The organism is Burkholderia sp. KBS0801, assembly GCF_005937855.2.
Lineage (GTDB): Bacteria > Pseudomonadota > Gammaproteobacteria > Burkholderiales > Burkholderiaceae > Burkholderia > Burkholderia ambifaria.
In genome coordinates this window covers 2,522,526-2,636,173 of record NZ_CP042178.1, presented here as the reverse complement: position 1 = coordinate 2,636,173, position 113,648 = coordinate 2,522,526, and the positions used below count along the sequence as shown (strand labels likewise).

The window sequence follows — 113,648 nt, the reverse complement described above, 5'->3', positions numbered from 1 at the left end:
ACCTTCAGCAAGGTGATGTTTCCCGCGTTGCGGCTCGGCTTCATGGTCGTGCCGCCCGCGCTCGCGCAGCCGCTGCGCGACGCGGCGGGTGCGCTGATGCTGCAGGGCCGTGCGATCGAGCAGCGCGCGCTCGCGGATTTCATCGACGCGGGGCATTTCACGCGGCATCTGCGGCGCATGCGTCGCGTCTATGCGGAGCGGCGCGACGCGTTGCACGATGCGCTGGCGCGGCGGCTGGGCACGCGGTTGACGGTGTCGGGCGGCGCCGGCGGCATGCATCTGTCCGCGCGGCTCGACGTGCCGGTGGCCGACACGGAACTGAGCCGCGTCGCGCAGGCGCACGGGTTGATCCTGCGGCCGCTGTCGTCGTTTTGCATGCCGGGCACCCCGCACGGCTACAACGGGCTCGTGCTCGGCTACGGCGGCGTGCCGGCCGAGCGGATGGACGCGCTCGCGCGCCGGATCGGCGAGATGATCGACCGCGTGCTGGCCGCGCGGTGACCGCCGTCGCGCCGCATTCCGCTGGCGGCACCGCGGCGCGATGGCGCCGCGGCTGCGCTTACCCGCGCAGCGGCGGATTGACGCGCGCGAACGCGTCCTGCCGCCGATACGGGAAGTACGGATACGGCGCTTCGACCGCACTCGCCGCATCGAGCTTCGCGATTTGCGCGGCGGTCAGCGACCAGCCGACCGCACCGAGGTTCTGGCGCAGCTGTTCCTCGTTGCGCGCGCCGACGATCACCGACGACACGGTCGGCCGTTGCAACAGCCAGTTCAGCGCGATCTGCGGGACGGTCTTGCCGGTTTCCTCCGCGATCGCGTCGAGCGCATCGACCACGTCGTACAGCCGTTCGTCGTCGACCGGCGGCCCGAAGCCGGCCGTGTCGTGCAGGCGGCTGCCTGCGGGCAGCGGCGCGTTGCGGCGGATCTTGCCGGTGAGCCTGCCCCAGCCGAGCGGGCTCCACACCAGCGCGCCGAGGCCCTGATCCGCGCCGAGCGGCATCAGGTCCCACTCGTAGTCGCGGCCGACGAGCGAGTAATAGACCTGGTTCGCGACGTAGCGCGACCAGCCGTGCCGGTCGGCCGCCGCAAGCGACTTCATGATCTGCCAGCCGGCGAAATTCGATACGCCGATGTAGCGCAGCTTGCCCGCGCGCACCAGGTCGTCCAGCGTCGACATCACTTCCTCCACCGGCGTGGCCGCGTCGAACGCGTGAAGCTGCAGCAGGTCGATGTAGTCGGTGTCGAGGCGGCGCAACGCGCCGTCCACCGCGCGAATCAGTCGCGAGCGCGACGTGCCGGCGTCGCTCGGCCCGTCGCCGGTCGGCAGGCCCGTCTTGGTCGAGATCAGCACCTGGTCGCGCCGTCCGTGGATCGCGGCGCCGAGCACGCGCTCGGAGGCGCCGTCCGAATACACGTCGGCCGTGTCGAACAGGTTGACGCCGGCTTCGAGGCAGATGTCGATCAGGCGGCGCGCTTCGTCGACGCCCGTGTTGCCCCATGCGCCGAACAACGGGCCGGTGCCGCCGAACGTGCCTGCGCCGAAGCTCAGCACGGGAACCTTGAGGCCGGAGCGGCCGAGCGTGCGGTATTCCATGTCGTGTGCCCTCTCTGGATCGGACGCCGGCGCGAGTGGGCGCCGGCAAGGTTGATCCTCACTCTAGCGCTTGCGGTTCAACCGGATAATTGGGCAGACTTCGAAAATATCATTCGGAGAAACCGAAGAATGCTGCTCGATAACCTCGCGCTGTTCCTGCGCATCGTGGAGAAGGGCGGGCTGGCCGCGGCCGGCCGCGAGGTCGGCCTGTCGCCGGCCACGGTGTCCGAGCGGCTGGCGGCGCTCGAGAGCCATTACGGCGCGGCGCTGCTCACGCGCACGACCCGCGCGATCAGCCTGACCGACGAGGGCCGCACGCTGGTCGCCGGCGCGCGGCGCCTGCTTGCCGAAGCGGATGAGCTCGAAAGCCGCGTGCGGCTCGGCGCGCAGACGCTGTCGGGGCCCGTGCGGCTCAGCGCGCCGGCCGACCTCGGGCAGGCGCGTGTCGTGCCCGTCGTCGACGCGTTCCTGGCCGAGCATCCGGGCGTCACGGTCGACCTGCATCTCGGCGACGGCTATGTCGATCTCGTCGGGCAGGGGCTCGATTTCGCGATCCGGCGCGGCACGCTCGCGGACAGCGCGCTGCGCAGCCGCTCGCTCGGCCGGTCGCGCCGCGTGGTGTGCGCCGCGCCCGCCTATCTCGCCAAGCGCGGCACGCCGCGGCATCCGGACGAACTTGCCGCGCACGACTGCATCGTGATGCGTTTCGGTCAGGAACTGTATGCCGAGTGGCCGTTCCGCATCGACGACGCACTGAAGCGCGTGATGGTGCGCGGCCGGCGCGTGGCCAACGACGGCGCGCTCGTGCGCGCGTGGTGCGTCGCGGGGCACGGGATCGCGCTGAAGTCGCAGCTCGACGTCGAGCAGGATCTGGCGTCCGGCGCGCTCGTCGAAATCCTGCGCGACTTCTCGCCGGGCGAAGTCGACCTGCAGATCGTTTATCCGGGCGGCGCCGCGCAGCCGCGGCGCGTGCGCGCGCTGATCGAGCGACTGGCGCAGGCGCTGGCAGCAGCGGAATGATCGCAACCGGATCGCGTCGCGCCGGATGCCTCTCCATGCCGGCTGCGACGTGATGACATCAGATGCGTTGCGATGACGGACGAAGCCGCTGCCGGCACGACACCCAACGCAGAAGCCGCCCGCCGGCCCGGTTGTCCACGTTTCGTCATTTAGCTAATATTCAAAACGCCAAACGAAACCGCAACCCATGGACGACGTCACCCGCATCAGCGCACTGGCCAACGAAAGCCGTCTGGCCGTGATGCGCTGGCTCAAGCAGCCGCGCGAGCATTTTCCGCCGCAGCCGCACGGCGACTTCGACGAACTGGGCGTGTGCTGCACCTACATCACCGAGAAGCTCGGCATCGCGCCGGCGACGACCACGCGGCACATGCGCATCCTCGCGGATGCCGGGCTCGTGCAGGCGACGCGCGTCGGCAAGTTCACGTACTACAGGCGGATCGACGATGCGCTGCATCAGTTGGGCCGCGATCTCCTGCAACTCTAACCCTCACCGAGGCAATCGACATGGATGAACTCGCCCTGCTGGCCGACGCCGACCGGCGCGCGCATGCGTATCTCGCCGCGACGGATGAACGGCGCGCGTATCCCGACGCGGCCGCGCTCGCCGGTCTTGCGGCGTTCGACGAGCCGCTGCCCGACACAGGCCGTCCGGCCGACGACGTGCTGCGCCTGCTCGACGAGCGCGGCACACCCGCGACCGTCGCGTCGAACGGCCCGAACTACTTCGGCTTCGTGATCGGCGCGACGCTGCCGGCCGCGGCGGCGGCAGAGCGGCTGATGCTCGCGTGGGACCAGTGCGCGTCGTCGTTCGCCAATTCGCCGGTGGCCGCGACGATCGAGCGGCAGGCCGCGCGCTGGATCGTCGACGTGCTCGGGCTGCCCGAGGGCAGCGCGGTCGGCTTCGGCACGAGCGCGACGGCCTGCACGCTCGTCGCGCTGGTCGTCGCGCGGCGTGCACTGCTCGCGCGCAAGGGCTGGGACGTCGACGAGGACGGCCTGGTCGGCGCGCCCGAGGTCAAGGTGGTGGTCTCCGAGCTCGTGCACGTCACGGTGAAGAAGGCGCTGCGCGTGCTCGGCTTCGGATTGACGCGTGTGATCGTCGCGCCGGTCGACGCGCATGGCCGCATCGATCCCGCGCAGTTGCCGCCGCTCGACGACATGACGATCCTCTGCGTGCAGGCCGGCGAAGTGAACACCGGCGAATTCGATCCGTTCGCGGCGCTGATTCCACCCGCGAAGGCTGCCGGCGCGTGGGTGCACGTGGACGGCGCGTTCGGGCTGTGGGCGCGCGCGTCGTCCAAGCGCGCGCTGACCAACGGCGTCGACGGCGCGGACAGCTGGACGACCGACGGCCATAAATGGCTCAACACACCGTACGACGGCGCGATGGTGATCTGCCGCGACGCGGCCGCGCTCGCGAGCGCGATGAACAGCGACGCCGTCTATCTGAGCGGCGCGCAGGACGCGCAGAAGAACCTGAACCTCGAATTCTCGCGGCGCGCGCGCGGCATTCCGGTGTGGGCCGCGCTGCGCGCGCTCGGCCGCGCCGGCGTGGCGACGATGATCGAGCGGCATTGCGCGCAGGCCGCGCGCGTCGCGGATGGCCTGCGCGCGGCGGGATACGACGTGCTGAACCGCGTCGTGCTGAATCAGGTGCTCGTGCGCGCCGGCACCGACGACGAAACGACCGCGATCCTTCAGGCCGCGCAGGATTCGGGCGATGTGTGGTTCGGGCAGACCGTGTGGCAGGGGCGGCCGGCGTTCCGGATCAGCGTGTCGTCGTGGCGCACGGAGGACGAACACATCGATCGTCTCGTCGCGTTGCTGACGAAGCTGCGCGGCGTGCAGGTGGGCTGAGCGGCGGTGGCGCGCGACCCTGGCGCGGCGCTTGCATTGCGCATGCGTCGCCAACCCGCGGAAGAAGCTGTCTCGTGGCGGCTCAGGCCGGGTAGCGGTGTGCGGGTGTGCGCCGACGCGCGCATACGCGTTTCTCATCCACGTGAAAATGCCGGACAATAACGGGGCATGCGTGCCGCGCCGGCCCGGGCGGCAAGTTCAACCGCTGCATCACGCTGACGAGATCCCCATGTCCACGACACCTCCCCGGGAACTGCTGAAAGCTGCCGACATCGCGAAGATGGAACCGACGCGCGCGGTGCATTCGCTGAATCCCAATGCCGTTCGCCTCAAAAGGCAGCTCAGCGACCTGACCGGCCTCACGCAAATCGGCGCTCACCTGCTCACGCTGATGCCCGGTCACGAATCGGCCGAATATCACCGTCACCTGTACGAGGAAGAATGCGTGTACGTGCTGTCCGGCACCGGCACGGCCACGATCGGCGAACGCGCTGTCGACATCGGGCCGGGCGATTTTCTCGGCTTTCCGCGCGGCGGCGATGCACACACGTTGCAGAATACCGGCGACGTGCCGCTGCAACTGTTCATCGCCGGCCAGCGCCTCGAACACGACGTGTGCGAATACCCGAGAATCGGCAAACGGCTTTACATCGCCGGCGAACTCGAGGATTTCGTCGATCTGCCGAAACGGTCGTAGACGGCACACATTCGCATCGGCCGCCGCCGCGCCTATGATGCAGGAACGCTACTCACGGGATTCCACGCCATGGACGCGCCGCATCCGCCGATGAATGCCCCGATTTCCGAAACGGAACCTGAAACCGAAACCATCGCCGAGCCACGCGCGTCGCGCGTGCATCGGCCTGTCGCGCTCGTCACCGGATCGACGTCGGGGATCGGCGCGGCCATCGCACGACGCCTGTCGGCGGATGGCTATGCGGTGATCCTGCATTCGCGCAGCTCCGCCGACACCGGCCGCGCAATGGCGGCCGAGCTCGGCGCGAGCTACGTGCAGGCCGATCTCGCCGACGATGCGCAACGCGTGCGGTTGATCCGCGATGCGCTCGCGGTGCACGGGCGGCTCGACGTGCTGGTCAACAATGCAGGCGCGAGCCGCGTGATTCCGCACGACGATCTCGCCGCCGCGACGCCCGACGTGTGGCGCGAGATGCACGAGATCAACGTGATCGCACCGTTCCGGCTCGTCGCCGAGGCGCAGCCCGCGCTGCTCGAAGCGGCGTCGAGCGGGCGCGCTGGTTGCGTGATCAACGTCAGCTCGCACGCGGGCGTGCGGCCGAAGGGCGCGTCGATTCCGTACGCGGCGGCGAAGGCCGCGCTCAATCACACGACACGCCTGCTCGCGCGCACGCTCGCGCCGGCGATTCGCGTCAACGCGGTGGCGCCGGGGCTCGTCGATACGCCGCTGACGGCCGACTGGACCGAAGCGCAGCAGCTCTGGCACGAGCGTGCGCCGATGCGCCGCGCGGCGACGCCGGACGACGTCGCGCAGACGGTCGCGATGCTCGTCGCGTCCGATTACGTGACGGGAGAGATCGTGATGCTCGACGGGGGAATGAACTTGACGTGATGCGGTGCGATAACGTCGTGATCCGGCAGCGCGGTGAGGCCGCCGAGCGGTCGCGATCCGCCGTTATTCGCCGGTGGCCGATGCCTGCCGGCGCGATCGCACCGTTCAGCCCAGGTTCGCCCGCAGCCGCGCGAGCGCGTGATCGTGCGTGCGTTCGAACTTCAGCGGCGTGACCGCGATGTAGCCTTCGCCGAGCGCGACCGTTTCCGAATTCGCATCGTCGTCGCGGGGTGCGCGCGTCAGCTTCAGCCAGTGATATTCGATGTCGCGCGGATCGCGTCCCGACTCGATGTCGACGCCCTGCAGCGTTCCGGCACCCTGGTTCGTCACCTTCAAGCCGCGCACGTCGTCGGCCGGCCGCGGCGGGAAATTCACGTTGAGGCACGCATCGCGGTCCCAGCCCGCCGCGACGAGCCGGCGAATCACGTCCGGCGCGTGCGTGCGCGCCGTATCCCACGGCACCGCGTTGCGGTCGCTGAATGCCTGGCTCAGCGCGATCGCCGGCACGCCGACCAGCATGCTCGTCATCGCCGCGCCGACGGTGCCGGAGAACACCGTTTCGGTGCCGAGGTTCGCGCCGCGATTCACGCCGGACAGTACGAAGTCGGGCCGCGCGTCCTTCATCAGGTGGCTGACCGCGATCGCGACGCAATCGCCCGGCGTGCCGCGCACGGCGAAGCGGCGCTCGCCCTTGCGATGCACGCGCAGCGGTTCGTGCAGGCTCAGCGAATGCGACGTGCCGCTCTGGTCTTCCGCCGGTGCGACGATCCAGACTTCGCGCGCCAGTTGCGTGGCGACCTGTTCGAGCACTTCAAGGCCGGGGGCGTCGAATCCGTCGTCGTTGGTGAGCAGGACGCGGTCGAACAGCGGGCGGGTTTCTTGCATCGGGATGATCCTCGCAGGTAGGCAATGAGAGGGGAAAGGCATCGCGGGTACACCCGCAAGGCTAGCATTGCGTCGTGACGCGTGTCGTGTCGTGCCGTGCGGTGCCGCGCCCTGCGCGCGCATGCGAAAACGGGCGCATGACGCGCCCGTTCGGTGGTTCGATGTGTGCCGCCTGCGCGGCGGGCCGCACCGTGTTATCCGAGCAAATGCCGCAGCAGCCCGGCCGACACGACGCCGACGATGACGGTCGGCAGGATCGACAGGCGTGTGGCCGCGACCAGCGTGACGGCGAGCGCGAGCAGGTCGGCCGGGCGCGTCGACACGAAGGCCGGCGCGATTACCGAGATCAGCACGCAACCGGGCACGTTCTCCATCACCGATGCCATCCGCGGGCTCAGCGTGCGGTTGCGCAGCAGCAAGTATCCGAGCACGCGCGACAGATAGGTCGTCGACGCCATCAGCACGATGGTCGCCACCGTCGCGAAATCAGGCAGCATCGCGCGGCTCCCACAGCAGTGCGGCGATCAGCCCCGCGCACGCACCGGCCGCGACGTACCACGCACCGGGCACGGCCAGGTGCGTGGCCGCCGCGACGACGAGGCTCACGAACCATGGGCGGCTCGCGCGCATCCCTTTCCACATCCCGCGCAGCAGCACCAGGAATACCGCCGTGAACGCCATGTCGAAGCCGTACTGCTCGACGTTGCCGATCGTCGGGCCGACCGCCGCGCCGAGCGTGGTCATCGAGATCCACGTCAGGTAGAGCCCCGAGCATACGCCCGCGTAATACGGGACGCTGATGTGCGTGGCCGAGCGCGAGCGCGCGTCGGCGAGCGACATCGCCCAGCTTTCGTCGCACATGAAGAACAGCGCGGCGAACGCGCGGCGGCGCGGCAGGCGCCGGATATACGGCGCGAACGCAGCACCCATCAGGATATGGCGCGAATTCACGAGGAACGACATCGCGACGATCAGCGCGATGTGCGGCGGCGGGGTCCACAGGTGGATCGCCGCGAATTCGGACCCGCCGCCGAAGTTCAGGCCCGTCATCATCGGCACTTCGAACAGGCTCAGCCCTTTCTGCGCGGCCTGCGCGCCCAGCACGAGCGCGAACGGCACGAAACCCAGCATGACGGGCAGCGCCGCGCGCAATCCGCGACCCATCTCGGCGACATAGGCGGGCTTGTCGCGAAGCCCGGACGACGTTGAAACGCTACTGCTCATCACTCCTCCTTCGGGGGAGGAATTGTCTGCTTTTTTGACTCGAATCGGGTTGCGTTGTGGCCATAAATTTCAGAGAATTTGGCATTGAACGCGTGATTCGAGAAATTTTTGGAATCGGATGCCAAATGAAACTGGATGCCATCGACCGGCGGATCCTGAGCGCGCTCCAGCGCGACGGCCGCATGCAGAACGTGGAACTCGCGCACGAGGTCGGGCTGTCGCCGTCGCCGTGCCTGCGGCGCGTGCGGCTTCTCGAGGAAGCGGGCGTGATCGAGAAATACGTGGCCGTGCTGAATCCCGCGAAGGTCGGCAAGGGGCTGACGATCTTCACTCGCGTGTGGCTGAAGGGGCAGGACGCGGAATCCGTGAACCGCTTCGCCGATGCCGTCCAGCAGATGCCGGAAGTCGTCGAATGCCATCTGATGGCCGGCGACTGCGATTTCCTGCTGCGCGTCGTCGCGGCCGACATCGACGACTACCGTCGCTTCCAGATGGAAACCCTCACGCGCATTCCCGGCGTGCTGAGCGTGAAGACCGACATTCCGATGCAGAAGGTCAAGCTCACGTCGGCGCTGCCGACCTAGTGCCGAGCGGATGCGAGGCGATGACTCGACGAACGGTCACGGCTCGGTGACAATCGCCCGGTAATCTGGCGAGTCACGCCGCTTCGAACGTATGGTTCGCACCGCCGTGCGACGTTCGATGCGCAAGCAACTAACGGGCAATGTCGACGCGATCGGGCAGGCGGCGCTGCGCGCCGGGTCATGCGCCGGCGCGGATGCGTTTCTTCTTGTCGGGCCATTCATGCAGCCATTCAACAATCCGTGGAATTCGCTGGAAATCGTCAAGCTCGTGCTCGGCGTGCTGACGCCGCTGTCGGTCGCATGCCTCGGCTGGCTCGTCGCGCGCCGGCTGAAGCGGCTCGAACTCGTGCAGTGGACCAACCAGCGGCTGATCGAGAAGCGCCTCGCGCTGTACGACGCGGTCGCGCCGCAGCTCAATGCGCTGCTGTGCTTCTACACGTGGATCGGTTATTGGAAAGACATCTCGCCGGACGACGTGATCCGCGCGAAGCGCGAGCTCGACCGCACGTTCCACATCTACCGCTACCTGTTCGACGACGACGTGTACGACGCGTATCACACGTATATCCACGCGCTGTTCGACATGCACACGGGCCCGGGCCGCGACGCGCGAATCCGTTCGCTGATCCACGCGCCTGACGGCGACCGCAGCGTGCACGGCTCGTATGAATGGAAGCCGGCGTGGTCCGAGCGTTTCTCGACCGCGAATGTCGTGTCAAAGGACGACGTGCTGCGGCATTACACGCAGTTGATGGAGCGGCTGCGTGTGGCGCTGGGCGCGACGCGCTGATTGCCCGGCATCGCGCGTCGCGACGATGTCGCGTGCGACCGACGGCTCACCTGCTCCGCCTCCCGGCCGATCCCCGCCCGCGCACCGACGGCCGATTCATGCGTGGCCGGGCGTGGGTGCGACTCAGGCGAAAGAGATCACGAGTTTCTTTCCGCAAGCAGCCGCATACTTGCGCAGCGTGTCGATCGATGGAGAGTGCTGGCCTGTCGCGAGCGCGCGTTCGAGCCGCGTGACGGCAGGCGCCTTCGTGCCCATGCGCTCTGCCACATCGGCCTGCGAAAGACCGGCGGCTCGCCGGGCGGCCAGCATTGCGTCGAGCAGCGCGAATTCCTCGCGGTTCAGCCGGTCGTATTCGGCGCGTACCTTCGGATCGGACAACGCGCGCTCGCGCAGTGCCTTATAGGTTGCCATATCGAATCTCCTTCAATCGGCGGCGCGCGGTTTCCAGTTCTTTTCGCGGCGTTTTCTGCGTCTTCTTCACGAAGCAGTGAAGCATGACGATCCGCCGGTCGACGGCCGCACAGTAAAACACACGGGCGATACCTTCCAGGCCCTTCAAGCGCATTTCATACAACCCGTCGCCCATCGGCCTGGTGTGAGGTTCGCCCAGATTCGGGCCGTACTGCTCCATACGGTCAGCGAGTGCGAAGAACCTGGCGGTCAGCGTCTTCGGCAACGCAAACACGCCTGCCTCGACTTGCTCGCTGAAGAAATGGATTTCATACGCGACGGTTCGCATAGTAACAAATATGTTATTTCCTTGCAAGAAGGAGCGCCGTCGTGTTTGTCATGAGGGCGGCTCGTCGAATGCACGGAAGCACCGCAGAAACGTCTGGACGTTTCTTCGGTGCTTCGTTGCTGATGTGCGAGCCAGATTGTTTGCCTGTTGCCTGAATTCGACTAGTTGTCCGAATGGATATCAGGCCTGCTCGTGTGCTTCGGGAGGCGGCGAGATCAGTTCCGTCCCGCCACCGCGAGTCGCGCCGCGAGCCCCACGAACACCGTGCCGAGCAGGTATTGCGGCAGCTTCGACGGACGGCGGCGCGCGCCGATCCGTTGGCTCAGCCGGCTCGCGGACAGAATCACCGCGCCGTTCACGACGAGCCCGATCAGGTTGAGCACCGTCGCGAGCACGAGAATCTGCACGGCGATCGAGCCGTGCCCGGGCCGCACGAACTGCGGGAACAGCGCGAGCACGAACAGCGCCATCTTCGGATTCAGCAGGTTCGTCGTCAGCCCTTGGCGAAAAATCGTCGCGGTCGAGTGGCGGCGTTGCGACGCGACGGGCGACAGCGCGGTCGCGTCCGAACGAAACGTCTTCCACGCGAGATAGAGCAGATAGGCCGCGCCGGCGAAACGCACGATGTCGTATGCGATCGGCACAGCGAGAAAGAGCTGCGACAGCCCGAGCGCGGCGGCGAGCGCATGACAGTAGGTGCCCGCCTGAATGCCGGCGAGCGTCGCGAAGCCCGCGCGCCGGCCCTGGCTCACGCTGCGGGATGCGATCAGCAGCATGTCGGGGCCCGGCGTGGCCGTCAGCGCCAGACACGCGCCGGAGAACAACGCGAGCGTGGAGAAGTCGATCATGGGAATCCTTTTTGCGTGAGCGGCGTAAAAAGGAATGCCACTTTAGGCGTGCCGCTGCAGGTGGTCAACCGTGCTCGCGCCAGGATCCGACCGACGGCCGACTTGCTTCAATCCTTTCGATAAAGCGAAAGCCGTTTTTGCCATTCGGGCATGTCGCACGGTTGCGCCAGCAACCAACAATTCTGTCGCGAATTTTCGTACGTGATCTAAATACATGCGGAATGTCTGTCTGTAGCATTCGGCGATTGAGTCACAGCCGGCAAGTGCCTTGCCGGCCAGGTCCGAATGTATTCCATGTGGGTAGATCCAATGCAAGTCGTCGACCGCCGTCGGGCCAACATCGGTAGCGTCGAAGCGACGCGCTCTCGCGACGCTGGTTCGCGTGCGATGCTGCGCGACGTCGGCGTGGTCGTGCGGGTCCGCCGCGCAATGTGCGTGGCGCTGCTCTGCGGCGGTGCCGCGAGCCTGTTCGAGCCGGTCCATGCGCAAGTGCCGGATGCGGGGCGAGCGATGCGCGATATCGAGACGCCGCGGCCGGATCTGCCGCCGGAAACCGCGCCCGAGCTGACGATCGCGCCGTCGGAAGAGGCAGCCGGGAGCGCGCCCGAGTCGGGGCCTCGCGTGCTCGTTCGCGCATTCGCGCTCGACGGCAATACCGTGTTCGGCAACGACGAGTTGCAGTCGCTCGTCGCCGATCTCGCCGGCAGCACGCTGGGTTTCGCCGACCTGCAACGCGCCGCCGCGCGCATCACTGCCTACTATCGCCGCCATGGCTACGTGCTTGCGCGCGCCTATCTGCCTCGCCAGGACATCGACGACGGCGTCGTGCGTATCGAAATCGCCGAAGGACGCTACGGCGCAATCACGATCCAGAATCATTCGCGCGTGCTCGGTGCCGCGCTGCGCCAGCCGCTCGCGGCGCTGCATCCTGGCGATGTCGTGCGCGGGTCCGGTCTCGAGCGCAGCCTGTTGCTGCTCGACGATCTGGCCGGCGTCGCCGCGCGCGGCACATTGCGTCCGGGCGATATGCCCGGCACCACGGATCTCGTCGTCGACGCCGACAAAGGGCCGTTCGCGTCCGGATCGCTCGAATTCGACAACTTCGGCGACGCAGCGCTCGGGCGCTACCGTGTCGGAGGCAGCGTCGACGTCAATTCACCGCTGCGGCTCGGCGATCGCCTGAGCCTGCGCGGGCTCGTCAGCAACGAGTTGCAGCGCTACTACCGTGCCGCCTACCAGCTACCGGTCGGGCCCGCGTCGACGCGAGTCGGCGTTGCGTATTCGTCGCTGCGCTACCGGCTCGGCGGAGCGTTCTCGGATCTCGATTACAGCGGCCGTGCGACGGTGCAGACCGCCTACGTGACGCAGCCGCTCGTGCGTGCGCGAAACCTGAGCGTCACCGCGCAGGCCCAGTACGAAAACAAGAACCTGCGCGACGACTACGGGATATTCGATATACGTCGCGACAAGAACGTTGGACTGTGGACCTTCGGCGTCAGCGGCAATAGTCAGGACGGCTGGCTGGGGGGCGGCCGCAACGGGTTCTCGGTGATGTTCGGTGTCGGGCGACTGCGCAGCAACGATCCGTTCGAAGCGGATGCGCTGAAAAAATCGATCGGCAGCTTTACGAAGCTGAATGTGAGCGCGCTGCGCGTGCAGGCGCTGGGGCGTCGGTTCGAGCTGTACACGCAATTCAGCGCGCAGTTCGCGTCGCGCAATCTCGACGAATCGGAGAAATTCAGTCTCGGCGGCCCGTACGGCGTGCGCGCCTACGCGCTCGGCACCGGCAGCGGCGACCAGGGCTGGCAGGCCAGCGCGGAGTTGCGGTATCTCGTCGCACCGGGATGGCAGGTCAGCACGTTCGTCGACGCCGGGCGCGTGCAGGCCGACAAGTTCCCGTGGACGCGTGAGCGAAACATGCAGCACATGCAGGCCGGCGGTGTCGGCGCGAGCTGGTTTGGCGCGAAGCGCCAGGTGACGCTGACGGCCGCATGGCCGCTCGGCGCGGCGTTCGGCTCGCCGACCCGCGCGCCGAGCGTATGGGTTCAGGCCGCTCAGTATTTCTGAGCGCGCATGATCGGTCCGTCCGGCAGGGCGGGTTTTATAAGGCAGATTGAAGAGGATACCAAAATGAACAAGGCCTATTCACTGGTGTGGAATGAAGCACAGGGTGGCTGGTGCGCAGTCGGGGAAACGGCGCGCCGTCGCGGCAAGTCGGGCAGTGGCAAGCGCCTGCTCGCGGCGGGCGTGTCGCTGCTGGGGCTGGCGGCGTCGTCGGGAGCATACGCGCTGCCGACGGGCGGCGAGATCATGTCGGGGCAGGCTGACATCGCGAAGTCGGCGGACAACAAGACGATGTCGATCAACCAGCACACGGACAAGCTGATCACGAACTGGCAGGACTTCAGCGTGGGCAGCGGCGAGCGGGTGTCGTTCCGGCAGCCGACGAACCAGTCGATCGCGTTGAACCGGGTGGTCGGCGCGAACGGCAGCCAGATTCACGGCCAGCTGGACGCGAACGGGCGCGTGTTCCTGGTGAACCCGAACGGCGTGATGTTCGGCGCGGGCGCGCAGGTGAACGTGGGCGGCTTGGTGGCGTCGACGCAGAACCTGTCGGACGCCGATTTCCTGGCCGGTCGCTACCGGTTCGCGGGGACGTCGGGCCAGTCGGTGGAGAACGCCGGAACGATCACGGCGGCGGACGGCGGCAGCGTCGCGCTGCTGGGTGCGCGGGTGTCGAACACGGGCGTGATCCGTGCCCAGATGGGTCGCGTGGCGTTGGGTGCGGGCAATGCGTTCAACGTGAACTTCGACGGCAACGGGCTGCTGAACCTGCAGGTTGAAGGTGGGGCGGTGGACGCGCAGGCGCACAACGGCGGGCTGCTGAAGGCGGACGGCGGGGAAGTGCTGATGACGGCGCGCGCGGCAGGCGATCTGCTGGGTTCGGTGGTCAGGAACAGCGGCACGATCGAGGCGAAGGGGCTGAGCAGCCGCGCGGGGAAGATCACGCTGGACGGCGGCGAGGTTCAGGTCGGCGGGAAGCTGGACGCGAGCGCGCAGGACGCAGCGACGGCAGGCGGCACGGTGACGACGCGCGGCGAGCGCGTGGCGGTGTCGCGCGACGTGCAGGTGGATACGCGCGCGGCGTCGGGCCGCACCGGCCTGTGGACGATCGAGGCGGCCAACGCGTCGGTTGGCGGTAACGCCGATGTGGCGATCGACGGCGAGACGCTGTCGCGCAACCTGGGCACGACGAACGTGGCGCTGACCAACACGTCGGGCGACCTGACGGTGGGCGACGCGGTGAACTGGGCGAGCGACAACGCGCTGACGCTGACGTCGCAAAAGGGCAGCGTCGACCTGAAGCAGTCGCTGGCGGCGAGCGGCGCGAACGCAGGCGTGACGGTGAACGCGGCGCAACGCATTCGCGTCGGCAACAACGTGGCGCTGACCGGCGAAAACGCGAGCCTCGCGTTGAACTCGGGCAGCGGCCATACGCTGACGGACGACGCCGTGGTCACGCTGTCGGGGCGCAATGCATCGTTCTCGGCGAACGGCGAAGCGTATCGCGTGATTCACGATCTCGCGGGGCTGCGCGCCGTCGACGGCGACATGAAGGGTCGTTACGTGCTGGGTAACGCGATCAACGGCGGCGGTGCGCAATTCCGCAGCCTCGGCGGCGATCGTGCGGCGTTCGGCGGCGTGTTCGACGGCCTGGGCAATACCATCGGCGATCTCTCGATCTCGAATCCCGACAGTGCGGTCGTCGGGTTGTTTGCGGTCAACAGAGGCCGCATCGCCAACCTCGGGCTGGAGAAAATCACGGCGCGCGGGTCGGCCGGGTACACGAGGTCGCCGGTCAGCGTCGGCGCATTGGCCGGCTACAACACGGGTGACATCACCAACGTAAAGGCGAAAGACGTCGTGGTGACCGGCTACGGCCGCGCGATCCTCGGTGGCCTGGTCGGCAGCAACCTCAGCGGACGCATCGATCGCGCATCCGTTTCGGGCCGCGTCGAAGGCGGCAAGGATGCGCTGTACGTCGGTGGTCTGGCTGGCGAAAACCGCACGTTCCTCGAGCCGAATGAGCGCGACGCTACCATCAGTAACAGCCACGCCGACGTAACGGTCATCAGCGGGGCGAGCGGCGTCATCGGGTCGGGCGGCGATACGGGCGGTCTGGTCGGGATCAACCGCGGCGTCATCACGGCGTCGACGGCAGCGGGCAGCGTCAGCGCCCTGGCCCGCGGCGCGCGCGTCGGTGGTCTCGTCGGCTTCAACGAAGGCGGGGACAAGGCGGGGCGCATCGAGGCCTCTTCGTCGACCGCGAGCGTACGAGGCGGTCATGACGCGACGGCAGGCGGCCTCGTCGGCTACAACGCCGCGTTGATCGAGGCGTCCGCCGCGACAGGTGACGTGACCGTGGCCGATAACAGCACGGCGGGCGGCCTGGTCGGGGAAAACCGCGGCAAGATCGCTGCGTCGACGGCTGGCGGCAAAGTCGTTGCGGGTGCATCGGGTGTGGTCGGCGGGCTCGCCGGCGTCAACCGTGCAACGATCGCGACGTCGACGGCAAACGGCAGCGTTCAGGCCGGCAACGCCGCGGTGGCGGGCGGGCTCGTGGGGTTGAACGAGGCCACGATCAGCGCCTCCACTGCGAACGGCAACGTCTCGACGGGCGCCGACAGCCAACTGGGCGGCCTCGTCGGCCGTAACAGGGGCGATGCCGAGATACTCGCATCGAGCGCACATGGCCGGGTGGACGGGCGTAACAACGTGAAGGCTGGCGGGCTCGTCGGCTCGAACCTCGGCAAGGTTGACGGTTCGTCGGCCGACGGCGCGGTCAAGGTCGGCGCGCAGAGCCAGGCAGGCGGTCTCGTCGGCGAAAACCACGGCACCGTGGCCGCCTCCTCGGCGGACGGCAACGTGTCGGCCGGCGATGACAGCATCGCGGGTGGTCTCGTCGGCATGAATCTCGGCAAGGTGGCGAGCGCCCGCGCAAGCGGTGCCGTGAACGTCGCCGGCAGGGGCCGTGCAGGGGGCCTGATCGGACTCAACTGGGGCAGCGTGTCGTCGTCGAGCGCGTCGGGAGACGTCGTTTCGGGCGCCGGTAGCTATGTCGGCGGCCTGGTCGGCCATAACTTCACGATTGCATCGATCGATGCGTCCGACGCCTACGGTTCGGCGAAGGGCGGCGATGGCAGTTCGGTCGGAGGCCTCGTCGGCAAGAACGACGGCAAGATCGCGGCGTCGTCGTCGTCGGGCGCGGTGTCCGGCGGGCGCAATGCACGGCTGGGCGGCGTGGCAGGCGAAAACTTCGGCAACGTCGATTATTCGAACTCGAGCAGCCTTGTTGCCTACACGGCCGGCTACGACCAGCTCTATGGCGGGCTGGCCGGCGTCAACTTCGGCCGGATGCGCGGCAATGGCGTGAGCGGAAACGCGGCGGCGGTGCCGCTCGCGGGCCGCAATTTCGGCTCAATCCGGAACTGATCGGCCCCGTTCCGGGAGGCTGGGTTCGTTGCAGTGACGCCCGCCTCCCGGGCGCGTCGCGTTGTCGCGACTTCGATCCGACGCCCGTTCGGCATAGGTGCCGGAGGGGTTCGCCGACCGGCGATGGCGGCACGTGTGCCATCGCCGGCTCGGTCTTCGTCGCAACGATGCTTTTCAAGGGTTCTTCACGTCGATCCGCGAAGAACCCTTTCCTTTGGCGGCGAGCCGGGCACGGCCGGAAAATCGCGGGGCTGTCGGTATTCTGCGCCGTCGTTACGCATCAAGGTAGCCGCGCGACCGGGCTATCCCAAAAAACTCCAGCCAATTGTGTCGCCTGAGCGGCTAACCCGCCGAACGATCTGTCAACGCAACGCAACGCAACGCGAAACGACCGACCCGGATTTACCGCGTTAAAGTTCGTTCAAGTCCGAAAGTGTTGAGTCGTTCGATTTGACGTGTACGAAATGGTTCGTACGATGCGGACACCCCGGCGGGCCTTTGGCATGATCGGAACTCCCCTTTTTCCGAGTGTTTCCCGTGACGATCACGGATGTCGGAACAGCGCTGTTCCGGCTGCGTTCGCGATCGTCGCCGCGCGCCATGTCGCAGAGCCCGCTTCAATCCCTTCGTCGTTACCAGAGCATTTCGGTGTTCGGTGGCGGTATCGTCGTCACCATCCTTGTCCTGATCGCTTGCGGTCTCGGGATGGCATCGATCGTCTCGGGCTATGTCGAGGGGCAGCGGCGCAACTACCTGAACGGCCTGGAGCAGACGCTGAACGAAATCCAGGTAAGCGAAACCTCGTTCCGCAACGGCGTCGCGAATGCGCAATTGATCTGGCAGGAGGCCGATGACGCGCCCGCGGCGGTTGTCGACGAATTCTTCCTCAACGACCAGCGCGTCGCGACCCGTCCGCATCCGTCGCTTGTCGTCGGCGTGCCTGCGCGTAACAGCGATCGGGCTGAAGTCGCGCGCTATCTGTCGCTGTCGGTCCTGTTGGCACGCATCTGCGCGGCCAGTTCGCTCAATCGCGGCCGCACGCTGGAGGGTTACCACTACAGCACGCGCACGGGCTTGTTCGCGCTGATACCTCATCGGGATCGTGACGATCCGGCGCTGGTTTCGCCGGAAAGCCGCGCACGTGTGCTGGATGCGCTGCGCGTCGATTTCGAGCGCCCGTATCCGGACATCGTCGATGCCCGCCCGCACGTGCGCTGGCTGCCGCCGTTCATCGATCCCGTATCGGGGCAATCGCGCATCCGGCTCGCGGCCGAGGCGCGCGACAACGGCAAGCCGTTCGCGGTGCTCGTCACCGAATATCCGACCGATTACCTGCTGTCCTGGCTCGCCGACTATCGCCCCGAAGGCATGTTCTACATCACGACGGCCGATGGCCAGCTCGTCACGATGGATCCCACGGCGGGCGAAACCGGCCGCGTGGAAAGCCTGCTGAAGCTGAACCCGTGGCGGGGCGGCGCGTCGTCGTCGAGCGCGCCGGTGTTCCGGGACGGCTTCCTGCTGTTTCACGGCAAGCTCGAATCGACGGGCTGGACGCTTGCCTATGCGCTGTCGTGGACCGACATCGCGGCCGGCGTCGCGCGCTCGGCCGGTACGCTCGGCGCCGCGACGCTACTCGCGCTCATGGTCATGTGGGGTTTGCTGCTGCGCTTTCATCGGCGAGAGTTCGTGCCGCTCTACGCGCACTCGCAACGCGTGTTCGACAGCGAAGCGCTGTGCCGCAGCGTGATCGAGATGGCACCGATCGGGCTTGGGCTGATCGCGCGCGACGACGGGCGTTTCATGCTGGTGAGCCCGGCGCTGACGGACATGGTCGAGCGCATGGGCGGCGACTATCACGCGCTGTCGAGCCAGGTGGTCGACGCCTGGCAGGCGTGCGGCGATGAGGGCGGCGTGCAGCACGACGACCTGCTGCTGGGCGAAGTGCAAGCCACGCGGCAGCATCTCGAATTCATTGCGTGCGGCGCACGCTATCAGGGCACGGACGTGCTGATCGCCGCGGTTGCCGATGTGACCGCCAAGCGGCAGCTCGTGCAGCAGCTGGAAGAGGCCGTGCGCGCCGCCGATTCGGCCAATGCGGCGAAATCGTCGTTCCTCACGGCGATGAGCCACGAGATCCGCACGCCGCTCAACGTGATCCTCGGCAACCTGGAACTGCTCGAGCGCTCGGCGCTCGACGCGGTCCAGCACGATCGCGTGCACACGCTGCGGGCATCGGCGACAAGCCTGCTCGCGCTCGTCGGCGACATTCTCGATTTCTCGAAGATCGAGGCCGGCGCGATGTCGGTCGAATCGATCGAGTTCGACGTGATCGAGACGGTCGAGCGCGAGCTGAACGCGTTCGCGACGATCGCGAAGGCGAAGGGCTTGCAGCTGTTCTGCGAAATCCATGCGTGCAGCACGCAGCAAATGCGTGGCGATCCGACGCGGCTCGCGCAGGTGCTCCGCAATCTGGTGAACAACGCGCTCAAATTTACCGATGCGGGCCGCGTGACCGTGCGCGTTGCTGTCCTCGCCGGGCGGCACGACGTACCCGAACTGTCGATCGAGGTCGAGGATACCGGCATCGGCATCGCCGCCGAACATCGGTACAAGTTGTTCAAGGCATTTTCGCAGGTCGACACGTCGATCACGCGACGTTACGGCGGCACCGGCCTCGGGCTTGCGCTGTGCAGCCGGCTTGTCGCGGCGATGGGCGGCAGCATCGCGGTGGAGAGCAAGCCGGGCGTCGGCAGCCGTTTCAAGGTGCTTCTGCCGCTCGGCATGGACATCGTCGCGCTCGACCGGCCGCGCGCGGCTCGCGCACACGCGCTGGCGCTGATTGCCGCGCATCCCGAATGGTGCGATTTTGCATTGCCGCATCTACATGCATGGGAATTCGACGTCAGCGTGTACGACAGCCCGTCGAGTCTGCCGGCCGGCATGGCACGACGCGGCGCGGTCGTGCTGTTCGGCGATTCGGACACGTGGTCGCGAGCGGATCTGAACAGCCTGAGCGATTGCGCACCGCTGATACTCGCGATACCCGACGGCCCGCTCGAACCGTATCGCGCGGGCGACACGGTCCGCGTGTCGAGTTACTCGCTCCGCGGCTTGCGCGCCGCGTTGGCGCTCGGCGGCCAGATGGGCGATGACCGCGGGATCGATGCCGTGTCGGGCGACGGCCCGCTGCGTGACGATTCGCATGCTCGCGATTCGGTGACGGCCGCGCCGTCGCGCGACGCGGCCGCGCACGGCAGTCGCGCATTGCGCGTGCTCGTCGCAGACGACGAAACCATCAACGGCTCGATTTTCAGCGAGCAACTATACGCACTCGGCTGCACGGCAGCCGAGGTCGGATCGGGGCGTGCGGCGCTCGAATCGCTGGCCAGCGACGACTGGGACGTGCTGCTGATCGGCGGGGATCTGCCCGACATGCGCGCGCACCAACTGGCCGAGGCGGCACGCGGCGTCGATGCCGCGTGCGACGTACTTGTCGTGACGTCACATTTGACGCCCGAAGGCATGCGCCGCTGCACGACGGCCGGTGTCCGGCGCGTATTGACAAAGCCCGTGACACTCCAGCACTTGCGCGGCGCGCTTGCGCATGCATGGCAGCGACGGGCCGCGACGTCGGCGCAGGACGCATGCGTGGCCGCTTGCCCGGCGGGCCAAACCCATCATGAAACAGCATTGCATGACAAGTAACCTACAGCATCGAACGTATCAACGAGTATTCGAGATAACAACAACGGCAGGGTGCCGACGCACGTCGCGCGGCAGATTTCAAATCAATACTGGAGGGGAACATCGTGCGTCATGTAGGGAAGATATTCGCACTGTTGCTCGATTTCGCCGCACTTTCTGAGAAGTCTCGTCGGGAATTCCTGACGATGATGAACGAGTTCTTGCTCATGTCGCCGGTTCAGAGGCGGCGTACGCTTATCGAGTGGAAACATAGGGTGGATGGCAACTCGCATGACCTGCCCGGCGATTCGAACCGCCAATAGCGCTCCGGGTTGCAGCACGGCCGCGCTGCGCGAGAGCGCGGCCGGCATCCCGTAACGGCGCCAAGCGGTCGTGCGCTTCGGCAAATCTGCGCGGCGCGGTCGCGCGGACACGTCGTGCGCGTCGCGCGCGCTGACGCCGGCGCACACCGTCTGCCGCGTGGCCAGCGCCGATTGAAGGGCAAACCGGGATTTATCTTAAAATTGAGGCACTATTTGTCCGGTGCGCCGAATACGGCCAGCCATCGACACGATGGCGCGAGCATGCTCCCCGTTGCGGCGGGGGACCGGATGCGTGACTGAAAAGCCTCGGGGAAACAGGAACATGGACGAATTTTTTGTGCGCGTGATGGTAGCCGACGATCATCCGGCGTCCGCGCTCGGCATGTCGCAGGCGCTGCAAGGCAACAGCACGATCAAGCTCGTGGGCACCGTTTCGAACTCGACGGACCTGGTCGCGGCGCTCGACGCGCAGCAGAGCGACGTGCTCGTGCTCGACTATGTGATGCCGGGCGGCAAGTACGGCGACGGGCTCGTGCTGCTGTCGTTCCTGCAGCGCCGTTATCCGGCGCTGCATATCGTGACGATCACGATGATCGACAATCCGAGCGTGCTGCGCGCGATCCACAAGCAGGGCGTGAGTTGCATCCTCAGCAAGTCGGACGCGATCTCGCACCTGATCGGCGCCGTGCATGCCGCGTACGTCGGTGCGAACTACATGTCGCCATTCATCAAACAGACGCTGCAGGACGTCGAATCCGAGCCCGCCACTCGCGCGCTGACGACGCGCGAGATCGAGGTTGTCCGATTGTTCGGCGCCGGCTACACGGTGGGCGAGATCGCCGCGCAGCTCCATCGCAGCAAGCAGACCATCAGTTCGCAGAAGTCGAGCGCGATGAAGAAACTCGGGATCGTTCGCGACGCGGATCTGATCCGCTATAACGATGAGCAAAAGCTCGCGGGCGCGTCCGACGGCGATGCGTTGCCGACATGACGATCGCGGGGGCTGGCTGCCGCTCCGGATCGGCTTCGGGCCAGATGCCGCCGAAGTGACGCATTGCGCGTGGGCCGACGCCCGCGGCGCGACGCGGTTACTCTGCTTTTCAGGACGCCGATGCGCCGGTATCGGCGAATGATGCGGTATTCCCCGCCGCGAGCGACGAGATCGATAGAACATGCCTGCAAAGCTGAAAAGACTTGTATCTCACGCCGCCGTTGCGGTGCGCAAGCCATTCGATCCGGGGCGCGTCCGGCGGCAGCAGCAGTTCCTGCTGTACGCAAGCGGAGCGGCGATCTCGGTGTTCATTCTGGTGTGCGCGGCACTCGTTCTGCTGCTCGACGTCCAGGAGTCCCTCGAGCGTTTTCGTGTCGAGTTCATGGAGCGCAAGGCCGGGCTCGTGGCCGAACTGGAGGTCATGAAGGCATTGCAGAATCGCTATGTCGGCGACATGGAACTGCATTGGGCGAGCGTCGCCGAAAATTCGCCGGGCCTGCCTGGGCCACTCGAGGGCAAACGCGGCAGGCAGATATTCGTCGGGCAAACTGGGCGAGTGGCGATCGCCGCATTCGCCGACATCCCGTCGACGGATGCGTCGAACACTCATTTGCCCTACCTCGCGCGTTTTTTGGAACCGGTCGAAGTGACCGGCGTCCTGCCGCCGCCACAACCAGCCGATCCGGGGTTGTCCGCCTATCTGATCGATCCGAACGGCGATTTTCTCATTGCGACGGGGTACCCGCTGGCAAAGCAAGCACTCGCGCTGCCGGCCGGTTTCGACATTAAGGCACTGATCAGGCAACTGCAGCCGAAGGACGACGGCGAGTCCGTGCCGGCGACGCTCGCCACCGCTCCCGGCAGCGACGCGATCGTGCTTGATCGGCGATTCGATCCGGTGCTCGGGCGCTCCTTGCTGCGGCTCGTGAAAGGCGTGCATGGCGCGCACGGCGGGCTGGTCGCCTCGTTCGTCATCAACAGCCGGCCGCAGATCGACGAGATGCTGCGCTCGCCGGAAGCCGGCAAGGATTATGCGCTCATCGATTCCGCGGGCAATCTCCTGATCGGCCGGCAACCCGCCAGCACGATGGTGGCCCGCGCGCTCGAACTTGCCCGCCAGGAGCGTGACTGGAAAACGGCCGCACATCGCGTCGGCGTGAACTTCCTCATCAGCGACCGGATACCGGAGTCGGACGAGGTCGTGATGGCGACCTTCTCATGGCGCAGCGTGCTGAGCGACATCGCGCTGCGCGTGGGCCTGACGATCGGGTGCGGACTGTTCGCGATCGCGCTGCTATGGATGGCAATCGTGACGTTCGACAGGCGGGCGCTGCGCCCGGCGAATCGGCGGGTGATTCGCCTGATCGAAAGCGAGGCGCTCAACCGGACGCTGATCCGCACGGCGCCGGCCGGGCTCGTGCTACTGTCGTTCGTCGACGGCGAAGCGATCATGCGCAACGACGCGCTGATCGCGTACGAGCGGGACGTGTCGGGCGAGCCGCTCGGCAAGCGCTTGTGGCGCGCGTACCGGGACGGCGCGCCAGCCGGCAACGCGCGTGGGCGCGTCACGCGAGAGCTGGCCGTCGAGCGCTCGGGATCCGGCACCGTCTATCTCGATGCGCACATCGTGCGCACCCGGTATCGCGGGATCGAAGTGCTGCTGTGCACGCTGCTCGACATCACGGGCCGCAAGCAGGCGGAGGAGAAGCTGCGCGAGGCGAGCGAAGCCGCCGAGCTCGCGAACAAGGCGAAGTCGACGTTTCTCGCGACGATGAGCCACGAGATCCGCACGCCGCTCAACGCGATCATCGGCAACCTGGAGCTGATGGAGCGCGCACAGATGGCGGCGCCGATGCGGCGCCGGCTCGGGACGATCATGTCGTCGTCCGATGCGCTGCTGCGCGTGATCAACGACGTGCTCGACCTGTCGAAGGCCGAGTCGAACCAGATGGTGCTGGAAAGCATTCCGTTCGACCTGCGTCGTGTCGTGAACGACGTGGCCGCGATCTTCCGCCCGCTCGCGGATGCGAAAAACCTTGCGCTGACGTGCCGCATCGCGCCGGATCTCGCCAACGGTTACGTGGGCGATTCGACCCGGCTGCGGCAACTGGTCTCGAACCTCGTCAGCAATGCGATCAAGTTTACGAAGCGCGGTGGCGTGACGATCGACGTGCGGCTTGCAAAGGCGGGCCCGGCCGGGCGTTGCGTCGAAATCGCAGTCAGCGATACGGGTATCGGCATTCCTGAAGACAGCCTGCCGACCCTGTTCGACGTCTATGTCCAGACCGATGCGTCGATCTACCGGCGCTTCGGCGGCACGGGGCTCGGGCTGCCGCTGTGCCGGCGCATCGTGACGCTGATGCGCGGCGAGCTGAGCGTCGATAGCCATCTTGGCGAAGGCACGGTTTTCGTGGCTGCGTTGCCGCTGCCCGAAGCGCCGTCCGGCTGGCGACACGAAGCGCCGGAACCCGGAACATTCGCGGATACCGCGCGCGGGTACGAAGCAGACGCGGAATCCGAAGCGGGGGCAGAGGCGGGCGCGGAGGCCGACGATGACGAACCGCTGCGCGTGCTCGTTGCCGAGGATCATCCGGCAAGCCGTGCATTGCTGCGCGACCAGCTCGACGCGCTGCGCTACGACGCGACGATCGTATCCAACGGCATCGAGGCGATGCGCGCGTTCTTCGAGCGGCCGTACGACGTCGTGCTGACCGATCTGGGCATGCCGGAACTCGACGGCTTCGCGCTCGCGAACTTCTTGCGCGAGCAGGGTGCCCGCGTGCCCGTGATCGCGATGACGGCGCACGCGACCGACGAGGATCGCCGGCGCTGCGAACAGGTCGGCGTGGCGGAGGTCGTGCTCAAGCCGCTGTCGATCGAGACGCTCGACGCGGCGTTGCGGCGGCATGCGGGGCGCGACGCGGCATTGCCCGCACCGGCGCACGGGCGAGTGCCGGTCGCGCCCGCGATGACCGACGAGGTGCGGCGTACGCTGCACGACGCGACGCTGCATTCGCTCGCGGCGATCGGCGACGCGCTCGCGAGCGGCGACGCCGATACGCTTCGCATCGAGCTGCATTCGATGCGCGGCGGCTTCGCGCTGGCGGGCGACGTCGATGCGCGCGATGCATGTGCACGCGCGGAGCGGGCGATGAACGACGGAGGCCAGGACGAAGTCGGGCGTGTTTGGCCCGACGTTCAGGCTGCAATCGAGCAAGCAATCGGCCGCTTGCGCCGGCCCGGCCCGAATGAAGGCGTCGCTACTGATACGAAAACGTAATCGTGCTGAGTGCACTCACGGAGCCCGGCTTGATCGTTTCCGCGACCTTGACGTATCTGGCCTCGAACGGCACTGAAATCTGGGTGTTGGCGGTGGAAGATTTGCCGACCATCCACTGATTCGTATTTCCCTTGGCAGACGAATCCGGCCCGAAGCTCAACGGGGTGCTCTCGCCTTTTTTTAGGATTTGAATCCCGACACCGGCCGCCGTCGAACTGGGCGCAAGGCTCAGGGCGCTGCCCGTATTCGCGGGATTTGTCGCATCGGTCAATGTTGCGTGAACACTGACGTTCGCATCGCAGTTCAGGCCGACAGAGAACGGCGCCGACCGGGCGGATGCCACGTCACCGGGCGCCTTGAGGCTTGCCGCTACCAAGGTTGGCAGCGTGACCGAATTGGTTGCGCCGGATGTGACTTTGCACGCCCTTGCCGTCACATTCGTGGTCAGCGAGGACATGTAATTCGATCCGCTACTTCCTGGAAGAAGCGCACCTTGGTACTTCAGCCTGTAGTTGAAAAGCCTGGTCGAATTAGAGGTGTAAGTTCCCGTCACGAGCGGACCGGCAGAGACAAGCGTCACCGATGCGTAAATACCACCTCTATCCCGTGTAGAAACCGGGATGGAAAGTTCGCCGTCTACAAGTGGTGCCGCAGGGGGATCGCTAAACCCGTTAGATCGTACTTCAACTACAAAGCCGATCCCGGGTATACCGGTTTCGAAAACTGCAGCGGCTTTTCCCGTGCTCGTTTTGTACGTTACATTCGGAATAACCTTTGCGATCGGGGTTAAGACATATTCGTCATACTGACATACCCCCCCAACATCAGCGTTGATACTGGCAGCACTCGCGCCATCGGTGGTCGAGTTCGGAAATTTCCCCCCCAAAGGAATTTCGTCCTGGGTCACGCTGACTTTCCCTGGGAGAGTGGGCGTGGTCAACTTGCCAGTGCCCCACAATTCGCAAACAGAAAGCGCGGATTCAGAAAATGCAATCGAGCACAGCGCCAGGCATTGCATCGTGATTCGCATTACGGAGCGATTCGACGCGCGTAGCGCGCCCGCGTGCAGGTCCGCATTTCTCGCCGCATTCATCCATTTCATAATATCTGTCCCGTTAGACCGAAAACGATTTCGAAACTTTCGCAGGCTTTGCCGTCAGCGACGTTCGAGCGCTTGCGCAGTGAAGATTGCGCAACGTCACCGACGCGCCGATGCCACGCGATTCGACACGGCCGGCGCATAGCTGGCGACCTCGCTCGCCACGCACGGCAGTTCAAGGCTCTGGGGCGGCTGGTAGGTCCCGGTGCGCTTGCGTACCGGCAGCGAATACGACAGCGCGCACACCGACTTGCCGTGACCCGCTTCCCACTGCATCTTCAGTTCACCCTGATCCACGAGCCCGCGCGCGAGCAGCTTGCCGCCCTGGCCGACCGTGCCGATGTCCTTGCCGTCCGCATCGGTCACGGTCGCGCCGAACGGTACCGGCGAGCCGTCGGCCTGCCGCGCGCGAATGATCGCGGAGCGTCCGTATGCCGTCTTGAACTTCAGCATCGGCACCGCGCCCGCCAGCGGCGCGATGCGCTGGCTCGTTTCCTTCAGTTCGACATCGGTCGACAGCCCCTTCGGATCGATGCCGATGTCGTTCATCGCAAACGGCGTCAGGTACGGCACGACCGCATAGCCGCGCCGGTCGATTCGCACGCCCGACGTATTGGTCACGCGCGCGCCTTCGGCATTCGGCGCCTCGATGATCGCGAAGGTCTCCGATAGCGGCTGCGACAGCGTGATGCCGCCGCGATGCGCGACGATCGCGCCGCGCGCGCTGGCCGAGAACTGCTGATAGTCGGCGGCTGCGCTGACGCTGCCGCTCAGTTCAGCGACCGGGCCGCGGTACTGGATGCTCGCGCCGCCGTTGGTCTGCGACGTGCCCGACGAATTGCCGTGGTTCACGTTCACGCCGTACGACAGGTTGTTGTCGACGCCGAGCGCGCCCGACAGGCTCGTTTGCGCCTGTGTCGAGCCGCGGGTGTCGCGGCTGAAGCTGGTCGCGAGCGTCATGGGCCGCGCCTTGCCGAGCGGAATCGACAGGTTTGCGTAGTACATCGTGCTCGACCGGCCCCATGCGTCGCGCTGGCGCGTTGCCGACACGCTATACGCGACGTTGCGGAACGTGTTGTTGTAGCCGACCGTGAAGTTGACGTCCGACCCGCTGCGGTTCCAGTAGGTCGACGCCGATGCGGTTGCGTTCAGGCTGCCGCCACGGGCGCCGAGCGACTGGCTCACCGTCAGCGACGCGCGGTTGCGCTGCCGGGACACGCTGGTCGATCCCACACCGAGTTTCGTCTGGTCGCGCGCGAGCATCGCGTCGTTCAGCGCGAAGAAGCCGTTCGTCGAATAGCGATACGCGGCGATTGCGACGTTCGTGCCGGTCGCCGCGACGGCCTTGGCGTAGCTGATCCGGAAGCTCTGCCCCGAATAGCGGCGCTCGCCCGGAATCGACGTCGTCGCATGCGTGACGTCCACGCCGACCGCGCCCAGCGACGTGTTCAGCACCGCGCCTGCCATCGCGGACAGATAGCCTTGCGCGAACGTCACGCCGCTATAGCCAGTCAGCAGGTTCGTGACGCCACGCTGCCAGGTCGCCTGCGCGAAGTACGGCGTGGTGTTAGGCAGGTTGCGTACGACGCCCGTCGTGAAGCTGTAGCGATTCTGGCCCGGGCGCAGCGACAGTGGCACCGCCGCGTACGGCACGGAAAACGAATGCACGGAACCGTCGGCTTCCGTCACGCTGACCTTCAGGTCGCCGCCGTAACCGGTCGGATACAGGTCGTCGATCACGAACGTGCCCGGCGCGACGGTCGTCTCGTACAGCGTCGCGCCGTTCTGCGTGACCGTGACCTTCGCGTGGGTGTTTGCGACGCCGCGTACGACCGGCGCATAGCCGCGCTGCGATTCAGGCAGCATGCGGTCGTCGGTGTACAGGCGCACACCTCGGAACGACGTCGAGTCGAACAGATCGCCGGACGTGTACGCGTCGCCGACGATCAACTGCGACGACCACGCGGTCAGGTCGCGCTGCAGGTAAGTCGAGACGTTCTCGTACTTCCTGCGGCCGCGATCGTCCCAACTGAACGAGCCGTTATGACGGAAGTGCCAGCGTCCGACGTTGATGCCGCCGTCGACGCCGACATAGCCCTGCGTGCTTTCTCCCTGGCCGCCGGTACGCGAGTGATACACGCTCGCGTTGTAGCCGAGCATCCCGACCGGGACGCCCTCGCTCCACTGGTCGGGGCTCACGTAGCCGCGTGCCTGCCGCCGCATCGAGATTTGCGGGATGCTCAGATCCAGCCGCTGCTCGTTGAAGTCGTAGCTGACCGACGCTTCCTGAATGGCCTGACCGATACGCAGGCACGCGCCGTCCTCGTCAAGCGTTGCGCGCACGTCCTGCGGCAGCTTCGACAAATCGACACCGATCAGCTCGAACTGCGCCTTGTCGAAGCACGGCTGCGCATCGACCGTGTTCGGCGCGCTCTTGAACTGCAATTCGACGCGGCCGGCCCAGTTGCCGTCGACATAGACGTCGGGTTTGTACAGGCCGGCCCGCACGACGTTGCGACGCCCGTAGCGCGACACGTCGATCGCGCCTTTGCCGTTGTTCAGGAAGCCGCCTTCGAACTCGACCTGCGCGAAATCCGTCTGCGCGACCTGCAGTTCGCCGGCATCGGCCTGTGCCGCATGCGCGTGCGTCTGCCAACCCGCGATGATCGTGAGAAGCAGCGCGCAGACCGGCTTCAGTTTCGGTTCTGTCTCCGCCTGCATGCTCGGTTGCCGCTTCTCCGTCATTTGATCTTTCCCGTCAGTATTGAGTTGAGTGTTCACCTCGGATCGAATGGCCTGGCTGAATCGGCCGTGCGCGCATCACCTCATCGGGACACGGGAGCCTCGTTGGATCGGTTGCCGCCCCAGTCGTCGAAGCTGCTGTACACGACCGTTCCGCCGGTTGCATCCGCGTTCGTCGAACCCTTGACCGGGAACGAAGCGGTTTCGCCCGGGCGCACATAGCCCACGCCGGCGTCCAGCGTCTTGCCGTTCGCATGGAGTGCGATGCCGCCGAGGTTGACGACGTATGGCGTCGGATTGGTTGCCTTCAGAACCAGCCGGTTGTCGGGATCGGCTGCGATCTTCCAGGTGAGCTGACGTGGCGCGTCGGCTGGATTTCCCGGCAGCCCTTCGGGCCGGTACATCAGCTTCACGCGTGTGCGAAATGCGATCATCAGGCGATTTCTATCGTCGTCGGCCGCCGCTTTCGGCGGGACGTCGAGCACGTTCAGCCAGAACAGCGACTCCTTGTCGGCCGGCAGCGCTTCGCCCGAATAAAGGATCCGGAGGGTCTGCCCTTTGCCGCCCTCGAGCCGGAAGATCGTCGGCGTGATCACGAACGGCACGTCGATTTGATCCGGTGCGGCACGCTCGTCGCCCTTGTCGATCCACGTCTGGACCAGGGCCGGTGCCTTGCCGTCGTTGGACAGTTGCACCGTGACCTCCTTGTCGGCACCCGGAAATACGACCCGTGTGCCGGAAAGCGTCACGCTCGCCTGTGCGCTCACGCAGGACAGGGCGGCCATCAGCAGCGCGAGCAAGCGATAGGGGGCGGCAAGCTTCATCATCATCCTCCTTGTGTTATGTAGTCCAAATAAATTAATCAGGAAATCGAGAGAACCGTCCGGCGAGCCAGCCTCATCCGGAGGCCGGCTCTGTCACTCAACCAACCGATTGTTCAGGGATAGATCAGCGAGTAGGTGACGTGCGAATTCGCGGTCCCGCCGGTCACGTCGCCGGTTGCGTAGTACTCGGCCGAATACTGCAGCGTCGCGGTGCCGGCCGTCGTGTCGATATTGACGACCTGCGAGTTCTGCGCCGAGGATTCTGCGCCGACCTTGATCGCCTCATACTTGTCGTTCAGGATGCTGATTTCGACGTTTTTCGCTGAGTCATCACCCGTCAGCATCAGACGGCCAGTCGCGAGGTTCACGGTCGCGCCCGGCTCGAACGCCACCGCCACCTTGTTGACCGGCGCCGGAATCGTCGTGCCGCCCTCTTCCTTGTCCGTCGTGCAGCCCGTCAGCGTGAGTTTGAACGGCGTACGACCCGCAGTCTTGCCTGCCCCGGTGAGGATGTTGGTCGATGCCGTCGGCAGCGCGACCTTCAGATCGTTGACACCCTCGTTGATCTTGCAGGTCGACGCGACGACCGAGCCCGTGAAATTGATCTGGCCGTCCGCCGCATGCGCTGCCGAAGTTGCCGCGAGGCCGGCTGCGACCACGAACAGGGAAAGTGCGGAAGTGCTTTTCGCGATTTTCATTGATTGAGTTCCAAACGATGGTTTAAAGGTGATGAAAGCGCGCATGAGATCCGTCTTGCGGAGGGGGGATGAGGTGAATCTCAATGTTTGCATTTCGATACGTATTTTCCTGATGCGAGACAAGACGGGAAATCGGACGACGCTTAAAGCGAAGCCTTAATTAATCGTACAAGTACTAAAGTTATGAATTGCGATGGGAATCGTCAGGTGGACTGCATGAATTGTTAAATCCGGGATGCGAGGCCGGGCGCGCTTTCGAGCGCGTGGCTCGTCCCGGCAGATCCTGTTCCCTGTACGAGCGACGGGTCGGCATCGGATTACGATCGGAAGATGGGTATCGGCCGGATGCGAAGGTAGCTAATGAGATTTCGGACAGGGATCCGTGGTTGCGTTGCCGGTTTGTCGGCATCGCCCGAGCGCATGACGTTGCGGTTAGGCGCAGCGACCATCGGCCTGTTGGATCGCGTGTATCGCATGGCGGCATACTTCAAGGTGATTGAATGCGGCCTGATAAATGCGACGCATCTGAGTCAACTCGGCTCAACGGGATTCAATTTCGTCAACCGGGGAGACGATTTGAATGGGACGTGTATTAAGTGGGTCTGTCGCCCCTTGAGACATGGAAAGCTGCGAGGCGGCGTTTTCCGGATTTGCGCGGCACGAAATGCCGGACGCAGATCGCGCTGGCGATCGGAGCGTTGCTCGGCGAAGCACGCCGGCATGGTAGTAGCCGATGCCCGCGGAGGTCGTGCTCAAGCCACTGTCGATCGAGACGCTCGATGCGACGTTGCGGCGGCATGCGGGACGCGACGTGGCATTCGCTCGCGGCGAGCGGCGACGCCGATACGCTTCGAATCGAACCGCATTCGATGCGCGGCGGCTTTGCGCTCCGGGGACGCATGTGCGCATGCCGAGCGGATCGTGGCCGAGGGCGGCGTGGATGGTTCGCACCGGCGTGGCCGGCTTGCCGGGCAGTCATCGAACGCTCGCTTGCCCGGCTGACCGGAAGTAATCGTGGCTTCGGAACGCCATAGGGCCGGCGTTCGACCGGATGCGATTGTGAACTCCTGCAATCACGCGATGAAATGCGTCCGGAAATGGTCCCGATCACGAATGATCGACTGTGGCCGCCATGGTGTTCGCCATCAATGGACAGGACCGGACGATCGTCATGCGGATTGACGCGACGTCGGTCAGGAATCGATCTTCCGTCGAGCCGTTGAGACCCGGCACAATCATGTGTCGAGTGCGAATGCTATGCGGTGAGACGGCTGGCTCCGGTCGCCGGTTCCGGCGTCGCGCAGGAAGAACCAAGAAGGGGAATGCCGGTGCAATGCGGCATTCCTCGCTTGGATATTGCGGTTACTGATAGCTCATCGTGAAGGTGGCGACGGCATCCGCCGTACCTGCTTTGAGCGTGTCCGAGGTTCGGACATAGCGTGCGCTAAGCGGGATATTGACGGTTTGATTGCCTGCTTCGGTCGCGAACCATTGATTCGGGTTGCCGGTCTCGCTGGAATCGGGCCCATATTGGACCGGTGTCGTCCCGTTCATGATCCGGATACCGACACCTTTTGCCGTCGAAGCGTTCGTCAGCGTGAGCACGTCGCTCCGGTTGCCGGGGTTGGTTGCGTCCGTCAGCGTGATATACATCCGGGTCTTGGCGTCGCTCGTGCCGCCAGAGCACTGCAAGCCAATATTGACCGGTTGTTCGGGTGCCGTCGCCGTGCCGTTCAGGTTGACCTCGCCAAACTGAACCTTGATCGACTTTGTCGTCACGCTGCAGGTCGGTACGGTCGGCTTGAGTTCGATCGATCCGTTGATCCTGAAGGATTGATACTGGAAAGTCCTGTTTTTGAGCCAAGCGCCGGCCACTTCTCCAGTCATCTTGCCGCCGGCCGTGATGCGGCCGGTCTTGACCACTTCAATGACAATGGCATAAGGAAACCAACTTGAGCCCTTGGAGGTAGTATTGTATAGATGCGGCCACCATGACGAGAGCGTCGCGTGTCGCATTCTGACGCCGATGCCGGCGACACCGGTTGGCCAAGTGGAATATTGGCCCACTGGCTCCAGTCGCCCAGTAATTTCATTTTCGACGGAGTCGGAGCAGGAGACCGCTCCGAGGCCGTTCGCTGTCGTCTGGAGTTGTCTCGAGAAGAGCACGGTACCGTCTGGCACATTGGGGTCGAAGGTGGGTGCATTGAAAGACGGGATCGTGAGGACCGCGGGACTCTGACCGTTGTTCGCTGTCGGGTAGGAGTTCTGCGTGACGGTGCAAGAAAACTGCGCCAGCGCGGTACCGCATACGAATGGCAACATGCTTGCCAGTCCAATAAGCAAACTCTTCGGGTTCATGTCGGATCGAATGTCGTTAAGTTAATCGGGCCGCGATCGGGGCGGCGCATTGTGTTTTCCCGATGTGCATCAGGCGAATGTCTGGAGCCGGATCGGGTAAAACGTCAGCGATTGCCCATACGGCAGCTCATCGCAACGCGCTCGTACATGAGCGCCTTGTTCCGCTGGGGTAAAACGTAGCCGCCTTCACACGTGCCTTCACTCCAGCGAATCGACAGACGCCCCTGATCTTTCACGCCGAACACGAGCACGCGCGATGCGTTGTCGACCATGCCGAGTACCTTGTCGTCCTCGTCGTAAGCCGTCGCCCCGAGGGGCACCTTCTTGCCGTCGGTCGTCGTTACGTCGAACTGGATGCGGCGGCCCGTTTCCGCGGCAAAGCGCGTCTTCACGATCGCGCCGCGCGTCGGCACGATCGTTTTCGCGTTCTCGGTGATCTCGGTGTCGTTGCCGAGGCTTTCCGTGTCGATGTTGAGCCAGTTGTACCGGTACGGCTGCGCATAGGGCAACACTGCGTAGCCGCGACGATCGGTGCTGACCGCCGTCGACGAATCGAAGCGCGCGCCCTTCACGCCGGGCACCTCGACGATCGCGAACGTTTCGCCGACCGGCTGGCCGAGCGTGATGCCGCCGCGGTGCGCGACGATCGACCCGGTTGCACCGACGTCGACGTGCTTGCCGTGACCGGACTGGCTGTAGTTCGACGTCAGCTTCGCCATCGGCGTATCCCAGCCGAGGCCCACGGCGCCGGAGCCGCCGTTGTCCTTCTGGTACTCGCCCTGCACCGAATAGTTGACCGTGTTCCGGTCGTTCAGGAAGCCCGATACGCCTGCCTGAACGCGCACGTCGCCGCGCGTCGACGCCGTGACGTTCGAATAGGCGCGATGCGCGCGCGCGCTGCTGCCGAACGGAATGCTGACCGTCGCGGAGATCTGGTTGTCGATCCGCCCGAACGGCCCCGTCTCCTCGGTGCGCGCGAGCGCGACGCTGTAGCTGATGTTCTTCAGCGAGCCGCTGTAGCCGAGCTGGATGTTGCGGCTCGTGCCGCCGCGGTTCCAGTAACTCGTCTCGCCGATGCTCGCGTAGACCGACCCGTTGCGGCCGAGCGACTGGTTGATGTTCAGATCGATGCGGCTCTTCTGGCGCCGCATCCCGTCGCCTTGCCGGCTGCTCGTATCGTCGACGTGCTGGCTCAGCGTGCGGAAGCCGTCGGTCGAATACCGATAACCGACCATCGTGAACGTGGTGTCGGTGGCCGCAAGCGTCTTCGAGTACAGGAACCGGAAGCTCTGCCCGTTCGCCTTGCGGCCGGGCACGTTCGACAGGCTATGCGTGACGTCGAACGAAATGCCGCCGAGCCGCGAGTTGAAGCCGACGCCGAGCGCGATCGCGGCATAGTTCTGCGCGCCGATCAGGCCGCCGTAGCCGGTGAAGTTGTCGGACAGGCCATACACCACCGTGCCCTGCGCGAATTTCGGGCGGACCTCGCCAATCCCGTGATACTGGCCCGCGGAAAACGAATAACGAATCGAGCCGCGCCGGATCATCACCGGCAGGAACGAATAGGGCTGCGTATAGCGCCGGACGCTACCATCGGATTCGGTGATCGAGATTTCGAGATCGCCGTTGGAGCCGCTCGGATAGATGTCCTTCAGCTCGAATGCACCGGGCGTGACCGTGGTCGAATAAATGACGTAACCGTTCTGGCGCACCTCGACGACCGCGTTGGACTGCGCGATGCCGCGCACGACCGGCGCGTAGCCGACCTCGTCGTCCGGCAGCATGCCGGTGTCCGATCCGACCTGCACGCCGACGAAGCGGAAGCTGTCGAAGATTTCGCCGGCAGAATACAGTTCGCCCGCCGACAGCGTGCCCTTGATGCCGCGCAGGTCGCGCTGCACATAGGTACGGTTCGACGTGAACTGCGACTTCGTGCCGCGGCGCCCGGTCAGCGCCGATTCGTTCCTGAGCCGCCAGCCGCCGACGTTGAAGCCGTTGCGCAGGCCGAGGTAATAGTAGGCGCTGTTGTATCCGGAGTCGGAGTCGTGGCTGAAATTGGCCTGATAGTTGCTGTAGGCCGCGACCTCGCCGTCGTCCCACTTCGACGGATCCACATAGCCGCGCGACCGGCCGGGCACGTAGGCCTGCGGCACGCTGATGTTCAGCGACAGTGTGCCGACGTCGAAATCGGTCGACGCGCCGTCGATGATCTCCGCGAGATTCAGCGCTGCGTCGTCTTGCAGGTCGGCCGGAATCCGGTTTTCCCGCTCGAGTCGCTTCACGTCCACGCCGAGCGCCTCGAGCAGGCCAAGCGTGATGACGGGATCGACCTTGTCGCCGTTCGCCTGAAAGACAATCGATTCGCGCTTGCCGGGACGCTGATTCAGCGACACGTCGACGTCGTACGTGCCGGGCGAAACCGAACTGCCCTGTTCGAAGTACTTGAGCTCGACAGGCGCGTTTTCTTTCTTGATGAACAGTTCGTTGAATTCGGCTGCCTGAACCGAGGTGGCTGCAACGAGGCCCCCGAGCGCCACCAGACAGGTTGCGCCCTGGCAGGCCGCTATCCGCAAATCGATTTTCTTTTCAGTGGTATCCATGCCTTGACCTTGGTCGCGTGCCTTTTCCAACCTGTCCGGATTTCAGGAATGCGCGCCTCCGATAAATTAGTAATGCGAATTTATATTGGGCGATTCGAAGCCAGAACCAACGAATGCGCTGTCAGTTGGCGACTGTTGCGTTGTTTTCTTCGACCGCGCCGAAGTCGCTGATCGACTCGAAATCGACCTTGGCGCCCGGTGCAAGCGATTGGCCGTTGTAGTTCCTGACGCCAAGCTGACGGGTCGATTGCGGCGGAATCATTTCCGTGTCGATCGGATGCGTTTGCACGCCGCTGTGGAGCGTTGCCTTGACCAGCGATACGAAATAGGGGGTGTTGTTGACGACCTCCATTCCGTATTTGCCGCCCGCCGCCCGCCAGCGCCATTGAAGCTGCTTGGGCGCGTCCTCGGGCTTGCCTGCGAGGTTGGTCGGCCGATAGAACAGTTTGATGCGCTGACGCACCGCGATTTGCAGCGTGTTGTCGCCATCCGGTTTCTGCGGAATTTCCTGCACGCTGAGCCAGAACACGGATTCACGGTCCGTCGGCAGACCCTGGCCGGCGTAGAAGATCCGCAGCGTTTGCTGCTTTTCCGCGCCGAGACGGCTCAGCGAAGGCGTGATCGCGAACGGCAGATCGCTTTTCCGGTCGTCGGATTCCAGCCATGACTGGATCATCACGTCTTGCTTCGACGAATTCCTGACGAGCACGGACGCTTCTTTGCTCTGCGCCGTGTACACGACACGCGTGCCGTTCAACGAAATTCCGGCGACAGATGCGCCTGAATGGATTAATAGCGAGCTGGCCGCGACCAGCCCGGCAATGAGTGATCGTTTCATGATGGAATTGGAAAAGTGTGAGGGCGACGAAACCGTGACCCGCCGCGTCGCCCGGAGGAGTGCTTTACTCGTAGGTCAGCGTGAACGGCAGCGTGCCGATTGCCTTGCCGGCCTTGATCGGCGCACCGTTCGCGACATAGCCGGCGCGCAGATTCAGCGCGGCGGTATAGATCGGCGCTTCTTCCGTGCCGCCCTTCACGAGCGGGGCATTGAACGTGTCGCTTGCAGCCAGGTTCAGCCGCTCGTTGTTGGCGTCGTAGAGGCCGATGGCAACACCTTCAGCGTCGCCCGTGACCTTCAGCAGTTGGTTATTCTTGGCATCGAGGCCCGAACCTGCCGCCGGGTCGAACTTCATCTTGACCATGTTCAGGCCGGTGCCAGTTTTGCCGCAATCGAGGTTCAGGTTGATGTTCGTGCCTGCTACAACGCCGCCGCCAGCGGCGTTGCCGATCGAATCCGCACTCACCGTGCCGAGGTTGACCGCAATGTCTTGGCCGCCGGTGCCGGGCGACACGCTGGCGCCCGCACCACCCGTCAGCGAGCAGGATGCGGTCGTGATCGCGCCGGTGAAGGTGATGGTGCCGTCGGCAGCCATTGCCGAGCCTGCTGCTGCGAACGAAACTGCTGCTGCAGCAATAGCAAGAATGTTTTTGTTGAAAGTCATGATTTTCTCCGTTTCAACGTGATTTGAATGAGGCGAATAACTCTTTGAAAAGAGTTGTAGCGATGGTATCGTTCCGGCGCATGCCTATAAATTTGACTTGTCCTAAATGCATGCTTCGTATGATGGGACAAGTACTAATTGGAATTTTTTGAGAAAGTCTAGGCGTGTATTCTCATGCAACGTCAAATGGATTTGACATTGTGGGAAGTGATGCTGATGGCGCCGGTCCGGCAGGGCGGACGGGCGATTTTCATCGGGGCTAGCCGGAATGGGTCGTCGGTTTGAATGCGACATTCAATTTTGCCGGACTCGATATCGAGTGCTGCGCGTATGACCCGGTTTCATGTCGGTATATGGTTGTGTCGGAATCGAGAAAAATGCCATTCCGCATATGCCATTTTCCATCACGTCGAAATTCCCGGCAGAAATGGGATTTCATCGCATGGCAGCTTCAATCGTTACCCTCATGATTGTCAGCGACCCTGTATTTCATGGCGGATGACGCATCTGCGCAGGCGGAGGAGCATCGGTGGTCTCCAGATCGTCAAGCCTCTCGAGCCGCGCGCAACGCGTCGATCACGTGTTTGCGCGCGGTGCGAATCTGGTCAGGCCCCGTCCAGGCCGATTGCCGGAACGCAGTCGCCGAGCCATCGGCGAGGATCTTTGCGGCGACAAGGTCCGGATCGAATGCCGCGCCGTGGCTTGATAAACGTGACGCGTCTGAGCCAACTCAACTCAACGGGATTCAATTTCGACTACCGGGGAGACGATTTGAATGGGACGTGTATTAAGTGGGGCTGTCGCCCCTTGAGACATGGAAAGCTGCGAGGCGGCGTTTTCCTGATGCGCACGGCACGAAAGACCAGACGCGGATCGCGCTGGGGATCGGAGCGTTGCTCGGCGAAGCACGCCGGCATGGTAGTAGCCGATGCCGGGACGGCACGCGATTCCCGCAGCGGGCAGTGCGCGCTTGAGGTGCGAGTGTGCGATGCGTCGCGAAAAATTCGACGCCGACGCGCGATGGCCGAGGTGATTCGCCGGTGGCATCGCGGGCGATCTTCGCGAGGTTTTGTCTAAATCAGGACGGGCAATCGTGAAAATGACGACTGGCGTGCGAGGCTGTCATCGATGATATGAATGCGGGCGCATGCGTCATGGCATTCGCGGGGAGCTATGCCGTTCGGCAAGCCGGGCCGACACGCAGCGGGCAACTGCGTGTACCCGACGAAAGCGAAGTGTCTTTGCTGACGCGTGAGTGTGCTCGATCAGGCACGACTGAATTGCCGCGGCTCTGCGGACGGGACGACGATGCGGCACGCATTGCGCCCATTGTAGAGATGCGTGAACGTGCCACGCATCGATACACGGCCTCATTGTCCGCCTGTCGCTCAACCCTTCGCGACGACGTCGATGCGCAGCGCGTCGCCGCCGGCGACGATCGCGAGCAGGCGGTCGACATTCGGGTGCGCGCCGGGGCGGTTGCGTGCGTCGGCGGTGTGCTCCGCGAACACCGCGAGGCCGTGCTCGGCAGCCTTAGCGTCGAGCGCGCCGAAGGCCTGCTTCAGGTAGTGGTAGACCGCGAGCGAACCCTGTTTGCCGGGCTGGTTTTCGATGCTGGCGACCACGTCGCCGTTCGCGCCGACGAGATCGATGCGCGCGATGCCGTCGATGGCCGGCAATTGCGCGAGGTTGTCCTTGAATACTGGGGTAGCTTGAATCACTGAAAACACTCCGTCGGTTCGGTCATGGGCCAATGAGCGTGGCCGGCCGTATTTTATCCGATCGGTTTCGGCGCACCGGCCGGCGCGGCCGAGCCGGTCGCGCGCCACGCGAGCGCGGCGCACGCGTGCCCGCAAGCATCGCGATCGGCAGCCCGGCCGCGCCGCTGTGCCGCACGCGGTTCAGATGCCGAGCGGGCGTGAGCGCTCGGCCGAATCGCGCCAGATCATGCGGACGATCGGGCGCGACGCGGGAATCAGCAGGCCGGCGTCGGCATCGACGAGCGCGCGGCCCGCGACATCGCTTTTCATCACCGCCCGGCGCCAGCCGGCACGCCCGCATCGCGCGAGCGCTCGATGTCCGGGCTGCGATACGCGCGCTCGGGAATCTCGGCGAGCCGCGATGCATGTACCTGCCGAGGCCCCAGACCATAGAATTTCTGGAAGCTCATAATCAGCGGCGACCATTTGTCCGGATCGATGCGGTCTTGATGACCATCCATCAACAGGTCGGGATGCACGTGCACGCGCTGGATGCGCACCTCGAACACCGTGATCTTCCCGCGCAGGTCCGGTGTTTCATCGGCGAGGCCGTGCGTGGCCGCGACGACCGCTTCCAGGTGAATCGGGCATTCGAGCGCACGCGGCGGCCACACGGTTTGCGATGGCGTTTCCGCCAACCCCGCCGTGCCGAACTTGTCGGGTTCGTACACATAGCCTCTCGCGCGCTTCGATTCGGGCACCGGATGCGTGCCCGTCGTCCGTGCGATTCGGTCGACCGCGTGCGCCTGCGCGGACGACGGCAGGTTCAGCACGCATTCGCCGGTACGCATCAGGTTGCGGGTGGTCTGCGAGCTGGCGGCGATGCCGATCACCCCGCGCCAGCCGAGCCAGAACGCGGACGAGATCGGCGCGAGATTTGCTGTGCCGTCCGGGTTCAGCGTGCTGACCAGCACGACGGGCGTGCCGAAGTAGAGGATGTTCGGTTCGCTGACGCGATGCGGAGCGTTCATGGTCGGGGCCTTCGCTTCGTTGAGGGATCAGTTCGCATGCTGATCCTGTCGCGGCCGCGCGGCGCTCCGATTCTTGTCGTGTCATCCGGAGATCGGCTGCGATGCGGCGACGCACGAAAATTGCTCGCGGAGCCGCGCTTGCAACGCGCGGCAACGGCGCGAGCATGCGGCGCGCGAACGGCCATCAGCGCATCGGCACCGCGCCTGCTTTTCCGCTACAGTAAGAAACCGCAGGCCGCGTGCCGCCGCGCGGTCATTTCCGGAATTGCACATGAGGACCCCGATGCACACTCCGCAACGCTATGCCGAAGAAGCGCCCACGCGCGAGGAAGTCGATGCACTCGCCGGCGCGACCGTCATCGAATTCGGCGCGAACTGGTGCGGCATCTGCGCGGGCGCGCAACCGGCGATCGTCGAATCGTTCGCCGCGCATCCCGCCGTGCGCCACCTGAAGATCGAGGACGGTCCGGGCCGACCGCTCGGCCGCTCGTTCCGCGTCAAGCTGTGGCCGACGCTGGTGTTCCTGCGCGACGGCGTCGAGGTCGCGCGCGTCGTGCGGCCCGCCGATGCGAAGCAGATCGAAGTCGACGGCTTCGCCGCTCTGGCCTGACGTCACGATCATGCAACAGGCCATCACGCATATCGCCGTAGACGCACGCGGCAACGGCCTCGTCGAGTTCACGCCGCAGGTGCGCGCGTTCGTCGACCAGCAGTCGATCCGCACCGGCCTGCTCACCGTGTTCTGCCGCCATACGTCGGCTTCGCTGCTGATCCAGGAGAATGCGGATCCGTCGGTGCGGCGCGACCTTGAACGCTATTTCGCGACGCTCGCGCCCGAGGACGAAAGCCGCTACGAGCACGACACCGAAGGCCCCGACGACATGCCCGCCCATTTGCGCACGGCACTCACGCAGGTGCAGTTGTCGATTCCGGTCGAGCACGGGCGCATGGTGCTCGGCACCTGGCAGGGGATTTATCTGTTCGAGCATCGGCGTGGCGCGCATCGGCGCGACATCGTGCTGCATCTCATCGGCGAATAAACGGGAACGTGAGCGGGAACGCGCGATGCCGTGCGCGTTTGCACGCGGCGCACCGATTCACGCGAGCAGCTTCTCGACCAGGGCGCCGAGCTCGTGCAGGTGGACGGGCTTCGGCAGGAATTCGTCGAACACCTGCTTGTTCTCGTGCAGCGCAGCCGATTCATACGCGCTGACGCCGACGATCGCCGGATGCCGGCCTTCGTCGTCCGGCTGCGCGACGGCGCGAATGCGCCGCGCGACCTCGAAGCCGCTCAGGTCCGGCAGTTCGAGATCGAGCACGACGATGTCGTAGCGGCCCGCGCCGAAGCGCGCGACGCCTTCCTGGCCGGTGCCGCACAGATCGGCGTCGATGCCGAGCGCCGACAGCATCGCGCCGAGCGTTTCGCGTGCGTTGTCGTTGTCGTCGACGACCAGCGCGCGCCGGTCGCGATGCGCCAGCACGGGCGGCAGCGCGGGCACGTCGCCGGCCGCAGTGCCGGCCGTATCGACGCCAGGCACTTCGGCCGGCAGCGTCACGACGAACTCGCTGCCTTCGCCGACCACGCTGCGCACGTCCACATGCCCGCGCAGCGTCGTCACGATTTCGCGCACGACGGCGAGCCCCATGCCGATCCCGTCGACATGCAGCCCGACCGCGTCATTCGCGCGATAGAACGGCTCGAAGATCTTCGACAGATGCTGCTTCGCGATGCCGGCGCCGGTGTCGCGCACGGCGATCTTCACCTGCTGGCCGGCCGGCGCGTCGGCGAGCGTGATCGCCACCGTGATCGAGCCGCCGACCGTGTACTTGACCGAGTTCTCGATCAGGTTCGACAGCACCTGCCGCAGCAGCTTGCGATCGGAGCGGATCGCGAGGCCGGGCGGCTCGACGAGCTGCGTGACGGCGATCCGCTTGGCCGCGATCTTCTCGCGCAGCGGCTCGAGCGCTTCGGCGAGCAGCGGTGCGATGCCGACGGTATCCAGTTCGGCGACGCGCTTCGTCGAGCGCAGCTTGATGTAGTCGGTGAGGTCCTTGACGAGCGCTTCCAGCGACAGCGCGGAATTCTGCAGCCGCCGGATCGTCTTCAGGTTGGCGTCGGATTGCGGCCGCGCGAGCAGGATTTCGATCGACCCGCAGATCGCCTGCAGCGGCGTGCGCAACTCGTGGCTGACCATTCCGAGGAACGCGTTCTTCGCCTCGATCATCTCGAACGCGCGATCCGACGCCTTGCGCTCCGCGTCGAGCGCCGCGTCCTGCCGTTCGAGCAGGTCGTCGCGCGTGCGCATCGTATAGAACAGCAGCAGGAACAGCGCGCACAGGATCACGCCGAGCACGATGCCGAGGATCAGGATCGCGCGTTGCTTGTCCTTCAATTGATGGAACGTGAAATCGCGCTGCGCCATTTCGATCGCGCGGAAGTAGTTCGCGAGGCCGTTGACCTTCGGCCAGTACGCATTTACTTCGTCGATCACCTGCCGTGCCTGCTTCGGCGAATCGCGCAGCAGCGGCACCTCGCGCTTCAGGCGCGTCATGAATTCGCCGAGCGCGTCGATCTCGTTGCGCGCGCGCGGGATGCGCAGCCAGTATTCGGACACTTCCGACGGCCGCTGCAGGAACCCGAACGACACCGACAGGCTGTCGAGCTGCATCTGTACGTGATCGAAATCGTCGTCCTCGCGCGTCGCGTAGAGAATCAGCTGCCGGTCAAAGCGCGTATAGACGTTGCGGTATTGCGCGGCGGTCCAGAACACGCCTTCGCGTGGCCCCTCGAGCACGCCCTCGTTGACCGACGCGGCGAGGAGATCCCACAGCAGGAACGCCCAGGCGGCAAACCCCATGATCCACAGCGAGCCGAGGATCAGGATGATTTTTCTGTTCTTCCAGCGCCGCCGTGTCATGTCACTTCACGGTCAGACCGATGATCTGCCACGCGAACTTGGCTTCGCCGAGCGGCGTCTTCAGCTCGTCGGGGTATTGATCGCGCGGATACATGATCCACAGCGGGCCGTAGTTGTCGTTGCCGAGAACCTTGCCGTTCATCGTTCGCGCGAGGATCACGCCGTATTTGTCGGCATCGGACACGGGAATCGTGAACGTGTATTCGTCGATGCAGCGGAATTCGATCTGCGTGCCGTGCGCGCCGACCGTCTTCAGCACGTCGGACAGGCGCGGGCCGGTGAAGGTCGCCTTCGGTGTCCAGCTCGTCGACGTGACGATCGTATGCTGCGGCAACGCCATCAGCGCCTGCTCGGAAAAGACGTAGGTCATCTTCCCCTGCTGATTGCTCTTGCTGATCTTGCCGTCGACGGTGAACGTGAACGACGACGCAGCCCATGCCGCGGCGGCCATCCCGAGCAGGCAGGCCGCCAGCAGGCTTTTGGTCCAGATGGTTGTAACGCGCATGTCTTTCCCTCGGTCTGGTGGTGCGTGTAGCGGATGGTCGGTCCGGTCGCCGTTCCCGGTGCCCGGTGCTCAGTTCGTCGCGGCCGCCGCGGCCGGCAGCGTGAGTTTCAGTTCGCGGGCGACTTCCGCGAACAGGATCGGCAGGCGCACCGGCTTTTCCTCGCAGCGCGCGTTGTAGTGCGACACGATGTGCGCGATCTCGTCCTCGCTCGCTTCCCCGGTCGAGATCTTGCCGGTCAGCAGGAAGATCGGCGCGCCGCTGTTCTCGCTCGAGCGGATGCCGCGCACGAGTTCGGCGGCCGTCTGGTCGCCGAGCATCCAGTCGAGGATGTAGCCGTCGAAATCCTCGACTTCCAGCGCCTTGCGGAAACTCGCGCCGTCGAAGTACGGAATCGCGTTCACGCCTTTTTCGATGAAATATTCACACACCGTTTCGGCGACATCCTGCGAATCGTCGACCACGGCGATGCGTGCCGCGTACACGTTCGGCTGGGTCGAACGCAGCTCGACGACATCGACCGCATACGTGCGCCCTTCGCGCGCGTGTTGGCGCTCGGTGACGATCCATTCGCCTTGCCATTGCAGCGCGACGAAATCCGTTTCGATCTGGCTGCTGGCCTTCGTCGAGATTGCGGCCCGGCAGCGGAAGCGCCGCGACTCGATCACGAGCGTCGCGTCGATCATCTCGGCGGCGGCCGGCTGCGCGCCCTTGTCGTCGAGCAGGATCGCGGGCGGCACGCCGAAGTGCGTCGCGATGTCCTGCAACTGCGACAGGTTCCACGGGATCAGGCCTTTCATCTTGCGCGTGACGACCGAGAAACTCAGGCCCAGCACATTCGCGATCGTCGTGTTGTGACTTCGCGGCGGAATGCCGTTCCGGTTCAGGAGGTCGCGCACCTTGTTGGCGGTGATGAGATCGACGTTGGCCTGCTCGGTGGTGGACATCTCGATGGGGTCTCCAGGGGGTTGGGCGAGGAAGAGCATATCAAAGCTGACGCGTCACGCAAACTTTGAAAACGCGAATGCCCTTGACATGCCGTTTTTCTCCATTATTATTGCTCACCACGTCACTATTGTTTTTTGCGTCATGTTTGAAGGTCGATGCCGGCGGCAGCCGGTACGGCGAAACGCGGCGCAATGAAGCAATGACCGAGTGATTCGAAGAGAGAACCTGAGAGAGCCTTGGGCTGCGTGTCGGCGTTGGCGGATTGTATCCGCCGCGCCGCGCGCGACCGGGTGCGAGGCGAGCTCGCGGGGGTGAAAAGCGCGAAGAATTGCGGCGCAAATAAAATCGAGGACAGTACCAATGTACCGCCGTTTACTCGCACCGGGGCTGCTGTTGCTGCTGGCCGCGTGCGCGCAGGATCCGTCCGTGACCAGCAACACGGTGCGGATCTGCGACGACACCGGTTGTTCCCATCGCCCTAAAGATCAGGTGTCCTACCAAAATAAGGACGATGCGGAAGATCGCGAAGACCCGCGCATCGCCGCGTTGAAGCAAGCCGCGAAGGCCCAGCCGAAGGCGGCCTACGATCTCGGCCTGCGTTATTTCCGCGGCGACGGCGTGCGTCAGGACAGCTACCAGGCACTCAAATGGATGCGCGACGCAGCCGAGCGCGGCGACCTGCGCGCGCAGAAGGCGCTCGGCGGTTTCTACCTGTTCGGCCTCGAGGAAATGGGCTCCGATCCGCGCGAAGCGGAAAAGTGGCTGTCGATCGCGGCCGGCCGCGGCGACAAGGAATCGAAGCGGCTGCTCGAGCTCGCGCGCAAGGCCAAAAAGGAAGACGAAGAAGACTGGAAATGGCGCACGCAATGGCGTGACGTCTATTACGGCTACTGGTACTCGGGCTATCCGTACTACGGCGTCTGGAATCAGACGTACTGGTACTACTGACCGGGCATCGAGCAACGGGGGCTGCAGCGGGGAGACCACCATCGCGCGCCACACCGGGGGGGCTTATCGAAGTTCGCACGGACACATAAGCCGAACAACGACTCTAATCGATCGACAACGACATGAAGACCAACCTTCTCCAACGTCTCACTCAAGGTGCGCTCGTTGCAGCGCTTGGCGCGTCCGTCGCGGGTTGCGGCGGCGTGGTGACGCCCGGCGGCCAGAACGCCGGCGTGACGGGCGCCGCGGCTGGCGGCGCGAGCGCCGGCGCCGATTCGCAACTGCAGCGCTGCACGTCGCCGCTCGGCACGATCGCGGTCGATGACGGCCGCAATGCCGACTGGTGGGGCCCCTTCGGCAGCGCGACCAAGATGACGACGATCGATCCGTTGCTGCGCCTGGCGGTGCAGCAGTCGAACTGTTTCGTGATCACGTCGATCGGCAACCAGAAGAGCGACGCGCGCCTGTCGCGCATCACGCAGCTGCAGCGCAACTCGGGCGAATACCGCGCGGGCTCGAAGCAGCAGAAGGGCCAGCGTGTCGCAGCCGACTACTACATGGAGCCGCAGATCGTGATCAACGATTCGCCGATCGGCGGGATCGGCAGCATGATCGGCGGGCTGATCGGCAACGGCGCGGTGGCGGCGGTGGCGGGCCACCTGCAGACGAAGGCGTCGGTCGTGACGCTGACGCTGTTCGACGTGCGCTCGGCCGTGCAGATCGCGGCGTCGGAAGGCAGCTCGACGGCGACCAACTACGGTGCGGCGCTGGGCGGCTTCGGCGGTGGCGTGGGCGGTGCGCTCGCCGGCTTCTCGGCGACGCCGGAAGGCAAGGCGACGGTCGTCGCGTTCATCGACGCGTACAACAAGATGGTCGTCGCGCTGCGCAGCTACAAGGCGCAGGACGTCAAGGGCGGCCTCGGCCGCGGCGGTCAGCTTCAGGTCAACTGACGTCCCGGGCCGGCGGTGCGCCGCCGGCTGATTTCCGATTCGCGACTGTCCGTGCTCGCGGCGTGATCCGTGCGCTTCGGCTTCGTTCGTCCTTTTCGTTCCGAGGTGATCCCGATGAAAGCCGTTGCATTGATCGCACTGACCTGTCTGGCCCTGACCGCCTGTGGCGGCGACGACAACCCGTCGACCGGCAGCGGCTCCGGTTCGAGCAACAACGGCGGCAATGGTGGCAATGGTGGCACCGGCGGTTCGGGCGACAGCACGCTGACGTGGCGCTACGAGGCGACGACGCCGGCGTCGGACGGCCCGAGCTTCCTGACGCTGCTCAACAGCGAAGGCGCGAAGGGCTACCGCTATCTGGGCGACTACTACTATGACGCGTCGAACGGCGGGTCGCGCTCGATCTTCGTGAACGACGGCACCGCGCCGACCTACACGTATCAACTGCAGTCCGCGCCGGGTGACTGGACGACCTTCCTCAACCAGGCCAACACGCAAGGCACGAACGGTTACCGCTACGAAGGGCCGCTCACGTACGGCTACCTGTATCGCAAGGACGGCGGCTCGTCGGCGACGTACACGTACGCGACGGCGGCATTGCCGGCCAGCCAGGACGCGTTCGTCACCCAGGCGAACGGCCAGGGCCAGTCGGGCTACTGGTTCGTCGGCCCGATGATGGTGGGCTCGGCGCAAGCGAACCTGTACATGAAGAACAATGCGTCGGGTTCGACCTATACGTACGATGCACTGATCCCGCCAGCGAGCGTCGGCGACCTCATCGCGCAGGCCAACAGCGAGGGTGCGAAGGGTTATCGCGCGAAGGGCGAGATGTCGTTCGGCCCGGCCAATCCGACTGGCGCCGTCAATGTCGCGTGGGTCTACGTGAAGGACCAGACACAGTCGCCGACCTTCACGTACCAGTCGGCCGCGATCCAGTCGACGGGCGCCGGCTTCGTCCAGCAGTCGAACAATCTTGGCGCGCAGGGCTCCGCGTATCTGGGCGACCTCGCGCTCGGCACGACGACACCGGTGATGGCGTCGTTCTATATCAAGCCGGCGAACTGCACGGGCTTCCTGTGCACGACGCTGAATCCGCTCACGCAGAACTGAGCGGCTGTTCGCGTTGCAGCCGCACGACGCGGGTCGTTCTCTGCGGAGCGAACCGCGTCGGTTGAATCGAGTGCCTCCGGTGCGCCACGTCATCCGTGGACGTACCTTTTGCCGCCGGCTTGCCGGCGGTATTTCGTTTACGCGTGCGCCGATCCGGCACGCCCGGAACGTCGCGTGCCGACTACCCGCGGAAATCACGTCACCCGTTGCGGAAAATCTCCGCATACGCGCTCAACGCCGGCACGCCGCCCAGGTGCGCATACAGCACCTTCGAGCCCGGCTCGAATTCGCCGCGCCGCACCTTGTCGATCATTCCGTGCATCGACTTGCCTTCATAGACGGGATCGGTCAGTACGCCTTCGAGCCGTGCGCATAGCCGGATTGCCTCGAGCGTGCCGTCGTTCGGCAGCCCGTATTCCGGGCCCGCGTAGCGCGTGTCGAGCACGACGTCCTGCTCGTCGATGCGACGCCCGAGCTCGACGATTTCAGCCGTATGCCGCGCGATGCGCGTGATCTGCGCATGAGTTTTCTCCGGCGTCGCCGACGCGTCGATCCCGATCACGCGATCCGCGCGGCCGTCGGCCGCGAAGCCGACGACCATGCCGGCCTGCGTGCTGCCCGTCACCGAGCACACGACGATGTAGTCGAACTTGAATCCGAGTTCTGCTTCCTGCGCGCGCACTTCTTCCGCGAAGCCGACGAATCCGAGCCCGCCGAGCGGATGCTCGGAGCATCCGGCTGGGATCGGATACGGCTTGCCGCCCGCCTGCCGCACGCTCTCCATCGCTTCTTCCCAACTACGGCGGATGCCGATGTCGAAGCCGTCGGCAACGAGCCGCACGTCGGCGCCCATCATCCGCGATAGCTGGATATTGCCGACGCGGTCGTAGACGGGATCGTCGTAGTTGACCCAGTGCTCCTGCACGAGCACGCATTTCATGCCGAGATGCGCGGCGACGGCCGCGACCTGGCGCGTCTGGTTCGACTGGACGCCGCCGATCGACACGAGCGTGTCCGCGCCCTGCGCGAGCGCATCGGGGATCAGGTATTCGAGCTTGCGGGTCTTGTTGCCGCCGAACGCGAGGCCGCTGTTGCAGTCCTCGCGTTTCGCATACAGCTCGACCTTGCCGCCGAGGTGCGCGCTCAGGCGCTTGAGCGGCTGGATCGGCGTGGGGCCGAACGTCAGCGGATAACGGGGGAAGCGTTGCAGGTTCATCGATTCATGTCTCCGGAAAGGCGGGGTTGGCGCGGGCATCGGTGCGTTCGGGACGGGCCGGCATGTCGTCTCCCGATGAAAAGAATGATAGGCAAGCACGCGAGAAATGAGCTTGCGAAATAAATATCGTCGACCTACGTTGATAACGAATCCAGCGTTAATCAAGCAATTCGAGTCCTGAAAAATCGAGGAAGACGCAATGAAATTAACTGGAAGACCAGCGACGCCTGCCGATGCCGTGCCCGCGCTCGACCGCATCGATCGCGCGATCCTCAGGCAGCTTCAGCAGGACGCGTCGATCTCGAACGTGAGCCTCGCCGCGAAGGTGAAGCTGAGCGCGCCGGCGTGCCTGCGGCGCGTCGAGCGGCTCAAGGAAATGGGGATGATTCGCGGGATCGTCGCGCTGCTCGATCCGAAGCCGCTCGGGGCCGGCATGCTCGTCGTGATCGGCTTCGTGCTCGACCGCTCGACGCCGGAAGCGTTCGCCGCGTTCGAGAAGGCCGCGCAGAAGGTGTCAGGATGCGTGGAGTGCCACGTCGTGACCGGCGAGTTCGATTACTTCATGCTCGTGCGCACACGCGACAACGAGAGCTTCAATCGGCTGCATGCGGAACAACTGATCTACCTGCCCGGCGTGCGGCAGGTGCGCTCGTTCATGGTGCTCAAGGAGATTCTGTCGACGCATGCGCTGCCGGTGTAGCGCCGCCTGCGGGACGAGTGGCCGGCGGAAACGGCAACTATCGATGGCGCTGCCTGACAGGACAGCGCATCGTAGCGGAAATGAATTGAGTGCCTAGCGCTGCCAAGGCGCCGTGCCGGGCTGCTGCACAGTCTTGCCGAGTCGTTCGCGAGCGTCACGCACGATAGTCGCATCGAGTTCTCCGTCATCCGCCAGCGCCTTCAGCGCGGCGAGCACGATGCTCGCGCGATCGACCTCGAAGAACGCGCGCAGCGCGTCGCGCGTGTCGCTGCGGCCGAACCCGTCGGTGCCGAGCGTCACGTAGCGGCGCGGTACATACGCGCGGATCAGTTCGGGCACCGCGCGTACATAGTCGGTTGCGGCGACCACGGGCCCGCGCGTCGTGGCGAGCGCGGCGGTGACGAACGGCGTCGAGTGCGCGTCGTCGTCGAGCCGCGTGCGACGCTCGGCTTCCATCCCGTCACGCTGCAGTTCGCTGAAGCTCGTGACGCTCCACACGGCCGCATCGATACCCCAGTCGTCCTTCAGCATCCGCTGCGCGGCGAGCACTTCGCCGAGTATCGCGCCCGAGCCGAGCAACTGCACGCGTGCCGTCGCGTTCGAACCGGACGGCAGCCGGTGCATGCCCTTCAGGATGCCTTCGCGCCGCGCGGCCGGTTCATCGTCGGGCATCGACGGCTGCGCGTAGTTCTCGTTCATGACGGTCACGTAATAGAACACGTCGCGCTGCTGCTCGACCATCTCTCGCATGCCCGCATCGACGATCGTCGCGACTTCGTACGCGAACGCCGGATCGTACGCGCGGCAGTTCGGAATCGTCGACGCGGCGAGGTGGCTGCTGCCGTCCTGGTGCTGCAGACCCTCGCCGCCGAGCGTCGTTCGCCCGGACGTCGCGCCGACGAGGAAGCCGCGCGAGCGCTGGTCGGCGGCGGCCCAGATCAGGTCGCCGATGCGCTGGAAGCCGAACATCGAGTAGTAGATGTAGAACGGCAGCATCGGCAGGTCGTGCACGCTGTACGACGTCGCGGCGGCGATCCACGACGAGATCGCACCCGCTTCCGAAATGCCTTCCTCGAGGATCTGGCCGCGCGTGTCCTCGCGGTAGTAGAGCATCGAGCCGAGGTCTTCCGGCTCGTAGCGCTGGCCGAGCGGCGAGTAGATGCCGACCTGCCGGAACAGGCTGGCCATGCCGAACGTGCGCGCTTCGTCGGCCACGATCGGCACGACGTGCGAGCCGATGTCGCGATCCTTGATCAACGCGGCGAGCATGCGTACGAGCGCCATCGTCGTGGACATCTCGCGGCCGGCCGCGTCCAGCGCGAACGCGCCCCAGGCCGGCATCGAAGGGACGGTCAGCCCCTTCGATGCCGCTATCCGCCTTCTGGGCAGATAGCCTCCCAGGGCAGCCCGGCGGGCATGCAGGTAACGCATCTCCGGGCTGTCTTCCGCTGGCTTGTAAAACTTCAACTGTTCGACGTCGCCGTCCGACAGCGGCAACCGGAAGCGGTCGCGGAACGCCTTCAGATCGTCGACGTCGAGCTTCTTTTGCTGATGGGTCGTCATCCGGCCCTGGCCGGCCGCGCCCATCCCGTAACCCTTCATCGTCTTCGCGAGGATCACGGTCGGCTGGCCGCGGTGCGCGAGCGCACGCGCATACGCGGCGTGCAGCTTGCGTGCGTCGTGGCCGCCGCGGCGCAGGCGGTCGATCTCCGCATCGGTGAGTTGCGCGGCGAGCGCTTCGAGCGCGGGGTCCTGGCTGAAGAAGCGCGCGCGGTTGTATGCGCCGTCGTTCGCGGAGAAGGTCTGGAACTGGCCGTCGACGGTGCCGGCGAACGCGCGTGTCAGCGCGCCCGCGTGATCGCGCGCGAACAGCGGATCCCAGTCGGAGCCCCACAGCACCTTGATCGTGTTCCAGCCGGCGCCCGCGAACTGCGCTTCGAGTTCGTCGATCACGCGGCCGTTGCCGCGCACCGGGCCGTCGAGCCGCTGCAGGTTGCAGTTGATCACGAACACGAGGTTGTCGAGCCCCTCGCGCGCGGCGAGCGACAGCGCGCCGAGCGATTCGGGTTCGTCCATCTCGCCGTCGCCGAAGAAGCCCCACACCGTGCGGCCCGCGGTGTTCGCGAGGCCGCGATGCTGCAGGTAGCGCATGAAGCGCGCCTGGTAGATCGCGTTGATCGGGCCGATCCCCATCGAGCCGGTCGGGAACTGCCAGAAATCGGGCATCAGCCACGGGTGCGGATATGAGCACAGGCCCGGGCCGGCGATTTCGCGGCGGTAATGCTTCAGGTGATCCTCGGTGAGGAAGCCTTCGAGATACGCGCGCGCATAGACGCCCGGCGACGAATGCGGCTGGAAGTACACGAGATCGCCGCCGCCCGTGCCGGGTGCGTCGCCGGTCGCGGGCGACGCCGCGCGGAAGAAGTGGTTGAAGCCGGTTTCGAACAGGTCGGACGCCGACGCATAGCTCGCGATGTGGCCGCCGAGCTCGCCGTACGCGCGATTCGCGCGCACGACCATCGCGAGCGCGTTCCAGCGCAACGCGGCCGACAGCCGTTCCTCGAGGTCGAGGTCGCCCGGATACGGCGGCTGCTCGGCGAGCGCAATCGTGTTCAGGTAGCGCGTGACGGGTGCGCGCGGCGACGCGAGGCCGGTTGTGCGCGCATGCTCGGCGAGCCGGTCGAACAGGTATTGCGCGCGGTCGCGGCCGACGTGCGCGACCACCGCATCGAGCGCCTCGAGCCATTCGGCGGTTTCTTCCGGATCCTCGTCGGCGCGCGCGAGGGCCGCGCGCTGCGCGTGTTCGATACCGTTCGACAGATCCGTCATGCGAGTCTCCCGCGCGCCCGGGGCGGCACGCATCAATGGGACTCATGCTACGCGTCGCTTCGCAAAATATGCGTCTGATTTCATTGTGAATTTGCCGCCGGATAGTGTAAATATTCCAGAATCTCCGCGAGATCAGGAATATTCAGACTATGAGCACCTCCCCCAAGCGGCTCGACCGCATCGACATCGGCATCCTGAACCAGCTTCAGCAGAACGCGCGGATCACGAACGCGGAACTCGCGCGCGCGGTGAACCTGTCGGCCACGCCGTGCTTCAACCGCGTGCGCGCGCTCGAGAAGCTCGGGCTGTTCCGGCAGCAGGTCACGCTGCTCGATCCCGAGCCGCTCGGCCTGCGGATCAACGTGTTCATCCAGGTCAGCCTCGAGAAGCAGGTCGAGGACGCGCTGCAGCGCTTCGAGGAGGCGATCTCGCAGCGGCCCGAGGTGATGGAGTGCTACCTGATGTCGGGCGACGCCGACTATCTGCTGCGCGTCGTGATGCCCGACATGCGTACGCTCGAGCGTTTCATCATCGAGCGGCTCACGACGATTCCGGGCGTGTCGAACATCCGGTCGAGCTTCGCGCTGAAGCAGGTGCGCTACAAGACCGCGCTGCCGTTGCCGGCGGCGGGGCTCACGCTCGTCGATCCGGACGAGTCCGCGTCCGACTGGAGCTGAGTGCGGCGCCTGTCAGCCTGTCCGTTCGCCGACGGGGCGATAACGAAACGATGACAGCCGCCGCGCGGCGCGGCGACGCATCGACCCAATCGCGTGCGTGCGCCTCATACGGCAGTCGGCCCGGTTGCACCGTCGCGACGCGGCGCGGGCGAGTCGCGTATGCTCGTCCGGTCGGCGATGCGTGCGAGCGCACGGCCGGTTCATGCATGTCTCGATCAATCAACGAGTGAGGGCGTGATGGCAAGACAGACGATGGCGGAATACCTGGCGAAGACGCTGGCGGCAGCGGGCGTCGAGCGCATCTGGGGCGTGACGGGCGACAGCCTGAACGGGTTGTCGTTCAGCCTGAGCCAGATGGGCTCGATCCGCTGGATGCATACGCGTCACGAGGAAAGCGCCGCGTTCGCGGCCGGCGCGGATGCGGCATCGACCGGCCGGCTCGCGGTGTGCGCGGGCAGTTGCGGCCCCGGCAACCTGCACCTGATCAACGGCTTGTACGACTGCCACCGCAATCACCAGCCGGTGCTCGCGATCGCCGCGCACATTCCGTCGACGGAGATCGGTCTCGGCTACTTCCAGGAAACCCATCCGCAGGAACTGTTCCGCGAATGCAGCCATTTCGCGGAACTCGTGACCAACGCGTCGCAGTTCCCGCGCGTGCTCGCGCGCGCGATGCGCACGGCGATCGAGGAACGCGGCGTCGCGGTGATCGTGCTGCCGGGCGATATCGCGCTCGGCGACGGCCCCGAAGAAGCGCCCGCGTGGAGCGAATCGGCGCCGCCGTCGATCCTGCCGGCCGACGCCGATCTCGACCGGCTCGCGGCGCTGCTCAATGCATCGGACGCGGTCACGCTGCTGTGCGGCAGCGGCACGCAGGGCGCACACGACGAAGTGGTCGCGCTGGCCGACACGCTCGGCGCGCCGGTCGTGCATGCGCTGCGCGGCAAGCAGTTCGTCGAATGGGACAACCCGTTCGACGTCGGGATGACGGGGCTGATCGGCTTCAGCTCGGGCTATCACGCGATGGAATCGTGCGACACGCTGCTGATGCTCGGCACGGATTTCCCGTACCGGCCGTTCTATCCGGCGAACGCGAAGATCGTGCAGATCGACTGGAAGGGTTCGCAGCTCGGCCATCGCGCGCCGCTCGCGCTCGGGCTCGTCGGCACCGTGAAGGAAACGATCGCGGCGCTGCTGCCGCGCCTCACGCGCAAGACGCAGCGGCGCTTCCTCGAGAACGCGCTGAAGCACTACGCGGCCGCGCGCAAGGGGCTCGACGATCTCGCGGTGGCGGAGCCGCCGGGACGCGCGATCCATCCGCAATATCTGACGAAGATCGTCGACGAAGTCGCGGCCGACGATGCGATCTTCACGGCCGACGTCGGCACGCCCACATTGTGGGCTGCGCGCTACCTGACGATGAACGGCAAGCGCCAGCTGCACGGCTCGTTCAATCACGGCTCGATGGCCAACGCGATGCCGCAGGCGCTCGGCGCGCAGGGCGCGCATCCGGGGCGGCAGGTCGTGTCGCTGTCGGGTGACGGCGGGCTGTCGATGCTGCTCGGCGATCTGCTGAGCGCGCGGCAGCTCAACCTGCCGATCAAGATCGTCGTCTACAACAACAGCCTGCTCGGCTTCGTGTCGATGGAACTGAAGGCGGCCGGCTATCTCGACACGAACGTCGACCTGAGCCCGACCGACTTCGCGGCAATCGCGAAGGGCGCGGGGATCTTCAGCGTGCGCGTCGAGCATTCGGAGAACGTCGAGCACGCGCTGCGCACCGCGTTCGCGCACGACGGGCCGGCGGTCGTCGACGTCGTCACGTCGAAGTACGAACTCGCGATGCCGCCGAAGATCGAGATCGCGCATGCGAAAGGGTTCAGCCTGTTCATGCTGCGCGCGATCCTGAGCGGGCGCGGGGACGAGATCGTCGAACTGGCGCGGACCAACCTACGGTGAGTGGCAGGTGAGGTGGCGGGGCGGCGCGTACCGTCAATCGGTCAACGTGTCGCCCCCGGCAGCCGTCCATTCGCGCACGGCCTGCACGAACAGTCGCATCGCGGCCGGCGGATGGCGGATCCGACCGGATGACAGGTTGCGGGCGATCGCGGCGTCGAGCGCGGCGACGGCGGGCCCGCCCGCACGGCAGCACGGCGGTGAGCGCTACCCCGCGCAGCTTCAGCAGCGCGTCGACCGCTGAGCGGGTGTTCGGCGGCGGCATGCCCGCCTCGATGGCGCAATCAGGCACAATCTTCATGTCGCCTTAAGTTTGCGTTTCCTAGAATCGATTGATCGCCGCTTCGCCGCGGCGGATCGATTTGTCGAGGAGGATGCACGTGAAAATGCCCGGTGTCGTCGTACCCCTGTTCCCAACGCTCATCGGCACGTCGAAGCTGAACGCGCAATCGCGCAGGGTGGGCCGATGATCTGGCCGAACGCGTTGCGCGTCTCGGCATTGTTCGTACGCGAGTGGGTCGGCCGCCCGGCCGCGGTGGGCGCGTTGTGCCCGAGTTCGCGGCATCTGGCGCGCGAGATGGCCGATGTGGTGCCGGATGGCGACGGGCTCGTCGTCGAGCTCGGCGGCGGCACCGGCGCGATCACCGCCGCGCTGCTCGAGCGCGGCGTCGCGCCGCGGCGCCTCGTCGTGGTGGAGCGGTCGCCCGCGTTCGTCCAGCACCTGCGGCGGCGCTTTCCCGGTATTTCGATCGTGTCGGGCGACGCTCGACAGCTCGAGCGCCTGCTGCCGAGCGACGCGCGGGTCGACGCAATCGTGTCGTGCCTGCCGCTGCGCACGCTGCCGCGCCAGGATGTGACGGCGATCGTCAGTCAGTGCCAGCGCGTGCTGGCGGTCGACGGTGTGATGATCCAGTTCACCTACGACCTGCGATCGCCCGACCGTCATCCGCTCGGCGATCCGGCATTTGTTGCCGACGCCAGCCGGATCGTGTGGGCAAATATTCCGCCCGCGCGCATCGTGACGATGCGCCGCGCCGCCATCGGAGAAGTGGCGTGATGCCGGTGTGATACCGCGCTTCCTTTCATCGACCCTGCAAGTGCTTCCGGATGCGGCTCATGCCGCAGCGTCCGGCATGCGTGGCGCAGGTCGCGACGCGGCCTGCCGGATGAAGCGGTCGAGCGGCGTCGCATAGCCGCGCGCGATGACGGCGCTCAAGCCGGCTGACAACACCAGATAAGCGACGAGCAACGCGAGCTTGTCAAAGCCGTGCATGGCGGACGGCGGCCATACCGTGCGCAGCGCGCCGCGTATCGGCGGAGCATGGGCGGTGGTCCTGTCAGCGTTGACGGGAACCGGCAGCGCCACCCCCGCTACGTATCGATCATCCCGCATGCCGTTTTTTGCACCGCAACCCCGTTTTTTTGCACGGTATTGATGCAGTGCCTTCTAAACTGGGTTCGTCAGGCTGGGAACGCCGATTGCTTGCAGGTAGATTCGTCGCCGTTTTATTCGGCCGCGGTGCTCCGCCGGCCGATCGCAGCGGACGTTTGTGGCCCGCGTCGAATGCGGCGCTGCCTTCGCCAAGGAGGATCCATGTACCTCACGGAAGAAGTACACACCGCGCGTCCCGCTAGCCGTCGCGTGCGCGTGGTGACACTGCCGTCGGGCAGACAGCTCGCCCGGCAGTTGCTGGTGACGGTTCGCGCGGCGGACGTGCTGCTGCGCCAGGCGATCCGCTTGCCGGATCGCCATCAATGGTCGGTCGACATCGAACGTGTCGACGCGGCCGGCGGCCCGCTGGCCGCGTGGGATTCGCACGTGACGTTTCGCATCGCGAAGGTATTCGAGCCGGGTGTCGACGCGAACTCGCGCGCCGGCGATCCCGGGCAGGTAGCAGTCGAGATCCGGCTGTTTCTGCCCGAGCAGGCGTATATGGGCGAGCAGCGCGTCGGCATCTTCGGTCGACGGCACGGCAACCGGTTCGGCGCGACGCTGTCGGTGACGGCCGGGTCGCAGTGGGGCGGCCGGTGCAACGAATGCGTTCCGCCGGCCACGCGGCACGTGCACGGCGACACGCTCGAGGCGCTCGTCGACACCGTGGCAGGCATCGTCAACGCCGCGTTGCTCGCGGCCGGCCATCCGCGGCCCGGCGGTTCGTGACGGCGCTGGCGGCGCCCGCCCGCTCACACTTCAGGCATCGCCGGCCTGGCCGGTTTGCCGCTGCAGGTCTTCCATCAACTGATCCGCGAGAAAGTCGCAGGGCGGACGCTTCGATTTCGTGCTGCGCGCGAGGATCAGCTCGAGCGGCGGCAGGTCGGGCAACCCGTGCGAGCGGCCGAGCATCGACAGCTGCGCGGGAATCGCGCAGCGCGCGAGCGGCGCGACCGCGAGGCCTGCCTCCACCATGCTGAGCAGCCCGAGCAGGCTCGGGCTTTCATAGGAAGTGCGGAACGGCAGCTTCGCGCGCTCGAGGCTGCGGATCGCGTTCTCGCGTGCGACGCTGCCCGGCATGAACACCGCGATCGGCAGCGGCCGTTCTTCCCATACGCGCGGCCCATTCGTCATCGCGGCCCACGCCATCGGCTCGTGGCGGATGAAGTCGCCGGACAGCCCCTTGATGCGCGTGCCGCAGACGAGATCGACGGTGCCCTCCTTCAAGAGCGGCGCGAGCGCGCTGCTCGGCAGCCCGATCACCTGGATCTCGACCTTCGGATAGGTCGCCGAGAACTTCTTCAGCACCGAAGGCAGCAGCGACGACGCATAGTCGTCCGGCACGCCGATCACCACCTTACCGGTCACTTCCGGCCGCACCACGGCCGCCCACGCCTCGTCGCGCAGCGCCAGCATTCGTCTGGCGAATCCGAGCAAGACCTCGCCTTCGCGCGTGAGCACGATGCTGCGCGGCTTGCGTACGAACAGCGGCCGGCCGATCGCGTCCTCGAGGCTCTTGATCTGCATGCTCACGGCCGACTGCGAGCGGTTCACCGCTTCGGCGGCGCGGGTCATGTTGCCGGTTTCCGCGACGGCGACGACGGTGGCCAGCACGTCGTGATCGAGCATCTTCATCGGTATCAGGAAAACTGAACGTAACGATCAGCATTATGCGTTTTTATTGTCGCTGTGTGTCTGCCATAGTGGAATCGAGCCCGCCGTATCGTTCGATGTGGTGCGGCAATCAGCCGGCGTGCCGGCATGCAGCGTTGAACAGGGAAGAGTGGTGTATCGATGATGGATCATCCGTTGCGCGCCGCACTGGCCGCCGAATTGCATGCCCGGCCGTTCCTGCGGCTCGCCGAGGCTGTGTCGCTCACGCATTACGCGATCTACACCGACGGCCAGCCCGACATCCACGAAACGCTGCTGCACGCGCTGTGCCGCGACACCGGCATCGCCGTGCCGCAAGACGGCGCGACCCACTACGCGGTGCAGTCGCCGTGCGGCTGGCATCTGAAGTGGGAGCGCCACACCGAATTCTCGACCTTCACGTTCGTCGCGCCGCGTCGCGACACCGGCTATTTCGACGATCTCGCGATCGACGGGATCCCGGCCGCATGGTTCGCGCGCCTCGCGGGCATCCGCTTCGTCGCGGTGCGCATGGAGTTGCTGTCGGGCGATGCCGCGCGGCTCGTGTGCGGCGACCTGCGCCGCTGGATCGACGGGCCCGCGCTCGTCGGCAGCAACGTGCTCGGCGGCGGCAAGGTGTTCTGCGACTGGCACGTGCGCGACGACGGCTTCATGCGCTTTCTCGTCGTCGACGAGGATTTCCGCGAGGAACAGGGCGGGCGGCTGCTGCAGCGTCTGTATGAAATCGAGACGTACCGGATGATGGCGCTGCTCGCGTTGCCGGTCGCGCGGCGGATGAGCCGCGAGCTCGACGAGATTCACGCGGCGCTGCATGCGCTGATGCAGCGGATGGACGCGAGCGGCGCCGACGGCGACGACGCGGCCCTGCTCGTGAAGCTCACGCATCTGGCGGTGCGGGTCGAAGCGCTGTCGGGGTCCGGCGGCCGCTTCAGCGCGTCGCGTGCATACGAAAAGCTCGTGCTGGCGCGCATCCAGGAATTGCGCGAGGAGCGCATCGAAGGGATGCCGACGATCGCGGAATTCATGGAACGGCGCTTCGCGCCGGCTATGGAAACCTGCCGCAGCGTGTGGGCGCGTCATGAGCAGATCGCCGCGCGGATTGCGCGAGCGGTCGACCTGCTGCGCACGCGCGTGAATCTTGCGCAGGAAAAGGACGTGACGCGGCTGCTAGTCGGTATGGAGCGCACGGCGCGCAATCAGCTTCATCTGCAGCACGCCGTGGAAGGGCTGTCGGTGGCAGCCATTTCGTACTACGTGCTGTCGCTTGCGACCGCGGCGTTCAAGGCGCTGCATGTGATGAACCTGCAGGTCGATCCCGAACTGGCGGAAGGCCTGCTGATCGCGCCGGTCGTGTTCGCGGTGATTCATATCACGCGACGCACGCGCGCGCAGCTCGCGCGGTCGGAGGCCACGCATGACGGTGCATCCGTGCCGACGGTGCATGCGGCGGCGTTGAAGCAGGCGAATTAGAACATCAATGACATATCAAAAGGAGTGGAGATGACTTTTACGCAAACGCAAGCTCGGTTTTTCACTGGCCTCGATGCATTCGACGAGCCGACGTGGGACGAATCCGGCGCGCCGGAAGAAGTGCACGTGACGTCGTATCAGGCGGTGCTGCAGGAGCCGATGACGTCGCTCGTCGGCGGTACGATGGATCGGCCGGATGTCGCGGCGGTGGCGATTCTTGGGTATAACTGACGCGGGATTGAACGTGGGCGCCACCCGGTCGCGTATGCGCCGGGTGGTTTCGCATTGCCTGCCGGCGTGGCAGGGGATGGTATTGCTCCGGGCAGCTGCTCAGTCGCCGGAGAGATCGCCGATCGAAGCGCCGTGCGGAATCTGGCCGGATGTGACCTGCCTGATGTATTCGTCCTGCGCATCCTGGATGTTCTTCGACACATTGGCGAGGACTTTCTCGACGTAGTCCTTTGCCGCGTCGGTCTTGCGCGCGACCCAGCCTTTCTCCTCGATTTCGCGAAGCTGCATGAATACGCCGTCGCCGAGCGACACATTGTTGAGCCGGGTAATCGTGTTGTGCACGAAGTTGTCGAAGAACGCGATCACTTCCGGTGACAGCTTCGGCGGATGTACCCATGCGGTAGCCAATGCTCGCACCGTCTTGTCCGAAATGTCGTCGACCGTACGGCGCTCGCCGAAGGTGAGCTGCGGAACCTTGGAGGTAGGATCCTGGCTCTTGTAGTACCAGTCACGGCCTTCGTAGTTCGGCAACCCACCACCGTGCGGGAAGACGGCGTTGTAGACGTTGGCGTCCACGGTGTTGATGAACAGGTTGTTGCCGATACTTTCGTGCGCAGTGCGATCGTGGACATGACGTGCCCATGACACGAACAATTTCTGGTGTTCGAGGAAGTGCGTTTCGAGTGGGCCGTTCGATTTCGGCAGCATGGCGGTATACGCGCCGAACAGGTCGTTGACGTTGAGATCCTTGCCGTTGACATTGACGGTCTTCCGATAGTCGAATTCGCGTGCGGCTATTGGCGAGACCGTCCGCAACTTCGCAAGCGGCAGCATCGGTACGCCGGCCGACCACGCGCGGTCCAGCATGTTGCGGGCGGATACGCGCGCGAGTTCGGCCGATTTCTGATCCTCTCCTTCAACGAATCCGCCGCCGACATCCGACTGACTGCCTGGATAGACGATTTCCTGAAGATTGGCGTGATCCGCCGATTTCCGGGGCGAATCCAGATTCTTGTAAAAGCGCAGCTCGGTCGCGGCGACGTGGTGGACGATCGACTTGAATTCCTTCTGGATATCGAATTGACCGAGCGATTGCTTGGACAGTGCGACGAAAAGGCTCAATCCCTTGATGCTGAGGCTGGCGACTTTCCCCTCTCCGGGAACGACACTCAGCACCGGCGCGACGACTTTGGCGAAAATCGAATCCGCGTATGAAGTCGATACGCAGTCGAAGAGTCCCATGAAATCGAACTGGACTTCGATTCCGTCGTAAGTGATTTTCCCGTCCTTCTTCTTGCAGGCCTTTTCGATCAGTTCGTTCGCGAACTTCCGGGCAATGACGCCGCCACGGTCATAGCCGAACAGTGACACACGGATGCGCTTGATTTCGCGATTGTCGGCTGCCCGTGCATGATCGACGTTGCCCTTGAAATCGGCGATCGCCTTGTTGACGCGTGCATCGAAACCCGTGCCCATGTAGCCGGCCGCGAATTCGCTGTCGCGGACGACCGGGACGGAGTCTGCCGCGATCGTCACGGCGGCCGGCAGCAGATCGGCGCCGACTTTCTTAGGCGTCAGCGATTTCCTGATCTGGCCTCGCGCGGTCTCGCCCGCATGGTCCAGTCCGTCCAGGATCGACGACTTGCCTCGCGTCAGCAGGCCTTTGTCCGCAGCGGTGTCGCGAAATCGCTGGCCAATGTCGGCGGCGATCTTCTTGCCCGGCTCCTTGATCACCTTGCTGTCGGCTTCCTTGAGGAGTGCGTTGCTGGAGTCGGTCACGATCTTCTTGGCCGTACCGACGGTTTTCACCGACAGGTCGCGACCCATGCCCTCGTAATACATCTTGTAGATGCCGAACTCGTCGCTGCTGTCCGCATGCGCGTTGAAGAGGCGCGCGATATTCGACAGTCGATCGGTGTCAGTCATTCCTTGCGCGAAACCGTCGAAGAAGAAGCTTTGATAGATCTCCTGATTGCAGCGGAAGCACGGACTCGGCGGATCGGCCGGCAATTGAGCACTGACGCTCGCGGCGCGTGCGATGCGAGACGCTGCGGCGCCGGATTCGGATTGGTTTTGCGTGGCACCTTGCGCGGCTGCGGTTCCATTCGGCATGATTTCCTCGCTCGACTAGTTGTTGGCGCGCATGCGCGGCATCGTCGGATACTTGACCCATTGGGCTTCAATCTTGCGGCCGGACAGAAAATGAAACTCGATATAGCCGTCACGCTTGTCCGGCAACTCCGGGACGGCGATGTCCGTCTCGTAGATTTCCGGCGACATGTTCTTTGCATCTTCCTCAGGCGTCAGATCGTATGTGACCTTGAGGTGCCAGGTCTTCTTGTTGCGCGGCACTTCCATGCAGCAGACCGTACCGCCGCCACCGCCGAACTGGCGGGCGTGCACGCTGCCGGCGCCGAAGCCGTCGACGACAAAGTTGTAGACGCCACGGTCGGTGTAGTTGAAACCCACCACGTGATAGGGGCCGTAGCTGGCGGTCTGTGCATGCACCCACCATGCGCCACCCAGCAGCACGACGGCGACGACGATCGGGTTGCGAATGAGGCGGCGAAGAAAATTCGGCATGTCGTTGTTCCTGTCGTTTAATTCGTCGCGAACGACGCATTGCTAGTTGTATTTGGGTTGCGTGGATCTGTCGGGGACTCGACCCATTTGGCTTCGATCTTGCGATCAGGCAGGAAATGGAATTCGATGTATCCCTGCGATTTGTTCGGCAAGGCTGGTACAGGAATGTCCGTTTCGTAAACGTCAGACGGCAAGTTGTTCTTGTACTGCTCCTGGGTCAACTCGTACTCAATCTTGACGTGCCAGATCTTTTTGCCCCGCGGGACTTCCATGCAGCATACGGACTTCCCACCGCCGCCAGGTTTGTGGGCGGTAGAGCCGCCGGCCCCGAATCCGTCGATCGTGAAACTGTAGATGCTTCTGTCCGTATAGTTGTATCCGATGACGCGATACGGGCCGTAGTTCGCGGTTTGCGCATGCGCCCAACATGCCCCGCCAAGTAGCAGCACGGCGATCCCGATCGGGTTGTGAATGAGGCGGCGAAGAAGATCCTGCATATTGGTGTTCCAGCCGCTCAGTTCGTCGTGGACGACGCGTTGTGCGTTGTACTCGAGTTGTGCAGGCCCGCCGGATACTTTACCCATTTGGCTTCGATCCGGCGATCAGGCAGAAAATGAAATTCGATGTATCCGTCGTGTTTGTTGAGCAACGATGGGGCAGGAATGTCAGTTTCGTATACGTCGTTCGGCAAATCTTTTTTGTACTGCTCCTGTGTCAGTTCGTAGGCGATCTTGATATGCCACATTTTCCCGTTTCGCGGCACGCTCATGCAACATACCGTTCCTCCACCGCCACTGGATTCATGCGCGTTGACACCGCCGGCTCCGAATCCATCGATCGTAAAAAACGCAATGCTTCGATCGGTGTAGTTGAAACCCACGACGCGATAAGGACCGTATCTTGCCATCTGCGCGTGCGCACCCCATGAACCCGCGAGCAGCAATGCCGCGATCGCGATCGGGTTACGAATGAGGCGATGATGAAAATTCAACATGTCGATGTTCTTGCCACTCAGTTCGCAGACAACGCATTGCCCGTAGTATTCGGGTTGCGTGGATCTGTCGGGGATGCCGCCCATCGCGCCTCGATCTTATGTTCCGGTCGGAAGTAAAACTCGATATACCCGCCGTGCTTGTCGGGAAGCGGCGGAATGGCGATGTCCGTTTCGAAAACGTCGTTAGGCAGGTTGTTCCTGTACTGCTCGGGCGTCAATTCGTACCGAAGCTTGATGTGCCAGGTCTTCTTGTTGCGCGGGACTTCCATGCAGCACACGGTTCCACCGCCACCACCGGCTTGGTGTGCGCGAACGTTACCTGCACCAAATCCGTCAATGTTGACGCTGTAGATACTGCGATCGGCGAAGTTGTATCCGATGACGCGGTATGGGCCATAGCTCTGAATCTGAGCATGCACCCACCACGCGCTACCGAGTAGCCCGACGGCGACCACGATCGGTTCGCGAACGATACGGCGCATCACGCTCAACATGTCCATGATTCCATCGATCGATCCATCAAATTCGCCCGTCTAGCGGGTGTCCGGAACATGCGCGTCGATCCGGCGAGCAACCCATTGCGAGACGATGCCGCTGCCGCCTTGGGACTCGTTCGCATACGCGCCTCCAGCACCGAAATCATCGATCGGATAGCTGTAGACGCTGCGATCGATGTGATTGAAACTGATGACCTGATACGGACCGCTGACTTCCGCCTGTGCATGCAATCCGCACAGTCCGCCCGCGATCATCACCGCCATTGCAATCGACCGAGGAGTCACACGACGTATTCCGCTCAACATCCCCATTCCCCCGCCGTTCAACCGACATCAGGCAGCACACCCACCGCCGCCATCGTTGCCGATTGCCGTTCGGCTGCATAGCCGGCCACCGGATGCCCGTCCAGCAGTTCCGTCCACACTTCCGTATCGACATCGCCGAGCGACTCCGACAACGGCGGCGGATCGTCCCCGCGCGCCGCGATCTTCCCGGCAATCGCCGGATGCGCGTCGAACGCCGGATGCACGTTCATCCCGACCAGCACAAAGTACGCGAGATCGTTTTCGTTCACGAGCCCATGCCGGCTCCGCGCTCGGGCCACCAGGTCCTTCACATAGCGAATGCCCCAGCGGTCCGGCACCGCTGACATCGGCGGCAGCAGTTCGTCACGCAACTGGAAATAGAGGGTCTCGGCGAACCCTTCGCGGGCGAGCGCGTCGTATTGCGCGTCCGTGAACACGATCGGCGTCGCGGCGGGCGCGGGCAGCGGCCCTCGTTCGTCGCCCGCCACGGCCTCCCACGGATCGAACCGGTAACGCAGTTCGACGAACGCGGCCAGCAGTTCGCGGCGCTGCGCGGGCGTCAGGATCGGCAGGAGGTTCTCGAGGACCGACGGATCGTAGTAGCGCAGCAAGGCCTGTCGCGTATCGGGCAGCGTGACCTCGGCAAGCGGATGCAGGTAGGCCGCGAGTTCGGACACCGCATGACCCGTCGCGAGCCACACGACGAGGTCCGACTCGCCGCCGGCATTCAGCAGGTCCAGCATCATCGCGTGCGATGCCTCGTCGTCTGCGCTCAGGTCGAGCAGGAACGGACCGATTTCAGGCCGCGACGCCTCGAGCATCGTGTCGGGGTACAGCGATTGCCATGCAAGGCCCCGCACACGCGCGGCGTCGAGCATGGTGTCGTCCAGCGCGCCGTCGACGAGCGCGATCAGCCGCAACGGGCGCGTGTGCCCGGCCTGCCGCGTGCGATGCCAGTCGCACAGGTCGTCGTGCCGTTGCGCTGCACTCGTGCGCGGCCATTGCGCCGGCAGCGGCAGCGCGCGCGTCAGATCGCGAAACGGCTTCATGGAGGCTGCGTCGTTCATGTGCGGGGCGTCAGTGCGGATTTCATTTTCGCGGCGCTGCGACGGCATTCCGAACATACGCCTTCGGGCAGGCGTGGCAGCGGGTAGTCGAGGCTGGTCGGGCCCGAGAAGCTGTGGTTGCCTCCCTTGAAATCCACCTTCCCGGGCGCGTGGATCTCGATGCTACCGTTACCGATGCGAATGTATGCACCGCCGGAGGTCAACAGAATCGGCCGCTTCGATGCGATGTCGATTTGCGCGGTGGCGGCAACGACCTTCACGGTCTTCTGCGCAGTGAGCTGCACGTCGTCGTCATGCGCGCGGATCTCGACCTTGCCCTTGCCGGCAAACAGCTTGATTCCCGAGTTCTGCGCGAACAGGCTCACCGACGAGATCACGCTCGCGATCAGCGATTTTCCGGCTGCGATGTGCGTGCTCTGGCCGCTGATGACGTTGACGTGCTTGTCCGCGACCATCTGCAACGACTGCTGGCTGGCCATCCCGATGCCGGCCGGACTGCCGAACAGCATCACGGGCTGTGCGAACGCGTTCGCGTTGCCGGTGCCGCCACCCGCCGTGCGTCCGCCCGAAGCCGCGCCGGACGCGCTCTGCTGCGTTGCGTCGGTAAACGTCTTCAGCGCATCGCGACCGGGCTGCAGCGTGTCGGCCTGATGGGCTTCGCTCGCGCCGGACAACGATTCGAGCAGGCTTTCGCCGCCGACGAGCTGTTGCTGCGCCTCACAGACGTCGAGCGGCTGGCTCGACACGGTCTTCGGATGCGTCGTGACGTAAAGGCCCTGGCTCGCGCGCACGGCGCCGTAGGCATCGGACCGCAGGTCGAAGCCGCTGCCGACGTAAGCGCCGCGCGTATTGCCGGACTGCTCGATCAGATAACCGATGTGCAGTGCGCTGTTCGCCATGCTGCTGTAGAGCTGCACGCGGTTCTGCCCGGTTGCGTCGTCCATCACGAGCTGGTTGTAGCCGCTGCCCGCGTATTCCTTCGAACGGAAGCCCGACAGCACGCCGTCGGTATGCCACTGCGGTTTGGTCGCACCGTTGTAGAGACGGGCCGTGACGATCGGCCGGTCGCAGTCGCCGGACATCCAGTCGACGATCACTTCCTCGCCGATGCGCGGCACGTGTACGCTGCCGTACCCGCCGCCCGTGTCCGACGATGCGACGCGAAGCCAGCACGATGCGCGGTCGCCGCCTTCGTTAAGGCGATCCCAGTGGAACCGGACCTTGATGCGGTTCAGTTCGTCGGTATGGACTTCCTCGCCCTTGGGGCCGGCGACGGTTGCGGTCTGCAGGTGCATCTCGGGCTTCGGATGTTCGAACGGACTGCGGAACGGCACCGCCTGGCGCTGGGCTTCGACCTCGACGAAATAGAAACCCTCGCTGCCGTCGGCGTGGCGTACGGTCATCGCGCTGACCGCGTCGCCGAGCTGTGCCTGCATTGCGTCGAAGCGCGCGGCCAGCCCGTGCGGAAACGGCGACGGCGTGGCCGGAATGTTGTTCCTGATCCACCAGACCGTCTCGACGACGGCAAATCGGTTGGCGTCATGTTCGGTGGGCGGATGCGCGGGATGGTCGGTCAGTTCGAATACCCGGCCCGCATCGATGCCGCGCATGCCGCCGATGCCGTGGAACCGCTTGGCGCGCGACTCCCATTCTTCCATCCGGATGGTCGACTGACGGTTGCCGTCACCTTGGGGGCCGTACGTATAGGCGCCCGTGTAAGTGTAGACCTCGGCCTGATCAGGCAACTCACCCTGGTCCGGCCTGGTCGGGACGTCGGTGCTTTTTGGATTGAGTGCGGTGCCGGGTGACTTGTAGTCGAAGGTGCGCGTCGTGTAGCGGCTGCTTTGCAGTGTGCGCGTGCTGGACCACTCGGCGAGAGCCTGGGTCTCGTCGCCCGAGGTGGCGCGATGGAATGGCACGCGTGCAGGTGTGGCGGCTGGCAACGAGTGCAAGGAATCGGTGATCACCAGCGTATGGTGCGAGCCGTCCGGAGCCTGCTCGAAATAGCCGAACAGGCCTTCATCCTCGAGTAGACGATGGACGAAATGCCAGTCGTCCTCGAATTGCATGCAGAACGAACGGTTTCGCAGCGGTGCGGAGAGCGTGAAACGGAACATGCCGCCGGCTTGCGGATGCTGGTTGAATACGTCGGTAATGATTTCGTCGGCGGTGCGGTCCTGCCAGATGCGCTGGTCGCGGCGGTAGCGGAGAAACCCGAGCCACGACATGAAACGAATCTGGTATGCGGTGATGCTGCCGTCGAAGCCGAGCCGACGTGCGGTCTGCGCATAGCCATGCCACGGCAGGTAGGCGTCGCCTTGCTGTTGGATCCACAGCGTGACGGGCTGCGCGATCAGCTTTTTCAGTTCGATGTTGTCGCGAGTCGAGATGGCGTCGACCGTCAATGCGAATTCGCGGCCGAGCCGCGACGCGCCATGGACGGTCTGGGGCAGCAGCACATTCTCGCCCAGCGGTGTATCGAGCTTGAGCAGACGACCTTGCTGAAACAGGCCGCCGGCGATTGCGCGAACGAGTTCTTGTGAATTCATCGTCGTGGCCCTCTTGGATCGAGAACGATGAGTTGGCGACTTTATCGTCGCATTTGTCGTATGAATGCTCTCGGTAGGCGATTTTAACGGATAAATCGCACCATTTCGGTATCAAATCCATCGGATTTATTGGGGGACCGGTGGCAGCCGGCGACACCGGCGGCGGCCTCTCACATACGCTCACTGCCTGTCGCCTCAGTCCTCCTGAGCGCCCGACCGCCTTGGCGCGCTGCGATAAGGCTCATCGCGCGGCGGCAACAGGGCCGTACGCCGCGGCACCGCTGGTTCCAGCGCCACGGCGACGAGATCCATGCTCGGGGCGGTCGTTGGGGGTAGCAGCGTCGCGAGATTCGCGCGGCGCACGATCTCGATCATTGCCGATCCCCGCGCGCCCGCAGGGCCGGCTCGCGTCGCGCAAACGCCCGACGCGCTATAGTCGTGCGACACCCGCTGCGGACGCTCCGCACATCCGGCCGTCCATTCACGCACGCCTTCATTCCATGACCGCGCATTCCGCCGTTTCCCTTCAGCTGACCGACACCGAACAGCCGTCCGCCCGCGACTTCATCAGCCGCAAGCTCGGCGAATTCAATCACGCGATGACGGGCCGCGCCGACACGGCGGCGCTCGACGTCTACGTGACCGATCCCGCGACCGGCGAGGTATTGGGCGGCCTCACCGGCCGGACGTCGCTCGGCCTGTTCTTCATCGATCTCTTCTACCTGCCGGAATCGCTGCGCGGCGGCGGCTTTGGCAGCCGGCTGCTGCGCGAGGCCGAAGCGGAGGCTAAGCGGCGTGGCTGCGCCCGCGCGGTGCTTTACACGATCACGTTCCAGGCGCCGGATTTCTACCGGAAGCACGGGTATGAGGTATTCGGTGAAGTGCCGTGCGAGCCGGAAGGCGCGGCGCGCGTGTTCATGGTCAAGACGCTTTGAGCGACATTGCCCGAGTCACCGCTCCGGCGTCGCGCGCTCGACGATCATGTCGTACAGCGCCTGCGCCGCGGGCGACAGCTGCGCGGCCTTGCGCTTGACCAGCACGAGTGTGCGCGACACCGACGGTTCGACGAGCTCGATCGTGCGGATCATCGGATACGCGTTCTTCTGGATGGCGAGCTTCGGCACCACGGCCGCGCCGAGACCTTCCGCGACGAGTCCGAGCGCGGTCGAACTGCGCTGCACCTCGTAGAACGAATGCAGCGACACGCCGCTCGTCTTCAACGCACCGTCGAGCAACCCGCGATTGCCGCTCACTTCACCCGCGAAGATCAGCGGATGCGGCTGCAGCGCCGCCCAGCGAATCCGCCGCCGCTTCGCGAGTGGATGATCGTCGCGGCAGACGAGCACGTACGGATCATGCGTGAGCGGCACGCTGACAAGTTCGGGATGCTGATCGCCTGCGATGCTGATCCCGAATTCCGCTTCACGCCGCAGCACGGCTTGCAGTACCGACGCCGATGCATGATCGAGGATCTTCACGCGATCGTGCGGCCGGTGCCCGGAGAACGCGCGCAGAATGCGGGGGAGATACTGCACGCCGACCGTCGGCAAACACGCGATCGTCACGTCGCCGCGCTGGCTCAGGCCCGTCTCGCGGATTTCGGTCAGCGCATCCGACAGCTCGTTCAGCAGCCGGCGCGCCTGCGGCAGGAAACGTCGGCCGATTTCGGTGAGGGTGGTGCGGCGCGTCGTGCGCTCGACCAGCGCGACGCCGAGAAACGACTCGAGCTTGCGCAGCCGTTGCGTGATCGCCGTTTGCGTGACGTGCAGCGTATCGGCGGCCTGCCTGAAGCTGCCGCCATCGGCGATCGCGACGAAAGCCTGGACACCAAGCGTATCGATTTTCATCAGAAATATGAATCAATGGCGATATTGAATTCATTTTACTGACGAACGCCGAAATCGCAGAATGTGCTGCATCGACGGCTGTCGATCTCCCGACGCCGTCCACGCCGACCAGGAGGCCTACCGTGACGACCCCACCCGATCAATACGCGAAACAGTACGTGCGATTCGAAGACGAACGCACGCGGCCTGTCCGCGACCTGCTGGCCGCGGTGCCCGATACGCCGATCCGAACCGCGATCGACATCGGCTGCGGGCCGGGAAATTCGACAGAGGCGCTGATCGCGCGTGCGCCCGACGCGACGGTCCGCGGTATCGACGCGTCGCCGGACATGATCGCGGCTGCGCGCAAGCGCCTGCCCGCGCTGCGTTTCGATCTGGCGGATATTTCCACCTGGGACGATCCGGGCGGCTACGACCTGATCCTGTCGAACGCGGTGCTGCAGTGGGTGCCCGCGCACGACGCGCTGTTTCCGTCACTCGTCGGCTGGCTCGCGCCGGGCGGCCATCTCGCGGTGCAGATGCCCGACAACCTCGACGAACCCGCGCACCGTCTGATGCGGGAAGTCGCCGCGGCCGGGCCGTGGGCGGACAAGCTGAAAGACGCCGCGCGCACCGAGCGGTTCGATGCGCGGTACTACTACACGTTGCTGTCGCCGATGTGTTCGCGAGTCGATGTATGGCGCACGACTTACTACCATCCGCTGAGCGGCGGCGCCGATGCGGTCGTCGAATGGTTCAAGGGCAGCGCGCTTCGGCCGTTCCTCGCGGCGCTGGACGACGACAGCGAACGCGACGCGTTCATCGCGCGCTATCGCGATGCACTCGCGGGACCGGACGGCTATCCGGTGCTCGACGACGGCACCGTGCTGCTGCCGTTCCCGCGACTGTTCATCGTCGCGACGCGGAAGTAATGCAACAGCAAGATTGATGTCGGGGCGGCAGGTTGTAGCGCGTCAGGACAACGGCCGCATCGATTCCGGATCGACGGTCCGGCTCTTCGCGGTCTGGCCGTCGCGCAGATCCTTGTACCAGAACAGCGCGACTTCCCCGTCGTTCACGCCGTCGGCGTACAGGAAGCGGTCGTGGCCGCCCACGACGAAGCCCGCGCGGGCGTATGTGCAGCATGCTGCGACGTTGTTCGCCTGCGTTTCCAGTCGCATGAAGCCGAACCCGCGGCTGCGCGCCCACGCTTCCGCGGCCGCCAGCAGGTACTGGCCAATTCCTTGCCGCCGGCACGCGCGATCGACAGCGAGTTCCGCGATCTCGGCCATCCCGTTCCAGCTTTCGGTGATCGCGACGAAACCGGCGAGGCGCCCGCCTGCGGTCGCGCGGAACAGCGCGGTGCCGCCGCACGCCTCTCGCGCCCAGCCGGCCGGGTCGAAGCCGTAGTCCTTGCGCCGCACGGGCAGCGCGCGCAAGTCGAGCAGATCGCGGTACGGCGCGTTCAGTTCCCACGCGATCTCGAACGAGAAGTCGCATCCGTTCAGTTCGTCGGCGGGCAGATCGACCGCCTGTTCGATGCTGATGTGCTCGGCTCGGTCCATGTGTCGGTGTCCTGTCTCGAGTGGCTGCGCTCGCACAATCCTTCCCCACGCGGCGCCGTCAACGCCCGATTATGCGCGATATCGGCGCGGACCCCGCCGCAGTTCCGTTGTCACCATCGGATTGGGATTTGTCGACGGTACTGCACGCGCCTGTGGAAGAGGGTGGAGAGGAATCCGAATAATCGAATGCCGATTGACGCAACCTCGAAACGGTGGCGCTGCCGTCGTCGATCAACAGTGCAACGCGCGGTTCGTGGCTCAGCAGCGGGCGGCCGATTCGGGCGTGTGCAGCTCGATCACGTGTTCGACGCACGGCCCGAGCAGCAGCACGTCGACGCACTCCAGGGCCGTGACCGCATCGCGCATCGCGGCGAGATAGCGGTACCGCGAATTGCTCATACCGTCATACCGAATCCACGCCGGCCGGTTGCTCGCGGAACCTTCACGTGCCGTCCCGCGCTTCGACTATGCTGAATTGTCTGCGGCCGGATTTCCGCGCCGCAACGCTGGGAACCGGCGATGGCGGGAGGGCGTGATGAGCGAGCAAAGCAATGTGCAACTGGTGCAGGAGGCGTACGCGGCGTTCGGCAGGGGCGACATCGGCGGCGTCCTGCAGACGCTGTCCGAAAACATCGACTGGTTCATCCCGGGGCCGGCCGACGTCGTACCGTTCGTCGGCAGGAGACGAGGGCCGCGGGACGTCGCGACGTTCTTCGCTGCGCTTGCGGCGACGCAGACCGCGGAACGGTTCGAGCCGCTCGAATTCATCGCCAGCGGCAAGCGGGTCGTCGTGCTCGGCACGCAGCGCTGGCACGTCCTGTCGACCGGGCGCACGTACGAGGACGACTGGGTGCACGTGTTCACGATCGAAAGCGGGAAGATCGCGAAGTTTGCCGAGTACCACGATACCGCCGCCGAAGCGGCCGCACATCGTTACTGACAGCGCCGCGCGCAGCTGGCTGCCGAGGAACCCAGGTCGTCGCCAACGGCCAGAACGGCCGCATTGGTCAATCGATCGCGCCCCATGCGGCGAGCTCGCGCTTCGTGCGCACGCCGAGCTTCGCGAACGCGCGCTTCACGTACGACTCGGCCGACGCGACCCGCACGCCGAGGATCTCGGCGGTCTCCGGCACGGTCTTGCCGGAGATCAGGTGCTTGCAGGTTTCGTATTCGCGCTTCGACAGTTTCACGCCGTCGGCCGCGATCCGTGCATCGAACCGCGCGAGCGGATGCACGTCGGGCGTCGGATGCGCGATGCGCCGCGCGGCGGTGGTCGACGCGTGCAGCTCGAGCAGCGGGAACAGGACGTCGCTGATGCTGCGAAAGCGGCTCATCTCGGCGAGCGTGAACGGCGGACGGTCGCGGCCGCGTTCGAGCGCGATCGAATGCTGCGCATAGCGGGTGCCGCGCGCGAGCACGCATTCGTGGCCGATACGCACGTCGTCGAACAGCCGCTGGCGGAACTCGCCCGGAGGGATCGCCGCGATGTCGCGCACGACGAGCATCGTGCCCGTCTTGCCGCGCAGCCCCGCGAACAGCGGATCGCTGTCGAAAAAGCGCTCGTAGTAGAGCGTCATCACGTCGGAGATTTCTGCGGTATCAGTCTGCGCGCCGATGCCGCTGCTGCCGATCCATTCGCAGCGATAGCCGGTCGGCATCGCGCCGTCGACGCGCGAGCGTTCGACGTGCGCGACGTCGAGCGGCACCACGTCGTTCAGCAGTTGCGTGAGACGCGGCACGAAGTGCGGCGTGCCGACCGTCTCGATCAATTCGCCGAGCGCCTTGAACGACACGTTGAAGCGATCGGTGTCGCGGTGGGAGGAGTTCACGTCGGGCAGCATGCGGTTCGCCGATGAAAAGCGGGCGCGATTCTAGCGCCGGAAGCCGAAATCGTCATTCAGGGGAAATACCGGCAGGTGTCTTGTCAGCCGTCCTGCCCGGGAAAACGCGGCTTGTCCCGCAACGAAGGGGCATACCGGGGCAGTATAAATGGGTAACGACGAGCGACGTGGAATGCGACGCCGACATCGAATGGAACGGCGAGATGGCGCGTGACCGCGAGCGCGGATGGCAGCAAGGCGGTCGCGCTCGCGCGTAGCGCGTGCCGCCCGCGCGACGACTCAGGCGTCGATGCGTTCGACCTTGCCGACCAGCAGCCCGTACGACAGGCTGCCCGCGAGCGCCATCGCGGCGATGTAGGTGATCGCGCGCGAGAAGTCCGCGCCGTCGACGAGCAGCCCGATCACGATCGGCGTCGCGATCGCGGACAGGTTGCCGATCAGGTTGAACACGCCGCCCGTGAGGCCGAGCAGCCGCGCGGGCGCGAGGCCCGACACGAGCGACCACGTGATCGACGCGAAGCCGTTGCCGAAGAAGGCGATCGTCATGAACGCGATCACCCAGCCCGTCGACGTGACGTAGTTCGCGCCGATGATGCAGGTCGAGATCAACAGCCCCGAGATGATCGGCAGCTTGCGCGCGAAGCCCTGCGACGCGCCGCGCCGCATCAGCCAGTCCGACAGCACGCCCGAGCACAGCACGCCGACGAACGCGGCGAGAAACGGCAGCGACGCGAGAAAGCCCGACTTGATGAAATCCATCCCGCGATACTTGACGAGGTAAGTCGGGAACCACGTGAGGAAGAACCACAGCGTCGAGTTCAGCGCGAACTGGCCGAGATAGATGCCCCACAGCTTGCGCCGGCCGAGCACGACGCCGAGATCGCGCCACGTCGACGGCGTGCGTTCGGTGCGCGCGGCGACGCGATCCTCGAGATCGATGAGCCCGCCGCCGTCGCGGATCAGCGCGATCTCGGCCGCGTTGACACCGCGAAACGCGCGCGGCTCTCGATAGACCGCATACCAGATCGCGGCCCATGCGATGCCGGCAAGCCCGGTCGCGACGAACACCATGTGCCAGCCGAGATGCACCTGCAGCCACGCGAGCACCGGCGTGAGGAACGCGAGGCCGACGAACTGCCCCGACGTGTAGCCGCCGATCGCGCTGGCGCGCTCGCGGGTCGGGAACCACGTCGTGACCACGCGGTTGTTGATCGGATAGGCCGGCGCTTCGAGCGCGCCCACCGCGAGCCGCAGCACGACCAGCCCGAAGAACGAGCCTGCGAAGCCGAGCAGCAGGGTCGCGGCCGACCACAGCGCGAGCGCGCCCGCATACAGCACGCGCGGCGACACCTTGTCGACGAGCCAGCCGCCGGGGATCTGCATCAACGCATAGGTCCAGCCGAACGCGGAAAACACGAGGCCCGCGCGAACCGGGTCGATGTGCAATTCCTTGAACAGCGCGGGCGCGGCGATCGACAGGTTGCTGCGGTCGAGATAGTTGATCACCACCGTGACGAACAGCAGCGCAAGGATGATCAGGCGCTTGCGGCTCGGCGGCGCGGTGAAGGCGGCGGCGGCCGCGGGCGCGGAATCGCGTGCTGTGTCGGGCGCGGTGTCGGCGCGCGTGTGCGGCTGCGCCGACGGGCTGGCATGCGTGCGTGACGCGGAATGGGCCACGGTCGTCTCCTGTGTTCTGTGCCGGCCGGCACCCGCGTGGTGGTGCGGCCGGATCCAATGGCATTGGGCGAACGTTAGGGCCGTGGAGCGAAGCGCGTCAACATTTGGGCAGGCATCCCTATTAATGGGATGTGAAGCGCTCAGTATGTGGGAAAGGGCGGTACGCGCGCGGAGAACGCCGGCGCCGCAGTGGCTCAGTTGCCGGTCGCTTCCTTCGCGCTGACCCAGCCCTGTGAACTGCCGCCGCGCGGATTGCGATACAGCACCTTCAGCCACTGGAAGTCGGCGCTGGCGTCGATCAGTTCGAGCGTATCGCCCGCGACGACATAGCGGCGCGTCGGCGCGTCGTTCATCGCGTCGTGCAACGGCAGGCGCGCCGGGCGCACCTTGAACGTGACCTTGCCGCCGCCGTATGCGTCGGGGCGGCGCGAGACGCGCTTGCCGTGCGCGTCATAGGTCAGCAGCATCGACGGCGGGCCCGAGTCGCCGTCGAACAGGTCGTGCAGGTCGTCGGGAATTGCTTCGCTGGACTGATGGAGATACATCCGGCCGTTGCCGTCGAAGCGGTAGGCGTCGGTGTACCAGATCGGCCCGCTCCGGCACGAGCTGTACAGCGTGTGCTCGCTCGGCTTCGCCTGGACGTTGATCAGGTCGTCGCAGTTGCCGTGCGGCATGCTGGCCGCCGGCAGGTTCAGCGGCTCGAACCGCTGATGCGCGGCGTCATACAGGAAGATGCCGGAGCGCTCGTTGACCATCCCGAGCGGCGCATACGCGGCGAGATCGCGGTGGCCGTCGAAGTTGTAGTCGTCGGACGCAAGCCGGTAGTGGCCTTCCTCGTCCGAGATGCCGACGTCGAGCACCTGCGTTTTCCCGCTCGGCAGAAAGCGGATCGTGATGCGCGTGCCGTCGGCGTGTTCGACACGAGCCGTGACGGCGTCGTCGACCTTGAACGTGAGCAGCGGTTTGGCCGCATGCGCGGCGGCAGCCGACGCGCAGCACGCGATCAGCAGCGCGCAGCGGCGGAGGAGCGGTTGGAATCGCGGAGTGCGTGTCATGTGCCGAGTTCGAACGCGTGGGCGGGATGGTGTGTCGAGCCGGCCGGCTTACGCGCCTGCGCTGTCGTCGCGATACCCGCTCTTGCCGTCGAAGATTTCCTTCAGCGCGGCGCGCAGCGCGACGGGATCATGCTCGCCGGGTGCGAGATGGATCACGTAATGCGTATTGCCGTCGAGCCGCGCGGCGGTACGTGCGTCGACCTCGACTTCGATCGTGTCGCCCGTCAGACGCACCGACAGATCGTTCACGTGCGCGGTGAGCTGGTCGCGCACCATCACTTCGATCGTGGTTTCCTCCGGAAAGCGCAGCAGCGAGAAGCAATAGTTTTGCTCCGCGTCGTGGCAATAGATGTTCGCGCAGCTTTCATCGTCGTCGATGTCGGACGTGGCCGCGCCGACAGTGGCGTGCAGTTCCATGATGTTCCTCTGATGTGGAATCAACTATGCAGGGCCGCTTGCGTCGCGACGCCGCAGCGCGCATCGCGCGCCTTCAGCCACAACCCGAATTCGCGCATGACCTCGACGACGGGCCGCAGCCGGTCGCCGTCCGCGGTCAGATCGTACTCGACGCGCACCGGCACTTCCGGATACACGGTGCGCCGCACGAAGCCGGCTTCCTCGAGCGCGCGCAGGTCGAGCGTCAGCATCCGTTGCGAGATGCCGGGAATATCGCGGCGCAAGTCGCTGAAGCGCCTGGGCCCGTCGAGCAGATACGACACGATCAGCAGCCGCCAGCGGCCGCCGAGCATGCGCATCGCCTCTTCCACGGAACATCCTGTCGCACTCGTTTTCATGCTGCTGGCCCTGATAGGTAACGTTTTTGTGACTACGGCACAAACGACTGCCGTCTTCCGCGCGTCGCGCAGATGCGAGATATTAGCGCCCGCGTCGCGACGAATCGATAGTCCAACCATCCAACCCAGGAAAGCGATTGACGTCCTCACCCGCCTAAAGGCAGGTGATTCCCACACCTGGCGATGCACGTCCGCATCGGAGAATGTTCAGCGCAGCGTTGGTATCTCGATCATGCACGACACCACATCCACTGCAGGCCCACTCTCTTACTCGCAGTCCCGCGATACCTTTCGGCCGCGTCGTGCTGTCTTTCGATCCGCACGCCGAACAGGACTGGGTAGAACCGCTTTCGTCCACTTCCTCGAACGTGGCTCCGTGCGCGATCGCTTTGTAGCGGAGCTTGTTTCGGAAGGAAGACCAGGATGCGTCGTAGACGCTTTTCGCCATCCTGGTTCTGGCGAGCTTCGCGGCCGACACGTTGCCGACCGCGATGTAATCGAAGCGCCGCACCAGATCGAGCGCGAGCTTGTGCTGGAAATCGGCACGGGCGTTCGCGACCTTGGCATGCAGCTTCGCGATATGTCGCTTGTGCTTGCGTGCTCGCTGGGCCTTCGCCAGCTTGTCCGCCGCACGGCGGCCGAATTGGTCGTTGGGCAGTTTCTCGCCGGTCGAAAGTGTGGCGAAGTCTTTCAGGCCGAGATCGATGCCGACGCCGGAACGGATCGGGCGAGCCTGAACATCGGGTGCCTCGATCACGATGTTGAGAAACCAGTTGCCGCGCGCATCCTGTGCGAAGTTGGTCCCATCCTTGATCTTGCCTTCGGGAAGCGCCCGGCTGTTGAACACGCGAAACGTGTTGCCGGCGAAACGGAACGCGTCACCCTCACGCTTCAGGTCACGGCCCTTCAGCGGCACCCAGCCCAGCGATTTCCTGCCGCGATAGCGCAGGTAGGGCCGACGGTGCTGACTGCGCGACTTCGCGTATTGCTCGCACGTCGCGTTGATTGTGCCGGAGTGAATGCCGAGCGCCTTGCTGCTGCCGGTCGTCAGCACGTTCAGATCGAATCCCGTCGGCCATTTCTTGCTCCACTTGAGCGCGTGCTTCTGCGTGTCATTGCAGAAGTTCCAGACGTAGTTCACTGCACGGCTCTGCTTGTTGAGCAGTCCGTTGAGCGACTTCACCCGGTAGCGGTAGACAAGAATCATGCCGGTGATCCTAACCCGTGGAAGAAGCTGCCTGTCAACAGCACTCCTTTCCTTCCCGCCATCCGCCCCGAAGGAAGTCCCCTTGGGGGAAATGGCGGGGTTTCTCGGAGCAAATTCTGATGAAGCTCTATCACGCTCCCGGCAGCTGTTCGCAGGCGATTCGCATCGTGCTGCGCGAAGCGGGCCTCGACGCGCAGATCGTCACGGTCGACGCGCGCAAGCACCGCATCGACGACGGCCGCGACTTCCATGACGTCAACGCGCTCGGCTACGTGCCGCTGCTCGAACTCGACGACGGCACGATGCTGCGCGAGGGGCCGGTGATCGCGCAGTATCTCGCCGACCGACGCCCGGAAGCGGCGCTCGCGCCCGCGTACGGCACGCTCGCACGCTATCGACTGATGGAGTGGCTGAACTTTGTCGGCACCGAAATCCACAAGGGCTTCATTCCGCTGCTATACGCGGTGCAGGCGGGGAAATGCGTCGAGCCGGTGCGGCAGAAGCTCGATGGTCGTTTCGCGTGGATCGACCGGCAGCTCGACGGCAACGCGTACTTGACGGGCGACACATTCACGATCGCCGACGCGTACCTGTTCGCGGTGACGGGCTGGGGCAAGGCCGACTGGATGCGCTCGGTGTACAACGCGGATATCGACCTGAGCCGCCATGCGAACCTGCGCGCGTGGTACGAGCGGGTGCGGGCCCGGCCGGCCGTACAGCAGGTGCTCGCCGCGGACGGCCTGGCCAGCTAGCGAGCCGGACGGCCCGGGAGGCGTACAAAGCCGTACATGTCACCCGGTCCCGCCGCCATTCACCGCGCTATAATCGCCGCCATGAAATGGCTCCGGACCTTCATCCTGCTGCTGCTTTGCGCGGTGCTGCCCCTCAGCGGGCTGGCAGCCAGCGGGCTGACCGGCGAATGTCCGATGCAGTCCACGATGTCGATGGATACGGACGCGGGCATGAGCATGTCCGCCGACATGAGCGGCTGCGATTCGATGAAGGCGTCGCCCGCCGACAGCGCCAAGGCCAAGGCGAAAGCGAAAGGCATGGCCTGCAAGCTGACCGCCCAGTGTCAGTTCGGCAGTCTCTATCACCCCGCCGCTCGTGCCGACGTCGGCCGCCCCGCTGCATACACCAGTACGATCGTCTTCCACTACGCGCAGTCCGTCCCGATCCGCGACCCGAACGGGTTGTGGCGCCCACCCCGCATCAATTGATCCCGATTTGACCGGTTCACCGCCGAGGCGGTGAGGTTCGTCCTGCATTCAGGACGTGGAACCCATTCGGGTTCCGACTTGGGGTTACACCATGTCATTCGATCTCTGCACGCCGCACGCGCGGCGTGCGCGTCGGCGCGCGCCCATGCTTGGCGCGGCGCTGCTGGTTGCGGGCGCCGCTCACGCGCAGTTGGCGCCTGTCACGCTGGACGCCGCGCTGCAGTCCGCCACCGAACATTCCGCCTCGATGCAGGCCGCACAGGCTTCCGTGCGTGCCAGTTCCGAGGCAGCCGTCAAGGCTGGCCAACTGCCCGACCCGTTGCTGAAGGCCGGCATCGACAATCTGCCGGTCAACGGCGGGCAGCGTTTCACAGTCGGCCAGGACTTCATGACGATGCGCCGCATCGGCATCGAACAGGAATGGGTGTCGGGCGACAAGCGACGCCTGCGCACGGCGCTCGCCAACGAACAGGTCGGGCGCGAGCGCGCCGGCTATCTCGCGCAACTCGCCAGCGTGCGTCAGCAGACGGCCGCGGCGTGGCTGAACGCGATCTATGCGAAGCAGGCGCTTGCGCTTCAGCAGGTGTTGCTCGATCACATGAGTCATGAGCTCGAGGCAATCAAGGCGTCGTATCGCGGCGCGAAGGCGGGTGCGGGCGACGTCGTCCAGGCGCGGGCGATGCTCGCGCAGACCCGGGATCAGCTGCTGAAGGCGCAGGAGGCCTACCAGACCGCGCGCATCGCGTTGTCGCGCTGGACCGCCGCGCCCGTCGACGACGTCGCGGGAACGCCGCCGGCCGCGGAATCGTTCGTATCGTCGTTGCCGCCGGATGAATTGAGGTTGTCGCAGCCGGCGCTCATCACCGCGGCGGGCGACATCGCCGTCGCCGAAGCCGACACCGCGGTGGCGAACAGCGAGCGCAGCCCCAACTGGACGTGGGAAGTCGCGTACCAGCAGCGGGGCGGCGCGTATTCGAACATGGTGTCCTTCGGCGTGACGATCCCGCTGCCGCTGAACCGCAAGAACCGGCAGAACCGAGACGTCGCCGAGAAGGCCGCGCTCGCGACGAAAGCGGGGCTGATGTACGAGGACACGCTGCGCCAGGTGCAGGCCGATATCCGCATGCAGTCGGCAACGCTCGCGAGCGGCCGCGCGCGGATCGCGAACCTGCGCGAAGCGCTGCTGCCGGCCGCGGAGCAGCGCGTCCAGCTCGCCGACGCCGCATACCGGGCCGGCACGGGGTCGCTCGCCGACACGTTCGCCGTGCGCCGCGCGCAACTCGATGCGCAACTGCAGGTGCTTGATGTTCGCCGCGAGGTTTCGCAGACCTGGGCGCGGCTCGAATACCAGGTCGTGCCGCCGACCCTCGCCGCCGCACAATGAAGGAGAACGACATGACGAAGCAAACGCTCGTCCGCGCCGTCCTGCTGGCGTGCGCCGCCGTGGCGCTGCTCGGCGCGGGTTACGTCGCGGGCGCACGCCGTGCGGCAAGCGCGGGGCCGGAGGCCGCCGCTGCGTCGCCGGCCAGATCCGACCCGACGTCCGGACGCAAGGTGCTGTACTGGCACGATCCGATGGTGCCGAACCAGCACTTCGACAAGCCGGGGAAGTCGCCGTTCATGGACATGCAGCTGCAACCCGTCTATGCGGACGAAGGTGGCGGCACGTCGGGTGTTCGGATCGATCCGGGCCTGCAGCAGAACCTCGGCATCCGCTATGTGGCCGTCCGGCGTCAGGAAGCGGCCGGCGGATTCGATGCGGTCGGCACCACCCAGTTCGATGAGGCGCGCACGGACGTCGTGCAGTCGCGCGTGACGGGCTACATCGATCGCCTGTACGCGCGGGCGCCGATGCAGCGCATCGACAAGGGCGCGCCGATCGCGTCGCTGTACGTGCCGGACTGGCTCGCACCGCAGGAGGAATACCTGGCGCTGAAGCGCGGCGGGATGGACCGCGGCCTGCTGGACGCATCGCGCGCACGCATGCGCGCGCTGTCGATTCCGGACGGCATGATCGCGAGTCTCGATCGCACGGGCCGCGTGCAGACCCACGTCGTACTGGCCGCGCCGGAAACCGGCGTCGTCAGCGAGCTGAACGTGCGCGACGGCGCAATGGTCGCGCCGGGGCAGACGCTCGCGAGGATTTCCGGCCTGTCGACGCTGTGGCTGATCGTCGAGATCCCCGAAGCGCTGGCGTTGAACGCGCAGCCGGGGATGCAGGTCGACGCGACGTTCGCGGGTGATCCGTCGCGGCACTTCGCGGGTCGCATCCGCGAGATCCTGCCGGGCATCAGCACGAGCAGCCGAACGCTGCAGGCGCGGCTCGAGATCGACAACGCATCGCTGAAGCTGACGCCCGGCATGCTGATGCGCGTGCGCGTCGCCGACCCGAAGGCGACGCCACGCCTGCTCGTGCCGTCGGAGGCGGTGATCGCCACCGGTAAACGCACGGTCGTGATCGTGAAGCGCGGCGACGGCGGCCTGCAGCCGGCGACGGTGACGCTCGGCAACGACGTCGGCAGCGATACGGAAGTGCTCGCCGGGTTGAGCGAGGGCGATACGGTCGTCGCATCGGGACAGTTCCTGATCGATTCCGAAGCGAGCCTCAAGTCCGTGCTGCCGCGACTGGAAAGCAGCGCCGGCGCGGTGCCTGCGTCGGCGCCGAAGGCGGCGTCGACGACTTATGAGACCACCGGCAAGGTCGAAAGCGTCACGGCCGACGACATCACGTTCTCGCATCGGCCCGTGCCCGCGCTCGGCTGGGGCGCGATGACGATGACCTTCGGCAAGCCGTCCGCGACCGCGTTCCCGGACGTGAAGCCGGGCCAGACGGTGCGCTTCGCGTTCGTGCAGAGCGACGACGGTTACCGGCTGACGAAGGTCGATCCGCTGGGGGGCAAGCCATGATCGCGCACGTGATTCGCTGGTCCGTCCGCAACCGCTTTCTGGTGCTGCTCGCGACCGTTCTGCTCGCGGCGTGGGGTGTCCATTCGCTGCGGCAGACGCCGCTCGACGCGCTGCCCGACCTGTCGGACACGCAGGTCATCGTCAAGGCGTCGTACCCGGGCAAGGCGCCGCAGATCGTCGAGGACCAGGTGACCTACCCGCTGACGACGACGCTGCTCGGCGTGCCGGGTGCGAAAACCGTCCGCGCGTACTCGTCGTTCGGCGATGCGTTCGTCTACGTATTGTTCGACGACCATACCGACCCGTACTGGGCACGTTCGCGCGTGCTCGAATACCTGAGCCAGGTGCAGAGCCGGCTGCCCGCGGGCGCGACCGTGTCGCTCGGGCCGGATGCGACCGGGGTCGGGTGGGTGTACGAGTACGCGCTTGTCGACCGCACCGGCCGCCACGACCCCGGCCAACTGCGCGCGCTGAACGACTGGTTCCTGAAATTCGAGCTGAAGGCGGTGCCGGACGTGTCCGAAGTCGCGAGCATCGGGGGGATGGTGCGCCAGTACCAGATCGTGCTCGATCCGGACAAGCTGCGTGCGTACGGCATCACCCAGGCGGCGGTCGCGGACGCGCTCGGCAAGGCGAACCAGGCATCGGGCGGCTCGGTCGTCGAGCTGGCCGAGTCGGAGTACATGGTGCGTTCGTCCGGCTACCTGCGCACGCTAGACGACTTCCGGCACGTCGTGCTGCGCACCGACGACGCGGGCACGCCGGTGCTGCTCGGCGACGCCGCGCGCATCCAGGTCGGCCCCGCGATGCGGCGCGGGATCGCGGAACTGAACGGCCAGGGCGAGGTGACGGGCGGCGTCGTCGTGATGCGCTCGGGCAAGAATGCGCTGACGACAATCGACGCGGTGAAGGCGAAGCTCGCCGCGCTGAAGCGCTCGCTGCCGCCCGGCGTCGAGATCGTCACGACCTACGATCGTTCGCAGCTGATCGAGCGCGCGGTGGACAACCTCAGGGACAAGCTGATCGAGGAGTTCGTGATCGTCGGGATCGTCTGTGCGGTCTTCCTGTTCCATCTGCGCAGTGCGTTGGTCGCGATCCTGGCGCTGCCGCTCGGCGTACTGACGGCGTTCATCGTGATGCGTTACCAGGGCGTGAATGCGAATCTGATGTCGCTGGGCGGCATCGCGATCGCGATCGGCGCAATGATCGACGCGGCGATCGTGATGATCGAGAACGCGCACAAGCATCTGGAGGCATATGGCGATGCGCATCCCGGCGAGCCGATCACGACCGCACGCCGCTGGGAGTTGGTCGCGACGTCGGCCGCCGAGGTCGGGCCGGCGCTGTTCTTCTCGCTGCTGATCATCACGCTGTCGTTCATTCCGGTGTTTTCGCTCGAAGGGCAGGAGGGCAAGCTGTTCGCGCCGCTCGCGTTCACGAAGACCTACACGATCGCCGCCGCGGCCGGTCTGTCGGTGACGCTGGTGCCGGTGCTGATGGGATATCTCGTGCGCGGCCGCATTCCGCCCGAGCACGCGAACCCGATCAATCGCGTGCTGATCCGCGTGTACCGGCCGCTGCTCGAAGCGACGCTGCGGCGCCCGTGGTTCGCAATCGGTATTGCCGTCGTCGCGCTGTTGCTGACGGCCCTGCCGGTGTCGCGGCTCGGCGGCGAGTTCATGCCGCCGCTCGACGAGGGTGACCTGCTGTATATGCCGACCGCATTGCCGGGCATTTCGGCCGACAAGGCGAGCGAGCTGCTGCAGCAGACCGACCGGCTGATCAAGACCGTGCCCGAGGTCGATACGGTGTTCGGCAAGTCGGGGCGCGCGGATACGGCGACCGATCCCGCGCCGCTCGAGATGTTCGAAACGACGATCCGCTTCAAGCCCCGCAGCGCGTGGCGGCCTGGGATGACGCCCGAGAAGCTCGTCGACGCGCTCGATCGCACGGTGAAGGTGCCGGGGTTGTCGAACGTGTGGGTGCCGCCGATCCGGAACCGGCTGGACATGTTGTCCACCGGCATCAAGACGCCCGTCGGCGTGAAGATCTCCGGGCCGGACCTGGCGGGGATCGACGCGATCGCGACGCAGGTCGAGGCAGTGGTGAAGCACGTGCCGGGCGTCACGTCCGCGCTCGCGGAACGGCTCAACGGCGGCCGCTACATCGACGTCGAAATCGACCGGCTCGCGGCCGCGCGCTACGGGCTGTCGGTGGCCGATATCCAGTCGGTCGTGTCGTCGGCGATCGGCGGCGAGGACGTCGGCGAGGTGATTGCCGGGCGCGAGCGATTTCCGATCAACATCCGCTATCCGCGCGAGATTCGCGATTCGCTCGAGAACCTGCGACAGTTGCCGGTCGTCACCGCGCGGGGCGCGCAGCTTCGTCTCGGCGACGTTGCACGCGTCGTGATCGCCGACGGGCCGCCGATGATCCGCAGCGAGAATGCGCGGCTGTCCGGCTACGTGTACGTCGACATTCGCGACACCGATCTGCGCACCGCGGTTCGCGCGATGCAGCAGGCGGTCGCGCAGCAGGTCACGTTGCCGCCCGGCTATTCGATCGCATGGTCGGGCCAGTTCGAATATCTCGAACGCGCGGCGGCAACGCTGCGCACCGTGGTGCCGGTGACGCTCGCCGTGATCTTCGTGCTGCTGTTCCTCACGTTCGGTTCGGCAGCCGATGCGCTGCTGCTGATGTCGACAGTGCCGTTCGCGCTGGTCGGCGGCTTCTGGCTCGTCTGGGCGCTCGGCCACGCGGTATCGGTCGCGACGTCGGTGGGCTTCATCGCGCTGACGGGCGTGGCCGCCGAGTTCGGCGTGGTGATGCTGCTGTACCTGGAGGGCGCGCTGCGGCGCCGTCTCGATGCCGGCGAGCCGCTGACCGATGCCGTGCTGCTCGATGCGGTTCGCGAAGGCGCGGTTCTGCGCGTGCGGCCGAAGGCGATGACGGTGGCCGTCGTGCTTGCCGGCCTCGTGCCCATCATGATCGGACACGGCGCCGGCTCCGAAGTGATGCAGCGCATCGCCGCGCCGATGGTCGGCGGCATGGTCACCGCGCCGCTGCTGTCGATGTTCGTCATTCCCGCCGCATGGCTTTTGCGGCAGCGCCGTCGGGCGCGCGGCGCGAGCCGCCGGCGGCATTCCGATGCAGTTCCTCACGGCATGAACGTGCCGTCCAACCCCACTGGAGAATCACGATGAAGATGAATCAACTGATCGCCACTGCCGCCGCCGCTCTCGCGACCGGCGCGTTCGCCGTACCCGCGTTTGCCGCGGGCGACATGTCGGGCATGGAGATGTCCGGCATGAAGATGTCGTCCGGCGGCGCGGCCGAATCGGGCACGGCGCTGACTGATGCGGAAGTGAAGAAGGTCGATGCCGCGAGCGGCAAAATTACGCTGAAGCACGGCGCACTGGAGAACGTCGACATGCCGTCGATGACGATGGCGTTCAAGGCGAAGGACGCGGCGATGCTCGCCGGGGTTCATGCGGGCGACAAGGTGAGGGTGCGCGTCGAGCGCGTCAACGGCACGCTGACGATCGTCAAGCTCGAGAAGGCATCGTAAGCGCGGCAATGCGGGCGGCGCAGCCGCCTGCAGCGACGGCCGCGGCTCACGATGCTGCTTCGTGAACCGCGGTCGGGCGCGTGGATGCGCACGATGTTGCCCGATCGTGCGCGATGTCGCGTTTCAGCGCGTCAGCGTCACGAACAGATAGCCGACGTAACCGACCCCGTTCGCGAGCAACGCCCAGATCGCGAGCCCGTGCGCGCGGGCATTGACGCGCAGCCACGCCGCCGCCGCGAGCGTGATGATCACGCCGGTCAGCACTTCGGGGCGCGGCTCCCACGGCGTCAGCATGATGCCGATCGCCGGCAGCAGCGTGCCCTGGAACACCATCGCGCCGGTGATGTTGCCGAATGCGAGCGTGTCTTTCTTGCGGCGGATCCACAGCACGCTGTTGACCTTCTCCGGCAACTCCGTCGCGATCGGCACGATGATCAGCGACAGCAGCAGCGCGGAGATGCCGAGCACGTGCGACACGCCTTCGACGCCGTGAATGAAGCCCTTCGCACCGCCGACGAGCAGCGCGACGCCGATCGCGAGCTGCAGCGCGATGGTCGCGAGGTTGGTCGGCAGCCCGACACGCGACAGGAACATCGCGTGCGGCGCTTCGGTGCCGTGCCCGGCATCGACGAGCTGCGTCGACGCGCGGAACGTCATCACGACATACAGCACGTAGACGCCGACCAGCATCGCGGCGAGCAGCGCGCGGATTCCCCACGCATGATGCGGGACGAACATCGCGACGGTGGCGAGCGCGAACGCGGCGATGAAGTAGTTCAGGTCGCGCACGAAGCCGGTGCGCTCGGGCTTGATCGTGCCGGTCAGGCCGCGCGAGCGGATCACGGCGATCGTCATCAGGAAGGTCGTCAGCGTCGCGAGCATCAGCGGCGCGCCGAGAATCGCGCCGACGCCGATTTCCTCGTTCACGGCCGCATTCGACGTGCCGCCCGCGAGCGCGAGCAGCGGCACCATCGTTTCGGGCAGCGCGGTGCCGACGGCCGCGAACAGCGAACCGGTTACGCCTTCGGAAATCTTCAGCCGTTCACCGAGATGTTCGAGCGCATTCGTGAAGAACTCGGCGGCGACCAGGATGACGATCAGCATGAACGCCAGTTCGACGAGCATCAACGTCATGCGGCACCTCCGCAGGCAGGCATGCAGGCGGTCATGGAACTGATGAAACGCGAAGGACGGGCAACGAGGAACATGGGGACTCCGTGGTCGGACGTGGACGAACCATGACGCATCTGCCGACGTCCGACCAGGAACGGCGCGATGCGTCGATGGTCTCGCCAGACCGATTCGGCCGAACGCGCCACGGCCGCAGGCCGAGTATGTTGACGTGTTCGCTTTCCGGGGGATGGAAAGCAGGCTACTCCCCAAAGACGAAGGGCAGTCTAGCCGAGCCGGCCGCTTTCGGCAAGCTTGTGCAGTCACACCCTTTCATTCGGAAAGGCAGGTCGAGCGACAGCGGATGCGCATGCCGTAGCGGGGAAGCAATCGGCGTGCGCGGGCGTCACGCGCGTGTCACGCAGCGCGGGACGGGAAATACAGCGCGAACGTCGTGCGTCCGTCGCGGCTCTCGACCTCGACCTTGCCGCGGTGCAGCTCGATGATCGACTTGACGATCGCAAGCCCGAGCCCGGCGTTGCGCGCCGCGCCGTGCCGCGACGAATCGATCCGGTAGAAGCGCTCGAAGATCCGCTCGATCTGCTCGGGCGGAATCGCGGCGCCGCGGTTCGTGACTTCGACTACCGCGTAGCCGGGCCGCGTCGATACGGTCAGCTCGATCGTCGAGCCGGCTTGCGCGTGTTCGAGCGCGTTCGACGCGAGATTGCTGACGGCGCGCCGGAACAGCGTCGCGTCCGCGACGACCGGCGCTTCGCCCTGCACCGCGAGCTGCACGCCGGCCTCGTCGGCCAGCGCCTGGAAATACGACGCGAGCCGGCGCAGCTCGGCGCCCGCATCGAGTTCGACGGCCTTCAGGTGCTGCCGCGCATTGTCGGTGCGCGCGAGAAACAGCATGTTCTCGATCATTCGCTGCAACCGTTCGCATTCCTCGATGTTCGAATCGATCAGCGCTTCGTATTCATCGGTGGTGCGGGCGCGCGACAGCGTGACCTGCGACGAGCTGATCACGTTCGCGAGCGGCGTGCGCATGTCGTGCGCGAGGTCGGACGAGAACTGCGACAGCCGCACGAACGCGCGCTCGAGCCGGTCGAGCATCCGGTTGACCGACGTGGCGAGCTCGTGCAACTCGACCGGACCGCCGCGTGCATCGAGACGCGCGTTCAGGTTGTGTGCCTCGATGCGCGAGGTCTGCCGCCCGAGGCTCTCGACCGGGCGCAGGCCACGCGACGCGACCGCGTAGCCGAGCGCGCCGACCAGCAGCGCGCCGAGAGCGGCCGCGAGCCAGATGTCGACGCGATAGCTTTCCAGCAGCGACTGGCGATCGGTCGCCGTGCGCGCGAGCGCGACCTGGATGGTTTCGCCCGACGGCAGCGTGGCGTGCGCCCGCACGCAGCGCGACGTGCCGATGCCGGGCGGCGCGCAGGTGAACGGGCTCGCTGCCACGGTCGCTGCGTCGGCCGGCTCCGGCCGCGCGATCACCGACGCGAGCGTGTTGCCGGCTTCGTCGGTGTGTTCGACGAGCGGACGGTTCGCCGCGTCGTAGATGCCGAGATAGACGCCCGGATGCGACAGCAGCACTTCATGGAAGACGGCCGGATCGGCGCGCAATGCCGTCGTCGAACCGCTCGAGCGCGCAAGCTGCAGGAACTGGTTGAGCTTGCCGGCGATTTCGATGTCGTCGCGCCGGGTCAGCTCGGCGGACAGCGAGCGATACAGGTACGCGCCGGTCAGCGCGAACACGAGCGCGGCGACGGCGGCGAACGCGAGCGTCAGGCGCCGGAGCAGCGAATACGGCGCGGGGCCGCCGGTCACGAGCGATCCTCGAGCACGTAGCCCATCCCGCGGATCGTGTGGATCAGCTTCTTCTCGTAGGCGTTGTCGATCTTCGCGCGCAGGCGCTTGATCGCCGCATCGACGACGTTCGTGTCGCTGTCGAAATTCATGTCCCAGATCTGCGACGTGATGAAGGTGCGCGTCAGCACCTCGCCTTCGCGTTCCGCGAGCAGCTGCAGCAGCGCGAATTCCTGCGCGGTCAGGTCGATGCGGTTGTCCGCGCGCCGTACCCGGCGCTTGATCAGGTCGACCTCGAGATCGGCGACCTGCAGGAAGTCGCGCGCATTGCGCGGCGCGCGGCGCAGCAGTGAACGGATGCGCGCGAGGAACTCCGCATACGCGAACGGCTTGAGCAGGTAGTCGTCGGCGCCCAGTTCGAGCCCCGTGACCTTGTCCTCGATCGCGTCGCGCGCCGTCAGCAGCAGGACCGGCGTCTGCTTCTGCGCGCGCAGCCGCCGGAGCACCTCGAAGCCGTCCAGCTCCGGCAGCATCACGTCGAGCACGACGAGATCGAAATCCTCGTGCAGCGCGAGGAACAGCCCGTCCTTGCCGTTCTCGGCCACGTCGACCGTATAGCTCGCCTCCGCCAGCCCCTTGCGCAGGTAGGACGCCATCTTGGGTTCGTCTTCGACTATCAGTATCCGCATGGTGGAGCAGGCCGTTCGTGATTCATCCGTGATTTCAGCCGGTCAGTGTAACGCGTGAGCTTAGGGCGCCGCGCGTGCGCGAAAGATGACCGGCGGATGACGGAATTGTCATGAAGCGCGCTCGCCGTGCGATGCCCGCGTTTCATGAAAAACCGGTCATGTTTCGGCCATGTCGTCGTCACGACGGCGGCGATAAGCTGCGGTGGTCATGTGTCCGGAGCGCGCCGTCGCGGTGTCGCTCCCGTTCATCCGGTCGTAGCCTGCCTGATTCCGCATCCATGTCGTACTGGCGCAAATTCATCCTCGTCGTGCTGCTGGCGCTGAGCCTGCCGATCCAGTCGTTCGCGACCGGGTCGATGCAGTGCGCGGGCGTTGCGGCTGCCGTGCCGCATGCGGAGGATGGAGCGAGCGCCGATCACCCGGCCGCGTCGCTTGCGATGTCGAGCGCGCAGGGTGGCGAGCATGCGCATGAAGGCCACGCACGGCATGCATCGTCGTGTTCGTCGTGCGGGGCCTGCTGCTTCGGCACCGGCATCGCCGATCCTCCCGCGGTGTCCGCGGCGTCCGGCATCGGTATCGCGTTCGTCGCTTTCGCGCCGTCGCCGGTCATCGTGTCGTTCCTGACCGGCGGCATCGAGCGGCCGCCGCGCCGGCTTCCCGTCTAGTCCTTGCCTCTTCCGCGGTCGACCGGCCGCGATCCGCAAACCGTGCCGGCGGTCATTCGACGCCCGTCGCACGACTCACGACGAGAAACATCCATGCGATTGATCACTGCGGCGCTGCTTGGCGCGGCGGCCCTCGTGCCGTCGCTCGCGCCTGCGCAAACTCCGCGTCCCGATCCGGCCGATGCCGCCGCGCCGGTGCAGGACGTCGCCGTGCCGTCCGCATTCGACGGCTACGTGCGGTATCGGGACGATGCAGGCCCCGGCTGGAAACAACTGAACCGCGACGTAATGGAGCGGCCCGCGAAGGGGCACGCGAAGTCCGGAAGCGCGAAGCCCGGAAACACGGTGGGCGGCGCGGTCCATTCGATGCACGGAGAGGCCGCGCAATGACGAGACTTGCGATGTCACCGCGAATCGGCGCGACCGCGCTCGTGCTGGCCTTCCTCGCCGGCTGTACGACGTTCTCGAAGGACGGCGGCTTCGACGCCGTGTCGGCCACCGCATCGGAGCGGATCGGGAAAGACGCCGTCATCGTCAGGACCGACGCCGACCGCGACGCCGTCGACACACGGACGAAGGAACTGCTCGCGAAACCGCTGTCGATGGACGACGCGGTGCAGCTCGCGCTGCTGAACAACCGTGGCTTGCAGGCTTCGTACGCGGCGCTCGGGCTGTCGGAGGCCGATCTCGTGCAGGCCGGCCGGCTGCCGAACCCGCGCTTCTCGTTCAGCCGCACGCGGGCCGGCGACGGCGAGCTGAGCCTCGGGCGTACGTTCTCGGCGAACGTATTCGCACTGCTGACGCTGCCGCTCGCGACGAACATCGAACGCCGCCGCTTCGAGCAGACCAAGCTCGAGACGGCCGACGCGATGCTGAAGGTGGCAGCCGACGCGCGTCGCGCGTATGTCGAGGCCGTCGCCGCCGAACAGGCCGCGAACTATGCGCGGCAGGTGCGCGACGCCGCGAGCGCCGCCGCCGAACTCGCGCTGCGCATGCGCCAGGCCGGCAACTTCAGCCGCCTCGACTACGCACGCGAACAGGCGTTCCATGCGGACGCGGTCGCCCAGCAGGCGAAGGCGCAGCAGCAGGCCGTGGCCGCGCGCGAGAAGCTCACGCGGGCGATGGGGCTGTGGGGCGAGCGCATGCACTACGCGCTGCCCGAGCGTCTGCCCGACCTGCCGAAGGCGCGCCCGGACCTGCCCGATCTCGAACGCTACGCGATGAGCAACCGTCTCGACATCCAGGCCGCGAAGCTGCAGACGCAGGGCGTCGCGTCGTCGCTCGGACTGAGCAAGGCGACGCGCTTCGTCAACGCGGTCGATCTCGGCTACGTGAACAACTACGAGACCGACAAGGGGCACGAGCACGGCTACGAGATCAGCGTCGAGATTCCGCTGTTCGACTGGGGCGGCGCGAAGGTCGCGCGGGCCGAGGCCGTCTACATGCAGTCGGCGAACCGGCTCGCGCAGACCGCGATCGACGCACGCTCGGAAGTACGCCAATCGTACGCGGCGTACACGACGAGCTACGACGTTGCGACGCACTATCGCGACGAAGTCGTGCCGCTGCGCAAGACGATCTCGGACGAGTTGCTGCTGCGCTACAACGGGATGCTCGCGAGCGTGTTCGAGCTGCTCACCGATGCGCGTGAACAGGTCGGCGCGGTCAACGGCTACATCGATGCGCTGAAGGACTACTGGCTCGCCGAAACCGATCTGCAGATGGCCGTCGGCGGCCGGCTACCTACTTCGCAGTCGATCTCGCAGCCTGCGCCGCGCACCTCCGCGCCCGCCGCCTCCACGCCCGACGCTGCACCGCAGCCGGCTTCCTCTCCCGTGGCGCAACCGGCGCCCGCAACGCATCCGGAAGGTCATTGACATGGTGTCCCGTCGACAATTTCTCAGCGGCTCGGGCGCCGCGCTGCTCGGTGCGGCGATGGTCAGCAAGGCCGGCGCCGCGTCGCTGCCCGAAGCGCCCACGATGGCGAAGGCCGGCACGCAGCCGCCGCTCGTGCCGCCCAACGGTCGTCCGTACACGCCCGTCGCGACGCTGAACGGCTGGACGCTGCCGTGGCGGATGAAGAACGGCTGGAAGGAGTTCCACCTGACGGCCGAGCCGGTCGTGCGCGAGATGGCGCCCGGGATGAACGCGAACCTGTGGGGCTACAACGGCCAGTCGCCGGGCCCGACGATCGAGGCCGTCGAGGGCGACAAGGTCCGCATCTTCGTGACCAACCGCCTGCCCGAGCACACGACGATCCACTGGCACGGGCTGCGGCTGCCCAACGGGATGGACGGCGTCGGCGGCCTCACGCAGCCGCATATCCCGCCCGGCAAGACCTTCGTCTACGAGTTCCAACTGGAGGCGCACGGCACGTTCATGTATCACCCGCACGCCGACGAGATGGTGCAGATGGCGATGGGGATGATGGGCATGTTCATCGTGCACCCGAAGGACCGCGCGACGATGCCGGTCGATCGCGACTTCGTGTTCCTGCTCGCCGCGTACGACATCGACCCGGGCAGCTACACGCCGCGCGTGAACGAGATGACGGACTTCAACATGTGGACGTTCAATTCTCGCGTGTTCCCGGGCATCGACCCGCTGCCGGTGCGTGCGGGCGACCGCGTGCGGATTCGTTTCGGCAACCTGACGATGACGAACCACCCGATCCACCTGCACGGCTACAGCTTCGAGGTCGCCGGCACCGACGGCGGCTGGATTCCGGCGGCGGCGCGCTGGCCGGAGGTGACGGCCGACGTCGCGGTCGGCCAGATGCGCGCGATCGAGTTCACCGCCGATCGCCCCGGCGACTGGGCGTTCCATTGCCACAAGTCGCATCACACGATGAATGCGATGGGCCACCAGGTGCCGAACCTGATCGGCGTGCCGCAGAAGGATCTCGCGCAGCGCATCGGCAAGCTCGTGCCCGACTACATGGCGATGGGCAGCACCGGCGGCGCGATGGGCGGCATGGAGATGCCGCTGCCCGACAACACGCTGCCGATGATGACGGGCACCGGCCCGTTCGGGCCGCTGGAGATGGGCGGCATGTTCACGGTGCTGAAGGTCCGGCAGGGGCTCGGCCGCAACGACTATCGCGATCCGGGCTGGTTCCGGCATCCGAAGGGCACCGTCGCCTACGAATACACCGGCGAATTGCCGGACGGCTGAGCGGCGGCCAACAGCGGCAAGCGGTGGCCGCGCGGTGCGAGCCACCGGTTTCATTTCACTCACTCTGGATGGAGCAGGCAATGATGAAGAAAGGACTGGTTTCGATTGCAACGGGTTGCGTGCTGGTGTTTTCCACTGCGTCGTACGCGGCCGGCGACATGGCCGGCATGGACATGGGCGGCAACGCGAAGCAGGGCGCCAGCGCGACGCACGGGATGTCGCACGGCGAGATCCGCAAGATCGACTCGGCCGCCGGCAAGCTGACGATCAAGCACGGCCCGCTCGAGAACCTCGGGATGGACGCGATGACGATGGTGTTCAAGGTCAAGGACCCGGCGATGCTCACGCAGGTCAAGGCCGGCGACAAGATCGATTTCGTCGCCGAGGACGTGGACGGCGCGTTGACCGTCGTCGAACTGCGCAAGCCGTGATGCCGGGGCGGAACATGCACACGAAGATCACGATGCTCATGCGGTTCGTCCGCTGCGTCCGGTTCGTTCGCTTTGTCGCGGCCGGCGCGCTGATCGCCGCCGCGCCGGTTGCGGCCTGGGCGCACGGCAAGCTGGAGAGCGCGACGCCCGCGACCGGCAGCACGGTCGACACCGCGCCCGACACGTTGCGGCTCGCGTTCAACGAAGACCTCGAGCCCACCTTCAGTTCGGTGAAGGTGTCGGACGCGAACGGCAAGCCCGTCGCGCACGACAGCGCGAAGGTCGATCCGGCGACGCCGCGCGTGATGACCGTCGCGATGCCGAAGCTCGCGCCCGGTGCGTACACGGTGCAATGGGTGGCGATGACGGCCGACGCGCATCGCACCAAAGGCACCTATACGTTCAAGGTGAAAGGGTGAACGAAGGCTTCGTCGGCATGCTGCGGCTTGTAGCCGTGGCGATCCAGAACGCCGGCTTTGCCGTCGTCGTCGGCACGTTGCTCGGCAACCGCTGGCTCGCGCGGGGCGCGTCGGCGTGGCAGCACGACATCGCGGGGCGGCTGCTCGCGACGCTGCGTGGTGCGTCCGTCGTGTCGCTGCTCGCGAGCATCACGGCGTTCTGGGCGCACTGCGCGTTGATGAGCGAAGTGCCGCTGCTCGAAGCGGCGCCGGCCGTGCGCGCGATGCTCGCCGGCACGGGGTTCGGTCATGCGTGGCTGGCCGGCGCCGTGTTCATGCTCGCGGTCGTGATCCTGTCGTTCGTTCGGCGCGCGACCGATACGCGCTTTCCGTTCGCGATCTGGGTCGCGCTCGCATGCGTCGCGCTGGCGCGCAGCAATGGCGGCCATCCGGTCGACGCGGGGCTGTTCAGCGTGCCGGTGTGGGTCGACTGGCTGCATCTGCTGGCGATCAGCGCGTGGGTCGGGCTCGTGCTCGTGACGGCGTTCGCCGTGATGCCGCGATTCGCCGGGATGCCTGCAAGCGAGCGCACGACCGGCGCGTCGTTCGTGCAGTCGCTCTCCGATGCGTCGACGGTTGCACTGGCGGTGCTGTTCGCGACCGGCGCATACAACGGCTGGCGCGGCGTCGATACGCCGGACAACCTGCTCGCATCGACGTACGGGCAGATCCTGCTGCTCAAGCTCGCGCTCGTGCTGATCGCGGCGGCGCTCGGCGGACACAACCGGTTCTTCGGGATGCCGAAGCTGCTGGCCGCGCTGAAGGATCCGGCGGCCGCGATGCCGGTCGTCGCGTTGCGCGGGTTCGGCGCGGTGCTGCGGATCGAGGCGGTCGTGCTCGCCGGCGTGCTGATGGTGGCGGCCGTGCTCGTGTCGAGCGCGTTGCCGGGGACGGTCTAGCGTCGCGGCGGGGTGAGTGGTGACGCCGGCAGCGGGAAATCGTCGGAACGGGGCCGGCGTTTGTTGGACGATTTCCCGCTTTTCGATCGCAATCGCGCAGCGATACCGGCAATTACATATGCCTGTCTGCCGGTTACTAAAAACTGTCACCGAGCGCCGCTAAGCTTTCGCCACCCTCACAACCGGGATTCCCCGCCATGCGCTCGACAATCCGCCTGTTTGCCCCGCTATTGCTGCTGCCCACGCTTGCCGCGCCGGTCCTCGCGGCGACCGCCGCCCCCGTCAGCCCGAACTGCGGCGGCAGCACGACGCCGATCGCCGACATCCAGGGGCCGGGCGCGCCGTCGCCGCTCGCCGGCCAGAACGCGTCGATCGAGGCGGTCGTTACGGCCGATTTCGGCGGCACGGACGGCTTCGGCGGCTTCTTCGTCCAGCAGGCCGACCCGCAGCGCCGCAACCAGCCGGGCGTGTCCGAAGGCCTGTTCGTCTATGCGCCGAAAGTGCGCGCGAAGGCCGGCGATCTCGTGCATGTGACGGGCAAGATCGAGGAGAAATACGGGCAGACGCAGCTCACGCTGTCGGGCGCGATCGCGGTGTGCGCGAACGGCCAGACGGTCACGCCGGCGACGCTCACGCTTCCGGTCGACAGCCCGAACGCATTCGCCGCGTATGAAGGAATGCTGGTACGCCTGCCGCAGACGCTCACCGTCACCGACAACTACGAGCTCGGCCGCTACGGCAGCACGATGCTGAGCAACGGCCGACTGCGCACGCCGACGAGCGTGGTGCCGCCGTCGCAGGTGCAAGCGCAGATCGATGCGAACGCACGCAACCGGCTGATCCTCGACGACGGCTCGAACAAGCAGAACCCCGCGAACGTGCCGTATCCGGCGCCGGAACTGTCGGCCGCGAACACGCTGCGCTCGGGCTATACCGTGCGCAACGTCGAAGGCGTGCTCGAGGTGCGCTACGGAGCATGGCGTGTGCAGCCGCTGCCCGGCGCGGCCGCACCGACGTTCGACACGCGCTCGAACCCGCGCACCAACGCACCGGCACGCGATCCGAAATCGAATCTGCGCGTCGCGTCGTTCAACGTCCTCAACTACTTCAACGGCAACGGCATGGGCGGCGGCTTCGACGATCCGAACAACCGCGGCGCGAAGAGCTTCCAGGAATTCCAGCGTCAGGAAGCGAAGATCGTCAGCGCGCTGAAGGCGCTCGACGCCGACGTGATCGGCCTGATGGAAATCCAGAACAACGGCTACGGCGAACTGAGCGCGGTGCGCCAGCTCGCGGCGAAGCTCGGCAGCAACTGGCGCGTGGTCGATCCGGGCACGTCGCGCCTCGGCGGCGACGCGATCACGGTCGCGATGATCTACGACAGCCGCACGGTCGAACCGGTCGGCCGCGCGTCGACGCTCGCGATCGACGACAAGAACCGTCAGCCGCTCGCGCAGTCGTTCCGCCGCGTCGGCGGCAACAAGCAGGCGCTGACGATCGCGGTCAACCACCTGAAGTCGAAGAACTGCCCGGACGCGGCGAACGACGACCTCGACCAGGGCGACGGCCAGGGCTGCTGGAACCCGACGCGCACGCGCGCGGCGGCGAAGCTGGCCGACTGGCTCGCCGGCACGCCGACGGGCGTCGCGGGGCAGGGCACGCTGCTGATCGGCGACTTCAACAGCTACACGTATGAAGACCCGATCCGCCTGCTCGAAGCGCGCGGCTACCGCAACCTCGTGTCGCGCTGGATAGGCGCGAACGCGTACAGCTACGTGTACAACGGCGAAGCCGGCTACCTCGATCACGCGCTCGCATCGCTGCCGCTCGCGTCGCACGTGAAGGCCGTGCACGAATGGCACATCAACGCGGACGAGCCGCTCGCACTGCAGTACACGCTCGCGTACAAGTCGGCCGAGCAGCAGAAGACGTACTACGCGCCGGATGCGTATCGCTCGTCGGATCACGATCCGGTGCTGATCGATATCGCGCTGCCGGGCGGCGGGCGCTGATCGTCGCTCGAGCGTTTGAGCGGTTGAACGATGGCGTGCGGCGCGGCCGCACGTCGCTGCGTGAGCGGGGGCGTCGCCGCTCGCTCGCGCGGCCTCTCCATTCCCTGCGCATCACGTGCCCGATTCGCGATTGCCGCAATGCAATTCGCAATCCGCAATGCGCGGGGCGAATGATTGCTTCTTCCTTGTGAATAACCCGCATCTTACGCAACCGTGCGGCGTTATTCCGCTATCGGGTAAATAATTCCGCGGCATCTCCTGAAAATCCCGGAAATCGGTATTTCGTGGATAGAGGCGGCTGTTATTCAGCAATTCAAGTCAATCGGCTTCGGGTAATTAAAATGAAAGAATAAGCCTGTCGATTTGAAGGCATTCCATATGCGCCCACCAATGCCAGAAAAGGGTTATGCGACCTGCGACAAAGCCGCGGCATTCCGGGAAAAACGTCTCGAATGGCGAGCCGGCTGCGACCAATCGTGCTTTCTTTCAAATTCCAGACACTGATCTTCGTTCGCATCATCAGAGATTTTTTAATATCCGAATGATCTTTGACAACGCGGCGCAACACCGCCTATTTTTGTGGTGTCGTAAATTTTGGTAATACAAAAGTCGTCAAAACTGCAAGGGGGCGGCGTTTCCGCATCATTCTCCGCCAGCAGTTTGCTGTGTCTGTATCAAGTTCAGTCTCTCGAAGAAGTCCAATCCCCAACCGCCGTCTGCCGATCGTGCAACGCGAGTGGCGGGTGTGCCTGCGCGTTTTTCGCCGGCGATGGCGGCCTGTGTGTGAAGCGATATTCGACCCAACACAAGGACAGAGGCATGCAACCAGACAGGAGCAGTACCGGCAGCCGCCGCGAACGCCGCGGCCGGCTGGCCGGGCTAGGCGCATTGACCGTCTTGACCATGGTGCTCGCGGGCTGCGGCGGCGACGATTCGTCGTCGGTCGGCGCATCGAGCCTCGCGCAGGCCACCGCCAGCCAGCAGGCCGGCGCGCAACAGGCGGCCGGCAATCAAACTTCGGCGGCGAACCAGCCTTACGTCGACCCCGTTGCCTATTCGCTGAACGCGACAGACGGCCTTGCGGCCGCGCAGGTGTCGGAGAAGGCCGCGGTGATGCATTACCAGTGGAAATCCGGCGGCACGACGGTCAACTACACGACGACCACTGGCCACCTGACCGCGCAGGATGCGAACGGCAACGCGGAAGCGTCGATGTCGTATGTCGCGTACACCGCGCCGAGCACGAACGGCAAGCCGCGTCCCGTCACGTTCGTCTATAACGGCGGCCCCGGCTCGTCGTCGATCTGGCTGCGGCTCGGCTCGTTCGCGCCGACGCGCGTCGCGACGCCCGATCCGCTGTTCGGCACCAACTGGCCGAACTATCCGCTCGTCGACAACGCGGAAAGCCTGATCGACACCACCGACCTCGTGTTCATCGACCCGCCGGGAACCGGGCTGTCGGAAGCCGTGTTGCCGAACACCAACCAGAAGTACTGGGGCTCCGACGCGGACGTCAACGTCATGCGCGACTTCATCCAGCGCTACCTGAACGTGAACGGCCGCGGCACGTCGCCGATCTACCTGTACGGCGAATCGTACGGCACGCCGCGCACCGACATGCTCGCGCTGGCGCTCGAATCGGCCGGCGTGCACCTCACAGGTATCGTGCTGCAATCGGCGATCCTGAACTACTTCGCGGATGCGGTGGAGGCGGTGGCGATCACGCAGTCGACCGAAGGGCTGCTGCTCGACACCGATACCGTGGCCGGCTATCTGCCCGGCTATGCGGCGGTCGCGGCGTACTTCAACCAGGTGTCGCCGGCGCCGGTCAATCCATTTCTGTACGCGCTGCAGACCGAACTGTTCACGACGCTGATCTACAACCAGCTGCAGAAGTACTCGCAGTCGTGGGTGCTGAGCCAGCTCGGCATTCCGGATGCGCTCGGCACGCCGGTGTTCCCGAGCGACGCGACGCTGAAGCTGTGGTCGATCCCGTCGAGCCTTACGCAACAGGCGCTGCGCGACTACTTCAACGCGAACCCGTTCGGCACGAACCTGGTGCCCGGCACGACGATCGGCCGCTACGACGGACGCGTGTCGTTGCCGAACAGCGATCCGCGGCTGCAGACGGACGGCGACCCGTCGGACATCCTGATCTCGCAGCCGTTCACGAACGCGCTCGCGACGCAGATGCCCGACTACCTCGGCTACACCGCGCCGAACGCGACCTACCTGCCGTTGAACGACAACATCATCCAGGTGTGGGACTTCTCGCATGACGGCCAGCCGATGCCCGACACGATCCCCGATCTGCTCGGCGCGCTGCAGCTCAATCCGAAGCTCCAGGTGCTCGCGGAGAACGGCCTCCACGACCTCGCCACGCCGTTCTTCAACACGGAGAAGCAGCTCGCCCGTCTGCAGACGGTGAAAGGCCTGAATCCGAAGCTGCAGGTGAACTTCTTCCAGGGCGGCCACATGACGTATCTGGATGACGTCGCACGTCCTCAGATGAAGCGCGACCTGGCGACTTTCTACAAGGGCGCGCGGATTCCGACGGCGCTGACGCTGAAGACCCTGCCGCCGCCGTGGCCGGACGAGAATCCGGCCGGCACGCCGACCGGCAGCACGCCGGGTGCGACGGCCTCGACTTCGCTGGCAGCGGCACCGTAAACGACGGACTCCTTGCGAAAAGGAACCCTCTATTCATCCATTGAATGCGAGTGATCATGTCTCCAATCAACTTGATGCGACGTATGTGTTCGTTGATCGTCCTCGGTGCGGTGATGAGCGTCGCGCATGCGCTGCCGCCGCAGGCGGTGGCGCCGGTGAAGCTGCCGCACGGCGGCCACGGCGTCGACGGTCCGTTCTTTCCGTCGACCCGCGTGGCGCCGGTATTGCCGTCGACCGGCGCGACGCTGCAGCAGCAGGCGCAGAAGCGTGTCGATGCCCGGCTCGGCGGCAACACGGTGCTGGGCAACGGCGCGGCGGTGACCAAAGCGCAGGCGCAGAGCAGCGGGCTCGGGTTCGTCGCGAAGCACTTCGACGAGATCGATGCAAAACACACCGGTCGCGTGACGATGAGCGATGTGCGGCAGTTCATCCAGCAGCGGCAGGTGCAGGCAGAGCAGGAACAGCAGGAGTGACGGTGTAGCGAGTTCGCCGGGTGGGAAGGCGGCCGGTGCCGGTTCGGTGCCTGTTGCCCCCACCGCGGCGGCGGCCTGCGTTCAACCTGCAGCGGCGCACGTTCGGCCGCAGCCTTCTTCATGGAAGTTCGGCACAGCACGAAGCCGCATCAGCGTCGCGCGTCACGCCTCGCACGATCGACGCTCACGCTTCCCGCTGCGCGTAGCGCCTCGCCGTCGCCGACGGCAACTCGCCGAACATCGCGCGATAGTCCTGCGCGAAACTGCTCAGGTGCCAGAAGCCCCACTTCGTCGCGGCCGACGTCACGGGGCCGCCGAGCCGCAGCTCGCGGCGAACGTGATTGAGCCGGACGGCGCGCAGGTAGGCGATCGGATTCAGATTGAGCGTGTCGTTGAACGCGTATTGCACGGTACGCCGGCTGATGCCAAGCTGCACGCACAGTTCGGCGATCGACAGCGGGCACGTCGACGCATCCTGCAGCCGCGCCTGCGCCGCGTTGACGAGCGACCAGTACTTCGTCGAACGGGTCGCGAGCGCGTCCGCGTGCGGCTCTGGCATCGTCATCGCTTCGGAAATCGCATACAGCACGGTCCGCTCGAGCAGTTCGATGCGGTCCTGCGTCGTCACGTCGTCGGCCGGCGTGCTCTTCGCGGCCGCGGCCATCGCATGGCGTAGCAGGTGGCGCAGGCGATCCGCGACCGGGGCCGTCATCGGGATCAGCGGTGCGAAGGTGCGGGCCCGCAGCGACGCGGCGAACGTGCGCAGCGCTGGCGTCGACAGCTTGTCGGGCGCGATCTCGACGTTCACGAGCACGTGCCGGTCGGGAGAATAGAACTCGAACACGGGCTGGCTCGAGAACACGTGCAGGCTGTCGCGCCCGCTCTTTTCGCCGCACATGCGCGCATGGCCTTCGAGCTCCAGCGGCACGGCCACCGCGACGCGATCCGACGGCACCGCGCCCTGTTGCAGGATCACCTTGTCGAGGTCCTCGACCAGCAGCCGGATGCCGCCGAGCGACACGATGGACGAGGAGCCATGAAACCGGCCGCCCGAGATCTGCGTGTAGTTGAGGTGCCAGCCGTCGAAGATCCGTGCCTGCTCCTCCACGTCGGTGAACGCGCAGAACGTCACCCTGCGCGCGAGCGGCGGCGCGCCGGACAAATCGCTCGGATCGGCAGACGGCGTCATCGGAGTCGGGAGGGGAGCGGGCGGATCGATTCATTGTAGTCGTTGCACGCGCCGGTCAAAAAACCCCCGGAGAAAACCCTCGCTTGCCGAAATCCGATAGTGCAAAGCCGGCCGGCGAAATATCGTTGGCACGAACACGGCGCATCGCGCCGGCGCCTGGAGTCTCCCGCTTCGTTGCCGGCCCGCGCACTTCAGGAGAGACGTTGATGGAGCTTCCACGTGGCGGATTCTGGCGGAACTGGGTCGGCAATCAGTCGTGCGTCGCGGCGCACATGGCGGCGCCCACCAGCGAGGCGCAGATTGCCGAGCTGGTGCATGCCGCGACGAGCCAGGGCAAGAACGTCCGCTGCGCGGGATCGGGGCATTCGTTCACGCCCGTCGTCGCGACGAGCGGCCTGCTGCTGTCGCTGAAGGACTACCACGGCATCGTCGCGGTCGACGAGCAGCAGAAGCGCGTGACGGTGAAGGCGGGCACGCGTATCAACGCGGTCACGCAGCATCTGAAGCAAATCGGCTTCTCGCTCGTCAACCAGGGCGACATCGATTCGCAGGCCATTGCCGGCGCGTTGGCGACGGGCACGCACGGCACCGGGACGACGCTCAGCAACCTGTCGTCGCAGGTGGTCGGGATGCGCATCGTTCGCCCCGACGGCTCGATCATGGAAGTGAGCGACAAGCAGGACCTCGACCTGCTGCACGCGACGCAGGTGAATATCGGCATGTTCGGCGTGGTCTCGGAGCTGACGCTGCAGGTGACCGACGCGTTCTGGCTGCACGACCGCGTGTGGCGCGAGGACTTCGACGCGCTGATGGAACGGTACGACGAGCTCGCGGCGACGCACCGGCATTTCGGCTTCTTCTGGTGCCCGACGTCCGAAAGCCGCCACCTGTACTGCCTGCCCGACACCACCGCGGTGTCGAATTCGAAGAAGGACTACGACGTGTGCGAAGTGAAGGTGATGGATGTCACCGACGTGCGCACGTACCACGAAGGCGAGCACGAGAAGATCGCATACAGCTCCGAGGTCTACGCGATCCACTACGTCGCGAACTTCCACGAGCTCGAGTACGCCGTGCCGGCCGAACACGGCAAGGAAGCGCTGCGCCGCGTGCGCGACCTGATCCTCACGAAGCATCGGGACTGCATCTTCCCGGTCGAGTACCGCTTCACGAAGGGAGACCCGGCATGGATCAGCCCGTTCAATCACCAGGACAGCGTGACCATCTCGTGCTCGGGCGGTCCGAACGGCGTCGACTACTGGCCGTTCCTGAAGGATGTCGACGACATCCTGCGCGACTACGGCTCGCGTCCGCACTGGGGCAAGCTGCACTTCACGAACCGCGACGACGTGGACCGCTGGTTCCCGAAGGCCGAGGCGTTCCGTGAACTGCGCCGCAGCGTGGACCCGGAAGGCCGTTTCCTCAACGATCATCTTCGGACCTTGTTCAGCTGACGGGTCCTGACGAATCACACTGGAGAACGACGCATGAATGCCAAGATTGACGGTCGCCTTGCCGGCAAGGTCGCCATCGTGAGCGGCGGCGCGGGCGGATGCGGCGCCGCCGCGTCCGAGCTGTTCGCCGCGCAGGGCGCGAAGGTGGCGATCATCGACCGTGACGGCGACGCGGCCGACACGCTCGCGTCGCGGTTGCGTGATGCCGGCTTGCAGGCGATCGGCCTGCAAGCCGACGTGTCGAAGCAGCCGGACGTGCAGACCGCGGTCGATGCGGCCCGCGCGCAGTACGGCAACGCGGACATCCTGTTCAATCATGCGGGCACGCTGATCGTCAAACCGTTCCTCGATATCGAGGAGTCGGAATGGGACTGGCTGATGGGCGTGAACGTGAAGAGCATGTTCCTGATGACGAAGGCGGTGCTGCCGCAGATGCTGGAAAAAGGACGCGGCAGCATCGTCTGTACGTCGTCGATCTCGGCCGTCTTCGCGACGCCCGGCGAGGTGCTGTATGACGCGACCAAGGGCGCGTGCCAGATGTTCGCGCGCGCGATCGCCGTCGAATACCGCGATCGCGGCATCCGCTGCAACGCATTGGCGCCGGGGTTCATCCGCACGCCGCACGGCATGCGCGAGCTGAAGGATCTGCAGGCGATGGGCGTGGACGCGACCGAGGCGGCCGTCGCGGTGCAGCAGGGCAGGCTGTGCGAGCCGTCGGAAGTGGCCGCGGCCGCGCTGTTCCTTGCGTCCGACGAATCGAGCTTCGTCAACGGCACCCAGCTGTTCGTCGACAACTGTTTTTCCGCCGTTTAGGCCCCCATATACGAAAGAAGCCGACGGGCAGGCGCGACCTCTCCGGGAACGGCGGGTTCGGTCGAAGGTGCCGCAGCGATGCGGACCTTCGATTTTTTTGGCTGGGCGTCGCGCGATGCGTCCTAGCGGAATGTCGCAATCCTTCTATCTGAACGACGTGGCGTCTGCTGGAATGGCAATGACGAGTCACCGTTCAGCCGGCTTCGCGACGCGGCAGGGTTGTCGACGTCATCGAGCGCCGCTCCGGCGCTCGGCTTCGCGGGTCCGGGCAAGTCCGGCATACCAGGATCAATCCATCACTCTCTTCTGATCAATCATCATGTTCAATCGCACTACCAGCACCGTCGCCAACGTCGATCCCGAACTCTGGACTGCCATTCAGGACGAGAACCGCCGCCAGGAAGATCACATCGAGCTGATCGCGTCGGAAAACTACACGAGCCCGGCCGTGATGGCCGCCCAGGGCTCGCAGCTCACGAACAAGTACGCGGAAGGTTATCCGGGCAAGCGCTACTACGGCGGCTGTGAATACGTCGACGTGGTCGAGCAGCTGGCGATCGACCGTGTGAAGCAGCTGTTCGGCGCGGAAGCCGCGAACGTGCAGCCGAACTCGGGTTCGCAGGCGAACCAGGGCGTGTTCTTCGCGATGCTCAAGCCGGGCGACACGATCATGGGCATGAGCCTGGCGCACGGCGGTCACCTGACGCACGGCTCGCCGGTGAACATGTCGGGCAAGTGGTTCAACGTGGTGAGCTACGGTCTGAACGAGCAGGAAGACATCGACTACGACGCGGCCGAGCAGCTCGCGCAGGAACACAAGCCGAAGCTGATCGTCGCGGGCGCGTCGGCGTTCGCGCTGAAGATCGACTTCGAGCGTCTGGCGAAGATCGCGAAGTCGGTGGGTGCGTACCTGATGGTCGACATGGCGCACTACGCGGGCCTGATCGCGGCGGGCGTGTATCCGAACCCGGTGCCGCATGCCGACTTCGTGACGACGACGACGCACAAGAGCCTGCGCGGCCCGCGCGGCGGCGTGATCCTGATGAAGGCCGAATACGAGAAGCCGATCAACTCGGCGATCTTCCCGGGCATCCAGGGTGGGCCGCTGATGCACGTGATCGCGGCGAAGGCCGTGGCGTTCAAGGAAGCGCTGTCGCCGGAATTCAAGGCGTACCAGGAAAAGGTGGTCGAGAACGCGCGCGTGCTGGCTGAAACGCTGGTCAAGCGCGGGCTGCGAATCGTGTCGGGCCGCACCGAAAGCCACGTGATGCTGGTGGACCTGCGCGCGAAGAACATCACCGGCAAGGCAGCGGAAGCGGCGCTGGGTGCTGCACACATCACGGTGAACAAGAACGCGATCCCGAACGATCCGGAAAAGCCGTTCGTGACGAGCGGCATCCGTCTGGGTTCGCCGGCGATGACGACGCGCGGCTTCGGCCCGGCGGAAGCCGAGCTGGTCGGCAACCTGATTGCGGACGTGCTGGAAGCGCCGGAAGATGCGGCGACGATCGAGCGCGTGCGCGGGCGCGTCGCGGAGTTGACGCAGCGTTTCCCGGTCTACGGCTGACCCGCTGCAGTCGGGCGCTCGGTCGGGCGTTCAACTGCACAAGCGGTTGAACGTCGTCCGGTCCGAAGCGACGTAAAAAAATCCGGCTCGCCGTGTATGTGCGAGCCGGATTTTTTGCATTGTAATCCTACGTATAAGCCGCTATCGCTTCACACCGACGCATCGACGTTCGCCTCGAGTTCGCGAATGCGCGCGTCGTTGCGCGTGTCCTTGAGCACCGGCGGCCCCGCGAACGACTTGCGCACCCCGAAGCCGTACCAGATCACCATCAGCACGACCACGAACGCAACCAGCACGTAGAGCACCTTCTCGTTCGGCGGCTGGATGCCGACGTACGCGAGCACGCAGGCGCCCACCAGCCCGAGCAACGCGCACGGCTTCGACCAGATGCCGAGCTGGAACGGGCCTTTTTCGGTCCACGTGCGCCCTTCGGCGAGCATCCCGGAGCCGATCGGCATCGCATACGAGATGAACAGGAACACGGCGCTGCCCGCGCTCAACACCGAGAACGCGTCGCCGTACAGCGTGACGACGATCGCGAGCACAGCGCACGTCCAGATCGCGGGGCCGGGCGTCCGATGGTTGTGATTCACGCTGCGCAGCAGCTTCGACGCCGGCAGCCCGCCGTCGCGCGCAAACGCATACACCATGCGCGACGTCGACATGATCGCGGCGAGCCCGCACACGTAGTTGATGAAGAACATCGCGAGTTCGAGGCACACGCGCAAGGTCTTCGGAATCGGCGCGAGGATCGCTTCGAAGAAGCCGGTGCCCTGTTTCATCGCGGCCGTCAGGTCCGGCATGACCAGCACGAACGTGCATACCATCACGTAGCCGAACACCGCGGACCAGAACACCGAGCCGATGATGCCCCGCGGCACGTTCTTCGCCGCATCGTGGGTCTCTTCCGACGTGTGCGCGGACGCGTCGAAGCCCGTGATCGTGTAGGTCACCAGCAGCAGGCCGGACAGGAACGCGAGCGGCAGGGTCTGCTTCGGCCATGCGCCGCCGTCGACGCCCGTGAAGTTGGTGAAGGTGACGAGCCGATGCAGGTCGAACGCGACCGGCGAGTAGACCAGCAGCGACACGACCAGCGCGATCGTCACGACGAAGATCAGGTAGCCGGACAGGTCGGTGATCTTGCTCGCGATCTTGATGCCGCGGGCGTTCAGCATCGCCTGCGACAGCGTGATGACCGCGATGAACGCGGTCTGGTGCCACCACGTCAGGCTGTCCGAAGTGACGCCGAACATCGGGGCGATCAGCGTCTTGAAGAACGGATCGTAGGTGCCGAAATTGATCGCGGCGATCACGAAGATCAGGCCGATCAGGTTGAGCCACGCCGTCATCCACCCCCATTTCTTGCCGCCGAGGATGGCGCCCCAGTGATAGAGGCCGCCGGCGGTCGGGAACGCCGATGCGATCTGCGACATCGACACCGCGACGATCAGCGCGAACAGCGAGCCGAGCGGCCAGCCGAGGCCGATCGATGCGCCGCCGGCGGCGGAAAACGCGAGCTGAAACGCCGTGATGCCGCCCGACAGAATGCAGATCACCGAAAACGACACGGCGAAGTTCGAGAAGCCGCTCATGCGTCTCGACAGCTCCTGCGCATATCCCATCTTGTGGAGAAGGCTTACGTCACTGTCGGTGCCTGAGTCAGGCTGGATTTTCGCGTCCATGTTCGCTCCGTCACGAATGTCCTGCATGGCAGGACCGTCATCGCTGCCCGGGCCCGACATTGCGGCCCGCCCCTGGAATTCGTCGGCGGCACGCGACGTCATGGGTGAATGACACGTCGCTTTCCGGCCCGATGCTGGAACGGTATGAAGCCAAATCTCGCGGCGCTATCGGATTTCGGCAATGCACCGGAAACTCTGGGCGGATGCACCTTTCGGGGGCATCGGGCGGGCGGTTTTGCCGATGCGGCGTGGGTCGCCGATCGCCGTTACGTGATGGAGGGCAATGCGATGACGGCGGCCGGCGTGGCCGTGTCGGTTCGCGCGTCGCTTGCGGGGGGAATGCGTTGGCGGGTTCGGCGGCGGCGCGCCGCGCAACGTCGGCGCGCACATCGGCGCGGATGGATGGAGCGATGTGCACGACCGCACGGTTCGGATGGACCGCGCGTGCCGTTGCGACGCGCTGCCGCCCGGTGCGCTCGGAGACGTCGCGGCGCGCTACGGCGACGCGACGTCAGACTGGAGGGGCGCTACAACTGGAGCCGGCGAAGTAGCGGGAGAGAACTGGCGCGTCGCCCGACGACCACCGCGCTTCCAGCGCGGGAAACGGCGTTACGCTCAGGCCGTTGCCGTTCGTCGCGCCGTCAGCCGGTTCCACAGCATCCCGGAGCGGCTCCCGCTGCGGCAATACGCGAGCACGGGCTTCGGCAGCGCATCGACCAGCGCGCCGAACGCGTCGACTTCGGCATCGCCGATCCGGTCGCGTTCGACCGGCAGATAGCGCGCGTCGAGGCCGAGTTCGCGCGCGGCGGCCGCGATCTCGTCGAAGGCCGGCTGATCGGCGCCTTCGCCGTCCGGCCGGTTGCAGATCACCGCGCGAAAGCCTGCATTGCGGATCGCTTTCAGGTCCGCCGGCGTGATCTGTCGCGACGCGGTGAACCCGGTGGCGGCCGCGGCCCGGCATTGCTCGATCGCGCGCGCGAAACACGCGACCGCGAAATCGACGTCCTGCTCGGTCGTGAAGCGGCCGAAGCTGATGCGCACCGTGCGGCCGGCGGTTTCCGCATCGAGGCCGATCGCGGTCAGCACGTGGGACGGCGCGCCGCTGGTCGAGTTGCATGCCGAGGTCGACGACACGGCGAGCGAATCGCCGAGCATGAACGGGAAGAAGCCCGGCGTGTTCACCGTGAGGCTCAACGTGTGCGGGATGCGGCGCGCCGCTGCCGCGTTGTGCGTGATGTCGCCGAGCGCGAGCAGCGCGTCCTTCAGGCGCGCGCTGAGTGCCGCGATCCGCTCGGCTTCGCGCTCGAGCTTTTCGGCGGCCAGTTCGCACGCGGTGCCCATCCCGACGATCTGATGCGTCGCGAGCGTGCCCGAGCGCAGGCCGCGCTCGTGTCCGCCGCCGTGAATCTGCGGCGCGATGCGATCGGCGATGTCGCGGCGGACGAACAGCGCGCCGATACCCTTCGGGCCATACACCTTGTGCGCGGACATCGACAGCAGGTCGATGCCGAGCGCGCGCACGTCGATCGGCGTCTTGCCGAGCGCCTGCGCGGCGTCGACGTGCAGCAGCGCGCCCGCCGCATGCACGATGCGCGAGATCGCGCCGATGTCCGTCAGCGTGCCGAGCTCGTTGTTGACGAGCATCAGCGACACGAGGCCCGTATCGGGGCGGATCGCCGCGGCCACGGCGTCGACGGTGATTTCGCCGTCGGCGGTGGGGTTGAGGTAAGCGGCCGTCATCCCGCGCTTCGACAGGTTCGCCATCGTGTCGAGGATGGCCTTGTGTTCGATGCGGCTCGTGATCAGGTGGCGCTTGTCGGTCGCGGCTTCCGCGTAGCCCTTCAGCGCGAGGTTGTTCGATTCGGTGGCACCCGACGTCCAGATGATCTCGTCGGCGTGCGCGCCGATCAGTGCGGCAACCTGCGCGCGTGCGTGCTCGACTTTTTCCTTCGCCAGCCGGCCGGCGGCGTGCGAGCTCGACGCGGGATTGCCGAAGATGCCGTCGGCACCGAGGCAGGCCGTCATCTCTTCGATCACGCGGGGATCCGCAGGGGTGGTGGCCGCGTAGTCGAGGTAGTGCAGCGGGGTGGTATCGCTCATGTCCTTCTCTTCTCTTCGGAATGGGAGAAATGATACGAGGTCGGGTGGGGAAAAAGGATCCAAAAGGGGCTGAGAATTTAGCTGGATATGGAATATGGATCTATCTGAATCCGATATTGGGGGATGAATTTCTTTTCTTGGGGTGGCGGGCATCGGGGATTGGTCATACGGATGCCCCGCATCGCCCGGCGCGGCGTGTGGGCCCGCGTGTGACAAACCGAATGCCGTTAGCGCGTCGGCGCGCGAATCGGTCAGGCCGGCTCGTCTTGATCGGGCCGGTTCGATAAACGATGCGCGTCCTGCACCCATGCGTGCAGCGCGCGCTCGTATTTCGCCGGGATCGTGATCGTGACCGTGGTGAGGCGTGTGACGTTACCCGGCAGGTCCAGATACCGTTGCCACGCCTTGCGAACGAGCTGAGACATTGCCGAGCGGTTCATGCCCAGCTTCGCGGCCAGTTCACGCTGTGGGCGGCCCTTCACGAAAATCTCGTGCAGCGCCCACTGGTTCACCGGCTTGATTCGGGTATCCTGAAGCCGCAACAGCCGGAACTGTTCGGCGGTCATGCGTCGTATCTTCTGCATTCAAATTCGCCCCGAATTCGGAAGTGAAGAAATCAGTTTCGCGCCGCAGGTCGTCTCATGACCGTCGAACGCGGCGGCTTGGCCTTCAATGTTGAAGGCCGGGTCGCCTGCTGCAATCGTGCAGGCGCCGTGGATCGGACACGAGCAGGCGTCGCCAAAGCGCGCGACCGCGCGCCCCATGACCTTGCTGAATCCGGCTCCGGATTCGACTCGGCCGCCGTGGGTATGCATGTCGCCTACCCGGATAATTCCTCGCATATGACTCGTCCTCCGAATGATTCGTGTGGTGGTCGCGTGTTGCTCGCGCTGATCCGGCCGATCGCGAGCGCGACGTCGGTCAATGCGCTGCCCGTTCCCATGTCGCCGAGCAGGGCGGCGGTGTTGAATGTCTGCTTCTTGTGGTCGTATTCCGGCAGCGTTTCGGTCAGGGTTTGCGCGAGTGCGGCGACGCGTGACGACGCAGCATCGCTGCCGTGGCCTGCATCGTGAACGATGTAATTCAGGTCAGTGACCGCGACGCCGGCATTGCGTGCCGCTTCGGCGATGGTTGCCTTCCACGCTTGTACAGCGCGAGTCGTGCCGACCTGCGGCGCAAATGCTTTCGTGTCGCCGGCCGCGGCCTTGCCGATCCATGCGAGCGGCTCGCGCTCGGTGTTGAAGTTGGGGCCGGCGAGGAACAGCACGACAAGGTTCTCGTTGATCTGCGCATCCGTGGGCGGGAAGTTGGGGGCGTCCCAGTTCATCGCCCATACGGTCTTGTCGGGGTTCGCCTGCAAGTAATCCAGCGCCTTGTTCAGCGATGTAAAGCCGGCGTTCGCGCCGCCTTGCGTGATCTGAATATCGGGGGGAGTGTCGTGGCTCCACATCGTCGGGAAATGCGGATTGCCGATAGAAAACGTCTTCCGAATCGAGTCTTGCACGTAGCTTTGCGATTCGGCTGCATCAAGTCGATTCGGGATCGCAAGCTCAACATGAATGCCCGCGAGTTCCCGCCAGTCCTTTTTATAGCTGGGCGCGACCGTGTAGAAGTATTTGGGATTGGACGCATAGCGCGAGCTGAGCAGCAGAGGAAATTCGAACATGTACTTGCGGTAGAAACCTCTAAATGTTTCCTCGCCTTCGTTGCCGTACGCGATACCCGCTACCGACTGCAGGGTGGTAAAGGACTTCGGGTCGGTGCGGACCATATCGTCATTCTTGTTGGGAGCGGCAAGCCCCTGTGTCCACAACAATTGCCATTCGGTCGGATAGTCCATACGTTGCAACGGATTCAACCACATCAGGCCGACAACCTGCGCGACGAACGGCTTGGCCGGCTCTTCGGCTGATGACGATGAATTCTCTAACGCGCTGACAGGTGCGGCATGTACCGAGCGCGCGATGGCCGTGGTGAACAGGAACACCATGAGCGCAGCCAGGCTCGGTACGACAAAGAATCGTTTCATCCAATCTCCTATCTCCAAATGTGCCGGGCCGGTTTGTTCTACGTGCGCCATCAGCGAGGCCATGAGCACGGTGGCGATCAGCCATGTCGAAACGGTGACGCGTCGCGGCCGGGTAGTGATCAGTGCCTTCATACGAATCCCCCAGCCTTCAGATAAAACTCGCCTTCACGTTCGTCCGTGATCGTCGCTCATGCGTCTCGGCGCCGGTTTGCATCACCACGAATAGCCCTGCATGCCGTAATCGACATCGTGTCTGCGTCCCCACCACGGCAGGTATGCATTGTTTCCGCCGCGCGCGCGGAACCAGTCCTTGGTTGGGTCGATCGGCGTGAGCTTCGATGGCGGCCTGACGACGACGGCGACGGGGTGTTCAGGGTCGGTCGTGCCGGCGACCAATGCGTTACCGCCGAAGTGGTTGATCCGGCCGATCGCGAGCGCGACGTCGGTCAATGCGCTACCTGTTCCCATGTCGCCGAGCAGGGCGGCGGTGTTGAATGTCTGCTTCTTGTGATCGTATTCCGGCAGCGTTTCGGTCAAGGTTTGCGCGAGTGCGGCGACGCGTGATGACGCTGCATCGCTGCCGTGGCCTGCATCGTGAACGATGTAGTTGAGGTCAGTGACCGCGACACCCGCATTGCGTGCCGCTTGCGCGATGGTTGCCTTCCACGCCTGGACGGCGCGCGTCGTGCCGGCCTTCGGCGAGAACGCTTTCGTGTCGCCGGCCGCAGCCTTGCCGATCCATGCGAGCGGCTCGCGCTCGGTGTTGAAGTTGGGGCCGGCGAGGAACAGCACGACGAGGTTCTCGTTGATCTGCGCATCCGTGGGCGGGAAGTTCGGCGCGTCCCAGTTCATCGCCCATACGGTCTCGTCGGGGTTTGCCTGCAAGTAATCCAGCGCCTTGTTCAGCGATGTAAAGCCGGCGTTCGCGCCACCTTGCGTGATCTGGATATCAGGGGGCGTGTCGCGGCTCCAAAGCGTCTTGGGTGATGGTGGACCGATTTCGAAGCATTGGAGAAACTCATTGGTAAAGTACGTCTTCGCTTCGATCGGATCGAGCCTTGGAGGCAGCGCGAGCTCGATATGTATTCCGGCAAGCTCGCGCCAATCTTTGGGATTCTTCGATTTCACGGTGTAGAAATAGCTCGCGTTCGCGAAGTAGCGCGAACGCATCAACACGAGAAACTCGCTTACGTACTTGTGATAGAAACCCTTGAATGTTTCTTCGCCCTCGTTGCCGTATGCGATGCCAGCTACCGACTGCAGGGTGGTAAAGGACTTCGGGTCGGTGCGGACCATATCGTCATTCTTGTTGGGAGCGGCAAGCCCCTGTGTCCACAACAATTGCCATTCGGTCGGATAGTCCATACGTTGCAACGGATTCAACCACATCAGGCCCACAACCTGCGCGACGAACGGCTTGGCGGGCTCCTGGGCTGATGGTGATGAATTCTCTAGTGCATTGACAGGTGCGGCGTGTACAGAGCGCATGAGGGCTGTGGTGAACAGAAACACCATCAGCGCGGCCAGGCCAGGTACGGCAAACAATCGTTTCATCCAATCTCCTATTTCCAAATGTGCCGGGTCGGGTTGTTCGACATGCGCCATCAACGAGGCCATGAGCACGGTGGTGATGAGCCATGTCGAAACGGCGACGGCGACGCGTCGCGGCCAGGTAGCGATCAGTGCCTTCATACGAAACCCCCGGCCTTCAGATAAAACTCGCCTTCACGTTCATCCGTGATCGCCTCGGGAATCTTTCCTTCGCTATTCGTGGCATGCACCCATTCATGCATCGACATTCGATCAAGCGTTCCGTATTTAAAGTAATTGACGTACTTCTTGTTCGGATTGGTTTCGGGAATACCCTTCCCTATCCGCCAATCCGCCTCAATGCGCAGCGATTTGAGTTGTTCCTCCGTCAGGTAGCACAGGCCCACCGCAACGTCATACGCAAGCGCCTTCTCGGCATGCTCCGGATTGGTCATCGTCGTAGAGTGATTGGTCGGGCTATTCGTCGAACCACGATCGAGCCAGTCGACGATCTGCTTGTCGCGCCATTCTTTGTAGCCCTCCGGTATCGTGCTTTTGCCATCCTCACCAATTACGTGGCCGTCGCTATCAAACCATTCGGTGTTCAGCGTTCGACGCGCTTCCATCCGCATCAACGCGCGATCTTCATAGCGCTGTCCGGCTTCCGTTTCCGCTGTACCTTGCGCGACGCCATCCGCGTTCTTTGCGTTGTACTGGTCGTACGGATCGTCAGCCCGCTTGTCCGCATCGGTCTTGCTCGCGTCGCGCCATGCGGCTGGTGGATCGTTGCCTTCGTTGAAGTCGCTGACTGCGTCGCCATCTTTCGTTTCAACGGGCTTGCCGAATCGCAGCGCCTTCGGCGAAAACGGATCATCAAGTGCCGGCGCATCCGCAACCACGGTCCAGCCTTTCGGCGGATCGGCATTTACACGGAGCATGTTCAACGCCGAACTGATTCCGGTCACGACGAACATCAGGGGCGCTGTCACGAGCGTAGCGGCCACGCCCAACACAGATTCGTTACCCTTGATCGCACCGATCAGATTGAATTTCGCGGGCGGCGATGGCGGATACCAGAAGCCCGGCTTCGTTCCGTGCTTGCCATGCCGCCAATCGTCTTCCCAATACCGGTAGGGTTTCTGCACGCCGACCGGGAAACCCGATGCGAACACCCGCTGCGTCAGGATGCCTGCCGCACCAATATCCTCAAGTTCGTGCTTGCTGATCCCGCGCCATCCGATGCCTTGCACCGTCACCGCTGAAATCACCTGATCGTGCGGACAGCAATACGCGGTGACGCGCCCATACGTCGACCCATTCAAGCCGTGCCGCGCGCGATCCTCTTGCGCTGCATAGGAACGGTTGCTCGTGGGCGATACCCGCTCGTTTGCCATGTCCTCGTCGATCTTGTCCGCGGAAAGTTCGCATGCTGTGCGAGCGCCGATGATCGATAGAAACTTGCCGAGCGTCTTCGTGCGCGCAGCATAGGTCTGCCGTCCGCGATGACCGTTCGCGTCTTTCGTCGCGCGTTGCGACCATGTATCCATGAACGTGTCGGATTTATACGGGCCGTCCGCATTCGCCAGGCTATACGGCGCATTCGCCAGTACGTAGGCATCCGCCACGCAATGTCCGGTGCGTCCCCACGGATCTTCGACATCGGGGAACGCGTCGCCAAAGAACGCCGCCGTGAGGCCGACGATGTTGCCCTGGCTATGACACACGACGGTGATCGGTACATCAGCCTGCATGCGGCGAATCGACTCGATCAGCCTGGCCAGTCGCAACGCCGCGAGCACGCCGTACGCGCGAGGCGGCGCGCGGTACAGCGGCCGATTGGTTGGATTGATGCCCTGCACCGTCATCCATCCCATCGTTCGATCATCCAGACCGCCGTGCCAGAGATCGGGCAGGCTTGCACAACCGTTCGTGAACGGACCACCGCCCCAATAGTCCTTCTCGTTCAGGAATATCTTGTCGCCGTATTCCTTCAGTTCTGCTGCGGTCGCCCGATAACCCCATCGGAAATGAATGACAGGCGAAAACGATGGTTCGGGTTTGATGTAGTCACCGGACCAGAGCTTCGGATTCAAGTACCCATCCGGCGTCACGCTTTCCGTGTACTTCGCGGGCGTCAGCTGCCCCGCATCGACGCCGTGATACATCATCTGATCGTCCAGCCGCCCAAGCCTCCGATTCAGGCCTTTGCACAGTCCTTGCTCCGTTGCATCGAA

Annotated in this window: 100 protein-coding genes, 1 pseudogene and 1 riboswitch (2 of these 102 cut by a window edge); of the genes and pseudogenes, 47 read left to right on the top strand and 54 right to left on the bottom strand. The window is 65.4% G+C overall.

The genetic code is table 11. The features are described 5' to 3' along the window. On the top strand, positions 1–501 hold the 3' end of the coding sequence (locus FFI87_RS28710; protein WP_138849849.1) for a PLP-dependent aminotransferase family protein. 978 nt of this gene lie to the left of the window's left edge; the window shows 501 of its 1,479 coding nt (coding positions 979–1,479); its start codon lies off the left edge, out of view; the stop codon is at positions 499–501. A gap of 58 nt (positions 502–559) precedes the next feature. Here the strand turns inward: FFI87_RS28710 and FFI87_RS28705 are convergent, their stop codons facing one another. Beyond that, positions 560–1,597, bottom strand: a complete 1,038-nt coding sequence (locus FFI87_RS28705; RefSeq protein ID WP_138849850.1) for an aldo/keto reductase — start codon at positions 1,595–1,597, stop codon at positions 560–562. Positions 1,598–1,726: 129 nt separating this feature from the next. Between FFI87_RS28705 and FFI87_RS28700 the strand changes: the two genes are divergently transcribed. The 5 genes from FFI87_RS28700 to FFI87_RS28680 all read left to right on the top strand — a co-directional run bounded on the left by FFI87_RS28700 (position 1,727) and on the right by FFI87_RS28680 (position 6,065). Then, positions 1,727–2,617 (top strand): LysR family transcriptional regulator, encoded by an 891-nt coding sequence (locus tag FFI87_RS28700; protein ID WP_138849851.1) that lies wholly within the window; start codon positions 1,727–1,729, stop codon positions 2,615–2,617. Positions 2,618–2,804: 187 nt separating this feature from the next. Then, complete coding sequence (locus tag FFI87_RS28695) at positions 2,805–3,104, top strand: ArsR/SmtB family transcription factor (protein WP_012365181.1); 300 nt, start codon at positions 2,805–2,807, stop codon at positions 3,102–3,104. Between the two features lie 20 nt (positions 3,105–3,124). Continuing rightward, positions 3,125–4,477 carry a pyridoxal phosphate-dependent decarboxylase family protein gene (locus tag FFI87_RS28690; RefSeq protein WP_138849852.1) on the top strand — a complete coding sequence of 451 codons (1,353 nt, stop codon included), beginning with the start codon at positions 3,125–3,127 and terminating at the stop codon, positions 4,475–4,477. Positions 4,478–4,706: 229 nt separating this feature from the next. Then, positions 4,707–5,174, top strand: coding sequence for a cupin domain-containing protein (locus FFI87_RS28685; RefSeq protein WP_138849853.1), 468 nt, complete (start codon positions 4,707–4,709; stop codon positions 5,172–5,174). Positions 5,175–5,243: 69 nt separating this feature from the next. Then, positions 5,244–6,065, top strand: a complete 822-nt coding sequence (locus tag FFI87_RS28680) for an SDR family NAD(P)-dependent oxidoreductase (RefSeq protein ID WP_138849854.1) — start codon at positions 5,244–5,246, stop codon at positions 6,063–6,065. Positions 6,066–6,170: 105 nt separating this feature from the next. Here FFI87_RS28680 and surE read toward each other — a convergent pair whose 3' ends face one another. The 3 genes from surE to FFI87_RS28665 form a co-directional block, all read right to left on the bottom strand. Then, a complete protein-coding gene (gene surE, locus FFI87_RS28675; RefSeq protein ID WP_138849855.1) occupies positions 6,171–6,950 on the bottom strand; it encodes a 5'/3'-nucleotidase SurE in 780 nt (259 codons plus the stop codon). A 194-nt stretch (positions 6,951–7,144) separates the two neighbouring features. Further along, positions 7,145–7,447, bottom strand: a complete 303-nt coding sequence (locus FFI87_RS28670; RefSeq protein ID WP_409995115.1) for an AzlD family protein — start codon at positions 7,445–7,447, stop codon at positions 7,145–7,147. Further along, on the bottom strand, positions 7,437–8,174 hold the full coding sequence (locus tag FFI87_RS28665) for an AzlC family ABC transporter permease (protein ID WP_138849856.1): 738 nt from the start codon (positions 8,172–8,174) through the stop codon (positions 7,437–7,439). The genes FFI87_RS28670 and FFI87_RS28665 overlap by 11 nt, the downstream gene beginning before the upstream one ends. 125 nt (positions 8,175–8,299) lie before the next feature. On the opposite strand from FFI87_RS28665, the gene FFI87_RS28660 reads away from it, so the two are divergent. After that, positions 8,300–8,758 (top strand): Lrp/AsnC family transcriptional regulator, encoded by a 459-nt coding sequence (locus tag FFI87_RS28660; protein WP_006749370.1) that lies wholly within the window; start codon positions 8,300–8,302, stop codon positions 8,756–8,758. A gap of 220 nt (positions 8,759–8,978) precedes the next feature. Continuing rightward, on the top strand, positions 8,979–9,548 hold the full coding sequence (locus FFI87_RS28655) for a hypothetical protein (protein WP_006749371.1): 570 nt from the start codon (positions 8,979–8,981) through the stop codon (positions 9,546–9,548). Positions 9,549–9,671: 123 nt separating this feature from the next. Here the strand turns inward: FFI87_RS28655 and FFI87_RS28650 are convergent, their stop codons facing one another. The 3 genes from FFI87_RS28650 to FFI87_RS28640 all read right to left on the bottom strand — a co-directional run bounded on the left by FFI87_RS28650 (position 9,672) and on the right by FFI87_RS28640 (position 11,135). Then, entirely contained in the window at positions 9,672–9,959 is a 288-nt protein-coding gene (locus tag FFI87_RS28650; protein ID WP_138849857.1) for a helix-turn-helix domain-containing protein, read from the bottom strand. Next, positions 9,946–10,287, bottom strand: a complete 342-nt coding sequence (locus FFI87_RS28645) for a type II toxin-antitoxin system RelE/ParE family toxin (RefSeq protein ID WP_138849858.1) — start codon at positions 10,285–10,287, stop codon at positions 9,946–9,948. Before FFI87_RS28645 ends, FFI87_RS28650 begins: the two co-directional genes overlap by 14 nt. Positions 10,288–10,502: 215 nt before the next feature. Beyond that, on the bottom strand, positions 10,503–11,135 hold the full coding sequence (locus FFI87_RS28640) for a LysE family translocator (RefSeq protein WP_138849859.1): 633 nt from the start codon (positions 11,133–11,135) through the stop codon (positions 10,503–10,505). A gap of 429 nt (positions 11,136–11,564) precedes the next feature. Between FFI87_RS28640 and FFI87_RS28635 the strand changes: the two genes are divergently transcribed. The 5 genes from FFI87_RS28635 to FFI87_RS28610 all read left to right on the top strand — a co-directional run bounded on the left by FFI87_RS28635 (position 11,565) and on the right by FFI87_RS28610 (position 24,906). Beyond that, positions 11,565–13,202, top strand: coding sequence for a ShlB/FhaC/HecB family hemolysin secretion/activation protein (locus FFI87_RS28635; RefSeq protein WP_138850258.1), 1,638 nt, complete (start codon positions 11,565–11,567; stop codon positions 13,200–13,202). 63 nt (positions 13,203–13,265) lie between these two features. Further along, positions 13,266–16,628 carry a GLUG motif-containing protein gene (locus FFI87_RS28630; RefSeq protein WP_138850259.1) on the top strand — a complete coding sequence of 1,121 codons (3,363 nt, stop codon included), beginning with the start codon at positions 13,266–13,268 and terminating at the stop codon, positions 16,626–16,628. 600 nt (positions 16,629–17,228) lie between these two features. Beyond that, entirely contained in the window at positions 17,229–20,333 is a 3,105-nt protein-coding gene (locus FFI87_RS28625) for an ATP-binding protein (protein WP_138850260.1), read from the top strand. Between the two features lie 624 nt (positions 20,334–20,957). Next, entirely contained in the window at positions 20,958–21,626 is a 669-nt protein-coding gene (locus tag FFI87_RS28615; protein ID WP_138849861.1) for a response regulator transcription factor, read from the top strand. A 181-nt stretch (positions 21,627–21,807) separates the two neighbouring features. Beyond that, positions 21,808–24,906 carry an ATP-binding protein gene (locus FFI87_RS28610; protein WP_138849862.1) on the top strand — a complete coding sequence of 1,033 codons (3,099 nt, stop codon included), beginning with the start codon at positions 21,808–21,810 and terminating at the stop codon, positions 24,904–24,906. Here the strand turns inward: FFI87_RS28610 and FFI87_RS28605 are convergent. The 11 genes from FFI87_RS28605 to FFI87_RS28550 form a co-directional block, all read right to left on the bottom strand. Continuing rightward, positions 24,887–26,008 carry a fimbrial protein gene (locus FFI87_RS28605; RefSeq protein ID WP_138849863.1) on the bottom strand — a complete coding sequence of 374 codons (1,122 nt, stop codon included), beginning with the start codon at positions 26,006–26,008 and terminating at the stop codon, positions 24,887–24,889. The two genes, FFI87_RS28610 and FFI87_RS28605, sit on opposite strands and share 20 nt — an antisense overlap. 96 nt (positions 26,009–26,104) lie before the next feature. Then, positions 26,105–28,750 carry a fimbria/pilus outer membrane usher protein gene (locus tag FFI87_RS28600; RefSeq protein ID WP_138849864.1) on the bottom strand — a complete coding sequence of 882 codons (2,646 nt, stop codon included), beginning with the start codon at positions 28,748–28,750 and terminating at the stop codon, positions 26,105–26,107. A gap of 80 nt (positions 28,751–28,830) precedes the next feature. Continuing rightward, the gene (locus tag FFI87_RS28595) at positions 28,831–29,574 is read right to left on the bottom strand and encodes a molecular chaperone (RefSeq protein ID WP_138849865.1); all 744 of its coding nucleotides are present in this window, start codon (positions 29,572–29,574) and stop codon (positions 28,831–28,833) included. A 110-nt stretch (positions 29,575–29,684) separates the two neighbouring features. Continuing rightward, positions 29,685–30,269, bottom strand: coding sequence for a fimbrial protein (locus tag FFI87_RS28590; RefSeq protein WP_138850261.1), 585 nt, complete (start codon positions 30,267–30,269; stop codon positions 29,685–29,687). Between the two features lie 1,362 nt (positions 30,270–31,631). Further along, positions 31,632–32,627, bottom strand: a complete 996-nt coding sequence (locus FFI87_RS28580) for a fimbrial protein (protein ID WP_138849866.1) — start codon at positions 32,625–32,627, stop codon at positions 31,632–31,634. Between the two features lie 104 nt (positions 32,628–32,731). Further along, positions 32,732–35,227, bottom strand: a complete 2,496-nt coding sequence (locus FFI87_RS28575; protein WP_138849867.1) for a fimbria/pilus outer membrane usher protein — start codon at positions 35,225–35,227, stop codon at positions 32,732–32,734. Between the two features lie 121 nt (positions 35,228–35,348). Beyond that, complete coding sequence (locus FFI87_RS28570; RefSeq protein ID WP_138849868.1) at positions 35,349–36,065, bottom strand: molecular chaperone; 717 nt, start codon at positions 36,063–36,065, stop codon at positions 35,349–35,351. Positions 36,066–36,129: 64 nt separating this feature from the next. Continuing rightward, positions 36,130–36,729 (bottom strand): fimbrial protein, encoded by a 600-nt coding sequence (locus FFI87_RS28565; protein WP_138849869.1) that lies wholly within the window; start codon positions 36,727–36,729, stop codon positions 36,130–36,132. 1,388 nt (positions 36,730–38,117) lie between these two features. Next, complete coding sequence (locus FFI87_RS28555; protein WP_072438200.1) at positions 38,118–38,450, bottom strand: DUF2322 family protein; 333 nt, start codon at positions 38,448–38,450, stop codon at positions 38,118–38,120. Positions 38,451–38,630: 180 nt separating this feature from the next. Continuing rightward, positions 38,631–38,759, bottom strand: coding sequence for a hypothetical protein (locus FFI87_RS35045; RefSeq protein WP_261378599.1), 129 nt, complete (start codon positions 38,757–38,759; stop codon positions 38,631–38,633). Continuing rightward, positions 38,759–39,460: a flavin reductase family protein gene (locus FFI87_RS28550; RefSeq protein ID WP_138849870.1), complete on the bottom strand. Its 702-nt coding sequence runs from the start codon at positions 39,458–39,460 to the stop codon at positions 38,759–38,761. Before FFI87_RS28550 ends, FFI87_RS35045 begins: the two co-directional genes overlap by 1 nt. 283 nt (positions 39,461–39,743) lie before the next feature. Between FFI87_RS28550 and FFI87_RS28545 the strand changes: the two genes are divergently transcribed. Beyond that, positions 39,744–40,070: a thioredoxin family protein gene (locus FFI87_RS28545; RefSeq protein WP_138849871.1), complete on the top strand. Its 327-nt coding sequence runs from the start codon at positions 39,744–39,746 to the stop codon at positions 40,068–40,070. A 10-nt stretch (positions 40,071–40,080) separates the two neighbouring features. After that, positions 40,081–40,500 carry a secondary thiamine-phosphate synthase enzyme YjbQ gene (locus FFI87_RS28540; protein WP_138849872.1) on the top strand — a complete coding sequence of 140 codons (420 nt, stop codon included), beginning with the start codon at positions 40,081–40,083 and terminating at the stop codon, positions 40,498–40,500. A 57-nt stretch (positions 40,501–40,557) separates the two neighbouring features. Here FFI87_RS28540 and atsR read toward each other — a convergent pair whose 3' ends face one another. The 3 genes from atsR to FFI87_RS28525 all read right to left on the bottom strand — a co-directional run bounded on the left by atsR (position 40,558) and on the right by FFI87_RS28525 (position 43,828). Further along, complete coding sequence (gene atsR, locus FFI87_RS28535) at positions 40,558–42,378, bottom strand: hybrid sensor histidine kinase/response regulator AtsR (protein WP_138849873.1); 1,821 nt, start codon at positions 42,376–42,378, stop codon at positions 40,558–40,560. A 1-nt stretch (position 42,379) separates the two neighbouring features. Continuing rightward, on the bottom strand, positions 42,380–42,883 hold the full coding sequence (locus tag FFI87_RS28530; protein ID WP_138849874.1) for a molybdopterin-dependent oxidoreductase: 504 nt from the start codon (positions 42,881–42,883) through the stop codon (positions 42,380–42,382). A gap of 69 nt (positions 42,884–42,952) precedes the next feature. Beyond that, positions 42,953–43,828 carry a response regulator gene (locus FFI87_RS28525; RefSeq protein ID WP_138849875.1) on the bottom strand — a complete coding sequence of 292 codons (876 nt, stop codon included), beginning with the start codon at positions 43,826–43,828 and terminating at the stop codon, positions 42,953–42,955. Positions 43,829–44,189: 361 nt separating this feature from the next. On the opposite strand from FFI87_RS28525, the gene FFI87_RS28520 reads away from it, so the two are divergent. The 3 genes from FFI87_RS28520 (at position 44,190) to FFI87_RS28510 (ending at position 46,837) form a co-directional block, all read left to right on the top strand. Then, positions 44,190–44,777 (top strand): tetratricopeptide repeat protein, encoded by a 588-nt coding sequence (locus FFI87_RS28520; RefSeq protein ID WP_012365212.1) that lies wholly within the window; start codon positions 44,190–44,192, stop codon positions 44,775–44,777. A gap of 122 nt (positions 44,778–44,899) precedes the next feature. Then, positions 44,900–45,727 carry a hypothetical protein gene (locus FFI87_RS28515; protein ID WP_012365213.1) on the top strand — a complete coding sequence of 276 codons (828 nt, stop codon included), beginning with the start codon at positions 44,900–44,902 and terminating at the stop codon, positions 45,725–45,727. 114 nt (positions 45,728–45,841) lie between these two features. Continuing rightward, positions 45,842–46,837, top strand: coding sequence for a hypothetical protein (locus FFI87_RS28510; RefSeq protein ID WP_138849876.1), 996 nt, complete (start codon positions 45,842–45,844; stop codon positions 46,835–46,837). Between the two features lie 199 nt (positions 46,838–47,036). Here the strand turns inward: FFI87_RS28510 and FFI87_RS28505 are convergent, their stop codons facing one another. Further along, a complete protein-coding gene (locus tag FFI87_RS28505; protein ID WP_138849877.1) occupies positions 47,037–48,053 on the bottom strand; it encodes a 1-aminocyclopropane-1-carboxylate deaminase in 1,017 nt (338 codons plus the stop codon). Positions 48,054–48,252: 199 nt separating this feature from the next. On the opposite strand from FFI87_RS28505, the gene FFI87_RS28500 reads away from it, so the two are divergent. After that, on the top strand, positions 48,253–48,753 hold the full coding sequence (locus FFI87_RS28500; protein WP_006749403.1) for an Lrp/AsnC family transcriptional regulator: 501 nt from the start codon (positions 48,253–48,255) through the stop codon (positions 48,751–48,753). A gap of 93 nt (positions 48,754–48,846) precedes the next feature. Here the strand turns inward: FFI87_RS28500 and mdeB are convergent, their stop codons facing one another. Next, on the bottom strand, positions 48,847–51,582 hold the full coding sequence (gene mdeB / locus FFI87_RS28495) for an alpha-ketoglutarate dehydrogenase (RefSeq protein WP_138849878.1): 2,736 nt from the start codon (positions 51,580–51,582) through the stop codon (positions 48,847–48,849). 149 nt (positions 51,583–51,731) lie between these two features. On the opposite strand from mdeB, the gene FFI87_RS28490 reads away from it, so the two are divergent. The 3 genes from FFI87_RS28490 to FFI87_RS28480 all read left to right on the top strand — a co-directional run bounded on the left by FFI87_RS28490 (position 51,732) and on the right by FFI87_RS28480 (position 55,272). After that, positions 51,732–52,259 carry an Lrp/AsnC family transcriptional regulator gene (locus FFI87_RS28490; RefSeq protein WP_012365218.1) on the top strand — a complete coding sequence of 176 codons (528 nt, stop codon included), beginning with the start codon at positions 51,732–51,734 and terminating at the stop codon, positions 52,257–52,259. 237 nt (positions 52,260–52,496) lie between these two features. Next, complete coding sequence (gene poxB / locus FFI87_RS28485; RefSeq protein WP_012365219.1) at positions 52,497–54,218, top strand: ubiquinone-dependent pyruvate dehydrogenase; 1,722 nt, start codon at positions 52,497–52,499, stop codon at positions 54,216–54,218. 463 nt (positions 54,219–54,681) lie between these two features. Next, positions 54,682–55,272 carry a class I SAM-dependent methyltransferase gene (locus tag FFI87_RS28480; RefSeq protein WP_012365221.1) on the top strand — a complete coding sequence of 197 codons (591 nt, stop codon included), beginning with the start codon at positions 54,682–54,684 and terminating at the stop codon, positions 55,270–55,272. A 57-nt stretch (positions 55,273–55,329) separates the two neighbouring features. On the opposite strand, the pseudogene FFI87_RS28475 reads toward FFI87_RS28480, so the two are convergent. Beyond that, positions 55,330–55,527, bottom strand: a pseudogene (locus FFI87_RS28475) (acyltransferase); the annotation flags it as partial. A 282-nt stretch (positions 55,528–55,809) separates the two neighbouring features. On the opposite strand from FFI87_RS28475, the gene FFI87_RS28470 reads away from it, so the two are divergent. After that, positions 55,810–56,376, top strand: coding sequence for a hypothetical protein (locus FFI87_RS28470; protein ID WP_138849879.1), 567 nt, complete (start codon positions 55,810–55,812; stop codon positions 56,374–56,376). 30 nt (positions 56,377–56,406) lie between these two features. Here the strand turns inward: FFI87_RS28470 and FFI87_RS28465 are convergent, their stop codons facing one another. Beyond that, positions 56,407–57,282: a LysR family transcriptional regulator gene (locus FFI87_RS28465; protein WP_012365223.1), complete on the bottom strand. Its 876-nt coding sequence runs from the start codon at positions 57,280–57,282 to the stop codon at positions 56,407–56,409. 159 nt (positions 57,283–57,441) lie between these two features. Between FFI87_RS28465 and FFI87_RS28460 the strand changes: the two genes are divergently transcribed. Together FFI87_RS28460 and FFI87_RS28455 are read left to right on the top strand one after the other, a co-directional pair. Then, a complete protein-coding gene (locus FFI87_RS28460; RefSeq protein WP_138849880.1) occupies positions 57,442–58,770 on the top strand; it encodes a DUF3422 family protein in 1,329 nt (442 codons plus the stop codon). Positions 58,771–58,800: 30 nt separating this feature from the next. Beyond that, on the top strand, positions 58,801–59,001 hold the full coding sequence (locus tag FFI87_RS28455) for a hypothetical protein (protein ID WP_138849881.1): 201 nt from the start codon (positions 58,801–58,803) through the stop codon (positions 58,999–59,001). 99 nt (positions 59,002–59,100) lie between these two features. Here FFI87_RS28455 and FFI87_RS28450 read toward each other — a convergent pair whose 3' ends face one another. From FFI87_RS28450 to FFI87_RS28410, 9 genes are all read right to left on the bottom strand, one after another. Continuing rightward, positions 59,101–61,113, bottom strand: coding sequence for a phospholipase effector Tle1 domain-containing protein (locus FFI87_RS28450; RefSeq protein ID WP_138849882.1), 2,013 nt, complete (start codon positions 61,111–61,113; stop codon positions 59,101–59,103). 15 nt (positions 61,114–61,128) lie between these two features. Continuing rightward, positions 61,129–61,584, bottom strand: a complete 456-nt coding sequence (locus FFI87_RS28445) for a DUF3304 domain-containing protein (protein WP_012365227.1) — start codon at positions 61,582–61,584, stop codon at positions 61,129–61,131. A gap of 17 nt (positions 61,585–61,601) precedes the next feature. Continuing rightward, positions 61,602–62,081, bottom strand: a complete 480-nt coding sequence (locus FFI87_RS28440; protein ID WP_012365228.1) for a DUF3304 domain-containing protein — start codon at positions 62,079–62,081, stop codon at positions 61,602–61,604. A 17-nt stretch (positions 62,082–62,098) separates the two neighbouring features. Further along, positions 62,099–62,578: a DUF3304 domain-containing protein gene (locus FFI87_RS28435; protein ID WP_138849883.1), complete on the bottom strand. Its 480-nt coding sequence runs from the start codon at positions 62,576–62,578 to the stop codon at positions 62,099–62,101. Between the two features lie 17 nt (positions 62,579–62,595). Beyond that, positions 62,596–63,078 (bottom strand): DUF3304 domain-containing protein, encoded by a 483-nt coding sequence (locus FFI87_RS28430; protein ID WP_138849884.1) that lies wholly within the window; start codon positions 63,076–63,078, stop codon positions 62,596–62,598. 33 nt (positions 63,079–63,111) lie between these two features. Next, a complete protein-coding gene (locus tag FFI87_RS28425) occupies positions 63,112–63,339 on the bottom strand; it encodes a hypothetical protein (RefSeq protein WP_138849885.1) in 228 nt (75 codons plus the stop codon). A gap of 59 nt (positions 63,340–63,398) precedes the next feature. Further along, a complete protein-coding gene (locus FFI87_RS28420; protein ID WP_261378598.1) occupies positions 63,399–64,430 on the bottom strand; it encodes a DUF4123 domain-containing protein in 1,032 nt (343 codons plus the stop codon). Positions 64,431–64,444: 14 nt separating this feature from the next. Continuing rightward, positions 64,445–66,997, bottom strand: a complete 2,553-nt coding sequence (locus FFI87_RS28415; protein ID WP_138849887.1) for a type VI secretion system Vgr family protein — start codon at positions 66,995–66,997, stop codon at positions 64,445–64,447. Positions 66,998–67,192: 195 nt separating this feature from the next. After that, positions 67,193–67,372, bottom strand: a complete 180-nt coding sequence (locus tag FFI87_RS28410) for a hypothetical protein (protein ID WP_138849888.1) — start codon at positions 67,370–67,372, stop codon at positions 67,193–67,195. Between the two features lie 125 nt (positions 67,373–67,497). Here FFI87_RS28410 and FFI87_RS28405 point away from each other — a divergent pair, with 125 nt between their 5' ends. After that, on the top strand, positions 67,498–67,932 hold the full coding sequence (locus tag FFI87_RS28405) for a GNAT family N-acetyltransferase (RefSeq protein WP_138849889.1): 435 nt from the start codon (positions 67,498–67,500) through the stop codon (positions 67,930–67,932). A gap of 15 nt (positions 67,933–67,947) precedes the next feature. Here FFI87_RS28405 and FFI87_RS28400 read toward each other — a convergent pair whose 3' ends face one another. Further along, entirely contained in the window at positions 67,948–68,844 is an 897-nt protein-coding gene (locus FFI87_RS28400) for a LysR family transcriptional regulator (RefSeq protein WP_138849890.1), read from the bottom strand. 122 nt (positions 68,845–68,966) lie between these two features. On the opposite strand from FFI87_RS28400, the gene tam reads away from it, so the two are divergent. Further along, entirely contained in the window at positions 68,967–69,755 is a 789-nt protein-coding gene (gene tam / locus FFI87_RS28395) for a trans-aconitate 2-methyltransferase (protein ID WP_138849891.1), read from the top strand. A gap of 42 nt (positions 69,756–69,797) precedes the next feature. On the opposite strand, the gene FFI87_RS28390 is transcribed toward tam, so the two are convergent. Together FFI87_RS28390 and FFI87_RS34625 are read right to left on the bottom strand one after the other, a co-directional pair. Continuing rightward, entirely contained in the window at positions 69,798–70,388 is a 591-nt protein-coding gene (locus tag FFI87_RS28390; protein WP_011660099.1) for a GNAT family N-acetyltransferase, read from the bottom strand. Positions 70,389–70,646: 258 nt separating this feature from the next. Beyond that, on the bottom strand, positions 70,647–70,787 hold the full coding sequence (locus FFI87_RS34625; RefSeq protein WP_175784720.1) for a hypothetical protein: 141 nt from the start codon (positions 70,785–70,787) through the stop codon (positions 70,647–70,649). A 136-nt stretch (positions 70,788–70,923) separates the two neighbouring features. On the opposite strand from FFI87_RS34625, the gene FFI87_RS28385 reads away from it, so the two are divergent. Continuing rightward, positions 70,924–71,328 carry a nuclear transport factor 2 family protein gene (locus tag FFI87_RS28385; protein WP_138849892.1) on the top strand — a complete coding sequence of 135 codons (405 nt, stop codon included), beginning with the start codon at positions 70,924–70,926 and terminating at the stop codon, positions 71,326–71,328. 67 nt (positions 71,329–71,395) lie between these two features. Here the strand turns inward: FFI87_RS28385 and FFI87_RS28380 are convergent, their stop codons facing one another. The 6 genes from FFI87_RS28380 to FFI87_RS28355 all read right to left on the bottom strand — a co-directional run bounded on the left by FFI87_RS28380 (position 71,396) and on the right by FFI87_RS28355 (position 76,962). Then, positions 71,396–72,229, bottom strand: a complete 834-nt coding sequence (locus tag FFI87_RS28380) for a helix-turn-helix transcriptional regulator (protein ID WP_138849893.1) — start codon at positions 72,227–72,229, stop codon at positions 71,396–71,398. Between the two features lie 279 nt (positions 72,230–72,508). After that, positions 72,509–73,906 (bottom strand): MFS transporter, encoded by a 1,398-nt coding sequence (locus FFI87_RS28375; protein ID WP_138849894.1) that lies wholly within the window; start codon positions 73,904–73,906, stop codon positions 72,509–72,511. Positions 73,907–74,100: 194 nt separating this feature from the next. Next, positions 74,101–74,961 (bottom strand): XAC2610-related protein, encoded by an 861-nt coding sequence (locus tag FFI87_RS28370; RefSeq protein WP_138849895.1) that lies wholly within the window; start codon positions 74,959–74,961, stop codon positions 74,101–74,103. A 48-nt stretch (positions 74,962–75,009) separates the two neighbouring features. Further along, entirely contained in the window at positions 75,010–75,378 is a 369-nt protein-coding gene (locus FFI87_RS28365; RefSeq protein WP_012365242.1) for a hypothetical protein, read from the bottom strand. A gap of 20 nt (positions 75,379–75,398) precedes the next feature. Then, positions 75,399–75,755: a winged helix-turn-helix transcriptional regulator gene (locus FFI87_RS28360; protein ID WP_138849896.1), complete on the bottom strand. Its 357-nt coding sequence runs from the start codon at positions 75,753–75,755 to the stop codon at positions 75,399–75,401. Between the two features lie 154 nt (positions 75,756–75,909). Next, complete coding sequence (locus FFI87_RS28355; RefSeq protein WP_138849897.1) at positions 75,910–76,962, bottom strand: RNA-guided endonuclease InsQ/TnpB family protein; 1,053 nt, start codon at positions 76,960–76,962, stop codon at positions 75,910–75,912. Between the two features lie 119 nt (positions 76,963–77,081). Between FFI87_RS28355 and gstA the strand changes: the two genes are divergently transcribed. From gstA to FFI87_RS28325, 6 genes are all read left to right on the top strand, one after another. Next, positions 77,082–77,714 carry a glutathione transferase GstA gene (gstA, locus tag FFI87_RS28350; RefSeq protein ID WP_138849898.1) on the top strand — a complete coding sequence of 211 codons (633 nt, stop codon included), beginning with the start codon at positions 77,082–77,084 and terminating at the stop codon, positions 77,712–77,714. 81 nt (positions 77,715–77,795) lie between these two features. Then, on the top strand, positions 77,796–78,182 hold the full coding sequence (locus tag FFI87_RS28345) for a hypothetical protein (protein ID WP_138850262.1): 387 nt from the start codon (positions 77,796–77,798) through the stop codon (positions 78,180–78,182). A gap of 91 nt (positions 78,183–78,273) precedes the next feature. Continuing rightward, entirely contained in the window at positions 78,274–79,566 is a 1,293-nt protein-coding gene (locus FFI87_RS28340; RefSeq protein WP_138849899.1) for a TolC family protein, read from the top strand. Positions 79,567–79,577: 11 nt separating this feature from the next. After that, entirely contained in the window at positions 79,578–81,089 is a 1,512-nt protein-coding gene (locus FFI87_RS28335; protein WP_138849900.1) for an efflux RND transporter periplasmic adaptor subunit, read from the top strand. Then, positions 81,086–84,292 carry an efflux RND transporter permease subunit gene (locus FFI87_RS28330; protein WP_138849901.1) on the top strand — a complete coding sequence of 1,069 codons (3,207 nt, stop codon included), beginning with the start codon at positions 81,086–81,088 and terminating at the stop codon, positions 84,290–84,292. Before FFI87_RS28335 ends, FFI87_RS28330 begins: the two co-directional genes overlap by 4 nt. Next, complete coding sequence (locus FFI87_RS28325) at positions 84,289–84,657, top strand: copper-binding protein (protein WP_012365249.1); 369 nt, start codon at positions 84,289–84,291, stop codon at positions 84,655–84,657. Before FFI87_RS28330 ends, FFI87_RS28325 begins: the two co-directional genes overlap by 4 nt. A 123-nt stretch (positions 84,658–84,780) precedes the next feature. Here FFI87_RS28325 and FFI87_RS28320 read toward each other — a convergent pair whose 3' ends face one another. From FFI87_RS28320 to FFI87_RS28310, 3 genes are all read right to left on the bottom strand, one after another. Beyond that, positions 84,781–85,791 (bottom strand): sodium:calcium antiporter, encoded by a 1,011-nt coding sequence (locus tag FFI87_RS28320; protein ID WP_138849902.1) that lies wholly within the window; start codon positions 85,789–85,791, stop codon positions 84,781–84,783. A gap of 82 nt (positions 85,792–85,873) precedes the next feature. Then, positions 85,874–86,050: riboswitch (yybP-ykoY riboswitch) on the bottom strand. A 134-nt stretch (positions 86,051–86,184) separates the two neighbouring features. Next, positions 86,185–87,600: a heavy metal sensor histidine kinase gene (locus FFI87_RS28315; RefSeq protein ID WP_138849903.1), complete on the bottom strand. Its 1,416-nt coding sequence runs from the start codon at positions 87,598–87,600 to the stop codon at positions 86,185–86,187. Further along, on the bottom strand, positions 87,597–88,268 hold the full coding sequence (locus tag FFI87_RS28310) for a heavy metal response regulator transcription factor (protein ID WP_012365252.1): 672 nt from the start codon (positions 88,266–88,268) through the stop codon (positions 87,597–87,599). Before FFI87_RS28310 ends, FFI87_RS28315 begins: the two co-directional genes overlap by 4 nt. Before the next feature lie 278 nt (positions 88,269–88,546). Here FFI87_RS28310 and FFI87_RS28305 point away from each other — a divergent pair, with 278 nt between their 5' ends. The 10 genes from FFI87_RS28305 to FFI87_RS28260 all read left to right on the top strand — a co-directional run bounded on the left by FFI87_RS28305 (position 88,547) and on the right by FFI87_RS28260 (position 99,050). Further along, positions 88,547–88,933: a hypothetical protein gene (locus tag FFI87_RS28305; protein ID WP_138849904.1), complete on the top strand. Its 387-nt coding sequence runs from the start codon at positions 88,547–88,549 to the stop codon at positions 88,931–88,933. Positions 88,934–89,026: 93 nt separating this feature from the next. Then, positions 89,027–89,323: a hypothetical protein gene (locus FFI87_RS28300; RefSeq protein ID WP_138849905.1), complete on the top strand. Its 297-nt coding sequence runs from the start codon at positions 89,027–89,029 to the stop codon at positions 89,321–89,323. Next, positions 89,320–90,810, top strand: a complete 1,491-nt coding sequence (locus tag FFI87_RS28295) for a TolC family protein (protein WP_138849906.1) — start codon at positions 89,320–89,322, stop codon at positions 90,808–90,810. The genes FFI87_RS28300 and FFI87_RS28295 overlap by 4 nt, the downstream gene beginning before the upstream one ends. Position 90,811: 1 nt before the next feature. Further along, positions 90,812–92,107: a multicopper oxidase family protein gene (locus FFI87_RS28290; RefSeq protein ID WP_138849907.1), complete on the top strand. Its 1,296-nt coding sequence runs from the start codon at positions 90,812–90,814 to the stop codon at positions 92,105–92,107. Positions 92,108–92,190: 83 nt separating this feature from the next. Continuing rightward, complete coding sequence (locus FFI87_RS28285; protein ID WP_175709634.1) at positions 92,191–92,538, top strand: copper-binding protein; 348 nt, start codon at positions 92,191–92,193, stop codon at positions 92,536–92,538. Positions 92,539–92,552: 14 nt separating this feature from the next. Next, a complete protein-coding gene (gene copC, locus FFI87_RS28280; protein ID WP_249180236.1) occupies positions 92,553–92,957 on the top strand; it encodes a copper homeostasis periplasmic binding protein CopC in 405 nt (134 codons plus the stop codon). Next, positions 92,954–93,895 carry a CopD family protein gene (locus tag FFI87_RS28275; RefSeq protein WP_138849910.1) on the top strand — a complete coding sequence of 314 codons (942 nt, stop codon included), beginning with the start codon at positions 92,954–92,956 and terminating at the stop codon, positions 93,893–93,895. The genes copC and FFI87_RS28275 overlap by 4 nt, the downstream gene beginning before the upstream one ends. Before the next feature lie 197 nt (positions 93,896–94,092). Next, a complete protein-coding gene (locus tag FFI87_RS28270; protein WP_138849911.1) occupies positions 94,093–95,907 on the top strand; it encodes an ExeM/NucH family extracellular endonuclease in 1,815 nt (604 codons plus the stop codon). 819 nt (positions 95,908–96,726) lie between these two features. Further along, positions 96,727–98,577 carry a S10 family serine carboxypeptidase-like protein gene (locus FFI87_RS28265; RefSeq protein ID WP_138849912.1) on the top strand — a complete coding sequence of 617 codons (1,851 nt, stop codon included), beginning with the start codon at positions 96,727–96,729 and terminating at the stop codon, positions 98,575–98,577. Positions 98,578–98,621: 44 nt separating this feature from the next. Continuing rightward, entirely contained in the window at positions 98,622–99,050 is a 429-nt protein-coding gene (locus FFI87_RS28260) for a 2-oxoglutarate dehydrogenase (protein WP_138849913.1), read from the top strand. Positions 99,051–99,234: 184 nt separating this feature from the next. Here FFI87_RS28260 and FFI87_RS28255 read toward each other — a convergent pair whose 3' ends face one another. Continuing rightward, positions 99,235–100,239: a helix-turn-helix domain-containing protein gene (locus FFI87_RS28255; protein WP_138849914.1), complete on the bottom strand. Its 1,005-nt coding sequence runs from the start codon at positions 100,237–100,239 to the stop codon at positions 99,235–99,237. Between the two features lie 206 nt (positions 100,240–100,445). On the opposite strand from FFI87_RS28255, the gene FFI87_RS28250 reads away from it, so the two are divergent. The 3 genes from FFI87_RS28250 to glyA all read left to right on the top strand — a co-directional run bounded on the left by FFI87_RS28250 (position 100,446) and on the right by glyA (position 104,073). Continuing rightward, entirely contained in the window at positions 100,446–101,693 is a 1,248-nt protein-coding gene (locus FFI87_RS28250; RefSeq protein ID WP_138849915.1) for a D-arabinono-1,4-lactone oxidase, read from the top strand. Positions 101,694–101,726: 33 nt separating this feature from the next. Then, a complete protein-coding gene (locus FFI87_RS28245; RefSeq protein WP_012365265.1) occupies positions 101,727–102,506 on the top strand; it encodes an SDR family NAD(P)-dependent oxidoreductase in 780 nt (259 codons plus the stop codon). Positions 102,507–102,825: 319 nt separating this feature from the next. Next, entirely contained in the window at positions 102,826–104,073 is a 1,248-nt protein-coding gene (glyA, locus tag FFI87_RS28240; RefSeq protein WP_012365266.1) for a serine hydroxymethyltransferase, read from the top strand. Between the two features lie 149 nt (positions 104,074–104,222). On the opposite strand, the gene FFI87_RS28235 is transcribed toward glyA, so the two are convergent. The 7 genes from FFI87_RS28235 to FFI87_RS28205 all read right to left on the bottom strand — a co-directional run. Further along, positions 104,223–105,755, bottom strand: a complete 1,533-nt coding sequence (locus tag FFI87_RS28235; protein WP_138849916.1) for an amino acid permease — start codon at positions 105,753–105,755, stop codon at positions 104,223–104,225. Between the two features lie 615 nt (positions 105,756–106,370). Beyond that, positions 106,371–107,855, bottom strand: coding sequence for an aminotransferase class V-fold PLP-dependent enzyme (locus FFI87_RS28230; protein ID WP_138849917.1), 1,485 nt, complete (start codon positions 107,853–107,855; stop codon positions 106,371–106,373). Positions 107,856–108,106: 251 nt separating this feature from the next. Next, positions 108,107–108,421, bottom strand: coding sequence for a TrfB-related DNA-binding protein (locus FFI87_RS28225; RefSeq protein ID WP_006752296.1), 315 nt, complete (start codon positions 108,419–108,421; stop codon positions 108,107–108,109). Positions 108,422–108,439: 18 nt separating this feature from the next. Then, positions 108,440–108,697, bottom strand: a complete 258-nt coding sequence (locus FFI87_RS28220; RefSeq protein ID WP_138849918.1) for a PAAR domain-containing protein — start codon at positions 108,695–108,697, stop codon at positions 108,440–108,442. Further along, positions 108,676–109,884, bottom strand: a complete 1,209-nt coding sequence (locus FFI87_RS28215) for a virulence factor (protein WP_261378655.1) — start codon at positions 109,882–109,884, stop codon at positions 108,676–108,678. Before FFI87_RS28215 ends, FFI87_RS28220 begins: the two co-directional genes overlap by 22 nt. Positions 109,885–110,097: 213 nt before the next feature. After that, the gene (locus FFI87_RS28210; RefSeq protein WP_138850263.1) at positions 110,098–111,438 is read right to left on the bottom strand and encodes a virulence factor; all 1,341 of its coding nucleotides are present in this window, start codon (positions 111,436–111,438) and stop codon (positions 110,098–110,100) included. Positions 111,439–111,572: 134 nt separating this feature from the next. Next, positions 111,573–113,648: the 3' portion of a hypothetical protein gene (locus FFI87_RS28205; RefSeq protein ID WP_138849919.1), read on the bottom strand. 237 nt of this gene lie beyond the right edge of the window; 2,076 of the gene's 2,313 nt are visible here — the last part of the coding sequence; its start codon lies beyond the right edge, outside the window; it ends in the stop codon at positions 111,573–111,575.

What these genes read in the sequence shown, in the direction of transcription:
- FFI87_RS28705 (WP_138849850.1), bottom strand. Translation starts at nt 1,597, where the DNA reads ATGGAATACCGCACGCTCGGCCGCTCCGGCCTCAAGGTTCCCGTGCTG.
- FFI87_RS28700 (WP_138849851.1), top strand. Translation starts at nt 1,727, where the DNA reads ATGCTGCTCGATAACCTCGCGCTGTTCCTGCGCATCGTGGAGAAGGGC.
- FFI87_RS28695 (WP_012365181.1), top strand. Translation starts at nt 2,805, where the DNA reads ATGGACGACGTCACCCGCATCAGCGCACTGGCCAACGAAAGCCGTCTG.
- FFI87_RS28690 (WP_138849852.1), top strand. Translation starts at nt 3,125, where the DNA reads ATGGATGAACTCGCCCTGCTGGCCGACGCCGACCGGCGCGCGCATGCG.
- FFI87_RS28685 (WP_138849853.1), top strand. Translation starts at nt 4,707, where the DNA reads ATGTCCACGACACCTCCCCGGGAACTGCTGAAAGCTGCCGACATCGCG.
- FFI87_RS28680 (WP_138849854.1), top strand. Translation starts at nt 5,244, where the DNA reads ATGGACGCGCCGCATCCGCCGATGAATGCCCCGATTTCCGAAACGGAA.
- surE (WP_138849855.1), bottom strand. Translation starts at nt 6,950, where the DNA reads ATGCAAGAAACCCGCCCGCTGTTCGACCGCGTCCTGCTCACCAACGAC.
- FFI87_RS28670 (WP_409995115.1), bottom strand. Translation starts at nt 7,447, where the DNA reads ATGCTGCCTGATTTCGCGACGGTGGCGACCATCGTGCTGATGGCGTCG.
- FFI87_RS28665 (WP_138849856.1), bottom strand. Translation starts at nt 8,174, where the DNA reads ATGAGCAGTAGCGTTTCAACGTCGTCCGGGCTTCGCGACAAGCCCGCC.
- FFI87_RS28660 (WP_006749370.1), top strand. Translation starts at nt 8,300, where the DNA reads ATGAAACTGGATGCCATCGACCGGCGGATCCTGAGCGCGCTCCAGCGC.
- FFI87_RS28655 (WP_006749371.1), top strand. Translation starts at nt 8,979, where the DNA reads ATGCAGCCATTCAACAATCCGTGGAATTCGCTGGAAATCGTCAAGCTC.
- FFI87_RS28650 (WP_138849857.1), bottom strand. Translation starts at nt 9,959, where the DNA reads ATGGCAACCTATAAGGCACTGCGCGAGCGCGCGTTGTCCGATCCGAAG.
- FFI87_RS28645 (WP_138849858.1), bottom strand. Translation starts at nt 10,287, where the DNA reads ATGCGAACCGTCGCGTATGAAATCCATTTCTTCAGCGAGCAAGTCGAG.
- FFI87_RS28640 (WP_138849859.1), bottom strand. Translation starts at nt 11,135, where the DNA reads ATGATCGACTTCTCCACGCTCGCGTTGTTCTCCGGCGCGTGTCTGGCG.
- FFI87_RS28635 (WP_138850258.1), top strand. Translation starts at nt 11,565, where the DNA reads ATGTGCGTGGCGCTGCTCTGCGGCGGTGCCGCGAGCCTGTTCGAGCCG.
- FFI87_RS28630 (WP_138850259.1), top strand. Translation starts at nt 13,266, where the DNA reads ATGAACAAGGCCTATTCACTGGTGTGGAATGAAGCACAGGGTGGCTGG.
- FFI87_RS28625 (WP_138850260.1), top strand. Translation starts at nt 17,229, where the DNA reads ATGTCGCAGAGCCCGCTTCAATCCCTTCGTCGTTACCAGAGCATTTCG.
- FFI87_RS28615 (WP_138849861.1), top strand. Translation starts at nt 20,958, where the DNA reads ATGGACGAATTTTTTGTGCGCGTGATGGTAGCCGACGATCATCCGGCG.
- FFI87_RS28610 (WP_138849862.1), top strand. Translation starts at nt 21,808, where the DNA reads ATGCCTGCAAAGCTGAAAAGACTTGTATCTCACGCCGCCGTTGCGGTG.
- FFI87_RS28605 (WP_138849863.1), bottom strand. Translation starts at nt 26,008, where the DNA reads ATGAAATGGATGAATGCGGCGAGAAATGCGGACCTGCACGCGGGCGCG.
- FFI87_RS28600 (WP_138849864.1), bottom strand. Translation starts at nt 28,750, where the DNA reads ATGACGGAGAAGCGGCAACCGAGCATGCAGGCGGAGACAGAACCGAAA.
- FFI87_RS28595 (WP_138849865.1), bottom strand. Translation starts at nt 29,574, where the DNA reads ATGATGAAGCTTGCCGCCCCCTATCGCTTGCTCGCGCTGCTGATGGCC.
- FFI87_RS28590 (WP_138850261.1), bottom strand. Translation starts at nt 30,269, where the DNA reads ATGAAAATCGCGAAAAGCACTTCCGCACTTTCCCTGTTCGTGGTCGCA.
- FFI87_RS28580 (WP_138849866.1), bottom strand. Translation starts at nt 32,627, where the DNA reads ATGAACCCGAAGAGTTTGCTTATTGGACTGGCAAGCATGTTGCCATTC.
- FFI87_RS28575 (WP_138849867.1), bottom strand. Translation starts at nt 35,227, where the DNA reads ATGGATACCACTGAAAAGAAAATCGATTTGCGGATAGCGGCCTGCCAG.
- FFI87_RS28570 (WP_138849868.1), bottom strand. Translation starts at nt 36,065, where the DNA reads ATGAAACGATCACTCATTGCCGGGCTGGTCGCGGCCAGCTCGCTATTA.
- FFI87_RS28565 (WP_138849869.1), bottom strand. Translation starts at nt 36,729, where the DNA reads ATGACTTTCAACAAAAACATTCTTGCTATTGCTGCAGCAGCAGTTTCG.
- FFI87_RS35045 (WP_261378599.1), bottom strand. Translation starts at nt 38,759, where the DNA reads ATGAAAAGCGATGTCGCGGGCCGCGCGCTCGTCGATGCCGACGCCGGC.
- FFI87_RS28550 (WP_138849870.1), bottom strand. Translation starts at nt 39,460, where the DNA reads ATGAACGCTCCGCATCGCGTCAGCGAACCGAACATCCTCTACTTCGGC.
- FFI87_RS28545 (WP_138849871.1), top strand. Translation starts at nt 39,744, where the DNA reads ATGCACACTCCGCAACGCTATGCCGAAGAAGCGCCCACGCGCGAGGAA.
- FFI87_RS28540 (WP_138849872.1), top strand. Translation starts at nt 40,081, where the DNA reads ATGCAACAGGCCATCACGCATATCGCCGTAGACGCACGCGGCAACGGC.
- atsR (WP_138849873.1), bottom strand. Translation starts at nt 42,378, where the DNA reads ATGACACGGCGGCGCTGGAAGAACAGAAAAATCATCCTGATCCTCGGC.
- FFI87_RS28530 (WP_138849874.1), bottom strand. Translation starts at nt 42,883, where the DNA reads ATGCGCGTTACAACCATCTGGACCAAAAGCCTGCTGGCGGCCTGCCTG.
- FFI87_RS28525 (WP_138849875.1), bottom strand. Translation starts at nt 43,828, where the DNA reads ATGTCCACCACCGAGCAGGCCAACGTCGATCTCATCACCGCCAACAAG.
- FFI87_RS28520 (WP_012365212.1), top strand. Translation starts at nt 44,190, where the DNA reads ATGTACCGCCGTTTACTCGCACCGGGGCTGCTGTTGCTGCTGGCCGCG.
- FFI87_RS28515 (WP_012365213.1), top strand. Translation starts at nt 44,900, where the DNA reads ATGAAGACCAACCTTCTCCAACGTCTCACTCAAGGTGCGCTCGTTGCA.
- FFI87_RS28510 (WP_138849876.1), top strand. Translation starts at nt 45,842, where the DNA reads ATGAAAGCCGTTGCATTGATCGCACTGACCTGTCTGGCCCTGACCGCC.
- FFI87_RS28505 (WP_138849877.1), bottom strand. Translation starts at nt 48,053, where the DNA reads ATGAACCTGCAACGCTTCCCCCGTTATCCGCTGACGTTCGGCCCCACG.
- FFI87_RS28500 (WP_006749403.1), top strand. Translation starts at nt 48,253, where the DNA reads ATGAAATTAACTGGAAGACCAGCGACGCCTGCCGATGCCGTGCCCGCG.
- mdeB (WP_138849878.1), bottom strand. Translation starts at nt 51,582, where the DNA reads ATGACGGATCTGTCGAACGGTATCGAACACGCGCAGCGCGCGGCCCTC.
- FFI87_RS28490 (WP_012365218.1), top strand. Translation starts at nt 51,732, where the DNA reads ATGAGCACCTCCCCCAAGCGGCTCGACCGCATCGACATCGGCATCCTG.
- poxB (WP_012365219.1), top strand. Translation starts at nt 52,497, where the DNA reads ATGGCAAGACAGACGATGGCGGAATACCTGGCGAAGACGCTGGCGGCA.
- FFI87_RS28480 (WP_012365221.1), top strand. Translation starts at nt 54,682, where the DNA reads ATGATCTGGCCGAACGCGTTGCGCGTCTCGGCATTGTTCGTACGCGAG.
- FFI87_RS28470 (WP_138849879.1), top strand. Translation starts at nt 55,810, where the DNA reads ATGTACCTCACGGAAGAAGTACACACCGCGCGTCCCGCTAGCCGTCGC.
- FFI87_RS28465 (WP_012365223.1), bottom strand. Translation starts at nt 57,282, where the DNA reads ATGAAGATGCTCGATCACGACGTGCTGGCCACCGTCGTCGCCGTCGCG.
- FFI87_RS28460 (WP_138849880.1), top strand. Translation starts at nt 57,442, where the DNA reads ATGATGGATCATCCGTTGCGCGCCGCACTGGCCGCCGAATTGCATGCC.
- FFI87_RS28455 (WP_138849881.1), top strand. Translation starts at nt 58,801, where the DNA reads ATGACTTTTACGCAAACGCAAGCTCGGTTTTTCACTGGCCTCGATGCA.
- FFI87_RS28450 (WP_138849882.1), bottom strand. Translation starts at nt 61,113, where the DNA reads ATGCCGAATGGAACCGCAGCCGCGCAAGGTGCCACGCAAAACCAATCC.
- FFI87_RS28445 (WP_012365227.1), bottom strand. Translation starts at nt 61,584, where the DNA reads ATGCCGAATTTTCTTCGCCGCCTCATTCGCAACCCGATCGTCGTCGCC.
- FFI87_RS28440 (WP_012365228.1), bottom strand. Translation starts at nt 62,081, where the DNA reads ATGCAGGATCTTCTTCGCCGCCTCATTCACAACCCGATCGGGATCGCC.
- FFI87_RS28435 (WP_138849883.1), bottom strand. Translation starts at nt 62,578, where the DNA reads ATGTTGAATTTTCATCATCGCCTCATTCGTAACCCGATCGCGATCGCG.
- FFI87_RS28430 (WP_138849884.1), bottom strand. Translation starts at nt 63,078, where the DNA reads ATGGACATGTTGAGCGTGATGCGCCGTATCGTTCGCGAACCGATCGTG.
- FFI87_RS28425 (WP_138849885.1), bottom strand. Translation starts at nt 63,339, where the DNA reads ATGGCGGTGATGATCGCGGGCGGACTGTGCGGATTGCATGCACAGGCG.
- FFI87_RS28420 (WP_261378598.1), bottom strand. Translation starts at nt 64,430, where the DNA reads ATGAAGCCGTTTCGCGATCTGACGCGCGCGCTGCCGCTGCCGGCGCAA.
- FFI87_RS28415 (WP_138849887.1), bottom strand. Translation starts at nt 66,997, where the DNA reads ATGAATTCACAAGAACTCGTTCGCGCAATCGCCGGCGGCCTGTTTCAG.
- FFI87_RS28410 (WP_138849888.1), bottom strand. Translation starts at nt 67,372, where the DNA reads ATGATCGAGATCGTGCGCCGCGCGAATCTCGCGACGCTGCTACCCCCA.
- FFI87_RS28405 (WP_138849889.1), top strand. Translation starts at nt 67,498, where the DNA reads ATGACCGCGCATTCCGCCGTTTCCCTTCAGCTGACCGACACCGAACAG.
- FFI87_RS28400 (WP_138849890.1), bottom strand. Translation starts at nt 68,844, where the DNA reads ATGAAAATCGATACGCTTGGTGTCCAGGCTTTCGTCGCGATCGCCGAT.
- FFI87_RS28390 (WP_011660099.1), bottom strand. Translation starts at nt 70,388, where the DNA reads ATGGACCGAGCCGAGCACATCAGCATCGAACAGGCGGTCGATCTGCCC.
- FFI87_RS34625 (WP_175784720.1), bottom strand. Translation starts at nt 70,787, where the DNA reads ATGAGCAATTCGCGGTACCGCTATCTCGCCGCGATGCGCGATGCGGTC.
- FFI87_RS28385 (WP_138849892.1), top strand. Translation starts at nt 70,924, where the DNA reads ATGAGCGAGCAAAGCAATGTGCAACTGGTGCAGGAGGCGTACGCGGCG.
- FFI87_RS28380 (WP_138849893.1), bottom strand. Translation starts at nt 72,229, where the DNA reads ATGCTGCCCGACGTGAACTCCTCCCACCGCGACACCGATCGCTTCAAC.
- FFI87_RS28370 (WP_138849895.1), bottom strand. Translation starts at nt 74,961, where the DNA reads ATGACACGCACTCCGCGATTCCAACCGCTCCTCCGCCGCTGCGCGCTG.
- FFI87_RS28365 (WP_012365242.1), bottom strand. Translation starts at nt 75,378, where the DNA reads ATGGAACTGCACGCCACTGTCGGCGCGGCCACGTCCGACATCGACGAC.
- FFI87_RS28360 (WP_138849896.1), bottom strand. Translation starts at nt 75,755, where the DNA reads ATGAAAACGAGTGCGACAGGATGTTCCGTGGAAGAGGCGATGCGCATG.
- FFI87_RS28355 (WP_138849897.1), bottom strand. Translation starts at nt 76,962, where the DNA reads ATGATTCTTGTCTACCGCTACCGGGTGAAGTCGCTCAACGGACTGCTC.
- gstA (WP_138849898.1), top strand. Translation starts at nt 77,082, where the DNA reads ATGAAGCTCTATCACGCTCCCGGCAGCTGTTCGCAGGCGATTCGCATC.
- FFI87_RS28345 (WP_138850262.1), top strand. Translation starts at nt 77,796, where the DNA reads ATGAAATGGCTCCGGACCTTCATCCTGCTGCTGCTTTGCGCGGTGCTG.
- FFI87_RS28340 (WP_138849899.1), top strand. Translation starts at nt 78,274, where the DNA reads ATGTCATTCGATCTCTGCACGCCGCACGCGCGGCGTGCGCGTCGGCGC.
- FFI87_RS28335 (WP_138849900.1), top strand. Translation starts at nt 79,578, where the DNA reads ATGACGAAGCAAACGCTCGTCCGCGCCGTCCTGCTGGCGTGCGCCGCC.
- FFI87_RS28330 (WP_138849901.1), top strand. Translation starts at nt 81,086, where the DNA reads ATGATCGCGCACGTGATTCGCTGGTCCGTCCGCAACCGCTTTCTGGTG.
- FFI87_RS28325 (WP_012365249.1), top strand. Translation starts at nt 84,289, where the DNA reads ATGAAGATGAATCAACTGATCGCCACTGCCGCCGCCGCTCTCGCGACC.
- FFI87_RS28320 (WP_138849902.1), bottom strand. Translation starts at nt 85,791, where the DNA reads ATGACGTTGATGCTCGTCGAACTGGCGTTCATGCTGATCGTCATCCTG.
- FFI87_RS28310 (WP_012365252.1), bottom strand. Translation starts at nt 88,268, where the DNA reads ATGCGGATACTGATAGTCGAAGACGAACCCAAGATGGCGTCCTACCTG.
- FFI87_RS28305 (WP_138849904.1), top strand. Translation starts at nt 88,547, where the DNA reads ATGTCGTACTGGCGCAAATTCATCCTCGTCGTGCTGCTGGCGCTGAGC.
- FFI87_RS28300 (WP_138849905.1), top strand. Translation starts at nt 89,027, where the DNA reads ATGCGATTGATCACTGCGGCGCTGCTTGGCGCGGCGGCCCTCGTGCCG.
- FFI87_RS28295 (WP_138849906.1), top strand. Translation starts at nt 89,320, where the DNA reads ATGACGAGACTTGCGATGTCACCGCGAATCGGCGCGACCGCGCTCGTG.
- FFI87_RS28290 (WP_138849907.1), top strand. Translation starts at nt 90,812, where the DNA reads ATGGTGTCCCGTCGACAATTTCTCAGCGGCTCGGGCGCCGCGCTGCTC.
- FFI87_RS28285 (WP_175709634.1), top strand. Translation starts at nt 92,191, where the DNA reads ATGAAGAAAGGACTGGTTTCGATTGCAACGGGTTGCGTGCTGGTGTTT.
- copC (WP_249180236.1), top strand. Translation starts at nt 92,553, where the DNA reads ATGCACACGAAGATCACGATGCTCATGCGGTTCGTCCGCTGCGTCCGG.
- FFI87_RS28270 (WP_138849911.1), top strand. Translation starts at nt 94,093, where the DNA reads ATGCGCTCGACAATCCGCCTGTTTGCCCCGCTATTGCTGCTGCCCACG.
- FFI87_RS28265 (WP_138849912.1), top strand. Translation starts at nt 96,727, where the DNA reads ATGCAACCAGACAGGAGCAGTACCGGCAGCCGCCGCGAACGCCGCGGC.
- FFI87_RS28260 (WP_138849913.1), top strand. Translation starts at nt 98,622, where the DNA reads ATGCGAGTGATCATGTCTCCAATCAACTTGATGCGACGTATGTGTTCG.
- FFI87_RS28255 (WP_138849914.1), bottom strand. Translation starts at nt 100,239, where the DNA reads ATGACGCCGTCTGCCGATCCGAGCGATTTGTCCGGCGCGCCGCCGCTC.
- FFI87_RS28250 (WP_138849915.1), top strand. Translation starts at nt 100,446, where the DNA reads ATGGAGCTTCCACGTGGCGGATTCTGGCGGAACTGGGTCGGCAATCAG.
- FFI87_RS28245 (WP_012365265.1), top strand. Translation starts at nt 101,727, where the DNA reads ATGAATGCCAAGATTGACGGTCGCCTTGCCGGCAAGGTCGCCATCGTG.
- glyA (WP_012365266.1), top strand. Translation starts at nt 102,826, where the DNA reads ATGTTCAATCGCACTACCAGCACCGTCGCCAACGTCGATCCCGAACTC.
- FFI87_RS28235 (WP_138849916.1), bottom strand. Translation starts at nt 105,755, where the DNA reads ATGGACGCGAAAATCCAGCCTGACTCAGGCACCGACAGTGACGTAAGC.
- FFI87_RS28230 (WP_138849917.1), bottom strand. Translation starts at nt 107,855, where the DNA reads ATGAGCGATACCACCCCGCTGCACTACCTCGACTACGCGGCCACCACC.
- FFI87_RS28225 (WP_006752296.1), bottom strand. Translation starts at nt 108,421, where the DNA reads ATGACCGCCGAACAGTTCCGGCTGTTGCGGCTTCAGGATACCCGAATC.
- FFI87_RS28220 (WP_138849918.1), bottom strand. Translation starts at nt 108,697, where the DNA reads ATGCGAGGAATTATCCGGGTAGGCGACATGCATACCCACGGCGGCCGA.
- FFI87_RS28215 (WP_261378655.1), bottom strand. Translation starts at nt 109,884, where the DNA reads ATGAAACGATTCTTTGTCGTACCGAGCCTGGCTGCGCTCATGGTGTTC.
- FFI87_RS28210 (WP_138850263.1), bottom strand. Translation starts at nt 111,438, where the DNA reads ATGAAACGATTGTTTGCCGTACCTGGCCTGGCCGCGCTGATGGTGTTT.